The sequence below is a fragment of the Glaciibacter sp. 2TAF33 genome (genome assembly GCF_052114945.1).
GTDB lineage: Bacteria > Actinomycetota > Actinomycetes > Actinomycetales > Microbacteriaceae > Cryobacterium.
Window position 1 is genome coordinate 1 of record NZ_JBFRFS010000005.1, and the last position, 113,168, is coordinate 113,168.

A 113,168-nucleotide genomic window follows, 5' to 3' on the forward strand; every position below is an offset into this window, starting at 1 on the left:
CGTCCGGGGCCTGGACACCCTCACCGAACACGGCACCCTCGAACCCGCCCTCGGTGACATGCAGCACCGAGCCGACCTCTACGAACTGCTCGACTACGAGTCCTACAACCACTTCGACACCAACGTCTTCAACTTCCACATCCAGCGTTGACCCGCTCGAAAGGATTCAGCCATGACCAGCACACCTGAAATTCGCAAGGGCCTTGCGGGGGTCGTCGTCGACTACACCGCCGTCTCGAAGGTCAACCCGGAGACCAACTCGCTGCTGTACCGCGGCTACCCGGTGCAGGAGCTCGCTGCGAACTGCTCCTTTGAGGAGGTTGCCTACCTGCTCTGGCACGGCGAGCTGCCGAGCACAGCGGAGCTGACCGCGTTCCAGAGTGCCGAACGGACGCAACGGGGGCTTTCGCCGGCCGTGAAGACCGTGATCGACCTGACCCCGACGACCGCGCATCCGATGGACGTCGTGCGCACGGCCGTCAGCCTCATCGGCGCCAGCGACCCGGCGGCCGAGGACAGCAGCCGGGAATCGAACCTCGCCAAATCCCTGCGCCTCCTCGCCCAGCTTCCGTCGATCGTCGCATACGACCAGCGCCGCCGCCGCGGCCAGGACGTGATCGAACCACGAGACGACCTCGACTACTCGGAGAACTTCCTCTACATGACCTTCGGCGAGGTGCCGGAGGCCGTGGTGGTCGACGCCTTCCGGGTGTCGATGGTGCTCTACGCCGAGCATTCCTTCAACGCGTCGACGTTCACCGCGCGCGTGATCACCTCGACGCTCTCCGACCTCTACTCGGCTGTCACCGGCGCCATCGGAGCGCTCAAGGGCCCCCTCCACGGCGGCGCGAACGAGGCCGTCATGCACATCTTCGACGAGATCGGCGACGCCGAGCGGGCTGAGGACTGGCTCGAAGAAGCCCTCGCCGAGAAGCGGAAGATCATGGGCTTCGGCCACCGCGTGTACAAGGACGGCGACTCGCGGGTTCCGACCATGAAGGCGGCCCTCGACACCCTGATCGAGTACTACAATCGGCCGGACCTGCTCGCGCTCTACGACACCCTCGAGGCGGCCATGACAGAGCGGAAGCGCATCCTGCCGAACCTCGACTACCCGTCGGGCCCGGCGTACCACCTGATCGGTTTCGACACCGAGATCTTCACGCCGTTGTTCATCGCCAGCCGGATCACTGGCTGGACCGCGCACATCATGGAGCAACTCGAGTCCAACGCGCTCATCCGCCCACTCAGCGCCTACAACGGGCCCGAGGAACGGCACGTGGGCGCTTTCGCGCTCGCGTGAGGCGTTGCGCGGATCGCAGGTGAGGATCAGGGTGCGTCCGGTCGATCGAGCAGCCCGGCTGCCACCTCGAGCACGCACAGCGCGGCCAGGCGCACGGTGCGACCGTCGGGGGCGTCGGCGCTGACGTCCACCTCGGCGAGGTCGATGGATGCGACGCGCGGGTCGGTCCCGGCCGCCCGGGCGGCCTGGCGCAGCTCGTAGGCGGAGATCCCGCCCGGCACTGACGCGGGGCAGCCGGGAGCCACCGACCGGTCGCAGACGTCGACGTCCAGGTCCACGTGAATCGGCCCGCCGCCGGCTCCGGCGATCTCGAGCGCCTCGGCGAACACGTCCGCCATCGGCCGCCGGTGCAGCTCGTCGCGGTGCACGACGGTAATGCCGAAGTCCATCGCCCGCCGGGCATATTCAACGGAGTTGGCGAAGTCGGCGATGCCGATCTGCACGATACGGCTCCCGTCTAGTCCGAACTCCTGCACCAGCCGCCGCACCGGCGAACCGTTCGAGACGCCGTCGCGGAGGTCGTAATGGGCGTCGAGGGTGATCAGCCCGGCGGTAGCCGCATTCATGCCCCAGGCGCCGAGCGCCACCGGAACGGTCAGCGCGTTGTCGCCGCCCAGCGCCACAACGACCCGGGAACGTGCTGCGGCCGCTGCGACGTCGGCGATGGCGAGCGCCTCCCCCGTGGGCCCGTCGGGTTCGGCAACGTCACCGAAGTCCGCGACGATGAGGTCGTCGAGTGCACGCGGTCGGCTGGCCGGGCCCAAGCCGTCGCTGCCGCCACGGCGCGTGCGGCCGCGGTCGGGCATCAATGCCGTGCTATACCGGCGGAGCGCGGCGCGGATCGCCGCCGGCGTCTTTCCGGCATCGGTCGCCGACAGGGACGTGCGCCAGGTCGGGACACCCATCAGGGCCAGGTCGATTGGCGCGTCGACCCGAAGGGACGAGGCTGACGGCCACCCGCCGGCCCGGGGCCAAAGGGGGTCGTTCGGCAGCGTCGCGTCGGTCACGAGACCGACCCTAGCAACCTCATCCGCCGGATCATCGGCACCCATCGTCGGCATTGTCCCGCATACCGGACGACACCTCTGCTCCGGTATGCGCACGCCTCGGCTACCATCGCAGCATGAGTGCTGAGACCGTCTTCGACGACCTGCTGAGTGAGTTGAGCAACGCCGGCGCGGTGGGCGGGAAGATGTTCGGCGCCCGGGCGCTCACCCTGCAGAAGAAGGCGTTCGCCTGCCTGCAGGGAGACCGGATCGCGCTGAAGCTCGGCGCGGGAACGCGCGAGCACGCCGAGGCGCTGGCCCAGCCGGGCGCGGAGCTGTGGGACCCATCGGGAATGCACAAGCCGTTCAAGGACTGGGTCGCCGTGCTGGTCGACGACAACAGCGAGCTCGAAGACACCGGGCTGGCCGAGTTGGCCCCGGTGGCCCTGCAGCGGCTGGCGCTGGCGCTCGGTGCGGGCCCGGCAGCCTAAAGCCCTGGGCTAAGGCCGGGCAGGTGCCTGCTCGAACTGCGCCGGCCCGTCTGTCGACAACGCCAGGCGGATGCGCTGGGCGACGTTCCCCGGCAACACCGGCAGATCTCCCAACCGGAACCAGGCGGCATCCGTGTTCTCACCGTCGGCGGGGTATGGATCGCCGCTCACCCAGCTGCAGCGGAAGGTGAGGTCGAGGTACTGCGCCTGGTCGCCGTTGGCGTAGGTCATCGGCGGCTGGGAATGCACCCACGCCAGCCGCTCGACGCGGGCGACGATGCCGGCCTCCTCGAGCACTTCGCGCGCCGCCGCATCCGCCGGTTGCTCACCGGGATCGATGATGCCGGTGACCGGGGTCCACGCGCCGTTGTCGGCGCGGCGCACCAGGAGCAGCTCTTCGCCGCGCAGCACGACCGCGGTGACACCGGCCAGCCACAGCGGCGCGGTGCCGATCTTCTCCCGGAGGTCGAGCACGAAGTCGGGGGTAGCCACGCGCCGGCCCTACCGATGTGCGCGGGCGGCACGGCGTTCCCCGCGCAGGATGGCCCGCCGCTCTCGCCCGCCCTCGACCAGGTAGTACAGCACCGGCAGCACCACGAGGGTCAGGAAGGTGGACGACACCAGGCCGCCGATGACCACCAGCGCCAGCGGCTGGGAGATGAACCCGCCGTGGCCGGTGAGGCCGACGGCCATCGGCAGCAGCGCGAAGATCGTGGCCAGCGCGGTCATCAGGATCGGCCGGAGGCGCCGGCTCGCCCCGTGCAGGAGCGCGTCGCCGACCGCCAGTCCGCGTCTCCGGTACTGGTTCACAAGGTCCACCAACACGATCGCGTTGGTCACCACGATGCCGATCAGCATCAGCACGCCGATCAGCGACGCCACACCGAGGGGGATTCCGCTGACCACCTGCAGCGCGATCGCTCCGGTGGCGGCGAAGGGAATCGACACCAGCAGCAGCAACGGCTGCAGCAGCGACCGGAAGGTGGCGACCATCACGATGTAGACGATCAGGATAGCCACCAACATGGCGATCCCGAGCTGCTGGAACGCCTCTGTCTGGTCAGCAGAGACCCCGCCGACCGTGGCGCTGGCGCTTGACGGGATGGACGTGTCGGCCAGTACCGTGCTGATCTGGGCGTTCGCGGTGCCGAGGTCGTTGATGTTCGGCGTCGCCGAGACGGTTGCCGTGCGGAGGCCCTTCGTGGTGGTGATGGTGGACGGGCCGTCGGTCTGTTCCACGGTGGCCAGGCTGCTGAGCGGCACGGGCCCCCGCCTGGTCGGAATCGGCAGGGCCGACAGTTCGGCCGTCGTGGTGGGCGGCGCGGCGGACTGGAGGTACACCGACAGGCTGGTCTGGTTGATCACGACCGAGCCGATCGTGCTGGGCTGCATCGCCTGGGACACGAGCGTCCCGAGGGCGAGCTCGCTGAGGCCGGCCGAGGCCGCCGCGGAACGGTCCACAGTGACCGCGATGAACGGGCGGGACGCGGCGAGATTGCTCGTGCTCTCCTTGATCGCGCCGAGCTTCTGCACCTTGGCCAGGATGGCGTCCGCGGCTTTCTGCAGGTCGGCATCGGTCGCGGCGGTGATGTTCACTTCGATGTCGGACGAGCTGAATCCGCCGGCGGCGGCGACCGAGATGGTGCCGGCGTTCTTCATGGCGGTGAGTTTCTTGCGCACGACGTCTTGCACCTGGTCGGGATTGGCCGAGTCGTCGGTGGTGATCGAGTAGGTGATCGCACTGGACGACGGGGCACCGCCGGTGAACGCGGCGGCCAGCGAGCTGCCTCCGACCGAGAGCTGGACGATCTTGACCCCGTCGGTGTTCCGTAGTTCTTTCTCAACGGATGCCGACGCCGCGTCCTGCGCGGCCAGGCTGGTGCCCACGGGAAGGGTCTGGATCACTCGGAAGGTGGTCTGGCCGGTGGAGCCGAGGAAGTTGACCTTCATCAGCGGTACCAGGGCGACGGTGCCGGCCAGCACCAGCACGGCGAGCATCATGGTCGCGACGGCGTGCTTGAGCGTCCAGCTGATGACCGGCAGGTAACCTTTCTGCAGCCGGCTGGGGTGTTCGAGGTCGTCGCTGGTGCGGGCATCGTCGTCGGCGACGGATGCCGCGCGGTGGCTGTGCGGGCGAGCGGTGGTCGCGGTGGTCGCGGTTGTCGCGGTTGTCGCGGTGGTCGAGACCCCGGCGCGCGTGGTCTCGACAGGCTCGACCACGGACGGCTCGCCCACCGCAGGCCCGGCAACCGCCGGCGTGCGCAGGAACCAGTAGGCCAGCACCGGCACGATGGTCAGCGCCACCAGCAGCGACGCGAGCAGGGCGATCGTCACGGTCAGCGCGAACGGGCGGAACAACTCACCGGTGGATCCGCCGACGAACGAGATCGGCAGGAACACCGTGACCGTCGTGATGGTCGACGCCGTGATCGCACCGGCCACCTCCCGCACCGCTCCGACGATGGTCTCTGCGCGGTCGCGGCCGAACATCAGGTGGCGTTTGATGTTCTCGATCACGACGATCGAGTCGTCGACGACCCGCCCGATGGCGATCGTGAGCGCCCCGAGGGTGAGGATGTTGAGCGAGTAGCCGACGCTCTGCAACCCGATGAAGGTGATCAGCACCGACGTCGGAATCGAGATCGCCGTGACCAGCGTTGCCCGCACCGACAGCAGGAAGACCAGAATCACCAGCACCGCGAAGATCAGGCCGAGGATGCCCTCCTGGGTGAGGGAGTCGATGGACTGCTGGATGAACGGCGCCTGGTCGAAGACGACGGTGAAGGTCGAGCCGTCAACGGCCTTCTGGAGGGTCGGGATGATGGCGCGCACGTGCTTGGACACGTCCACCGTGTTCGCCGCCGGCACCTTGGTGACCGAGATGGTCAGCGCCGGCTTCCCGTTGACCCGAGAGACGCTGGTGGACGGGTTGGCGGCGAGCGCCACGGTGGCGACCTCGCCGATGGTCGCAGCAACGGGGGCTGCTGGTACCTGCGATGCGGTCGCAGCCCCGCCGGCGGCATCCGCTGCACCCGCTGCAGCACCGGATGCGGCACCCGTCGCCGTACCGGCGGGCTGCGAGGAAACCAGCGGCAGCGCGGCGATGTCCTCCACCGAGCCGAGCTTCGAACCGGTCTGCACCGAGAGCGTGGAGTCGCCCTCGGTGAGCGATCCGGCCGGGATCAGCGAACCGTTCTGCTGCAGGGCCGAGCGGATGTCCTGGGGGCTGAGTCCGCGTGCGGCGAGCGCCGCCGTGTCCGGGGTGATGGTGACGCGCTGGCCCACGTCGCCGACCAGGGCCGCGTCGCGCACCCCGGCGACATCGCGGATATCGCCGAGCACGCTGCGCTTAAGCTCGTCGGCGAGCGTGGTGGTGTCGGCGGAGCCGGTCGAGACCGCGAGCGAGAGCACCGGGAAGTCCTCGATGCTGCCGCTGATCACCTGCGGGTCCAGTCCGTCTGGCAGCTGCGTCTTGATCCGGTTGATGGCCTGGGTGATCTTGGATTCGGCCTTGGTCAGGTCGGTTCCGTAGGTGAAGGTCGCGTTGACCAGGGAGGAGTTGGTGCTGCTGGTGGTGGAGGTCGACTCCAGCCCCTGGATACCCTGGATCGCGGTCTCGATCGGCGTTGACACGTCGTCGTTGACAACTTCGGGCGAGGCCCCAGGGTAGCTCGACGAGATGAGCAGCGTCGGCAGCTGCAGGGAGGGGATCAGCTCCTGCTTGAGGCTGGTCAGAGCGAGGCTGCCGAATACCGCCGCGACGATGGTGATGAGCGCGATGAGCGCCCGGTTCTTCATACTCAGGACCGCGAGAAAATGCACTCGCACAGTATCCCACTGCGCCGTGTGCACTACGCCGCGGAGTTTTCCGTTGTTTCGTCAGCCTTGCAGGCCGAGCCGCACCTGCCGCGGAAGGGACTCGACGACGATCGCGTGCGACTCGGCGATGAGTTCCCGCACATGGTCGTCTGGCACGGTGCCGTCCAACCGCACCGTCACCCAGTGCTTCTTGTTCATGTGGTAGCCCGGTCCGATTCCGTCGACGCTGCGAATGAGCCGAGGCACATTCTCGGGGAGTGCCTTCAGCGTGACGGACGGATGCTCCAGGTCGGCGCTTTCGATCGCAAAGACCCTGCCGGCCACTTTGAACACCCGGTTCTGAGGCCCGAACGGGTAGGTCTCCTCGGCCCCGTTGAGATCGAGGTAGAAGCCGGTGAGCTGGTCGGGTGTCATCCTGTGGGCTCCGGCGTGCGCATCCGTTCACGCTACTCGACCAGGCGCCGCACGAGAATCCTTGACCGGAGTCGGACCTTCGGCATAGAGTCCCGAGCATCCGCAGGCAGGAGGGGCCGAGATGAGCGAAACGCAGTCCGAGACTGACACCGAACGCACCCTGATTCTGCTCCGGCACGCGAAGTCGGACTGGTCCGGCGGCGAAGCGGACGCCGACCGGCCACTGTCGGATCGTGGCCTGCGGCAGGCACCGATCGCCGGCCGATGGCTGGCCGGCTGGAGCGAGCACATTGATCTCGCGGTCATCTCGCCCGCGGTTCGGGCCCGCGAGACCTGGCAGCTCGCCGCGACCGAGCTCGGTCCCGCTGCCTCGGGCTCCCGGCCACCGGTGCACATCGAGGACCGCGTCTACGCGGCATCCGCCGACGAACTACTCGACGTGGTGCGCGCACTGCCGGACGATGCCGTCACCGTGGTGCTGGTCGGCCACAACCCGGGCATGGAAGAGCTCGTCGCCCAGCTCACCGGCGATCGCCTGACGTTGCCCACCTCCGCCATCGCGGTGATCGGGTGGTCCGGACCGTGGGCATCCGCTGCGGATACCGAGGCCGTACTGCGCACGTCCGGCCGCCCGCCAGGCGCCGACGCCGGAGATCCGTCAAGCGGTCAGGCGACGTCAGCCAGGTAGCAGACCCGACCGTCACACCGCAGGGACGGTGCTGGCGAACAGGATCGGCCGGAAGAAGGCGGCCAGTTCCGCGGTCGCCGACAACGAAAGCACGTTCGCCACGTACTGGTCGGGTCGAACCACCACGACAGCGCCACCGCGGTCGATTCCTCGAAGTTCGAAGATGTCCTGCCCGGGGTGCGCGGCGTACAGCTTTTCGTAGTCGATCAGCCCATAGGGGCCGGTCCTGGGCAGAAACGCCCCGGGGACACGACCGATGTCGACGGCGGTGTGCGGCTGCTGGTAGACCACCTTGACATCGAAGACGCTGTCGATGTCCCTCTCCGGCGGAGTGTGGACGACCAGCGGTGACTCGGGCGAGGCCTGGAGCCATTCCGCCCATTCGCTGAGTGCCGAGGTTTCGCCGGGAGCGGCCGCATCGGCGAACGCGTACACGCGCCACCGTCCGTCCGCGCGGTGATGGTGCCCGAGGTGCACCCGGTTGGCGTCGGCGACCCGAACCACCGGGGCGGACTTGAAGCGCTTCCCGACCGGGAACCCGGTCGCGAGGCCCTGGTGGGTCGCTTCTCCGACCAGCATCGACGGCGGGTATTGCGTCATGAAGCCGGCCGGGAACTCGGCGGTCCGGGTGTAGAAGTCCTCCAGCTCGGACGGGTCGTCGAGATCTTCCGGCTTGGCCGCCATCAGGCTCGACCACTGCTTGTCGAAGTCGATGAGGTTTTTGGCGATGACCTGCCGTTCGGCCGAGTAGGTACCGAGCAGGCTCTCGGGGCTGCGACCGTCGAGCACGTGGGCGAGCTTCCAGCCCAGGTTGAAGCCGTCCTGCATCGATACGTTCATGCCCTGACCGGCCTTGGCACTGTGTGTGTGGCAGGCGTCGCCGGCGATGAAGACCCGCGGCCACCGGGTACCGATCTCGTCCAGGCGCACGTCGTCGAACCTGTCGGTGAGGCGGTGGGCGACCTCGTACACGCTGTGCCAGGCGACGTTCTTCACGTCCAGCGTGTACGGGTGCAGGATCTCGTTCGCCTTGGCGATGATCTCTTCGATCGTGGTGTTCCTGATCGCCCCCCTGTTGTCTGCGGCCACCTCGCCCAGGTCCACGTACATGCGGAACAGGTAGCCGCCCTCGCGAGGAATGTGCAGGATGCTTCCGAATTCCGACTGGATGGCGCACTTGGTGCGAATGTCGGGGAAGTCGGTGACGGCGAGCACGTCCATCACACCCCAGGCGTGAAAGGCCTGGTCGCCGGCCATCGTGCATCCGATCGACTCGCGCACACCGCTGCGGGCGCCGTCAGCGCCGACGACGTATTTCGCGTGGATGGTGCGCTCCTCTCCTTCCCGCTCACCGGTCGTGTGCACGAGTTTCACGGTGACGGGGTATTCGCCTTCCTTGGCGACTTCGAGGCCGCGGAAGCCCCACCCGTAGTCAGGCTTCATCCGTGTCGGGGAGTTGAACATCACCTCGGCGAAGTAGTCCAGGACCCGCGCCTGGTTGACGATGAGGTGGGGGAACTCGCTGATGCCGGTCACGTCGTCCACGGCGCGCGCCGTCCGGATGATGCGGGACGGGTCGGCGGGGTCCGGCTTCCAGAAAGCCATCTCGGTGATGTGGTACGCCTCTGCGATGATGCGCTCCGCGAAGCCGAACGCCTGGAAAGTCTCGACGCTGCGGGCCTGGATACCGTCAGCCTGCCCGATCGCGAGGCGTTCGCCACGTCGCTCGATGATGCGTGTGGTGATGCGCGGAAACTGCGAGAGCTGGGCTGCGGTGATCATTCCGGCGGGACCCGTTCCCACGATGAGCACGTCCACGTTATCCGGAAGCTCGTCGGGCCGATCGATGCCGACCCCCGCTATCGTTTGAACGCGCGGATCGGTGGACACGTATCCGTGGTGGTGGAACTGCACGGCTTTCCTCACTTCGTTGTGGCGGAGCGGACTGCATTCTCGACGCGGCGTGTTCGATATTCGAACTCCACGTTCTAATATCGCTCAGAGAATCATACGGCGGCGGTGCGCCGGCGACAACCGACCCGGCTTCTCCGACCGGGTCAGACGACGTCGGCGAGATAGCCGGTGTCCTGCAGCGGATGCCGCAGCAGCGTCGCCCACGCCTGTTCCAGCGCGTCGACGGCCCGGTCGATCTCGGCCGGCGAGTAGGAGAACGGCAGCCGCACGAAACGCTCGAATGCCCCGTCGATGCCGAACCGGGGGCCGGCCGGGATCAACACCCCCTGCGCACGGGCCGCCAGCGCCAGCTGCGAACTGACCGGTGCGCCAAGGTTGACCCATGCGGTGATCCCGCCGTCGACGTGCGGTATCTGCCAGTCCGGAAAGCGCGCAGCGATCGACGCCTCGAGGTGGTTTCGCCCGGCCCGGAGCTGCTCCCGCCGGTGCTCGAGGATCGTGGGCATGTCGGCGAGCAGGCGGGTCACGATCAACTGCTCGAGGATCGGGGTGCCGAGGTCGCCGGCCGAGCGCGCCGCGACCAGCTTGCGGATGAGTCCACGATCGGCACGGATCCAGCCGATCCGAAGGCCGCCCCACACCGTCTTGCCGACCGATCCGATCGACACCATCGCTCCCCCAGTCCCCGGTGCCTGGGCGGCGTAGGCGGCGAACGGCAGGAAGGTGCCCGGCCGGTCGATGTCCAGTTCGCCGATGGTCTCGTCGGCGATGAGCACGGTACCCTGGCGCGCGGCAGCCGCCAGCACACGTTCGCGCTGGTTCTCCGGCATGGTCTGCCCGGTGGGGTTGTGGAAGTCCGGCATGAGGTAGCCGAGTGTGGGGTTGCTGCGCTGCAGGGTCTGGATCAGGGCAGTCTCATCCCAGCCGCGGGTCTCCGGATCCTCGGCCGGGCCGGTGGCGGACACGCTCACCGGCACCAGCCGGGCGCCCGCGGCGCGGAGCGCCGTGGCCGCGTGCGGGTAGGTGGGCATCTCGACCAGGGCCCTGTCTCCACGGCCGAGGAGAACCCGCGCGATCAAGGCGATAGCGTGTTGGGCTCCGCTGGTGACCATGATCTGCTCTGGACCGGTCGGCAGGCCGCGGGCGGCGTATCGTTCGGCGATGGCGGTGCGGAGTTCAGGGATTCCGATCGGGTCGAAGCCCGACCCGCCGAGGTGCCGCGGCAGATCTGCGGCGGCAAGCGTGGCGACGTCGGCCAGCCACGGCAGCGCCGGCATGGTGGCCTTACTGAAATCGAGCACCCCGGCCTGCGGCACCGCCTCCAGCGTGGGCGCCGCACCGGGCAGCGTCACCACGCTGCCCGAGCCCCGGAGGCTCCGCAGGTAGCCGGTGTCCCGGAGCTGCCGGTAGGCAGCGGTGACCGTGGTGCGGCTCAGGCCCAAGCGTGCGCTGATGTCCCGTTCGGCCGGCAGTCGGCTGTCCGACGGGATGCGCCCGTCGAGTGCGAGCAAGCGGATGCGGTCGGCCAGCGCCGCGTAGGCGCTGGCGCCCGTTCGCCAGTCGCCGAGCAGGTTCTCCAGGGCGCGGGCGCTCACGCTACTCTCTGACATGAAGCCACTCTAGGCAGATTGGCTACTTGATAACAGGCCACCCGTGCAATTGGATTGGTTTCTATGACCCGTCGCATCCTCCAACTCCTCATTGGCCTCTTCCTCTACGGGATCGGCATCGCGTTGATCGTGCGCGCTGCCATCGGCGTGGCCCCCTGGGATGTCTTGACCCAGGGCATCGACAACCACACGCACCTGGGTTTCGGGCTGATCACGGTGCTGATGAGCGGCGTGGTGCTGTTGTTCTGGATCCCGATCCGGCAGAGGCTCGGCGTGGGCACGGTGCTGAATGCGCTTCTGGTGGGGCCGTCGGCCGATGTCGGGTTGTCACTGATCCCGGAAGACCTTGACCTGTGGCTCCGGATCATCCTGTTCGCGGCCGGCCTGCTGGTCCTGGCCGTCGCGACCGGCCTCTACATCGGCGCCCACTTCGGCCCGGGCCCGCGCGACGGGCTGATGACCGGCCTGCACAAGCGCACCGGCTGGAAGATCTGGATCGTCCGCACCGGCATCGAGGTCATCGTGCTCGCGGTCGGCTGGGCGCTCGGCGGGAATGTGGGTGTCGGTACCGTGCTCTTCGCGGTGCTGGTCGGGCCGCTCTGCGGCTGGACGATCCCGTTGTTCGCGATCAAGCGGACCGAGGCCCCGGTGGCCCGGCCTGTCGAGACCGACCCAATCGCCGTACCGTAAGGGAGTGACCAAGCGCCCGTCCATCGTCTGGCTGCGCGACGACCTGCGCCTCGCCGACAACCCGGCGCTGGCGGCAGCGGTGGCCCGTGGCGCTCCCGTTGTCGTCGTGTACGTCCTCGACGAGGAAAGTCCAGGCATCCGGCTACTGGGCGGCGCCAACCGCTGGTGGCTGCACCACAGCCTCAACGCCCTCGCGCACTCGATCGGGGACCTCGGCGGCCGGTTGCTGTTGCGCCGCGGATCAGCCGCCGTCGAGATTCCACGCCTGGTCACCGAGACCGATGCCGCGGTCGTGTACTGGAACCGCCGCTACGGGGCGTCCCGCGAGATCGATGCCGACCTCAAGGTCGCACTGCGCGCGGAGGGTGTGGAGGTGTCGAGCTTCCAGGCGAACCTCCTCTTCGAGCCCTGGACGGTGACCACCGGAGCGGGAAGCCCGTTCCGCGTGTTCACGCCGTTCTGGCGGGCGTGCCTGGAACGGCCACGGCCGCGGGACCCGTTGCCGCCCCCCACCGCCCTCACCGCGCTCGCGGCCCCGGCGAGCGCGAGCGACGCCCTCGAAGACTGGCACCTCCTCCCCACCCGGCCGGACTGGAGCGAGGGCCTCAGACACAAGTGGCGACCGGGCGAGGCTGCGGCATCCGCGCGATTGGAGCACTTTGCCGCCGATGTCCTTGCCGAGTACCACCGGCGGGATGAACCGGCACGCGAGGCGACCTCGCACCTCAGCCCGCACCTGCGATTCGGCGAGATCAGCCCGTTCCAGGTGTGGCACCGGGTGCGCCACACCGGAAATCAGGGTGCCGGCACGAACGCCGCGAAGTTCTTGAGCGAACTGGGGTGGCGCGAGTTCAACTGGAACATCCTGTTCCATTTCCCGCAACTGGCCGAGCGGAACTTCCGCCCGGAATTCGACGAATTCCCGTGGAAGGAGGCCCACCCTGCCGAGGTGGAGGCCTGGCAGCAGGGGCGCACCGGGATACCGCTCGTGGACGCCGGCATGCGTGAGCTGTGGCGGACCGGCTACATGCACAACCGGGTGCGCCTGGTGACGGCCAGCTTCCTGGTGAAGAACCTGCTCTTCAACTGGCGGATCGGCGAGCGCTGGTTCTGGGACTGCCTGGTCGACGCCGACGAGGCCAGCAACGCCGCGAATTGGCAGTGGGTGGCGGGCAGCGGGGCGGATGCCGCGCCCTATTTTCGCGTGTTCAATCCGCTGCTGCAGGCGCAGAAGTTCGATCCCGACCGGGCGTACGTCGACCGGTGGGTGTCCGACGACGCACTGTACCCACCTCCCATCGTCGACCTCGCCCAGTCCCGCCGGGACGCGTTGGCCGCCTACGACACCATCAAGCGCACCCCGTCCGTCCCGCCCGCCGCCGTTTGAGCCGGTGAGGGGCCGACTAATCCCAGTGCGGCGCGACCCGCACTAGGAGAAGTTGGCCCCTCATCCGCGGCTTGGGGCGCGGCCTCAGAGGTTGCGCTCGGCGTAGACGGCCATCGCGTCGCGCACGAAGGTTGCGCCCGCCTCTCCACCGTAGTTGGCCGCGAAGCGCTCGTCGGCTGCGTACATTTCGGCGAGGCCGACGAAATACTCCCTCGTCGGCCCGGCACCGCCGCCTCCCGGCGTTCCCGGGATGGCGCGCAGCCAGTCGAAGTGCCGCTGGGCGAGGGCCTGCGCCTCGTCGCTGTCTGGCGCGATGCCGCGGGCGGCGGCGTCCATCCAGGCGGCGCCGAGTTGCTTCTGGCCTTGCTGCCAGGCCTTTTTCTCGTCGGCGGACATCGACCGCCACCACGAATCGCTCCTCGCGTAGGCATCCTTACCCCACCGCTCTTCAACCTCCTCCTGGTACTGGGTGTGGTCGAAGCCGTTGAACATGTCTTCTGCCATCAGTTGTTCCCCTCCTTCCATCGCCAAAATCGTGTTCTCCACCGACCGGACCTGCCGGCCCAGTCGCTCCTGCTCCTGCTTCAGCCAGTGGAGGTGGCTGAGCAGCGCACGCCCCTCGTCCGTCTCCTTCTCGAGTACCTCGCCGATCGCGGGGAGGCCGAGACCGAGCTCTCGCAGCATCAGGATCCGCTGCAGGCGTACCAACGCACGCTCGTCGTAGTACCGGTAGCCATTGCTGCCGATCCGGCTGGGCGTGAGCAGGCCGACGTCGCCGTAGTGGCGGAGTGTGCGGCTGGTCGTGTTGGCCAGTCGCGCGATGTCCTGGATTGACCAGTCCACGTCTGCCTCCCTACGGTTGCGTGCAGCTACCACGCTAAGGGTTGACGTCGCGTCAATGTCAAGGGGGCGATATCAGCCGCAGAAGTCGCGAATGGTGCCGTGCAGAATTTCGGTGAGCTGCAGAACGGATGCCTCGGTCGTCCACTCGAGGCCAGCGTGCGCCCCGCCGCCATCGACCCCGATGAGCAGACACGGGATGCCCGCGTCCAGGATCAGCCCGGCATCGGTCCAGAACGGTTCGCCCCGTGAGGCGGCGGGCCGCCCCAGCACTCGCGTCGCGTTGGCCGCCACTGCACGCACGATCGGCCAGTCGGGGTCGGCAGCGAACGCGCCGCGGGCGACCAACCGGGTGAGCCGGTAGTCCAATGCCGGGATGCTGGCGGCGAGGCCCTCGAGCACAGTCGCCAGTTCCGCTTCCGTCTCCGCCGGAGTCTCACCGGGGAGCGTTCGCCGCTCGACCGTCAGCGTGCACGACGAGGCGACGGTGGCGGCATCCGTTCCCCCGGAAATCACAGCGACGCGCACGCTGCCATGTCCGAGCAGCGGATGCGCCGGTGCGGCGTCCAGCCGCGCCCGCAGGCCGTCGAGCGCGTGCAGGACCAGGCCGGCGTGGGCGATTGCGTCGACGCCGAGCTCGGGTTGCGACCCGTGGGCGGCGCGGCCGGTGAGCTGGATCTCGAACCAGGCGAACCCGCGATGGGCAAGGATCAGGTCGAGACTGCTCGGCTCGGCGACGATCGCCGCATCGGCGCTGAACTGGCGGAGCACCTCCTCGGTGCCGAGGCTGCCGAACTCCTCGTCGGCGACGAGGGTGACCAGCACGTCGCCCGGCAGTCCGTCTACCCCGGCCCGCGCAGCGGCGACCAGGATGGCCGCCAGCCCGCCCTTCATGTCGAACGCACCGCGCCCGATGATCGTGCCGTCGCGTTGCTCGCCGCCGAACGGTCGAGCACCGGGCCCGCCACCGCGCCCGTCGCCCTTCCCGCCGGTCCAGGTGGCGACGCCGACGGTGTCGAGGTGGCCGTTGAGCATGAGGGATCGCCCTCCCCCGGTTCCGCGTGCGACGCCGACCACGGACGGACGGCCCGGGCGCTCCTCGAGAACGTGTACGTCGAACCCGTGGCCGGATAACCACCTCGCGCACCACCGGGCGATCGCGCCCTCGCCTGCGGCGCCGGCAACCAGGTCAGGATTGATCGAGTCGATGCCGATGAGTTCACGCAGAAGCGTGACCGGGTCGAGGTGCTCTGTTGGCATGGCTCGAATCTAGCGTCCGTCTCCCGCCGCCCCCGCTTCGATCGGCGGAGCCCATCCCGGCCGCGGAATCAGGCAGAACGGGTGCCCCGCCGGGTCGGCGTAGACGCGCGACGTTTTCGATCGGCCCGGGAGCGGCGTGGCTCCAAGCGCCAGGACTCGGCCGCCGGCCTCAGCGACGTCGTCGACCATGATGTCGAGGTGAAACTGCTGCGGATGGTCGGGGTCCGGCCACTGCGGCGGCTGGTGGTCCGGCGCCAACTGGAACGCGATGCCCGAGCTGGTGTCGTTCTCCGCAATCACCACCCAGGTGTCGTCCTGATAGGTCACCGGCAGGCCGAGGAGTCCCGAATAGAAACGCGCGAGAGCCAGCGGGTCGCGGCTGTCGATCACAACATGGTGCATGCGTCCGATCATGCGACAATTCTCGCCCCGTTTGCCGCAGCTATCGCCATTTTCCGGCATCCCCATTGCATTTCCCGAAGACGCGATATATCGTAACTTTAACAACGCGATATATCGTGACATGCGATATCGGCATCCGTTCCGATGCCATGCGGAAAGGGAAAGAACAATGTCACTGGAAAAATGGCTGGTCGCCCCCGGGCAGACCAAGATCATCGACGTCGAGTTGGTACGCACACTCAAGGTGGGGCTCATCGGCGGCCGCGTCGACGTCATCGGCCATGACGAGCCCGGCGCCCGTGTCGAGGTGCACAGCGTCAGCGGCAAGGACCTCAAGGTCTCAATGGACGGCGACGTCCTGGAGATCGATCACCCCCAGCTGCGCTGGGACAACTTCATCGACGTCTTCTCGTCGTTCCGCGGGACGGCCAAGGCCGACATCAGCATCATGGTCCCGAGGGATGTTGCGATGAAGTTCGGTGTGATCTCGGCCGAGGCGCTCATCTCGGGCCTGGCCAATGATGCGAAGGTGAGCACGGTCAACGGCGACGTCGTGATCGACAACCTCACCGGCAACCTCGAGCTCAATGGCGTCAACGGCGAACTCTCGGTGCGGAACCACACCGGCGAGATCACCGCGCACACCGTCTCTGGCGACATCACGGTCAGCGGCGAGGTGCGCCGCTTCAGCGTCGACGGGGTCTCGGGCAACGTCTTCCTCGATATCGAGGGCATCCCCGACCGCATCATGACGAACACCGTCACCGGAAACGTCACCGTGCGGCTCGGCGCCGACGTAGCCGCCCGTTACCGGCTGAACACGGTGACCGGAACCATCCAACTCGACGACCAGACGATCCGGACCACGTTCGGGAAGGGCTACGAGGGCAGCAACGGGCAACTCGACGGCTCCTGGCTGGAGCTGCAGGCGAATTCGGTGTCCGGGCACATCGCGGTGGTGCGCCGCGCGGCATCCGCGAACTCGTCCACGACGTCGTCCACGTCGGCAACCGATGACGGAAGCGAGGCGTCGGCATGACTCCCCCGGTCTTCTCCCACGGCAACCTCCGGCTCTACCTGCTCAGCCTGCTGGCCGAGCAGCCGCGGCACGGCTACGAGCTGATCCAGGCCCTCAGTGACCGGTTCGGCGGAACCTACAGTCCAAGCGCCGGCACCATCTACCCGCGGCTGGCCAAGCTGGAGGAGGAAGGCCTGGTCACCAAGTCGGCCGACGGCCGGAAGACCGTCTATGAGATAACGGATGCCGGACGCGCCGAGTTGGCCTCGCGCGAGGGAGACCTCGACGCCGTCGAGAGCGAGGTCACCGATTCGGTGCGACGACTCGCCGACGAAGTGCGACTCGGCGTCAACGCGGCGATGAAGGGCCTCAGGGCCGACCTCGCCTCCGCCGCCCGGGATGCCAAGTCCGACTCCCGCGGTGCGGCCAACACGGCGCACACCGAGTCGACCCAGGCACTGCACGAGGCGGACATGGTGCTGAACGAGTTCCGGCAGCAGATGCGCGCCGACCTCCGCACCACCGCCTACCGGGCGGCCCTGCCCGCCGAGACGGTGTCCGAACTGAAACGGCAGCTGGCCGACGTGCGCGCGGGGATCCTGGCGTCCCTCGCTCGCTGACCCGGGCCATCCGCTCACCACGCCGAAACCGCACTTGTTGGGGCTAAAACGTTCGTATAAGCCCAACAAGTGCGGTTTCGGCGACGGGAGCGCTAGTTCTCGAGGGGGTTGTCGGCGCTGTTGCGGTGCGCGGCTTCTTTTCGGCCCCAGCCGCCGGGGATGAGCGCGGCGGAGACCACCGAGACCAGGCAGATGATCACCAGGTAGACCACCACGGCGTCACTCGACCCCGTCGCCGCCAGGAGTCCGGTCGCGATCATCGGGGCGAACGCGGGGCCGGCGATCTGCGAGATCGTGTAGCCGACGGATGCGCCCGTGTAGCGGACCTCTGGCGTGAAGATCATCGCGAACAGCGAGCCGGTGACCCCGGCGGATGCCGACATCGTGATCCCGAAGATCAGCACCACCGCGATCGTGAAGTTCCACGGGTTGCCCGTGTTGATCAGCATGAACGCGATCGGCGTGGTAACCAGCATGCCCACCGCGCCGGCGAAGTACATGGTCTTGCGCCCGAAGGTGTCCGAGAGCGCGCCGAAGACCGGGTAGAGCACCACGGCGACGACCGCGGAGAGCATCACGCCGAGCAGGGCCGAGGTGCGCTCGATGCCCACCGTCCCCGAGTAGTTCACGAGGAACGCCATGGTGATGTACGCGAGCACGCCCTGGCTGAGGTAGGTGCCGGCGACCAGAAGGATCTCGCGCCAGTGCCGCTTGAAGGCGATGACAACGGGCATCTTGACCAGTTCGTTCTTCTCGCGGGCGGCCGCGAACGCCGGGCTCTCGGCCAGCGACATCCGGATGAAGAGCCCGACCCCGACCAGGACAACGCTCGCGATGAACGGCAGGCGCCAGCCCCAGGTGAGGAACTGTTCGTCGGGAAGCTGGGCGACGAGGAGGAACGCGCCGGTGGCGATGAAAGTCCCGGCCGGAGCTCCGGTCTGCGGGAAGGCGCCGTAGAACCCGCGCTTACCCCGCGGAGCGTGCTCCACTGCCATCAGCGTCGCGCCGCCCCATTCGCCACCGACCATGATGCCCTGGAACAGGCGCAGCACGGTGAGCAGGATGGGGGCCCAGATGCCGATCTGGGCGTAGCCGGGAAGCAGGCCCATCGCGAGCGTCGCGAGCCCCATACCGGTGAGCGAGATCATGAGCATCCGCTTACGGCCGACGCGGTCGCCGAAGTGGCCGAAGATCACCCCGCCGAGCGGGCGCGCCAAAAAGCCCACGCCGAAGGTGGCGAAGGCGAGCAGCGTTCCCATGATCGGCGACGCCTCGGGGAAGAAGATCGCCGGAAAGACCAGGGCAGCGGCCGTGCCGTAGATGAAGAAGTCGTAGTACTCGACCGTGGTGCCGATGAAGCTGGCAAGGGCGACCTTCAGCGGCCCCGCCTTCTTCACTGGGATGGTGGTGTCGGTGGTCCGACGCGTCGTCAACGTTGACATGGTTAGGTTCCTTAGGGGTTGAACGGATGCCTGCGGCATCGGCGCCGCAGATCGAGGAGGTTGCTCAGGGGGTTGGTTACGACGAGACGGTTGCGGTGACCGAGCCGAGGCCGCTGATGAAGGCTTCGACATGATCGCCGGAGGCAAGGGGGACCATCGGGCCGAGGGCGCCCGAGAGCACCACTTCGCCGGCGCGAAGCGGGCGTCCCAGCCGGGCAGCGGTCTCCGCCACCCAGACCAGGGCGTTGAGCGGGTCCCCCAGGCAGTCCTGCCCGGTCCCGGTCGAACGCTCCACGCCGTTCACGGTCATCGACATCGTCGCGGCGACCGGGGAATACTCACCGAGCGGCAGTTGCGCGGCGCCCAGAACGTAGAACGCGCTCGACGCGTTGTCGGCGACCGTGTCGACGATCGAGATGTCCCAGCCCGCGACCCGACTGTCCACGATCTCGAGCGCCGGAGTGACGTAGGCGACGGCATCGATCAGAGACTGCCGGTCAGTGGCATCGACATCCGTCCTCATCACGAACGCGAGTTCTGCTTCAATGCGGGGCTGCAGCAACGCCCCGTGCGGCACCTGTTCGCTCTCGAGCACCTGCATGTCAGCCAACAGCACGCCGAAATCGGGCTGGTCCACACCGAGCTGCGCCTGCACGGCTGCCGCCGTCAACCCGACCTTCCGGCCGGCGCGCGGGTTGTGCTCACCTTCCCTCGAACGGATGCCGAGCTCCTGGGTCTCGTAGGCGGCGTCCAGGTCGGCACCCAGCAGGTCCCGCACCGGGGGGACCGGCACGCCGGTTGCGGCCGCGTCGGCCAGGCGTTCGTAGGCAGTCCGCCGCGGATCGGTCGTGGTGGCCATGCAGAGCTCCCTTGCTTGTTTCACCGCAGTGCTGCTGCGGCGGCACCACTCGAGTGCCGAGTTAGCATGCTAGCGGGTAAGAAGCGCCAGCCTAGCGCACACTCACCGACCCGGCGCAACTAGCATGCTAGTATGCCAAGACCACGGATCGAGTGGCGCAACGACATCGACGACGCCCGGGACCTCACGTCTCGGGCCTTCTCAAAGAAGAGAGTGCAGTGAGCAACACGCGGGAACACTTCGACACTGATGTGCTGGTCGTTGGCAGCGGCCCGGCCGGCGCGACCACCGCACTGGCCCTGGCCACCTACGGCGTCCGGGTGCACATGGTGTCCAAGTGGAACTGGCTCGCCAACTCACCGCGAGCGCACATCACCAACCAGCGTGCGGTGGAAGTTCTGCGCGATCTCGGGCTCGAGGACGAAGCCCGCGCAGCCGCGACGCCCTGGGAGTGGATGGGCGACACGATGTTCACCACCAGCCTGGTCGGCGAGGAGATCGCCCGGCTGCGCACCTGGGGCACCGGGCCCGCGCGACAGACGGACTACCTCACCGGCAGTCCCTCACCGATGCTCGACATCCCGCAGCCCGTGATGGAACCGATCCTCGTCAAGAACGCTGCCGCCCGCGGCGCGGACGTCTCGTTCAATACGGAATACCTGGGCCACGAGCAGGACGAGCACGGCGTCACCGTCCGACTGCTGAACAAGATCAGCGGCCAGGAATACACGCAGCGCGTCCGCTACCTCGTCGGAGCCGACGGCGCCAAGTCGCAGATCGCGGAAGAACTCGCCCTGCCGTTCCAGGGTGAGATGGCGCGCGCCGGCACCGTGTACGTGCTGTTCAACGCCGACCTCAGCCGACACGTCGCACACCGCCCGAGCATCCTGCACTGGATCATGAACCCGGCGGCCAGTTTCGGTGAGATCGGGATGGCCACGTTCCGAGCCATCCGCCCGTGGGACCAGTGGATCATGGGCTGGGGCTTCGACATCGCCAAGGGCGACCCCGACCTCAGCGACGAACACCTGCGCAACCAGGTGCGGACGCTGATCGGCGATCCCGACGTGGAGTTCGACATCGAACGGACGATGGTCTGGTACGTCAACCAGCAGCACGCGGAGCTCTACCACCGTGGGCGCGTTTTCTGCGAAGGAGACGCTGTCCACCGGCACCCGCCGAGCTCAGGGCTGGGATCCAACACTTGCATCCAGGACGCGTTCAACCTCGCGTGGAAACTCGCATTCGTGATCAAGGGGCATGCCGAGCCTCGGCTCCTCGACTCGTACTCCGAGGAACGGGTACCGGTCGGGCGGCAGATCGTGGCGCGCGCCAACCAGTCGCGGAAAGACTATGCCGGCATGCGCGCGGCCCTCGCCATCGACGAGTCCGACGACCCATTGGCGGCGATGCTCGCCAAGATCAGCTCACCGACCGAGGACGGGGTAGCTGCCCGCGAGGCGCTCTACGCCGGACTCGAGCTCAAGAACACCGAATTCAACGCCCAGGGAGTGGAACTCAACCAGCGCTATTCGTCAACCGCGGTGATGAGCGACCCCGCGGCCGGCGACGAACACTGGCACCGGGACCGGGAGTTGTACCTGCAGGCCACCACACGTCCCGGAGCAAAGATCCCCCACGCCTGGCTGGTGAACGAGCACGGTCGGCGGGTGTCCACGCTTGACGTGATCGGGCACGGTCAGTTCAGCCTGGTCACGGGGCTTGCCGGAACCGCATGGTCGGATGCCGCCGCCACCCTCGACGCGGACTACCTGCGCACGGTCGTCATCGGCCGGCCGGGATACGCCGATGCTTACGGGGAGTGGCACGCGCAACGGGAGATCCACGAAGCCGGCGCGCTGCTCGTACGCCCGGACGGCTACATCGCCTGGCGCCAGAGCGAGGCGGTGCGAGACGTCGACGAGGCCAGGCAGCAGCTGGCCGCGGCGCTGGATGCGGTCCTCGGCCGAACCGCGATCACCCCCGAACTCGACGGCGCTTTGACCGGCGACCTCACCCCAACCCACGAAGGAGAACTGTCATGAGCGAGCGTCCGTTTACCAGCGTCTGGACCGATCTGGCCCAGGTTTCATTCAGCCAGGGATTCATCGAGCACGCCGGCTACCGCACCCGCTACCTGCACACCGGCGACACCTCGAAGCCGACACTGCTGATGCTGCATGGGATCACCGGGCACGCGGAGGCCTACGCCCGCAACCTGCGCTCGCACGGCGAGCACTTCTCGACCTGGGCAATCGACTTCATCGGCCACGGCTACTCCTCCAAGCCGGAGCATCCGCTGGAGATCACGCACTACATCGACCAGGTCCTCACATTCATGGACGCGATCGGGGTGCAGAAGGCGTACTTCAGCGGCGAGTCGCTCGGCGGCTGGGTGACCGCGAAGCTGGCGCAGCTGTACCCGGAGCGGGTCGAGCGGATCGCCCTGAACACCATGGGCGGCACCATGGCGAACCCGGTTGTGATGGAGCGGCTCTACACGCTCTCGACCGAGGCGGCGAATGACCCGTCGTGGGAGCGGGTGAAGACCCGCCTGGAGTGGTTGATGGCCGACCCGTCCATGGTGACGGACGACCTGATCAAGACCCGGCAGGCGATCTTCCAGCAGCCGGACTGGCCGATGGCCTGCCAGATGAACATGGCCCTGCAGGACCTCCCGACCCGGAAGCGGAACATGCTCTCCGACGACGACCTCCGGGCGATCGAGGCCGAGGCGCTGGTGATCTGGACCACGAAGGACCCCTCCGGTCCCGTTGACGAGGGACGCCGGATCGCGGGACTGATCCCGAACGGCTCGTTGGCCGTGATCGAGAACGCCGGGCACTGGCCGCAGTACGAGCAGACCGCCGTCTTCGACCAGATCCACCTGGACTTCCTGCTCGGCCGTCGCTGACCGCATCCGCCGCCGACAGCATCCGCTACCGAACCACACCGACGAAAGAGAAGACAGCAATGACGCTCGCCCTGGTGACCATGTCGCACAGCCCGCTGCTGGAGTATGTGAACCCGCCCGCCGACGTGAAGGCGGGGGTGGACGCCGCCTTCGACGCCGTGCGTGCCTTTGTCACGGACTTCGACCCCGACCTGGTCATCAACATCGGCCCCGACCACTACAACGGCTTCTTCTACGACATCATGCCGCCGTTCTGCATCGGCTATGACGCGGTCGGGGTCGGGGACTTCGGCACCCAGGCCGGGCCGCTGAACGTGGCCACCGACACCGCGCGGGCGCTGACCGAGTTCCTGATGCAGGAGGGCATCGACATGACGGTGTCGCTGCGGATGGAGGTCGACCACGGCGCGGTGCAGCCGATGGAGATCATCTACGGCGACTTCACCGCGAAGCCCGTCGTGCCGATCTTCATCAATTCGGTGGCGCCGCCGTTCACGCCGCTGAAGCGGATCCGCGAGCTCGGCGAGGCGATCGGCCGCTTCGCGAGCACCGAACTGCCCGACCAGAAGGTACTGCTGATCGGCTCGGGCGGGCTCTCGCACGAGCCGCCGGTGCCGCAGATCGCCACCGCGACCCCCGAGGTTCGGGCGTCGCTGCTCGGCGGCGGCCGTCACCTCACCCCGGAGGCGCGCGACGCCCGGCAGCAGCGGGTCATCAGCGCCGCGAAGGACTTCGCCGCCGGGATCAACGTCGTCAAGCCGCTCGCTCCGGAGTGGGACCAGGAACTCATGCGCATCCTCGCCTCCGGCGACCTGAGCCCGATCGACGCCTGGACGCCCGATGAGATGAGCGAGATCGCCGGAAACTCCTCACACGAGGTGCGCACCTGGATCGCCGCGTACGCGGCCCTCGGAGCTGCCGGCCCGTACACGGTGCAGTACTCCTTCTACAAGCCAATCCCGGAGTACATCGCCGGGTTCGGCGTCACCGCCGCCACCCTCGACTGATTGGCGGACTTCATCTCCTCCATACTGGAGCAGTGACAGTGATCCTCGACCCTCAACGCAACCGCGGCCGCCTCTCCGGTCAGGTGTACGAGACCGTGAAGACCCGGCTGCTCGACGGTGAGTACGCGGCGGGCGCCAAGCTGTCTGTCGAGGCGATCCGCACCGAATTCGGGGTCAGCAAGCAACCCGTGATGGAGGCGCTCCGCCTGCTCGCGGCCGACGGGCTCGTGGAGATCCTGCCGCAGGTCGGCTGTGTCGTCATGCGGTATTCGCTGCAGGAGGTCGACGATTTCTTCGAGATCTTCGCCGCCTTCGAAGGCGCCATCGCCGGCGCGGCGGCAGAGCGGCGCACCGACGCCGATCTCATCGTGCTCGAGGCCGCGTCACGCCGGATCGAGCGGATCAGCGCAGAACCCGACCCGCGGGCGCGGTCGTCCGAGTACCGACTGGAGAACCGCGCCTTCCACGAGGAAGTCCACCGCATCGTCAATTCGCGCATCATGACCGACGCCAGCAGGCGGATGTGGGACCTGAGCGACCTGCTGATCAACACCACCGGGCGGGAGTTGCCACTCAGCTATGTCGCCGGCGAACGCCACGCGGAGCACGAGGCCATCCTGGACGCGATTCGCCAAGGCGACGGCCGTGTGGCGCGGAACCTCATGGAGGAGCACATCAGGGCGACCCCACGCCTGGTTCGTGACGGCGCACCCCGCCCCTCCGTCTGACCCCTCTCCCCTCGCCGAACCCGCAGTTGTTGGGTCTAAGACGCGCTCATAAACCCAACAAGTGCGGGTTCGGCGACGGATGCGGGGGTGAGGGATGCGGGGGACGCGGGGGTGGGGGACGCGGGCGCGACGGGGATCAGGATTCGGTCACCTGGCCGGCGATGACGGTCCAGTGGCGATCGAGGCGCACCGTGCTCAGCATCCGTCGGTCGTGGGTCACCAGGAGGAGCGTGCCCTCGTAGCCGTCGAGCGCCTGCTCAAGCTGCTCGATCGCGGCCAGGTCGAGGTGGTTGGTCGGTTCGTCGAGCACCAGCAGGTTGACCCCGCGGGCCTGCAGCAGGGCGAGCCCGGCGCGGGTGCGCTCGCCCGGCGAGAGTTCCTCCACCGGACGGCCGACGTGGTCGGCTTTGAGCCCGAACTTGGCCAGCAGAGTGCGCACCTCGCCTGACGCCAGCTCAGGCACGAGCGCCTCGACACTGTCGGCCAGCGGCCGGCTCCCGGCCAGCAGCGACCGGGCCTGGTCGATCTCCCCGATCCGCACGCTGGCGCCGAGGCCGGCCGTGCCGGAATACGGTGCCTGCTGCCCGAGCAGGGCGCGCAAGAGCGTGGACTTGCCTGCCCCGTTGGCGCCGGTGATGCCGATCCGTTCGCCGCCGTTCACCTGTAGCGACACCGGCCCCAGGGTGAACCTCCCCTGTCGCAACACAGCGTTGCTCAGGGTGGAGACCACCGCGCTGGAACGCGGCGCCTGCCCGATCGTGAACTCCAGCTGCCACTCCTTGCGCGGTTCCTCGACCTCGTCGAGCTGCTTGATCCGGCTCTCCATCTGGCGCACTTTCTGGGCCTGCTTCTCGCTCGACTCGACCGAGGCCTTACGGCGGATCTTGTCGTTGTCCGGCGCCTTCTTGAGGGCGTTCCGCACGCCCTGGCTCGACCACTCGCGCTGGGTGCGGGCCCGGGCGACGAGGCCCGCCTTCTTGGCCGCGAATTCGTCGTAATCGGCCCGTTTGTGCCGGCGGGCCGTTTCACGTTCCTCGAGATAGGCGTCGTAGCCGCCGCCGAAAACTCGGTTGGAGCCCTGCGAGAGGTCAAGTTCGAGCACCCGCGTCACCGTGCGGGCCAGGAACTCGCGGTCATGGCTGACCAGCACCACCCCGCCGCGCAGCCCGGTGACGAACGCCTCCAGTCGCTCCAGCCCATCGAGGTCAAGGTCGTTCGTGGGCTCGTCGAGCAGCACGAGGTCGAACCGCGACAGCAGGAGCGCGGCAAGGCCCACGCGCGCGGCCTGCCCGCCGGAGAGCGATGTCATCGGGGTCTGCGCGGCCCAGTCCGCCGTTCGGGCAAGTCCGAGGTCGGCGAGCACGGCCGGCACCCGCTCGTCGAGGTCGGCCGCGCCGCTGGCCAGCCAGCGGTCGAGCGCCTCGGAGTACACGTCGGCGGCATCTCGCCCATCCGGGCGACCGGCGCAGTCGGCGCGGTCGGCGTCTCCGAAAGCGGATGCCGCGGCATCCATCTCAAGCGTCGCCTCCGCCGTCACGGTGCGCCGTGCGATGTAGCCGGACACCGTCTCGCCGGGTATCCGCTCATGCTCCTGCGGCAGCCAGCCGACGAAGGCGTCGGCCGGCGAGAGCGTGATGGCCCCGGCCTGCGGTTCGCCGAGGCCCGCCAGGAGGCGCAGCAGGGTCGACTTGCCGGAGCCGTTGATCCCGACCACGCCGACGACGTCGCCCGGCGCGACGGTGAGGTCAAGCGACTCGAAGAGCGTCCGGTGGCCGTACCCACCGGCCAGGCCCTGGGCCACGAGTGTTGCGGTCATCCCTCAACTCTATTGATTCGCCGAGGCCTCCCGCCCAGCCACCACCACGCGGATGGGCGTGGAGTGGTCAGAGGGCGGCGCGGCGCTCGGCGGCCTGCTCGGGTGTGGGGTGGTAGATCTGCGTCCGTTCACCCGAGCGGTCGATTTCATGAACGCTCATCAGCTCGCCGCAGATCGGACAGACGGATGCCGCCTGGGCCGCCTTCACGTCTTCCTCCGGCACGACGTTGTACGGGCCGAGCGGCGGCGGGCCGATCCACGGGAAGAGGGTGCGGTTGACCCAGGCGGTGAGGGCCCCCACCTTGGACGCGTTGCTGCCATCCGGTTTCGTTCGTGCCATAATGATTAGTGTACTTCGTAAATAGTGCGAGCGCGACCCGACCAGAGGATGCCATGGAAACCACGAGAAATCTCCTCGCCCTGGAAGACCAGGTCTGCTTCGCACTGGCCATCGCCTCCCGCAGCGTCAACGCCGTGTACCGGCCCATTCTGGAACCGTACGGGCTCACGCATCCGCAATACCTGGTGATGCTCGCGCTCTGGGAGCAGAGCCCCCGCTCGGTCAAGGAACTCGGCGCGGAGCTGCAGCTCGAGCCCGCCACGCTGTCGCCGTTGCTCAAACGCCTCGAGACGAGCGGGCTGGTGGCCCGGAACCGCGCCACCGATGACGAACGGGTGCTGCTGATCACCCTCACCGACGCTGGTGCTGGACTCCGTGCGGAGGCGGAATCCGTTCCCCCGCGGATCATCGACAAACTCGGGATGAGCCTGGACGAGCTCGAGATCCTGCGCCGGTCCCTGTGGCGGGTCATCGACGCGGCACAAGGCGCTGGAGGCGACCAGGCGCTCAACGGTCGCTGACATCGAAGCCGGAATCCCTCCTCCCGGTCAGCGCCGCTTGATCGAGTATCGGTGCTCCGGTCGTCCGGTCTGCCCGTAGCGCAGTTCCAGACGCACGGCACCGATGTGCTCGAGCTGCGTGAGGTAGCGTTGCGCGGTCGCCCGGCTGATCCCGACCTGGGCTGCGATCTCGGACGCCGAGAGGCCGGAACGCCCGGCGCCGACAGATTTGTACACGAGCTGGAGAGTGGGAGCGAGGTGCTCGATGTCGGGAGTGTCCCCGTCCGAGGGCGCCGGTCGCAACAGTTCGAACATGTGGTCGACGTCCTCCTGGCCGGCGTCTTCCGGCCAGTCGGCGATCTGGGCGAGAGCCGCCCGGACCGCGCTCAGACGTTCCGCCAGTGCAGCGAAACCGAATGGCTTCACAAGGTAGTGCGCCACGCCGAGTTGGACTGCGGTGCGCACCGCGTCCACATCGGTGGCTGCTGAGATGACAATGACCACTGGTGGGCGGGGGCTGTCGAGCAGGGCCCGCGCGACGTCGAGTCCGTCGCCGTCGGGCAAGTAGATGTCCAGCAGGACCAGGTCAGGCTGCAGGCGTCTCGCCATCTCGAGGGCATCGGCGGCTGTGTGTGCCTTCCCGACCACGAGGAAGCCCGGCACCTTCTGGACAAACCCCTCGTGCACCGAGGCGACCCGGAAGTCGTCGTCGACGATGAGTGTGGTGAGCGAATCGTCACTCATGCGGTCACCGTCCTCGTCTCGTGAGCGGCTGTCGACCGCGGCAGCACGATCAGGAAAGTCGCCCCTGGCCCCTCCGACACCGCGATCGTACCGCCGAGCTTTGCCACCGTATTCTCGACGAGCGCGAGGCCCAGACCGCTGTGCCGCACGATCGACCCGCGCTTGGTCGTGAAACCGTTTCGGAACATCTCGGGCAATACGGCAGACGGCACACCCGGCCCGTTGTCCATGACCGTCACGCGGATCTCGTCGTCGTTTTCCTCAATGCCGACCTGTACGCGACGGGGCGCGGGAGTTCCCGCAACTGCGTCGAAGGCGTTGTCGATGAGGTTGCCGAGGATCGTCGTGAGCGACTGCACGCTCTGCGGTGCGGCGCCGATCGAGGTCGCAGGATCGAGCACCAGCTGGATTCCGCGCTCGTTCGCCTCCGAGGCTTTGCCGAGCATGAGACCAACGATCTGCGGTGCCGCAATATGGGTCCGCAGAGTCTGATCGAGGTCGGCCGCCGTGCCGCGGATTTCGTTGACGTACTCGAGGGCTTCCTCCGGCCGGCCCAGCTCGAGCAGGCCCGCGATGCCGTGCATCCGGTTGCTGAACTCGTGCTGCTGGGCGCGCATCGATTCGGTGAGGCTGCGCTCGCCGTCGAGTTCCCGGCTTAACGCTTCCACCACCGTACGATCCTGCAAGGTGACCACGACGCCGTGCGCCTGGCCCGTAAGGGTGACCGGCATCCTGTTCACGACGAGCCAGAAATCGTCGGTGAGCACGATCTGATCGGTGACGACGCTCGTGCCGGTCAGCGCGTCGCGCACGGGGCCGGGGGGCAGCACGTCCTCCACGCGGTGCCCGACGACATTCTCCGCGAGCCGCAGCAGCCGCTGGGCCTCGTCGTTGGTGATGCTGATCCGCCCGGAAGGGTCGATCGCGATGACGCCCTCACGGATGCCGTGAAGCGTGGCCTCCCGCTCCTGCAGCAGCCGCGCGATCTCGTCGAGCTCCAGCCCGAACGTGCGCTTCCTGAGAAGGGTCGACAGCCCGAACGAGGCAAGTCCGCCCAGCAGCAGCATCACGACGAACCAGATGCCATACGACGGCAGTTGGCTGAGCAAGGCGCTGGAGACCGAATCCTCCTTGATGCCTACCGAGATCTCGCCGATGAAGGCGCGATCCGCGGAGTAGAGCGGGACGATCGCGTTGGCCGTGACCCCGGTGGCGCCGTTGTCCACACGCAAGTGCACCCGCCCGTCGGCCGCGAGCAGAGACTCGGAAACCCGTTTGCCGATGAGGGAGGTGTTGGGGTGAGAAACCCGAACGGAGCTGGTGTCGATAACCACCACGAAGGCAGATCCGGTTTTCTCCGCGGTCGTCGTGGCGAGCGCCTGCACTTCAGCATCGCACGCGGGGTTCCGGGCGGCGAGACAGGTCTGCACCGAACCGTTCTGTGCGAAGGTCTGTGCGATGGCGGCCGCCCGCGACTGATAGTCATCGTCGAGATGACCGCGGGCCGTGGTGGCGAACAGGAGGAATCCGATCGCGGTGGAGACGGTCAAGATCACCAGATGTGCCAGGAACATCTGGGTGGAGAGCTTCTTCATCCGCTTGAGCATCACCTGATTGTCGCACCGGATCGCGTGAGCTTTATGCGCAGAAATCACTGCTAATGCGCGTAACAGGCGCATGGCGCAGAAGCGAGACAAGGCTTGGGGATTGCTGCCACCATCATCACGCACATACACCGACGCATGTGCACTGACAGAGAGGTCAAACGCATGGGTGACAACAACACCCCCCAGCGAACGCCCGTGGCCCCCGGGGTGGCCGACGACGCGGCGCGCATCGACATCGTCGGGTTGACGAAGAGGTTCCTCACACCGAAAGGTGAGCCCTTCACGGCGATCCGAGACGTATCCCTGACGGTGGAGGCAGGCCAGTTCTGCGCCATCGTCGGTCCGACCGGGTGCGGCAAGTCCACGACACTCGCGCAGGTCTCGGGATTGGACCGGCCGAGCGAAGGCTCCGTCCAGGTCGGCGGGCACATCGTCGACGGCATCACCAACGGTGTCAGCTACATGTTCCAGTCCGACTCGCTCTTCCCGTGGAAGACGGTCCTGCAGAACGTGATGATCGGACCGGTGCTGCTGGGCACGTCGAAGAAGCAGGCGACGTCGCTTGCACTTGACTGGTTGCGCCGTGTCGGCCTGACCGGCTTCGAGGACCGCTACCCGCACCAGCTCTCTGGTGGTATGCGGAAGCGCGTCGCGATGGCGGCGGCCCTCATCAACAACCCGCGCATCCTGCTCATGGACGAGCCGTTCGGCGCGCTCGACGTGCAGACCAAGTCGATTATGCAAACCGAGCTCCTCGGGCTGTGGGAGGAGCTGCGCCCGTCGGTGCTGTTCATCACCCACGACCTCGACGAGGCGGTTGCACTCTCGGACCGAGTGGTCATTATGACGACGAGCCCCGGCACGGTCAAGGACGTCTTCGACATCGATCTGCCGAGGCCCCGCGGGGATGTTCAGACGCTGCGACACGAGCAGCGATTCATCGAGTTGCAGACCCAGATCTGGGAGTCCCTCCGGGACGAGGTCACTCGGGCCTACGAGCGCACGGCAGGAATGGCGGCATGAGTACCATGGTTCAGCAGAAAGCCGACGTGAGGCCCGTGATCACGGACGCTCCGGGACCGGCCGCACGGCAGTCCGCATTGGATCTGCAGGAGACAGCGCGACGTGCGCGCACCCGGAACACCACGTGGGTCTGGGTCGGTCGGGCAGCTGTTGCGGTCTTCGTGATCGGCGGCTGGCAGCTATTCACCCAGCTCAAATGGGTCGACCCCTTCTTCTACGGACAGCCGTCTCTGATCTGGGACTCCCTGGTCAGCCTGTTCACCCTGGGCACCGCCTTCGGAACGATCTGGGAGCAGCTCTGGGTCACGGTGCAGGAGGCACTGTTCGGGTTTCTGTTGGGAACGATCGCCGGGGTGGTCATCGGGATCCTGCTCGGCTCGAGCCGGTATCTGTCCGACGTTTTCAACCCATACATCAAGGTTCTGAACTCGATCCCCCGCATCGTGCTCGGCTCCATTTTCATCGTCGCGTTCGGCCTGGGAATCTTCCCGAAGATCCTGCTCGCCGCCGTGCTGGTGTTCTTCGCGGTCTTCTTCAACGCCTACCAGGGCGTGCGGGAGGTCGACCAGAACCTGATCTCGAATGTGCGGGTTTTGGGCGCCTCGCCTCTGCAGGTGGCGCGCCACGTCACCATCCCGTCGGCGATGACGTGGATCATCGCGAGCCTACACACCGCGTTCGGTTTCGCCATCATCGGCGCGCTGGTCGCGGAGGTGCTCGGCGCGCAGAAGGGCATCGGCTTGATCATCAGCCAGGCTCAAGGCCGTTTCGATCCGAACACCGTGTTCGCCTGCATGGTGATCATGGCGATCGTCACTCTCGGTGCGGAATACTTCATCAGCCTGCTGGAGACGTCAGTCCTGAAATGGCGTCCGCCGGTGCGCAGCGAGGCCCAGTCGATCTGACGCGAGACCAGTCCCTTCTCGGGTGCGGTGGAGTCGGACACCCGTTCGTTTCCACCGCACCCACTCAAGACCCGCCGAGCGCACCTACGCACGGCGTTACCGAAAGGAATGCACCGAGATGAAAAAACGCAGCATCGTCGCTGCCGCCTCCGCAGTAGCAGCATTGTCGCTGGTACTCGCGGGCTGCAGTAGCACAGGAAGCCCCAGCGCGGCTGGCAATGCCACCACGGCGGGCAATGCCAGCAGCACCGCCCTCCCTAAGGCGACCATGATGGTCGGTGGAATCGACAAGCAGATTTACCTGCCGTACCAGCTTGCCGAGAGCCTCGGCTTCTACAAGAAGTATGGCGTCGACATGCAGCTCTCCACCGAGCAGAACGGCGGCGTCGGTGCGGAGGAAGCCATGATCTCCGGCCAGGTCAACTTCTCAGGCGCCTGGTACATCCACGCCCCCGATTTCCAGTCGAAAGGCAAGAACGTCATCAACCTGGTGCAGCTCGCCGGCGCCCCGGGCGAGCGGATCATGTGCAGCCCGAAGGCGAACGTGAAGACGGCGGCGGACATCCGTGGCAAGAAGATGGGCGTGACCGACCTCGGCTCCGGTACCGACCAGCTCACCCAGTTCGTCGCATCCCAGGCCGGGGTCGGGCACAGCGACTACACGACCGTCGCGGTGCACGCCGGGGCAACGGCGATCGCGGCCATCCAGCGGGGCGAGGCCGACTGTGTCATGACGACCCAGCCGACGGTGGCCACCTTGGAGTCGCAGGGTCTGGCCGTCTCGGCGATCGACCTGGCGACCACCAAGGGCGCTCAGGAAAACCTCGGCGGCGCCTGGCCGGCCGCGGGTCTGCTCGCCCAGGCGGATTGGGTCAACAAGAACAAGGGCACCGTGCAGAAGGTCGTTACCGCCCTCGTCGCCACGATGCACTGGATGAGCACCCACACGGCCGCCGACGTCGCCGACAAGCTGCCGCAGGACTTCGTGCAGAACAGCACCATCTCGAAGGCCGACTACGTCAAGGCGCTGCAAGAGGACTACGGGCAGTTCCTGCCGGACGGCCTGATGCCGGTCGGTGGTCCGAAGACGATCTTCAAGATGGAGAAGGCGATCGGGACCGATGTCAGCAAGGTCAGCTACGACTCGACATTCACCCAGGAATACGCGCAGGCCGCGCTGAAGCAGCTCGGGATCACCCCGAAGACGAAGCCGGCCGACACCAAGAACGGCTAAGCCGGTCTGACACGTGAGGCCCGCGCGGGAGACCGCGCGGGCCTCACAACGTGGCCGCAGGACGACATACCGGTGCGTAGGCGTCAGGCCGCGCCGCTGTCGGCGCGACCTCCTCCAGAGCACAGGTTGGACAACGCGCGAATGAACGGCCACCCGCTCAGCTTGACCTTGGGCCGCAACAGAGTAGTGTCATCCCTCGTGACAACCGAGGGGACGCCCCCAGCACCAGAGAACCGGTCCCCTAAACGGTGGATCATCGGAGATCCCCTTCCGAGCGAGCACCTCGAAGGCCAGTTGCTCTCGAAGCGGCTGGCGCTGCCCATCTTCGCCAGCGACGCCCTGTCGAGCGTCGCGTACGCCCCGCAGGAACTGCTGATGATCCTGACCCTCGGCGGGCTGGCGTTCCTCGCCTTCGCCCCATGGGTCGCCGCCGCGGTCGTGGTGCTGCTGCTGGCCGTCGTCGCCTCGTACCGGCAACTGATCAAGGCCTACCCCTCGGGCGGCGGCGACTACGAAGTCGCGTCGAAGAACCTGGGCGAGAAGGCCGGCCTGGTGGTGGCATCCGCTTTGCTGGTCGACTACGTCATGACCGTTGTAGTGTCGGTGGCCAGCGGCGTGGACAATATCATCTCCGCGTTCCCGGTGCTGGTGGGTTTCCGGGTCGAGATCGCCGTGCTCTTCGTCATTCTGCTCGCCGCCGCCAACCTCCGCGGGGTGCGGGAGTCCAGCACCGCGTTCGCCGTGCCCACCTACCTCTTCATCGGCAGCGCCCTGCTCCTGGTCGTGGTGGGGCTGGCGCGGGTGGTGCTCGGTGACGCGCCGGTCGCCGAGTCCGCCGGCTTCGATGTGGCCGCGCCGAACCTGGCCCAGACGGCTTTCATCCTGCTGCTGTTCCGTTCGTTTGCGAGCGGATGCAGCGCCCTCACCGGCGTGGAAGCGATCGCCAATGGGGTGCCCGCGTTCCGACGCCCGAAGGTGAAGAATGCCCAGGCGACGCTTGTGCTGATGGGTAGCATCGCGATCATCCTGTTCATCGGGCTGACGGTGCTGGCGCTGGTGTCGCGAGTGCACTATGCGGAGAACCCATGCGACCTGATCGGCTGGGCCGAGTGTGCGACCTCCCCGCAGCGCAGCCTGATCGCGCAGGTGGCCGCCGCGACGTTCGGCAACAACTCCATCCTGTTCTTCGTGTTGCAGGCGGCGACCGCTGCGGTGCTGCTGCTGGCGGCCAACACCGCATTCAACGGATTCCCGCTGCTCGGCTCGGTGCTCGCGAAGGACTCGTATGCGCCGAAGTCGCTCAACACCCGCGGCGACCGCCTCATCTACTCGAACGGTGTGCTGCTCCTGGCGCTGGCGGCATGCGTGATCCTGGTCATCTACCGGGCCAACCTCACCGTGCTGATCCAGCTGTACATCATCGGTGTTTTCGTCTCGTTCACGCTGGGGCAGACCGGGATGGTGCTGCATTGGCTGCGGCTGCTGAAGACGAACCCGCCGGGCCGCGGATCCATCATCCGGAGCCTGTCAATCAACGGCTTCGGGGCCCTGCTGACGTTCGTGGTCTTGATCGTGGTGACCATCACCAAGTTCACCCACGGCGCCTGGCTGGTGTTCGTGCTGATGCCGGTGCTCTTCACCCTGATGCTCGGCGTCAACCGGTACTACCGCGATGTCGCCAAGGAGATCGAGGTCGACCCGGTGACGACCTTCGGCTCGCAGGGCGACCACGCCATCGTGCTCGTGGGCAAGATGCAGAAGCCGGTGCTCAAGGCGCTCGACTACGCCATCGCGGCCCGGCACGACTCCATCGAGGCGATCCACGTGTCCATCGACGACGCCGAGACGAAGCAGCTCAAGCGCGACTGGGTGCGGCAGAACATCCAGGTCCCGCTGCGGATCGTGCAGTCGCCGTACCGGGACATCAGCTGGCCGCTGATCAACTACGTGAAGGAGCACCGGGCGCAGCACGGCGCCGAGGTGATCACCGTGTACACGCCGATCTACATTGTCGGCCACTGGTGGGAGAACCTGCTGCACAACCATAAGGCCCGTCGCATCCGCCAGAAGCTGATGATGGTGCACGGCGTGACAATCGCGCTGGTGCCGTGGCTCTTGGACTCGTCCGAGCTGATCTACGGTCGCCGTTCCCGCCCGATCCCGGGCCAGGAACGACGCGGCGAGCCGGTACGCCCGCGGCCGGTTCCGCGAAAGCCGCTGACTCCGGCGGCCGCCGCGTCGGCGGCTGAGGCAGCAAAGTCGGCTGGGACCGCGACGAAGGCGGGTGCCCCCCTGGTCGGTGCCACACCCCCGGTGTCCCGCCCGTCGGCCTCCCGCCGTCGGAAGCGCAAGTAGCCCCGTCCCTTCTCCCCTCTCCTCTCCTCTCCTCTCCTCTCCTCTCCTCTCCTCTCCTCTCCTCTCCCCTCCTCTCATCTCCTCTCCCCTCGCCCTTCGCCCTTCGCCCCTTCGCCGAGAACGCACTCGTTGGGGTTATCAGGGCCTCATAAGCCCAACAAGTGCGTTCTCGTGGGAGGGGGCTCGTGGGAGGAGGCTCGCAGGGGGGTCAGAGCATCGTCATCACTTGGCGGGCGATCATCCGGCCGGCGCGGTTGGCGCCGATCGTGCTCGCCTGGGGGCCGTAACCGGCCAGGAAGATGCGCGGGTCCGTCCAGGACGCGCCGGCGCCGACCGTGATGCCGCCCGCCTTCTCGCGCAGTTTCAGCGGCGCCAGGTGCCGGAGTTCGGGGCGGAATCCGGAAGCCCAGATGATCGCATCCGCTTCGCTGAACGAGCCGTCGGGCCAGCGGACGCCGGTCGGCTCGATACGAGTGAAGATCGGCCGTGCGGCCAGCACGCCGCGGTCGATACCGGCGGCGATGCGCCGGGTCACGGGCACGCCGGTGCCGCTGACGATGCTGGGCAGCGCCTGGCCGGCGCGCGCCGCACCGTCCTGCATGGCGACCGCGGCGACGGCGCTCTCGAGGTCGAGTTGCTCGGTGTGGACCCAGTCGATCGGTCGCCGCGACGCCCAGGTGAGCTCGGCGGCCACGTTCTCGAGCTCGAGCATGAACCCGATCGCCGAGGTTCCGCCACCCACCACGATGACTCGCTTCCCGGCGAATTCGTCGGCGGAGATGTAGCCCGAGGTGTGCAGCTGTCGACCCGCGAAGGTATCTGCGCCCGGATACCACGGCACGAACGGCGAGCCCCAGGTGCCGCTGGCGTTGACCAGGACCTTGGCGTTCGTCTCGGGCCACGCCGGGGCGTCCGTCGCCACGATCAGGTCGGCGTGGCGATTGAACACCCGGGTGACGTTGACCGGTCGCCGCACGGCGAGTTCGAAATGCTCCTCATACTGCCGGTAGTAGTCGGTGACCACGTCGCGGGCGGGCAGCGACCGGTCGGCAGTGTCGAAGCTCAACCCGAGTTCGGCCATCCCGGGGAGGTCGTTGACCTTGTGCGCCGTGCCGAGTCGGAGCGACTCCCAGCGATGCTGCCAGGCTCCGCCCGGCAGGGGGCCACGGTCGAAGATCACAAAATCGCGGCCGGCGACGAGGTTGAAGCGGCGCAGATAATAGGCAACCGCCAGTCCGGCCTGCCCGGCACCGATGATGACGACGGGCACGGGCGCATCACTCGTCATCACGCCCCATTTCAGCATGCTCACCTTGGAAAGGCCTCAGCAGGGCGTCAGGCCCATCATGCTAAACTAACGGCTAGAATTCACTATTCGGTTCGGTATTTCCCGGGTGACTCATTGCTCACCCGGCCTGGCATCGTAAGGGGGTCACGCATGGGTCGCGGCCGTCAAAAAGCTAAGCACACCAAAGTCGCCCGGGAGTTGAAGTATTTCAGCCCCGACACGAACTACAACGCGCTCGAACGCGAACTCACCGGCCACCCCACGGGCGACCCGCGGCTGGACGAGGATCTGGCCAAGTGGCCGGAATACGAGGCCGAAGTAGCGGCCGAGCCCGACGAGTACGTCGACAACTACGCGACCGACCAGTTCGCCAGCGGAGACGAGCAGAAGCGCGCCTAGCGTGATCCGGCCACCGCGGCACGCACATGCGTGACGCGGGTACGCTCATGCGCGGTGTCAGTCACGACGCGGTGTCACTCATGCCGCGGCGTCGGTCAGTCACCCCGAGGGCGCCGCGCACGCAGCACCCTCTCCGGACGTCGGTCGACTACGCCGCGTACGTCCCGGTGAGGCGCACCGCTCCGCCGTCGACGCCCTTGGCGCCCTGCTCGAACCCGGCCAGGTCGCGGGTAACGGTCGAGACCTCGCCGACAACCCAGGACGGAATCCCGTCGGCGTGCAACCGCGCGATAACGGATGCGACGGCCTTCGGATCGACGACGGCGAACATCCCGACCCCGAGGTTCCAGGTCCCCTCTGAGCTCTCCAGTGTCGAGCCGGCCATGTCGCTGAGCACCCGGAACACGGCTGACGGGGACCAGGTGGACCGGTCGACCTCCACCCAGGAGCCGAGGGGCAGTACGCGGGCCAGGTTCGCCGCGATACCGCCGCCGGTCACGTGGCTGAGCGAGTGCACGGCTCCGGCCAGGGCCGGATCGTCGAGGACGCCGAGTAGCGGCGCGGTGTACAGGCGCGTGGGCTCCAGCAGCACCTCGCCGACGACACCGCCGAGCTCGGCTGACTGGTCGGCGTAGCCAATGCCGCGTTGGGCCAGGATGTGGCGCACCAGCGAGTAGCCGTTGGAGTGCAAGCCGGAGGATTCCAGCGCGATCACCACGTCGCCGTCGCGCACGCGCTCGGCGCCGAGCACTTGGTCGGCTTCGACCACTCCGGTCGCCGCCCCGGCGACGTCGTAGTCGTCCAGGCCGAGGAGGCCGGGGTGCTCGGCGGTTTCCCCGCCGACCAGGGCGGTTCCGGTGGCCGAGCAGGCGCGGGCGATACCGGCCACGATCGACGCGATCCGTTCGGGCACGACCTTGCCGCAGGCGATGTAGTCGGTCATGAACAGCGGGCGGGCGCCGACCACGACGATGTCGTCGACGACCATGCCGACGAGGTCCTGCCCGATGGTGTCGTGCTTGTCGATGGCCTGGGCGATCGCGACCTTGGTGCCGACCCCATCGGTAGACGTCGCCAGCAGCGGCTTCCGGAACGACGTGAGGAACGAGACATCGTACAGTCCGGCGAATCCGCCGACCCCGCCCTGCACCTCCGGGCCGTGGGTCTTGCCGACGGCTGCCTTCATCAGTTCGACGGCGAGGTCTCCTGCGGCGGTGTCCACGCCGGCCGCCGCGTAGGACGCGTTGCTCATTCCTGTCTCCCCGGGTCGCCGATGGGAAGTTGGCCCTGAGCGGATGCGAGCGCGCCGTTGTGCAGTGAAACCGGCTCCATGACCACCTCGAGATCAGCGTCCGGACCGGGGTCGCATCCGTTGGACGCGGGCTCGCGCTCCAGCAGGTTCTTGCCGAGGTGCTGCGACTCGGGCAGCGGGATCGGGTAGTTTCCGGTGAAGCATGCCGTGCAGAGGCGTTCGCGGGGCTGCTCGGTCGCGGCGATCATGTCGTCTTCGGTGAGGTAACCGAGCGAGTCGGCGCCGATGGACTGGCGCACCTCGTCGACGCTGAGGCCCGTCGCGATGAGCTCCGCCCGGGAGGCGAAGTCGATGCCGTAGAAGCAGGGCCACGTGATCGGCGGGCTGGAGATGCGCACGTGAACCTCGGCGGCGCCGGCCTCGCGGAGCATACTGACCAGGGCGCGCTGGGTGTTGCCGCGCACGATCGAGTCGTCGACGACGATGAGGCGCTTGCCCTTGATGATCTCCTTGAGCGGGTTGAGCTTGAGCTTGATGCCTCGCTGGCGGATGGTCTGGGACGGCTGGATGAAGGTGCGGCCGACGTAGGCGTTCTTCACCAGGCCCTGGCCGAACGGGATGCCGGACGCCTGGGCGTAGCCGATGGCGGCCGGGGTACCGGATTCCGGGGTGGGGATGACAAGGTCGGCTTCGACGGGATGCTCGGCTGCCAGCCGACGGCCCATCTCGACCCGCGCTTCATGCACGCCACGGCCGGCGATGCTGGTGTCGGGGCGGGCGAGGTAGACGTACTCGAAGACGCAGCCCTTGGGCTCGGCGGTGGCGAACCGCTGGGTGCGCAGGCCGTTCTCGTCGATCGCGATGAGTTCGCCGGGCTCGACTTCGCGCACGAAACTGGCGCCGACGATGTCGAGGGCGGCGGTCTCGGAGGCGACGACCCAGCCGCGGTCGAGGCGGCCGAGCACCAGTGGACGCACGCCCTGCGGGTCGCGCGCTGCGTAGAGCGTGGTTTCGTCCATGAAGACGAGGCAGAACGCGCCGCGCAGGCGGGGAAGCACTTCGAGCGCGGTCGCCTCGAGGGTGTGGTCGAGGTCACCGGTGAGAAGCGCGGTCAGCACCGCGGTGTCGGTGGTGTTGCCGCGGCGGAGCTCGCCATCCGCTTCGGGGTAACGGTCGTGCACCAGGCGCAGGAGCTCGGCGGTGTTGGTCAGGTTGCCGTTGTGGCCGAGGGCGACGGTGCCACTGGAGGTGCGGCCGAGCGTGGGCTGCGCGTTCTGCCAACTGGAGGAGCCGGTGGTCGAGTAACGGCAGTGTCCGACGGCAATGTGGCCGACCAGGGTATTGAGCGCTGCTTCATTGAAGACCTGGGAGACCAGCCCCATGTCCTTGTAGATGAGGATCTTGGAGCCGTCGCTGGTGGCGATGCCGGCCGATTCCTGGCCGCGGTGCTGCAAGGCGTACAGGCCGAAGTAGCTGAGCTTGGCCACCTCCTCGCCGGGTGCCCAGACGCCGAAGACGCCGCAGGCGTCCTGTGGACCCTTTTCACCTGGAAGAAGGTCATGACTTAACAGTCCGTCGCCACCGGTCAAGCTGCAGCCCCTTACTTGGAGTTATTACTCAGGATTCGTGCCGAAATCATGGGAGTCTGGTGCGTCAGGCGCCGCGCCGTCATTGGCGGGTCCAGCCGAAGGTGTGTTGGCCGTCGAGGCCACTGCGGGCGCGACGCCCGGAACGTGCCCGTCCAGTCTATCCGCGACGGCGGTGGTGCCGCCCCGACCGACGAATCGGTCGACGATGAGCGCCACCAGGCAGCCGAGCCCCACACCCAACGCAAGGAATGCGAGCAGCAGGAAGCCGAACACCTGCAGTCTGCCGAAATCAGCGTTTTCCGGGAACGAAACGGTGAGGATGAAGGCGGCAAAGGCACCCACGATGGCTCCGAGCAGCATGAAGTTGAAGTATCGCGGGGCGCGCCGCACGATCACTGTTCGCTCGTCAACGATGGTCTCTACAGGCTCCGCCGCGTGGTGCGCCGGCTGTGCCGGCATGCGCGCGGCCGGGGCTGAGGGGTCGGGGAGCTCTGGCTGATTCGGCTGCTCGGGAGAACTCACGGTTTCATTGTCTCACGGGCACTGCTGTCAGACTGGGCGGGTGAACAGAATCGCAGTGCTCGGAAGCGCCAACATGGACCTCGTCGTACGGCAGTCGCGCCTGCCGCAACCCGGGGAGACAATGTTCGGGAGCGGGTTCAGTACCGTCCCCGGCGGCAAGGGACTCAACCAGGCGGTGGCCGCGGCGCGGATGAGCGGGGCCGTCGACTTCCTCGGCGCCGTGGGCGACGACGGCTACGGAACCGAGCTGCGCGCGCTGTTGGCGACCGAAGGCATCCGCGCCGACGGCCTCGCCGGTTCGAATGAGCCGACCGGCACCGCGCACATCTCGGTGGTCGACTCCGGCGAGAATTCGATCGTGGTCGTCTCGGGCGCCAACAACACGGTGACCGCGTTGACGGATGCCCAGCGCGACACGATCGCGCAGGCCGCGTTCCTGGTGATGCAGTGCGAGCTGCCGCTGCCGGTGCTGGTCGAGGGCATCGCCGTCGCGCGGGCCGCCGGGGTGTTCACGGTGCTCACGCCTGCGCCGGTGATGCCGTTCCCGGAGGGCTTCCTCGCGTCGGTGGACCTGGTCGTGCCGAACCAGGGCGAGGCGATCGAACTCACCGGCGAGGCCGACCCGGTGCGGGCGGCGGAGTTGTTGAGCGCGGGGAAGACGTGGGCGATCGTGACCCTGGGCGGGGAAGGATCGGTGGTCGCCCACGACGGCACGGTGCTCGGGCTGGCGCCGGCGCGTCCGGTGAAGGCCGTCGACACGACGGCCGCGGGTGACACGTTCGTCGGGGCGCTCGTCGCCCGGTTGGCAGCGAGGGGTGACGCGGGTGCGGTGGCCGGTGCACGGACGGGCGCCGTGGTCTCCGAGGCCGACATGATCGAAGCGGTGCGATGGGCGACGGTTGCGTCTTCGGTGACCGTGACCCGTGCCGGCGCCACCAGCTCGATGCCGACGTTCGACGAGGTCGCCGCGATCCTGGCCTAGCGGTACCCCCAGGCGCCGCGCACAATTCCCGTCGCGCTGTGCGCAACTCCGTCGCGCTGTGCTTGATTCCCGTCGCGTCGCGCGCAAATCCCGTCGCGCTGTGCGCAACTCCGTCGCGCTGTGCTTGATTCCCGTCGCGTCGCGCGCAAATCCCGTCGCGTGTCGGCGGCCCGACGAAGGCGGCAATGCAACTGCAGGGCGTCAGACGATCGGGAGGTAGTCCGCTAGGTCGGCGCGCTGGCCGGAGGCGTGGATACGGCCGCTGGCGAGTCCGTCGGCCCAACCCAAGGTCCCGGTGGCGAGTGCGAGCCAGGTCGCGGCATCCGTCTCGACCACGTTGGGCGGCGTGCCGCGGGTGTGCCGCGGCCCCTCGACGCACTGCACCGCGCCGAACGGCGGCACCCGCACCTCGACCGTGTTGCCCTCCGCTCGCTCGGCGAGCAGCTGCAGGGTGTATCGGACCGCCAGCGCCCGCGTTTCCCTGCTGGCACCATCGTGACTGGCGGCCCACTCACGGATCGCCGTGCTTCCCGCCCCGTCGTCGATTCGTGCCCTGGCCATGCCCCTAGTCTGCCGCCGCCGTGCGTAACTCCTGCAATCCGCCGCACGCGTCGGCGGCAATCCCCGGAACTTCGCGGTTGCGCCCCCAAGTTCCTGCAAATTGCAGGAGTTACGCACGCCGCGGCCACAGCAGGGGGCGGCCAGGCTTGCGGCGGGCTGGCTGACTGGCCGAAGCGCCCGGCTGCACGGGCCAACCCCGGATTTCCGTCGGCGGCTGCCCCCGCGGCAGCCGTGCCCGCACTACTCCGCGGGCTCCACGGCCAGTGCCACCGGTTCTCGTGAGTTGGCCACCGGGCGAGGGCGGGCAGCGGGACCACGGTGGAGGAACGGCGGCATCCGATAGCCTGAGCCGGTGAGAATTCTGGTCCTCGGTTCCGGTGCCCGCGAGCACGCCATCATCACCGCGCTCCTCCGCGAGGAGCCGGCGCACGACATCGTGGTGGCACCCGGCAACGCCGGGATCGCAGCCGACGTGCGCGCCGTCGCTCTCGACCCGAACGACCCCGCGGCGGTCACAAACTTCGCCAACCTGAACAACATCGAACTTGTGGTCGTCGGCCCGGAGGCTCCCCTGGTGGCCGGCGTCGCCGACGCGCTCCGCACCCGCGGCATCCCGGTCTTCGGCCCGGGGCAGTCCGCCGCCGCACTCGAGGGCAGCAAGACCTTCGCCAAACGCATCATGGACGAGGCCGGCGTCCCCACCGGTCGCGCCCTGCGCGCCGGCTCGCTCGCCGAAGCCGAGGCGGCCCTCGACGAATACGGCGCACCGTACGTGGTCAAGGCCGACGGCCTTGCCGCCGGCAAGGGTGTGCTCGTCACCGAGGACCGCGACGCCGCCCTCGCCCACGCCACCTACTGGCTTCAGCATGGCAGCGTGCTGATCGAGGAGTTCCTCGACGGACAGGAGGTCTCGCTGTTCCTGCTCAGCGACGGCCACAACGTGCTGCCGCTCTCCCCCGCCCAGGACTACAAGCGCCTCGGCGACGGCGATGCCGGCCCCAACACCGGCGGCATGGGCGCGTACTCTCCGCTGCCCTGGCTCGCCGACCGGTTCGGCAGCGAACAGGCCTTCGTCGACGAGGTCATCGACACCATCGCCCTGCCGACCGTGCGCCGCCTCGCCGCGGAGGACACCCCGTTCATCGGTCTCCTCTATTGCGGGCTCATACTGACGGATGCCGGCATCCGCGTCATCGAATTCAACGCCCGGTTCGGAGACCCCGAGACCCAGGTCGTGCTGCCCCGACTGGTCACGCCGCTGTCTGGCCTGCTGCTGGCCGCGTCCTCCGGCGAGTTGGGCGGGATGGACCGCCCCGAGTTCTCGACCGATGTCGCGGTCACGGTTGTGCTGGCCAGCGAGAACTACCCGGGCACCCCGGTCACGGGCCGTCGGATCGGCGGGCTGGACGCGGCATCCGCTGTGCCCGGTGTCAGCATCGCGCACGCGGCGACCTCGCTGCAGGGCGGCGAGCTGGTCGCCTCCGGCGGCCGGGTGCTCAGCGTCGTCGCCGCGGGCGTCGATTTCGATGAGGCGCGCGCCCGCGCCTACGAGGCGATCGGGCGCATCACGCTCGAGGGTGGCCAGTTCCGCACCGACATCGCGGCGCGCGTCGCCGGCTGACCCGCGCGCGAGCGGCGGCGCCGGTGGGAGAGAATGAAGCGGTGACCTCAGAGACCCAGCCACCCGCATCCGTCGACCTGCCCGGGTGGCGGCACGTCTACTCCGGCAAGGTGCGCGACCTGTACCTGCCCGACACCACGGCCACCGAGGCCGCGCGCAGCCTCGCGGACGCCGACCGTGTGCTCATGGTCGCCAGCGACCGGGTCAGCGCATTCGACCACGTGCTCGAACCGGGCATCCCGGGCAAGGGCGACCTGCTCACCACACTCAGCCTGTGGTGGTTCGACCGGTTGAACGACGTGCCGAACCACCTCATCCCCGACCACACGCTGGAGGGCGGCACGACCAGCGTGATCCCGGCCGCCGTCGCCGGGCGCGCGATGCTCTGCAAGACCCTCGATATGTACCCGGTCGAGTGTGTGGTGCGCGGCTACCTCACCGGCTCCGGCTGGAAGGAGTACCAGCAGACCCGGACGGTGTGCGGCATCGCGCTGCCCGATGGGCTTTCCAACGGCGACCGCCTTCCCGAACCCATCTACACCCCGGCCTGGAAGGCCCCGATGGGCGAGCACGATGAGAACATCTCCTTCGAGCGCACCGTCGAGCTGGTCGGAGCGGATGCCGCGTCGGCGTTGCGAGACGCCTCACTGTCGATCTTCCACCGCGCGTCCGCCATCGCAGAGGCGGCCGGTCTCATTCTCGCCGACACGAAGTTCGAATTCGGCGCCGACCGGGTGACCGGCGAGCTCACGCTTGCCGACGAGGTACTCACCAGCGATTCCAGCCGCTACTGGGACGCGAAGACCTGGCGCACCGGCGCCACCGCCGAGGCGCGGATGGCCAGCTTCGACAAGCAGATCGTGCGGGACTGGCTGGCAGCGAACTGGGATCCGTCGACAGGCTCAGGGCACGGCAGCCCGCCGCCCGCGCTGCCCGCCGCGATCGTGGCGCAGACCGCAGCGAAATACCGCGAGCTGCTGGAGCGACTGACCGGCGACTGACCGGCGACTGACCGGCGACTGACCGCGACTGACCGGCGACCGACCCGCGCCTGCCGGTCAGCGGCCTCCCCCGCGGAGTTCACGGACGCGGGAATACATCCCGACCGCAACCGGTTGCCCACACTGTGACTCGATCAGCTACTGAACTTCTGGCCCCCAACACCGGCATGGGCGCGGTGACCCTGCGCGTCGGCAACCTCGACAACATGATCGCGTATTACCGCGACGCCGTCACCCTGCAGCTCCTCAGCCATGACGGCCCGGTTGCGGTCATGGGACGAGGCACCACGCCGATCGTCATCCTGCAGCACGCGCCCGAGCTTGCCGCGCCGAGCCCGCGCGACGCCGGCCTGTACCACACTGCGATCGTGTTCGACACGCAGGCGCAACTCGCCGCAGCGGTGTACTCGGTCGCCACGAAGCATCCGGGCACCTTCACGGGGAGTGCGGACCACCTGGTCAGCCAGGCCTTCTACTTCACCGACCCCGAAGGCAACGGCATCGAGTTGTACTGGGACCGCGACCGCTCCACCTGGAGCTGGACCCACGGCCAGGTCGAAATGGCCACCCTCTACCTCGACCCGAACACGTTCATCCAGGAGCACATCACCCCGCAGGGAATCGAGAACCCGGGCACCGGCAACGCGTTCGTCGGGCACGTTCACCTCTCCGTCGGCGACGTGGCGAGCGCCCGCGAGTTCTACGTCAACCGGCTCGGCTTCGAGACTACGGCCGCCCTGGGCGATTCCGCGCTGTTCGTCTCCGCCGGCGGCTACCACCACCACATGGCCATGAACACCTGGAACAGCGCCGGCAGCGGCAAACGCCGGCTCGCACTGGGCCTCGGCGAAGTCGACATCATCGTCCCCAGCGGTGACGACCTCGGCGCGCTCGGCGAGCGGATGTCCCACTACGGCGTCACGGGACGCGACGACGGGCAGAGCCTCACGTTCGAAGACCCCTGGGCGAACGTCGTGAAGGTGCGGGTCTCGACAGGCTCGACCACCGAATAGCGCCGGGTCTCGGGTCTCGACAAGCTCGACCACCGGGTCTCGACAGGCTCGAGATCAGGTGGCGTTCCGGCGCGCGCGCCGGCCCAGTCCGTGCATCGTCGCCTGGTACACCTTCATGTTCAGCGGCCGACCGGGCAACTTGGTCCGTTCCTGGCCAGGAGTGCGCAACCCGTCGAGCAGGATCGACAGCTGTCGGCGCCATTGGCCGGCGTAGCCATCCCCCAGGGCATTGAGCGAACCGATCAGGGTGACGAGCACCGCCACATCAACAGCTTCGACATCCGGGCGAAGGTCCCCGTCGGCTTTCGCCTGCTTGACCAACGTCGCGATGAACGACTCGAAGTGCGCCTCCGGTCGGTAGGTCGGATCGATGACCGCCATCCGCTTGAGGATCGGCGGAAGCGACGGGTCGGCGACCAGCCACTCGGCGACCCGCTCCATGTAGGTGACGACGCCCTCCCACGCCGTTGCCGCGGCTTCGATCTCCTCACGCACCGAGGCCAGCTCCGAGAGGGACAGGTCGTACAGCGAACGGATGAGGTCGTCGCGGGCCGGGAAATTGCGATACAGGGTGGCCACCCCGACGTCGGCGCGTCGCGCGATCTCTTCCAGCGACGCATCGACGCCATCGCGCGCGAACAAAGACCTGGCCTCGGTGAGAAGGCGATCGCGGTTCGCCCGGGCATCCCGCCGCCGGGGCGGAGACACTTCATCGGGGATGCGCGAAGACGAAGTCATGCCGTCGATTCTAGGTGCCCTTCGCCTGGTCGACTGGTTCGCGTTTGCATGCTCGGCGCCGAGCGGTGAGAATGCGTACTGACGGAACCGGGCATCGTGGCCACAAGCCCGCTTCGGTTCGGAAACGGAGCCCACATGCCGGTTGAGAACAATACGAGAGACTTCGACCCGGAGATCGTCACAGACTTCCGGGAGCGGATGAGTTACGGCTCCTACCTCGACCTCGACACACTGCTGAGCGCCCAGCATCCGGTCAGCAGCCCCGAGCACCACGACGAATTGCTCTTCATCATCCAGCACCAGACCACAGAACTCTGGCTGAAACTGGTGCTGCACGAGCTCCGCGCCGCCGCGGAATACCTCCGCGATGACCGGCTCGCCCCGGCTCTTAAATGCATCGCCAGGGTCAAGCACATCCAGCGCACCCTCACCGAGCAGTGGTCGGTGCTGGCGACCCTGACCCCCACCGAGTATTCGCAGTTCCGCGACGTCCTCGGCCACGCCTCCGGGTTCCAGTCCTACCAGTACCGGGCCGTCGAATTCGCCCTCGGCAACAAGAACGCCCGCATGCTCAGCGTCTTCGAAAGCGATCCGGATGCCCACTCCCTCCTCGCCGAGGTCCTGGCCGCTCCGAGTATTTACGACGAGTTCCTCCGCTACCTGCACCGCGCCGGCTATGACATCCCGCCCGACATCCTGAGCCGTGACGTCACCCAGGCCTGGGTCCTGCAGCCGGCCCTGGTACATACCTTCCGCGGCATCTACGAACAGGCAGGGCGCGACGACGGGCGCGAACACTGGGCGGCCTACGAGGCCTGTGAGGAACTGGTCGACCTCGAAGACAACTTCCAGCTCTGGCGGTTCCGGCACCTGAAGACCGTGCAACGGATCATCGGCATGAAGCACGGCACCGGCGGTTCCAGCGGCGCCGCGTTCCTGCAGAAGGCGCTCGACCTCACCTTCTTCCCTGAGCTATTCGCCGTCCGCACGGAAATCGGTGTCCGAGAATGAGCGAGACGATCCTGCCGGGATCCACCGTCTTTCCAGGGTTCATCGACGCCCACGTCCACCTGGCCCTGATCGACCCGGCCCCACTGGCCGCCGGCGGCATCGCACGGGTGCTCGACCTCGGCGGCTGGGCCCCTCCGCCAGGCTGGCAGGCGTCGACCGGGGCACCCGATGTCATCTACGCGCATCAGTTCCTGGCCGCCGCGGGGGGATACCCGGGCGCCCAGGCGTGGGCGCCTCCCGGCTGCGTCCAGGAGGTCAGGACGGCGACGGATGCCCGAACGGCGGTCGACGCGCAGCTCGCGGCGGGCGCATCCGTTGTCAAGATCACCCTGAACAACGAAGCCGGACCGGTGTTCGACAGCGAGGTCCTGCGCGCCATCGTCGGCCGCGCACACGAGCACAGCATGCCGGTTGTCGCCCACGCGCAGGGCGTCGGCCAGGCGCTGCGCGCGTACCTCGCGGGGGTGGACGCGCTCGCGCACACCCCGTTCAGCGAACGGCTGGTCGACGACCTCGTCGAGGCGATGGCCGGGCGGATGACGTGGATCAGCACACTCGACATCCACGGCTGGGGCGAGTACGGCGACGACTTCGCTCGGGCCAGCGACAACCTGCGTCGATTCCACGCCCACGGCGGGCAGGTGCTGTACGGCACAGACCTCGGCAACGGGCCGCTGCCGGTCGGGTTGAACCGGCGGGAGATCGACGCACTGCTGGCCGTCGGGCTGTCGACCGATGCCATCCTGGGCGCACTCACGGCCGTCGACCTCGGCGACTACACGGGTGCGTTGCGGCCCCGGCGCGTGGCCGGCACGACGGATGCCCCGCCGGCGGACACGCGCGTTACGGTGGTACCCGGCGAACGTCCGGTCGAACCGGCGGCGTTCGCCGAGTGGCTGTGCACCGCGCAGGCCGTCTCCCGCACCGACCTCGAGGACCGTCGATGACCACCAGCACGCAAGGCGCAGGACGGCATGACGCCCAGGCCGGCGGCATGGCCGGCGGAAAGGCCGCTGGCCTGGACGCGCAACTCGCCTTCGCCCGGCGAATGGACCGGATCGACGGTCTCGGGCACTACCGGAGCCGGTTCGTCGGTGCGGATGACACCGGCGACCGCGGCAATTCCGGCGACGGCGCCAACGAGGGGCATGACAGTCACCCCGGCGTCGTCGCCTACCTCGACGGCAACTCCCTGGGGCGCCCCACCATCGCGAGCGTGCAACGGATCGCCGACTTCCTCACCGGCGCCTGGGGCACCCGGCTGATCCGCGGCTGGGACGACGAATGGATGGACCTGCCGACCCGCATCGGAGACAACCTCGGCCGGACTGCGCTCGGCGCCGCGCCCGGCCAGGTGTGGGTCGGCGATTCCACCACGGTGATGCTCTACAAGCTCGCCCGCGCCGCCGTCGACGCGCGCGCCGACCGCACCGAGGTCGTGCTCGACACCGACAACTTCCCCACCGATCGCTACGTGCTCGAGGGCATCGCCGCCGAGCGCGGGTTGACCCTCCGCTGGATCCGCTCCGACCCGGCCGGCGGGGTGACGGCCGAACAGGTGCGTCGGGTCGTCGGGCCGCAGACCGCGCTGGTGCTGCTCAGCCATGTCGCCTTCCGCTCGGGTTTCCTGGCCGACGTGCGCACCATCACCGCCGTGGCGCACGAGGCCGGCGCGCTCGTTCTCTGGGACCTCTGCCATTCGGCGGGATCGGTGCCGGTGGAACTGGACCTCTGGGACGTCGACCTGGCCGTCGGCTGCACCTACAAGTACCTGAACGGCGGCCCGGGCTCGCCAGCCTTCGGCTACGTGCGGGAAGACCTGCAGGATGTGCTCGCGCAACCGATCCAGGGCTGGATGGGGACCAGGGACGTGTTCGCGATGGAACCACGGTATGTGCCGGGACGCGGCATCCGTCGATTCATGAGCGGCACCCCCGCCATCGTCGGCATGCTCGCCATGCAGGACACCATCGCCATGATCGAGGAGGCCGGCATCGACGAGGTGCGCGCCAAATCGGTCGCGCTCACCGAGTATGCGATCAGCCTCGTCGACGACTGGCTGGCGCCGATGGGCGTCACGCTCGGTTCACCGCGGGAGCACACCCACCGAGGCGGACACGTGACGATCAACCACCCGGCGATGCGGCAGGTGACCACGACGCTGTGGGAACACGACGTGATCCCCGATTTCCGCGCCCCGGACGGACTGCGGATCGGGCTGTCACCGTTCAGCACCAGTTTCGTGGAGACCTACGACGGCGTGGCGGCGATCCGCGACGTGCTGCGCGGCATCTTGATCGCACAGTCCGGCCTGGCGCCGGCGACCCCGGCGACCCAGCCCTGAGCCTCGGGAGCGGCCTGTAGAATTGTCAGCACCCACCCTCGACCGTATGCGGAGTGCGCTGTGCCCACCATCGTTGTAGAAGTCATGCCCAAGGCCGAGCTGCTCGACCCTCAGGGCAAAGCCGTCGCCCGCGCCCTTGCCCGGTTGGGGCAGGGCAAGTTCGGCAGCGTCCGGATCGGCAAGCGGTTCGAACTGACCGTCGACGGTCCAGCGGATGACGCCACGCTCGCTGAGGTGCAGGAACTCGCCGACTCGATCTTCTCGAACTCGGTGATCGAAGACGTGATCAGCGTGCACTACGCCGGGGTCGACGGCTTCGGCGCGAGCGCCACGGCCGACTTCGAGACCGGCAACGTCACCGAAGACACCGACGTGACCGACGTCACCGAAACGGCGAACTGATGCGCATCGGCGTCGTCACCTTCCCCGGATCACTCGACGACCGCGACGCGCAGCGCGCCATCCGCCTGGCCGGCGCCGAACCGGTGGCCCTCTGGCACGGCGACCACGACCTGCACGACGTGGACGCGCTCGTGCTGCCCGGCGGCTTCAGCTACGGTGACTACCTGCGCTGCGGCGCCATCGCCAGCCTCTCGCCCATCATGACCGAGGTCGTCGACGCCGCGAACTCAGGGATGCCCGTGCTCGGTATCTGCAACGGTTTCCAGATGCTCGCCGAGGCACACCTGCTCGACGGCGGCCTGATCCGCAACGAGGGCGGCACCTTCATCTGCCGCGACCAGCGGCTCCGCGTCGAGAACACCTCGACGGCCTGGACCGGCGGTTTCACGGCGGGCCAGGAGATCACCATCCCGCTGAAGAACGGTGAGGGTGCGTTCATGGCGTCCGCCGACACCCTGGCCCGGCTCGAGGGCGAGGGCCTGGTCGCGTTCCGCTACATCGACGGCAACCCCAACGGGTCGCTGAACGACATCGCCGGTGTGACCAACACCCGTGGCAACGTCGTCGGCCTGATGCCACACCCGGAGCACGCGGTCGAACCCGGGTTCGGTCCGGACACCGCCGACGCCATGCGCAGCGGGGTCGACGGCCTGGCGTTCTTCACCTCGGTCATCGAGCGGACCCTGATCGGCGTGTAGTAGTCGGGCGCGGGCGGTTCCGCGCTTCCGTATCAGGCGCTCCCGGCTCAGCGCACCCGCGTCACGCGCACCCGCCTCCCGCCTCCCAAGACCCGCGAGTGCGGGCAAAGTGCCGCCACCCACGCCGACCGGGCGACCATTTGGCCGCACGCGGCGACCGCGCTCGCGCCTTCGCGCGGGCGCGACGACCGGGTGCTCGCCCAGAGTTACGGGCACTGCCACAGCGGCCCCACCCCGGTCACCCGCGGTATGCGACATAAACGCGGAACTCCAGCCAACCGCGCCCCGGTCAGGCGCGCGGAACGTCACCCGCGGGAGTGCGGCCCGGCCCGGCAGTCGCATCGGCACCGACAACATCCGTTGACACCGTCTCGAGCCGCACGAAGTTCGCGCCGTCGATCTCGAGCGACTCCGGCAGGATGTCGCGCTCGATGGTGGTGGCGAGCGGGACCTCCTTGACGAAACAGAGCAGCACGACGGCGACGACGACCAGCGGCACCATGTAGAGGAACACCGGGGTGAGCGCGTCGTTGTAGCCGCCGATGATGATGTCGCGCACTGAGGCCGGAAGCTCCTTGACGACCGCAGGGGTGAGCGAATTCAGGCCAGCGGATGCGCTGCCGCCGGTATTCGGCATCCGCTGGGCCATCAGCTCGGTCAGGCGGGCGACGAACAGGCTGCCGACGATGGCGGACCCGAGGGACGCGCCGATCTGCCGGAAGTAGTTGTTCGACGCGGTCGCCGTGCCGACCTGGGAGACCGGGAACGAGTTCTGCACGATCAGGATCAGGATCTGCATGCTCATCCCGAGCCCGAGGCCCATCACCGCGAGATAGCTGCAAAGCACCCAGATCGCCAGGTCCGGCGTCATCGTGGACAACAGCACCAGGGCGATCGCCACGACGATCGTGCCGACGATCGGCAGCCACTTGTAGCGGCCGGTCTTGCTCACCAGCGCCCCGGACCCGATAGAACTGACCAGCAGCGCCGCCATCATCGGGATCATCAGGAATCCGGCTTCGGTGGCGTTGGCGCCGGTGACCATCTGCAGGTAGGTCGGCAGGTACGCCAGGGCGCCGAACATCGCAATACCGGTGATCAGGCCGGCAGTGGTCGTGAGATTGAAGTTGCGGTCCTTGAACAGGTGCAACGGCATGATCGGCTCGGGGGCGCGGCGCTCGACCATCACGAAGGCCACTCCGGCGACGACGGTGCCGATGATCAGCGCCATGATGGTGAGCGAGTCCCAGTCGTACGTGGTGCCGCCCCAGGTGGTGACGAGCACCAGGCAGGTGGAGGCGACGGCCAGGAGGCCCATTCCGGCCACGTCCAGGCGCGGCTTGGCGTTGGCGTGCTTCGGCAGCCGGAGGAACGCCACGGCCGAGACGATCGCCAGGATGCCGAGTGGAATGTTCATCCAGAACGCCCAGCGCCAGCCGATGCCTTCGGTGAACCAGCCGCCGAGCAACGGGCCCGCGACGGAGGACAGCGCGAAAACGCCGCCCATGATGCCCATGTACTTGCCCCGCTCACGAGCCGGGATGACGTCGGCGATGATCGCCTGGGAGAGGATCATCAGCCCGCCACCGCCAAGGCCCTGGATCGCACGGCCGATGATGAGCCAGGTCATGTCCTGGGCGAGGCCGCCGACGACCGACCCCACGATGAACAGGGCGATCGCCCCGATGAAAAGACCCTTGCGGCCGATCAGGTCGCCCAGCTTGCCGTAGACCGGCAGCATGATGGTGGAGGCGAGGATGTAGGCGGTGGTCACCCACAGCATGTGGTCGACGCCGTTGAGTTCACCGACGATGGTCGGCAGCGCGGTGCTGAAGATGGTCTGGTCGAGCGACGCCAGCAACATGGTGACCATGAGCCCGGCGAAGACGAGGAGGATGTGTCGTTTGGTTGCCGGGTCGGCAGTGGTGCCGACCGGGAAATTCGGGATGGTGGTCATTCGAGTTTCTCTAATACCTCTCTGACGAGCTCGATCGCTCGTGGTTCAATTTCTTCGCGCGGGGCGTCGCCGCCGGACGACGCCCATTCCTTCATGGCCACGCGCAGCGCCGTGCCGCACAAGCCGAGCATCAGGTCGGCCCAGGCGGCCTGGTCGGTCGCCGAGCCGGTGAACTTCGGGTCGCGGGCCAGGAGCGTCTGCACCGCGGCACTCAGTTGTCCCGCCGTTTGGGTGAACAGGGCGAACTGGCTCGCCAGCAATTGAGGGTGACGACGGATGATCTCCATCCGGTCTTGCTGCATGGTCGAGCGAGCCGTCGGGCCGCCCATCAGGTTCAGGATGAGGCGCACAACCGACTGGACGTGGTCACCCCCCTCCCACTCGACCAGATGCCCCATCACCGTCTCATCGGTGATCTCGATCGGTCGCAGACCCAGGACGGCGCTGTCCTTTCCGTCGAAATAGTTGAAGAAGGTGCGTGGGGACACGTCGGCAAGTTCGCTGATGGCATCCACCGTGGCGTGCTCCAGGCCGTCGCGCAGCACCAGGGTGACCGCGGCGTCTTCGAGGCGCGCGCGGGTTTCCAGGCGTTTTCGGTCGCGGAGTCCGGGGGCTGGCTGCTGAGTCACGTCAGCTATTTTTACTCATCCTGCGTAATTGCGCAAATGCAACTTTGCAGGAGTGCAGGGGTGCAGGTGCAGGAAGGCTCGCTTCAAACTTTAGAACGATGAGACCGGCCAGGTGCAGATGGGAGAGTGGAGGTACCCCCCTCACCTGCTTGGAGTTCCATATCGTGTCACCACGCTTGTTTTACCGCACCGTTGCCATCGCCGAAGCGGTGACCTGGACGCTCCTGATCGTGGCGATGCTGTTGAAGTACGTCGCGCACGTCGAGAGCCAGTTCGCGTTCATCGCCGGTTTCGTGCACGGCCTGGTATTCATCACGTACGCCGGCACGGCGGTCCTCGTCGGGCTCAACCAGTACTGGCCGGCGAAGCGCATCGTGCTGGCGGTCGCCACCGCGATCGTTCCCTACGCCACAATCCCGTTCGATCGCTGGCTCGAGAGGCGCGGTGAACTCGAGGGCGAGTGGAGGACGGACGCGACACCTGACCGCCGCGACCGGCTGTGGGCGCGACGGTTGCTGCGCTGGTTCCTGAAGCGCCCGGCGCTGCTGGTCACCGTCTTCGCACTGGCGGTCGTGGTGATCTTGGGCACGCTGCTCGTGGTCGGCCCTCCCGGCGGGCGGGCGTAACCTCCCCCCTCGCGCTGCGGAATTCGCGAGCGCGGCAGACTTTGCTCGCGCTGAAGTTTCTGCCTCGCGCTGCGGATTTCGCCACGCGCGGTGGGCGTGCCATGCGCGCGTGGCAGAAACCGCAGCGTGAAGGCCACGCAACCGGCGGAAGTAGACTGGGAGCACCCCCGGCATCCGTTTCTTCAAGGAGCATTTCCCTGTGACCGACACCGCTGCATCCCCCACTACCCGCGGCGTCGCCGACACCGTCTCCAACGCCCGAGCGACGCCGGAACGAGAGCAGCCGTACGGCGCCCTCGGCCTGAAGGCCGACGAGTACGCGAGCATCCGCGAGATCCTCGGGCGGCGCCCCACCAGCGGCGAGCTGGCCATGTACTCGGTGATGTGGAGCGAACACTGCTCCTACAAGTCGAGCAAGAACTACCTGCGCCAGTTCGGGCAGAAGGTCACGCCGGCCATGAAGAAGAACCTCATGGTGGGCATGGGTGAGAACGCCGGCGTCATCGACGTCGGCGAGGGCTGGGCGGTCACGTTCAAGATCGAGAGCCACAACCATCCGAGCTACATCGAACCGTTCCAGGGCGCCGCGACCGGCGTCGGCGGCATCGTGCGCGACATCATCTCGATGGGCGCCCGCCCGGTCGCCGTGATGGACGCCCTGCGCTTCGGGGCCATCGACCACCCGGACACCGCGCGGGTCGTGCACGGGGTCGTCTCCGGCATCTCGTTCTACGGCAACTGCCTGGGGCTCCCGAACATCGGCGGCGAGACAGTATTCGACTCGGTCTACCAGGCCAACCCGCTGGTCAACGCACTTTCGGTGGGTGTGCTCCGGCACGAGGACCTGCACCTGGCCAACGCCACGGGCGCCGGAAACAAGGTCGTGCTGTTCGGTGCACGCACCGGCGGCGACGGCATCGGCGGGGCATCCATTCTCGCCTCGGACACGTTCAGCGCGGGCGGGCCGACCAAGCGCCCGGCCGTCCAGGTCGGCGACCCGTTCGCCGAGAAGGTGCTCATCGAGTGCTGCCTCGAGCTCTACAAGGAGAAGCTCGTCGAGGGCATCCAGGACCTCGGGGCTGCCGGCATCTCCTGCGCCACCAGCGAGCTCGCGTCCAACGGCGACGGCGGCATGTTCATCGAGCTCGAGAAGGTGCTCCTCCGCGACCCGAGCCTCACCGCCGAAGAGATCCTGATGTCCGAGAGCCAGGAGCGCATGATGGCGGTCGTGGCGCCGGAGAAGCTCGAGGGTTTCCTCGCCGTCACCGCGAAGTGGGACGTCGAGACCAGCGTGCTCGGCGAGGTCACCGACTCCGGCCGCCTGATCATCAACTGGAACGGCGAGGAGATCGTCAACGTCGACCCGCGCACGGTCGCCGTCGACGGCCCGGTCTATGACCGTCCGGTCGCCTACCCGACCTGGCTCGACGCGCTGCAGGCCGACTCCGCATCCGCTCTCCCCCGGGCAACGGATGCCGCCACGCTGCGTGAGCAGTTCCTCGCGCTGCTCGGCTCGCCGAACCTGGCCGACCCCAGCTGGATCACCGACCAGTACGACCACTACGTGATGGGCAACACGGCCCTGTCGTTCCCCGACGACGGCGGCATGATCCGCGTCGACGAGGAGTCCGGCCTCGGCTTCGCCATCGCGACGGACGCCAACGGCCGATACTGCCAGCTCGACCCGTACCGCGGCGCCCAACTCGCCCTGGCCGAGGCTTACCGCAACGTCGCCGCGACCGGCGCCGTGCCGGTCGGCATCAGCGACTGCCTGAACTTCGGCTCGCCGGAGAACCCCGAGGTGATGTGGCAGTTCGCGCAGACCGTCGAGGGTCTCTCCGACGGATGCCTCGAGCTCGAGATCCCGGTCACCGGCGGGAACGTGTCGTTCTACAACCAGACCGGCGACGTGCCGATCCACCCCACCCCGGTGATCGCCGTGCTCGGTGTGATCGACGACGTCGCTCGCCGCGTTCCCAGCGGCTGGCAGGACGACGGCCACAACATCTACCTGCTGGGCATCACCCGTGAGGAACTCGACGGTTCGGCGTGGGCCGGCGTCGTGCACGACCACCTCGGCGGCCGCCCGCCGGAGGTCGACCTCGGTCGCGAGGCCGCACTCGCCGGGCTGCTGCACGCCGCGTCGCAGGAGGCGCTGGTCGACAGTGCCCACGACCTCAGTGAAGGCGGGCTCGCCCAGGCCCTCGCCGAAGCCGTGCTCCGTTTCGGTGTCGGCGCCCGGGTCTGGATCGGCGACATCTGCGAGCGCGACGGCGTCGACGCATCCGTCGCCCTGTTCTCGGAGTCGGCCGGCCGGGTGATCGTGTCGGTGCCGCGGGAGGACGACGTGAAGTTCCTCGGCCTGTGCGAAGGCCGCGACTACCCGGTGCTGCGCATCGGCGTGACGGATGCGACGGCGCCCGGCATCGAGATCCAGGACCAGTTCACGGTCACCCTCGACGAGCTGCAGGCCCGCCACCGCGGTACGTTGCGCCAGGCGTTCGGCGCCTAGGCCCCTCCGGGAGGCGCTCCACCCCGTGCGGGCCTGTCCCGCCGGGCGGCCGGTGTTGCGCGCGTGGGGCAAACTGCCGCCTCCGGGCCGGTGTCGCGCTCCGTGCGGGCAAATGCCGCCTTCCGGCCGGGCTGGGCGGCACTTTGGCCGCACGGAGCGTTGTTCGACCTTTTTCCACAGGCCCAGAGTCGCGTTCCACAGGTCCAGGGTCGCGGAATCGCCCTGTGGATAACCGGGGTGGAGCTGGACGAGTCGTGCCACCATCGGGCGATGACCAGACCGGCTTCGCTACCCGAGGACCTGCCGCCCGGCCCCTTCGACGTCCGAGAGGCGAGGCCTCTCGGTGTCAGCCCGGGCCGGCTCAGACGCTCAGACCTGCGCCGGCCCTTCCACGGCATCCGTTCTCCACGGTCAGCGCCAAGGTTCGACGCCGTCCCCGGTGAGACCGTGCAGTCCGCGTGGGTCCGCGCCCGGGCCAGGACCGAAGCCCGTGCCCGCGAGTACTCCGTACGGATGCCGTCTGACCAGTTCTTCAGCCATGTCACCGCAGCGCTGCTCCACGGCCTCCCGCTGCCACGCCGCTTCCTAGAGCGCCGATCGCTCGATGTCGCGACCGCGGTGCGTGGGCGGCGGCGCTCGGGTGTCGGCGTGCACGGGCATCTGGTGCCGCACGTCGGGATGGTCGAGGCGAATACCGACGGTCTCGGCGTCGCATCCGTGGTGGACGTGTGGTGCCAGCTGGCCACGTCGCTCTCTCTTGACGAGTTGATCGTTGTGGGCGACAGCCTGGTACGGCGCCAAAGACCGCTCGCGACGTTGGTCCAGCTGGAGCAGGCGGTCGCCTCTCACTCCGGCAGACCGGGCGTGCGCCGACTGAGGGAGGCGCTGGCCCTGGTCAGAGTGCGTACCGACTCCCCCCGGGAGACCCGGCTCAGGTTGATCATCGTGCGCGCGGGCCTCCCTGAACCCGAGGTGAACGCCGAAATCGTCGATCGATACGGCGTGTTCCTGGCCTGGGGCGATCTCGTCTACCCGCATCAGCGGGTGTTGGTCGAATACGACGGCGAGCAGCACCGCGACGACGAGGAGCAGTTCCATCGCGACGTCGACCGCGTGGACGCGCTGATGGAAGAAGGATGGCGCGTCATCCGCTTCAACAAGAGCCACCTGGGACCTCGGCAGCCGGAGATCATCGGCAGGATCCGCCGCGCCCTCCTCGAGCGCGGCTGGAACCCGGCGGCCTGAGAGGGCGACCGTCCGGAACCGCGTGCGGCCAAAGTGCCGCGACCCGCCACCGGCGGACGGCACTTTGGCCGCACGCGCGCTGGCGGGGAACGGCCGGTACTTCCGAGGGTTGGCCGCACTTGCTCTCGAGCGGTGAGACCTGCCTTGACTTTGACTTGACGACATGTAAACCTAGTGGACACGTAATCAAGGCCTCCCTTGTTTGCGATCGTCAGCACCGAGCTCGGCGAGGAATCAATCCAGATGTCACGGTGCCTGACTCTCCACAGCGCGTGGCGCCAACGATGGCGTGACGCTTACGAAAGGTTGTGCCAATGACGGATGCAACGACCCTCGCCGATAAGACCGTCAATACGGTCCTTGGCCCGATCCCCGCTCATGAACTGGGTGTGGTCGCCGTCCACGAGGCGCTGCTTTCGGTGGTCCCCGGGGCCCAGTATGCACCGGACATCAGCATGGACCGGGCGGAGATCTTCGAGATCCTGGCCTCGAAGCTGAGCGACTTCCGCCAGCACGGCGGACAGACGATCGTCGACAGCACGGGCATGTTCCACGGGCGCGACGTGAACCTGTACGAGGCGCTCTCCCGCTCGACCGGGGTGCACATCATCGCCTCGACGGGCATGGGTCCCGAGGAGATGCTCGGCGGCTACTTCCTGACGCCGCAGACGAACCCGCCGACACCATGGCCCGCGGAGAAGTTCGCCGACCTCTTTTCCAAAGAGGTCGGCGACGGCATGGTGGTCCCGCGCGTTGAACGCCGGGGCCGAGCGGGGCTCGTGACCACCACGGCCGCCCGGAGCGGCATGACGCCGACCGAGGAGAGCCTCTTCCGCGGCGCGGCCAGGACCGCGCTGAACACCGGCGTGGCCGTGTCCATCCGTTTCGGCGCCGACCCGCTGCACGACCTCGACATCGTCCTCGGCGAGTCGCTCCCCGCCGACCGGGTGCTCGTCGGCGGGCTGGACCGCACCGACGCATTCTCGGCCGGCGCCGCCCTTGCGGTGGCTCGCCGTGGCGCGTACGTCGGTTTGGACCACGTCGGCCTGGACGACGACGCCGATTACGTGACCGACCGCGAACGCGCGGCCCTGGTCATCGAGCTCGTGGCAGCCGGCCACGGCGACCAGATCGTGCTGTCAAGCAATGCGATCGGCGTGGCCAAGGGACTGCCGGACTACAACCTGCCGTTCAGCCACGTCCTGTCCGCATTCGTCCCCCTCCTCACGTCACTGGGCCTCAGCGACGAGGATGCCCAGCGCATCCTCGTGGACAACCCGCGCGATCTGCTTTCGCTCTCCATCTCGTAACTTTTACTACTTCCTTAAGGTGAGTCTGTTGTCAAAGGTGAACACAGTGCTGGGGACGATCCCGGCCGAAGAATTGGGACTCGTGGCGATCCACGAGCACATCGGATACGGCATGCCCGGCAGTGAGCTGGACACGACCTGGTGGAAGACGCCGGAGCAGCGGTACGAGGAGACGGTGCCGAAGCTGCGAAAATTCCACGAGTACGGAGGCGGGACGTTCGTCGACGCGACGGGGATCTGCAACGGCCGCGACGTCGACTACTACAAGTCCCTGTCAGCCAAGACCGGGGTGCACATCGTGGCCTGCACCGGCTTCGTCGGCGGCGACACCGCGCTGCCGCACTTCGCCCGGGCGACCGTGGAGTACCTGACCGAGGTCTTCACGCACGAGATCACGATCGGAATCGGTGACACCGGCAGCCGCGCCGGCGTCATCAAGGTCGGCGTGAGCCGCGGTGGGCGGATGACGGAGCTCGACAAGCGCATCTACCGGGCCGCGGCCCGCGCTTCGTTGTCGACCGGCGTGCCGATCCTGACTCACCTGGCGATCGACGCCGAGAATGCGATCGCGATCTTCCAGGAGGAAGGACTTCCCCTGGACCGCGTGTTGTTCGGACACGTCGACGACGGGGTGAACGCCGACAAGACCCGGGACACCTGGATCGCCGAGCAAGGCGGCCGGGTCGGGTTCGACACCTTCGGATACGAGACCGAACTCGAGGACCCGCCGTTCTGGGCCCGTCCGCGCCAGGAACGCCTGGACCACTTCCTTCGGTTCCTTGCCGCAGGGCATCTGAACGTGGCGTTCGCCGGGGCCGACGCCAACTGCAGCCCACTCGGCTGGCCCGGAGTGAAGGGCCACACCGTGAACTACATCTTCGAGGACCTCATCCCGGACCTCCGCAAGTCCGGTCTCGACGAAGCCACCATCAGAACCATTTTCGTGGACAATCCGGCCGATTTCCTGTCGATCCACGCCTGACCCCCACCACCCGCATCCCCGTTCTTCCAGGTTCGCCCTGGGTCAAGGAAGAGAAGAACAATGAAGACTTCGGACATTCAGAACCTCACGATCGCCATCGTCGGCGCCGGCTACGCGGGAGCAGCGGCCGCCAACGCCCTGAGCCTGGCCGGCGCCGACGTCACGGTATACGAGCAGGCGAGCCAGATCCGGGAAGTCGGGGCCGGTATCGGCCTCCGTCCCGCAACCATGCACCGGTTCCGCCAGTGGGGAATCTTCGACGAGATCGCGAAGGTGAGCTCGGCAAGCGACTACTTCCAGATCCTCACGGCCACCAATCAGCCGATCATGCAGGAGAACTGGCCCGCCTTCGCCGAGGAGACGAAGACCCAGCTGATCCACCGCGGGGACTTCATCGACGCTCTCCTGGGCGTGCTCCCCGAAGGCATGGTGCGCCTTGGCCACAAGCTGCAGTCGATTGACGACACAGGTGACCGTTCCACGCTGACGTTCACCAACGGCGAGACCGTCGAAGCCGACCTGGTCATTGGCGCCGACGGCATCAAATCGGTCGTCCGCGAGCAGCTGTTCAGCGACAAGAGCCCCGTCTTCTCGGGCGAGCACGCCTACCGCGTGGTGATCTCTGCCGATGACGCCCACGGACTCGTCGTCGACGACAACCTCCGGATGTACATCGGCAAGGGCGCGAAGGTTTACCTGCTGCCGCTGCGCCACCGCAACCAGGTTTCCTTCGACATCACCGCCCTGAACCCTGACGGCACCTGGGCCCCCGCCATCACCAAGGATGAACTCGTGGCGAGTGTTGCGGGCTTCGACGACCGGATCGTGAGCATCGCCCGCGGCCTCGACCTCGACACCGTCAGCATCCGTGCCGTCTACGACATCGACCCGGTCGACACGTGGCACTCGGACTCCGTCGTGCTCGTCGGCGACGCTGCCCACTCGATGCTGCACCACCAGGGCCAGGGCGCCAACTCGGCGATCGAAGACGCAGGCGCCCTCGCCGACGCCCTCGCACAGGCGGACTCCCTGCCGGAGGCACTGGCGCTGTTCCAGTCGACCCGCAAGCCCGTCACCGACGAACTGCAGCGCATCTCACGCAATGGGTGGTCAGAAGAGGAAATCAACGACGTCTTCCCCGGCCAGAAGCCCGTGTCCCAGGAACAGGCCTGACACCGTGCCGCTGCATCCCGAAATCGCCACCCTCATCGCCAACCTGCCCGAGCCTCTGCCGGGACCGATCGATCCGGTCGCATTTCGCGCTGGCGAAGAGGCGATGGTTCCCGCACCGGAGGACCGCCTGCCGCTGCACTCCGTCGAGGACGCGACCGCCCAGACCCCGGTGGGCGAGGTCCCGGTGCGGATCTACACCCCGGTCGAAGACGCGTCGCACGGCATACTGGTCTACTTCCACGGTGGTGCGTTCTTCCTCGGCAGCCTGGAAACGCACGACCACGTCGCACGAGCACTGGCCAGGGAGACCGGGCTCACGGTCGTCTCGGTCGGCTACCGCCGGGCGCCGGAGGCGGCCTTCCCGGCGGGACTGGAGGACTGCTACGGCGTGGTCCGCTGGGTCGCGGAGAACACAGGGCGACTGGGCTGGGACGGCCAGACCCTGGCGATCGCAGGCGACAGCTCCGGCGGCACCTTCGTCGCAGCAGTCGCGGCGATGGCGCACGATGACGGGTTCACCCAGCTCACGCACCAGGTGCTGTACTACCCGTCCCTCGACCTGGACTTCGACGTCGAGCGCTACGCCTCCCTGCGGGAGAACGCCGAGGGTTACGGGCTGGAGACGGCAGGCCTGAAGCCGTTCAACGCCTTCTACCTCGACAGCGGAGCGGATGCGGCGGATCCGCTCGTCTCGCCGATCAAGCGCGAAGACCTCTCTGGCCTGCCGCCGGCCCTCATCCTCACAGCAGAGTTCGATCCGCTGCGCGACGAGGGCGAACTGTACGGCCAGCGACTCCGTGAGGCCGGGGTGGACGCGACGGTCACCCGCTACGCCGGCGCCAACCACGGGTTCGTGCAGAACTTCTCCTGGCTCCCGGAGTACTACCGCGCGTTCACAGAGACCGCTGCGTTCCTGGGACGGCGCGCTGAGCGATGACGCGGGACGTGAAGATTCACCCGCTGGTCTCTCCGTGGGGTCGGTTCGGCCTGTACAGCTTCTTCATCGATGCGCCGGAGCCGGCCATCGTCGACACCGGGATCGCCTCGTCCCCGGCGGAGGGGATGGCGCCCGCGCTGGAGGCGCTCGGACGTCGAATCGAGGATGTCCGCTGGATCCTGCTCACCCACGGTCACATCGATCACCTCGGCGGCGCGCACGCACTCTGGGAGCTCACCGGCCGACGCGCGAAGGTGGTCATCCACGAAGCGGATGCGCCGATGCTGCGTTCCCGCCGGGCCCACGTCGACGAGTACCTGGCTGGGCGGGGCCCGTACCTGCACGACCCAGACGGGGAAGCCAAGCAGCTCGCGGCGGCCCAGGCGGTCATCTCCGGGGAAATGGAGCCGACCGTACTCGTCAACGGCGGCGAGACCTTGTCGCTCGGCGGCGACGTCACGGTCTCGGTCCACGCCATCCCCGGCCACACGCCCGGCTCCGTGGCGTACGTGGTCGACGGCCAGAACGACGTGTTCGTCGGCGACGCCGTGCAGGTGCACGGCGCGGCCAACGGCTTCCCCGGCTTCGTCGACCCGATCGCCTACCGGGCGAGCCTGGAATACCTGCGGGACGAGATCCGACCCAACCACCTGTACCTGGGACATCCGTATCGCACGGCGAACGGGGAACCATACGGTGTCGAGCTCGATCGCGAGCAGGCGCGGAAGGCACTCCAGGGGAGCCTGGAGATCGAGGCTCGGGTCGGCGACGCGGCGCGCGACTGCCTGGCAGCAGGCCTGCACGATTCCGCGTCGCCGTACTCCCCGTTTGCGCCGGCGGCCGAGGCGCTCGGCTACGCGGGCGATCCGACGCTGGAGCCGTCGCCGTTCTTCACGTCGATGCACGGCTACCGCACGCACTTCACCCACACGACATTCGACCACACTGCCTGACTATGACTAAGGAGCCGTTCACCATGGCTGACTTCCACACCATCCGGGCGGGCGAGCAGACGATCGCCGTTCGCAAGGACATCCGCGTGCCGATGCGGGACGGCGTCGAGCTCGCCGCGGACACCTACCAGGGCCGGGGCGACAAGCCACGCCCGGCACTGGTGGCGCTGAGCCCCTACGGCAAGGAACTTCAGGCGCTGGCACTCACCACCCCGCCGCAGCGGCGGCCCAGCCCGATGTGGGACGGCTGCATCGAAGCGGGCGACATCGCCCGCATCGTCAAGGAGGATTACGTCCACGTCATCGGCGACCTGCGCGGCTCGGGCGCCTCGGGCGGCGAACACATCGGGAACTACAACGCCGGTGGTGTCTCACTGGGCCAGGACGCCTACGACTTCATCGAGTGGGTCGCTGCACAGCCGTGGTGCGACGGTAACGTCGGCATGGTCGGGATCTCCTACTTCGGGTCCATGCAGGTGCTGGCCGCCGCCGAGCGCCCGCCGAGCTTGAAGGCCATCTTCGTCAGCGGCGGCCACTACGACTTCTACGAAACCACCTATCACGGCGGCGTCATGTGGTTCATGCCGCGGGCCGCGCGCGAGGGCCGCGGCGGCGACTCCGGCTGGGCGTTCACCGACAATGTGAAGTCGCGCATGATGGAGACGCATTCTCCCGAGGAACTGAAGGAACGTGTCGCCGCGCGCCTGAAAGACCCGGACGTCGCCGCCTGGCCCAACCTGGTGCATGTGCTGAACTACCCGAAGAACCACGAGGCCTGGTTCGACATCGTGATGAACGAGGTCGACGGCGAATGGTACGAGGAGCGCAACCCCATCACGCTGGCCCCGAACATCGACATCCCGGTCTGGCTGCAGCTCGACCAGGGCCGCGGATGGACCCTGGACGGCACCATCGAGTTGTTCGACGCGCTGAAGGGCCCCAAGAAGTTGACCATCGGCCCCTACCCGCCGATGCAGTCGCGTCCCTTCATCGAAGAGCACGACAAGATGTTCCAGTGGTACGAATACTGGATCAAGGGAATCGACAACGGTGTGATGGACGAGCCGGCGGTCAGCGTTTTCGTTGAGGGATCGCGTAACATCGTGACGGCGGACCAGTGGCCGCCCAAGGACATCGAATACACCTCGCTGTACCTGCGCCCCCGCCACAAACTGTCCCCGGAGCCCGAGCCGATGGGCGTCGAATACGCCGCCCCTGACGGCTTCTACCAGGCACCTCTCACGGTCACCGACACGGTGGAGATCCTGAGCTGGAGCACAGACCCGTTCGAGCAGGACACGGAGATGATCGGCACCGGTGCGGCGCACATCTTCGCGGAGATCGACCAGGTGGACACGAACTTCGTCCTGCGCCTCTGGGACGCCGCTCCGAACGGCAAGCGCCAGCTCATCACCACCGGCTACCTCAAGGCCTCGCACCGCGAGCTCGATGACCGCACCACCGAGGGCAGCCCGTTCCACCCGCACACTCGTGCGGTGCCCGTGGAGCCCGGGGAGATCGAGGAGTACGTGGTGCGCCTCTACCCGTTCGCGAACACCTTCAAGCCCGGTCACCGTCTGACAGTGGAATTGTCCAACGCCGAGCCGCTGGCCGATGAGCACAATGCCCTGCTGCCGCCGGATGCCTTCCACCTGCCGGTGGGCCGACCGGTCACGCACAAGATCTACCGCGATGCCGCCCACCACTCCCGGCTGGTGCTGCCGTTCACGACGCCCAGCGTGGCAGAGAAGCGGTAACGGATGCCCTCTGCGGGGGCCGGCGAACATCCGCCGGCCCCCGCAGAAGAGCCTTTACCTGCAGGCTGTGTGCGCTGTGTGGTCAGCCGTCGCCGAGCAGCTTCACCCACGCCTCGGCGAGGACGTCGAATGCGGGATCGGTCTCGAGGTCCCACTGGTGCCGGATCCAGTGCACCGTCGTCCGGTCCAGCATCTCGAAGGCGAGGACGCCGCGAAAGTGCCTCGTCGCGGGATCGAAGCGGTCCGCGAGGTCGAGGCCATCCATGATGTCGCGGACGACCTCTTCCGACCACCCGTCGACCAATTCGAGGATTTCCGGCTCGACGGCGGCAGCCGCGTGCGCAGACACGATGTAGGGGCGGATCACGGGCCAGCGAGCCGACTGCTGCCGGAGCCAGGCGCCGATCGCCTCTGCGGTGCCTGCTCGCACGACATCGACCAGCGCGACCGCCGTTGAGCCGTGCGGTGATTCGTCGCGCTCGAGGATGACGTTGAGCTCGGCGATCAGTGTGGCCATGATGGCGCGCCGGGACGGGAAATGGGCGTAGAACGTCACCCGGGTCGTCTCCGCGGCGGCCGCGATGTCGTCGATCGTCGTCGCCGAATAGCCCTGGGACTGGAACAGGTCGAGGGCAGTGGCGAGCAGGCGCTGGCGCGTCTGCTTTTTCTGCAGTACCCGGAGATTCGCCATCCGTTCAGCATACCGACGAGATCGTTCGGTAATCGCTATGTCAGATCACTTGACATTGTGTAAGTCTTAGTTCACGCTGTTGCCGTACCGGTCTGCCCGTCCCGGTCGCCTGGACCCCACCGACACCGCACAAACCCACCCCACGGACAACCCACCCCACGGAACAAAGGAGTTCTCTTCCATGAGTAGCCCACTCGTCTCGGCCGGATCGGCTAAAGCGACCTTCGTGGCCGCGTATCTCGCGGTCACCCTCGCCCAGATCACGAATGCGTTCCCCGGCGCGCTCAATGGCCAGTTCGCCGCCGAATTCCACACGTCGGGTGCCGGACTGACCTGGATCTCGTCGGTCTTCGTCATCGCCATCGTCGTATTCGAGCTCACCTTCGGCGTTCTCGGCGACCTCTTCGGCCGGAAGAAGCTGCTTTACGCCGGAGCGGTCTTCATCTTCATCGGGACGCTCGTCGCCGGGTTCGCCACGACCACCGCGATCATGATCCTCGGCCAGGCGATCGGCGGCATCGGCGCGGGCATCCTGTTCCCGATCTCCCTCTCGATGATCGCAGCGATCACCCCGGACCTCCGTGCCCGGTCCCGCGTCATCGCCACCTGGGCCGGGTTCCTCTCCCTCGGCGCGGTGATCTCACCGGTGGTCGCCGGCATTGCCGTGCAGCTGTTCACCGTTCCCGGCGCCACGCCCGGTGCGCCGAACGAGTTCAGCGGCTGGCGCGTCACCTACTACTTCGCCGCGGCGGTCGCGGTGATCGTGCTGATCATCGCCATCCGCTCGAAGGACTCCTCGGCGCCTGAAGGGCGCAAGCTTGACCTTCCCGGACAGATCACGCTCGCCCTCGGCCTCATCGCGGCACTCTGCGCGACCGTGCAGGCGGTCGACGCCGGCTTCGGCGCGCCGGAGGTGATCGCCGGATATGTCATCGGCGCCGTGCTGCTGGTCGCGTTCGTCATCATCGAACTGAAGACGAAAGCACCGCTCATCCACCTGTCGCTGTTCAGGAATCCCTCCTATGCGATCACCAGCATCGTGGCCGTCACCGGCATGTTCGCGTTCCTCGCGATCGCCTTCTCGACAAGCGTGGCGGTCGGAGCACTCGGCGGCGTGGAGACCTGGATGATGGCGGTGCTCTTCGTCTTCATCCAGGGGCCGGCGTTCCTCCTGATCCCGGTCGTGGGCTGGCTCATCCACCGCTTCTCGCCGCGCTGGATGCTCACGGCGGGCTTCCTCCTGATGGCCGCGTGCGGCTACTGGATCTCGAGCCTCCCCCTCGGCACGCCGCAGGCGTTCGGCGGCACGCCCTGGACGGCATTCATCCTTCCGCTGTTCCTGCTCGGCATCGGTTTCGCACTGACCGTCGGCTCGGTCACGGCCGTCGCGATCAACACCGTCGAACCGAACTACATCGGCATGGCATCGGCCACGACGAACCTGCTCCGAGACCTCGGCTTCGCGCTCGGCCCGGTCGTCGGATCCGCAATCGCGTTCAGCGTTGGCGCGGCGATCTTCGGGCCGCAAATCGGCGGCATTCTCAGCGGCGCCGGCCTGCCGGCGGAGGCGGTCGCTGGCCTCTCGCACGTCCCGCCGCTCGGGTTCCTCTCCGGCTGGGAGGGCGTCGTCGCACAGTTCTCCGCGGAGACGCTCGCCAGCGGGGCACCCCAGCAAGCGGTCGACGGCGCTGTCGCAGCACTCAGCGACTCCCGGGCGGCCATCCAGGGCTCCGCGGGCGCCTCCCTCGGTTCCGGCTTCCAAATGGTCTACCTGATCGCAGCGATCGCGGCGACGGCGTCGGCTGTCCTCACACTGTTCATCAGCGGCAAGAAGACGGACCTGCCGGTCTCCGATGAGGAGCTCGCTGAGACGATCTCGGACGGTGTAGCTGCCTGAATCCGCATCCCAGGAGGGCTCGGCGCGGTGCGCCGGGCCCTCCTCGTCTGCGTCAGCCGTGCGGCGCGTGGCACGGCGGTTCGCGCCGCCGGCCGGTGGACGGGTGGTCGCCAATCGCACAGGTTGGTGCCACTGATGCTGAAGCCCTGGAGGGCGAAGTCGACCTCCTCTGGGCGATGCCGCTCAGTCGGGTTGACCACACACCACCCGCCCGCACAGCGACGGATGCCGCACGCCACCCACCCTGAGCGCGACGGATGCCGCACCCGGCACCCGGCGCGGCCACCCGGCACCCGAAACGCCACCGGGCACCCGAAATCGCGCGCGCCCAGCGCAATTTCCCGCGCCCAGCGCACACGCCCGCGCCGCCGCCCGCGCCCGGCGCGACTTCACGCGCCCAGCGCACACGCCCGCACCCGCCGCGATCTCGCGCGCCTTGCGCACACGCACGCGCCGAGCGCGATTGGGCGCGCCCGTACGCGGGGGCCCCTTTGCGTTTGCGGCCCGGTACGAGGAAGCGTTCCTCGTGTGACGCCTCGTCGCCGCGGAATCCCGCAGGCCCTCGAGCGTTGAGGGCGCCGCAGCCTGGGTGAAGGCGGGTCTACTACGCGGTCGTCGCCACGACCTCGATCGCCTCGCAGAGGCGGCGCAGGCGCGGGATCGGGATCCGGTAGTTGACCGAAACCGCGGTCGCGGTGCCGTCGTCGTGCCGCCAGCGCAGGAGCGCCGGACCGGCCGGGTCGTCGCCGTCGACGAACTCCGGCTCGCCGGCCAGCGGCGTCCGGCCGGCGACTCGGATGTTGAGGTCGAACTGTTCCGTCCAGAAGTACGGCTGGGCCTGGAGTTCCGGTGCGGCGTCGCCCTGCAGCAGGCCGCCGGCAGCCACCCGCGCCTGGCTGATCGCACTGTTCCAGATCGGGCTGCGGGCATGCCCGGCAGCGGTCGGCACGGCTGCGACATCGCCCGCGGCGACGATCTCCCTGCGCACCCGGCCGCGGGAGTCCACCGGGAGTGCGCCGCTGCTTGGCAAGCCACTGCCCGCCAGCCATTCGGTGTTCGGAACGTCGCCGACGGCCGTGAGCAGGAGCTCTCCCGCCACGATGCTGCCGTCGGGTAGCGCCACCACCGACCTGCCATCGCGCTCGACGACGCGCGCGTCCGCGGTGACGATGAGCGTGAGGCCCCGCGCTACGGCCGCACTGGTGATCGTGGCGCCGAGGCGTGACCCCAGGTGCCGGGTCATCGGTGGCTCATTGGTGACAAGGGTGACCCGGCAGCCCGCCTCGAGCGCGCCCGATGCAACCTCCATGCCGAGTGGGCCGCCTCCGACGATCACCAGGTCAGGGCGCGATGCGATCCGCGTGCGGAGGGCGAGCGCGTCGTCGAGGGTGCGAAGGACAAGCTCGCCCGCGCCCGTTCCCAACCCGTCGACCCCCGACGTGCCCCTCCCCAAGCGTCTCGCCCGCGATCCGCTTGCGATCACCAACCCGTCGTAGCCGAGCCGCGACCCGTTATCGAGTGACAGCAGCCGGCGCTCAGGGTCGAGGCCGGTCGCGGCCACGCCGAGCATCTCGGTCGCACCGTGATCCGGCGCCGGAAGCACATGCGCGGTGAGGTCCGCGTCACTGCGCAGCAACGCCTTCGAGAGGGCGGGCCGACTGTATGCGGGCTGCACCTCGGCACCGACGATTGTCAGCTCGCCGTCGAATCCCGCCGCCCGCAGCGCATCGGCGGCGGTGAGCCCTGCCACGCCGTTGCCCACCACGACGATGCGTTTGAGTGCTGTGACCATTGGCCGGCGCTCAGACCAGCCGCAGTGCGGCGACGGGGCAGACCCGAACTGCGGCGCGAGCCCGCTCGAGCGCTTCATCACCGGGATCGGGAACGTCGATGATGAGGTCGCCGTTGTCGTCAAGGTGCATCAGGTCGGGTGCGGCCTCTTCACACAGGCCGTGGCCCTCGCACCGTGGGCGGTCCAGTTCGATTCTCATGTGTTGCTCTCCAGGAAGTTCTCAGGCCGGCACGACGTCGACGACGTCAAGCTCTTCGATGCTTCGCGTGACGTTGCTCGGGACGCGTACCTCGTCCCCGAGGCGGAAGGACTGCACGTGCTTCGCGAGCGCCCCGATGATCGCATGGCCCTCCATGCGGGCGAGCCCCTGCCCGGCGCAGCCATGCGGTCCGTAACCGAAGCTGAGGTGGTCGACCGGGTTCCGTGTGACGTCGAAGCGGTCCGCATCGGCGTAGTGCCGCTCATCGCGGTTGCCCGAACCCAGCAGGATCGCGATCTGCGCGCCGGCCGGCACCAGGGCGCCGTCGATCTCGACGTCCCGGGTGGTCTTCCGTCCCCAGGCGTGGATCGGGACCCAGTAGCGGAGGACCTCGGCAAATGCCGCCGACACCAGCGAGGGGTCCTGCCGGACCAGTTCGAACTGCTCCGGGTGCCGACCGAAGAGCGCGACGACGTTCCCGATCGCGGCGATCGTGGTGTCGACGCCCGCGCCGAGGTACTGGTGGATGATGTTGCCGGCGGTACCCTCCGGGATCTCGCCGCGCGACTGCGCGTCGAAGATTCCGCGCCCGATCGAACCCTCCGTGAGGTCTTCCGCCGTGACCGAGCTGCACCAGGCGTAGAGTTCGCCGGCGATCTCGAAGTTCTCCATGGTGCGCTGGTTCATCGGGCCGAGCACCTGCATCGCGGCCTGGCCCCATCGCAGCATGTTCGCCTTCACCTCGCCGGTGAAGCCGATCAGATCCGAGACGATCTCAAGCGGGAACGCCCGCGCGAGATCGTCGATCGCCTCGAACCCGCCGCCGGCGGCGAGCCGTGCGACCAGGGCATCCGCTTTCTCATCGATCTGGGTCCCGAGGCCACGCAACGCGCGGGGGGTGAGGTTCGCCGACAGTGTCGCGCGGAGCTGTGTGTGCATGGGCGGGTCGGACGCCAGCGAGGTGCCCTGGAGCGCCTCATTGACACCGGGATTGAACCCGATCGCCTTGACCGATGAGAAGGTTCCCGGGTCACCGAGCGCGTCACGGATCGCGTCGTAGCGGGTGAGCGCGTACACGTCGTTCGCAGGCAGATACACGACGGCGCCGAGGGCGCGGAGAGCCGCGTAGGTCGGGTACGGATCGATCAGGACGTCGTCGGCGAAGAGATCGATGTCTGCGGTGACTGGTGCGGTGGTCATGTGTTCCTCATCGTCGAGTTGTCAGCCGTCGTCGTCGACGGTTACTTTACAATGAGTAAACCAAACCCCTCTCCTCCGCGCAAGAGCACGCCGCGGATTGGGTGCGTCCGTCCCACGGGCATCGCAACCCAGGAGAGCGGATGCCGCCGCAGGCGTCAGCGGGCGCGCCTCGCTCGCCGACGCTCCCGCCAGGACAGCGCGGCCTGCGCGGCCGCCTGGTCAGCCCTCTCCCGCTCCTGCGTTCGCAGCCGGGCAGCCCGGCGCTCATGCCACCGCTCGACCTCTTCGTCGATGTCGCGGGTGGGCGTGACGACGGGCGGACCGCCCAACAACTGCCGGCGGGCCTCGATGACCCGGTGATTGAAGTCCTGGAGGATCTCCCGGACTGCCCGCTCGGAGACAGCCCCGGCCAGACGTGCGTCCAGAGCCGCATTCTCGGCGCGAAGCGTCAGCGCCGGCGGCCCCAGCCCGGTGATCGCCTCGCGCTCGATCTTCTGCCGGATCCACCAGTCCGGGTCAGAGGCCTGGCCCAGGTTCGCCAGCGGCTTGCCCGAACCCGGGAGATTGTCGAAATCGCCGCGCCGGATCGCCTGCTGGATCACCGTTTCGACATACTGCGCCCGCTGGTCCATGGAGGCCTGGCCGGCGTTGTCCGCCTCGGGTTGGGGCTTTTCGCCCTCCGGATTCAGCCGGTCGACCCGGTATCGCGCCGCGGCCAGCCGTGGGTCCGGGAACTCCGCATCGGCGGGCCCGTCTCGTCGTGCCCTCTTGTCCGGCATGGATCCAGCCTAGAATTCCGCGGCTCTCTCGTCGAGTCCGCGGGGCCGGTCAGGACGCCGTCGCCGGGGGCTTCGGCGTGACGTGCGCGGGGCCTGGCTTGGGGCCGGACATAGCCGCCGGCCCGGAGTGGGCGTCCCCGGGGTGCGCGGAATCCGCGGTCGCGGCCTCCGCTGCCGGCGCAGCGTTCTGGTCGCCGGCCAGGATCACGTGGTGGTGGATGACCTCCGCCACCACGAAGTTGAACCACTTCTCGGCGAATGCCGGGTCGAGGTGCGCCCCCTCGGCGAGCGTCCGCAGTCGCTGGATCTGGCTTCGTTCGCGCTCGGGATCGGCGGGCGGCAGGCCGTGGGTGGCCTTCAACCGGCCGACCTGCTGGGTGAACTTGAACCGTTCGGCGAGCAGGTGCACCAGCGCCGCATCGATGTTGTCGATACTCTGACGGATGCCGTCCAGCTCGCGGAGGGTTTCGTCGCGTTCATCCTGTGCCATGTATCGACCCTAGCGGCGAGTGCGGTCAGCCCGTGCGCACGGCCTCCCGTGCCGCAACGTTCCGGGAGGGAAGCCGCAGCCGCTTCTGGGTCAGCAGGATGCCGAACAGCACCAGGAGGGCACCGAGGGGCTCGTGCCAGGACAGGGTTTCGGCCAGGACCAGCACGCCGAGCACCACGCCGACCACCGGGGTCACATAGGTCACCGTTGAAGCGTTCGTCGGCCCCCAGGCGCGAAGCACGTTGATGTTCCAGATGTAGGCGAAACCGGTACCGAGCGTACCGAGGGTGAGGAGACTGAGCACGACGGGCAGGTCGAGGCGCACCGGGTGCAGTGCGATCACCGGGGTGAGCACGAGCATGATCGCTCCAGCGAGACCGATATTGAGGAAGGCGAACGTGGTGCCCGTGATTGGTCGCCCGCTCAGGAACTTGCGGGTGTAGCCGAAGGTGAAGCCGTAGCAGGTGGCGGCTCCGAGGCAGGCGAGCTGGCCCCAGAGGTCACCGGTCACCGCCGCGTACTGCCAGGGTCCGATGATCACCACGACGCCGATGATCCCGATCAGTACGCCGAGCACCTGGCCGCGGCCGAGCTTCTCCACCCGGAAGGCCAGCGTGGCCATCAGCGCAGTGGTGATCGGCGTGACCGCGTTGTAGATGCTGGCGAGGCTCGACGAGACGTACTGCTCGGCCCAGGCGAACAGGAGGTGCGGGATGACGCATCCGCTGATGGCGATCACGACAAAGTGCAGCCACACCACGGGCTCCCGGGGCAACACCGGGCCGCCATTGACGCGAGGACGACTGATGAGCACGATCAGGCCGAGCGTGAGGCCGCCGAGGATCAGCCGGGACCAAGCGACCTGCCCGAACGTGACCCCGCCCAGCGCGACCTTCATGAACAGGAAACTCGCGCCCCAGATCAGCCCCATGCCAAGGAATTGGAGGGTGACGAGGGTCTTGCGTGCTGCTGGAATGTCGCTCACCAGCCGACACTATCGCGTACCCCCGACGCGGGTGTGCGGCGAGGAGCGCGATGTCCGGAATCCGCCGAAGAACGGCAGTCGACGGGTGAGCGGAGGCGGTGTGGGAAGATCGTGGGATGTCAAGGGGGAAGCACATCGGTGGATTCACACGCTGATCGCACCGTGGTTATCGTTCCCACCTACAACGAACGTGAGAACCTCGAGCCGCTGGTGCGGCGTATCCTGGCCGCCGATGCGATCGTCGACCTGCTGATCGTCGATGACAACAGCCCGGACGGCACCGGCGCCCTCGCGGATGCGATCGCGGCCGCGACGCCCGGCCGGGTGGCGGTGCTGCACCGCGAGCGAAAGCAGGGCCTCGGGCCGGCCTACGTCGCGGGGTTCGCGTGGGCGCTCCACCGTCGCTACGCGCGAATCGTGGAGATGGACGCCGACGGGTCGCACCAGCCCGAACAGCTCGGCGACCTCCTCGCCGCCCTCGGCGGCGGAACGGTGTTGGCCATCGGCGCCCGCTGGATCCCGGGCGGGGAGGTCGTCAACTGGCCGTGGTACCGCCGGGCCATCTCACGGGCCGGTACCGGATACGCACGGCTCCTCCTCCGATCGTCCCTCCACGACATCACCTCCGGCTTCCGCGCCTACGAACGTGCGGCCCTCGAGTCGATCGACCGAACGACTCTCAGCGCTGACGGCTACGCCTTCCAGATCGAACTGGCCTGGCGGCTGGAGCGGGCAGGTGCGGGCATCCGTGAGGTGCCGATCACGTTCGTCGAACGCACGCATGGCCAATCGAAGATGTCGCTGCGCATCGTCATCGAAGCGCTCGTCCAGGTCACCCGCTGGGGCCTGCAGGGAGTGCCGAAGGCTTAAGCTCGCGCCGACCTCCTGGCCCGCAGCGCCTCGATCGCTATCGGGATGGTGGACACCAGCACGATGGCCACGGCAATCTCGATGAAGATGAACGCGACGATGAGCACCAGAACCCACGGCCCGGCGCCGGTGAGGAGGGACGACGGATCGAGGAGGCCGCCGGAGGCGGCGAATTCACCCCAGTGCGGCCAACAGATGGGAACTCGCCGTCACAGTGCGGCGTCCGCTTCCATCCGCTCGCCTGAGAGGGCCGCACCCCTCCGCTGTGTTGCGCTGAGGTAGACGATGAGCACCAGGATGGCGGTGAGGAACATGGCGCTTGTTGTCACCGTCCCCATCCCAAGCCCGCCTGCGTCGCGCGGCTGCGACAACAGGTCTCCCAGGGACGCACCGAGCGGCCGGGTCAGGATGTACGCGATCCAGAAAGCCACGGCGGCGCCCAGCCGGGCCAGGTAGTGGGCGCCTGCGACGACGGCGATGGCTCCGGCAAAGAGGAGCACAGCCACCCCGTAACCGAGGCCCAGGTTCTCGGAGATGAGGTCGCCCGCGGCTGTCCCGAGTGCGAACGTGAACAGAATCGCCAGCCAGTAGAACATTTCGCGGTGGGTCGTCGTGACCGCGTGGATCGACAGGGTACGTTCGCTGGCGTACCAGGCGACGAAAGTCGCGACCAGCGCGATCGCGAAGATCGTGGTGGTCGTCACCAGTGGGACGCCGAGGTTGTCGGTGAGGTTGTCGGTGATCAGGGTGCCCACCACGCTGATCAGGACAACCGCGGTCCAATAGATGCCGGGAACATACCCATTGCGCCGGAACTGGACCAGCAATGCGACGATGAGCAGTGCGGCCATCACCAGGGTGGTGGTGGCCAGCCCGAGGTTCAGGTTGGTGGCCAGGAAATCGGCGAAGGTCTCACCGACGGTGGTGGCGAGGACCTTGATGATCCAGAACACCAGGGTGGGCTCTGGCACTTTGTTCCGCATCGGTGTGGTTCGGATCTGGACGATTTCGCGCGTGCTGAGCGACATGGGCATCCTCGAGGTTGGTGACACGGAGAGCGCCACGAAACCGGCGCAACAGTGTCGAGCGTATGAGGGCCCGGCTGGGACGCGTCCCGAAAATGCGGTGCCGAAAACGAGAAGTCACTCAGGATCGAAGCGGGGCAACTGCTCCTGGTGCTGTCGCCCTAGGCGACCAGGTCGTGCCGAACGACGATCGCGTCACGGCCCGGACCGACGCCGATGGCCGAGACGCGGGCGCCGCTCATCCCCTCGAGTGCGAGCACGTAGTCCTGCGCGTTCTGCGGCAACTCGTCGAATGAACGCACACCGGTGATGTCCTCTGACCAGCCCGGGAACTCCTCGTAGATCGCAGTGGCGTGGTGGAAGTCGGACTGCGAGACCGGAACCTCGTCGTGACGCACGCCGTCCACGTCGTAGGCGACACACACCGGGATTCTCTCAAGGCCGGTCAAAACATCGAGCTTGGTGAGCACGAAGTCGGTGACACCGTTGATGCGCGCCGTGTACCGGGCGATCGGGGCGTCGTACCAGCCGGTGCGCCGCGGGCGGCCCGTGGTGGTGCCGAACTCGAAGCCGGTGTTGCGCAGGAAATCTCCGGACTCGTCGAAGAGTTCGGTGGGGAACGGCCCGGCGCCCACGCGGGTGGTGTACGCCTTCACAACGGCGATGATGCGGTCGATGCGGTTCGGGCCGATCCCGGAGCCGGTGACCGCGCCGCCGGAGGTCGCGTTCGATGAGGTGACGAACGGGTAGGTGCCGTGGTCGACGTCGAGCATCGTGGCCTGGCCGCCCTCGAACAACACCGTCTTGCCGGCGTCGAGGGCCTGGTGCAGCACGAGTGCCGTGTCGGCGACCATCGGGCGAAGTCGCTCGGCGTAGCTGAGCAGGTCGTCGACGACCTCATCGACGGTGATCGCGCGACGGTTGTACATCTTCACCAGCATGTTGTTCTTCTGGAGCAGTGCGCCCTCCACTTTCTGGCGAAGGATGTTCTCGTCGAACAGGTCTTGGATACGGATGCCCACCCGGTTGATCTTGTCGGCATACGTCGGTCCGATGCCCCGCCCGGTGGTGCCGATCTGGCGCTTGCCGAGGAAACGCTCGGTCACCTTGTCCAGGGTGCGGTGGTAGTGGGTGATGACGTGCGCGTTGGCGCTGACCCGGAGCTTGGAGACATCGACCCCGCGCTCGATGAGGGCGTCGAGCTCCTCGAACAGCACCTCGATGTCGACGACCACGCCGTTGGCGATGATCGGCGTGACGCCGGGCGTCAGGATGCCGGAGGGCAGCAGGTGCAGCGCGTACTTCTCGTCGCCGATGACGACGGTGTGGCCGGCGTTGTTGCCGCCGTTGAACTTCACCACATAGTCGACGCGGCTGCCGAGGAGGTCGGTGGCCTTACCCTTGCCCTCGTCGCCCCACTGGGCGCCGATCAGAACGATCGCTGGCATGTTTAGTCCTCTCCTCGGATGACAAAGGCTTCGGTCGGCGGGTTCGGGTCTGACCGTTCGGCACCCGACTCCGGCGGGCCGCCCGCTGAACCAGATGACGGGATGATCTGGATCAGCTGGGTCGCGGTGTGCTCCGACTCCAGGCGAGCGATCGCCGTCGGGTCCGCGCCGTTCAGGAAACCGGTCAGCCGCTCGACCTCGTCGAGCTCGCCGATCTCCTGCGCAGCCCGGCGCAGCGCGTACAACGCGCGGAGTACGCCGCGGTTGGGCTCATGGCGCCAGGGGATGGGTCCCTGCCCTCGCCATCCGGCCCGACGCAGGGCGTCGAGGCCGCGGTGATAGCCGACCCGGGCGTACGCGTACGACTCGAGCGTGCTGCCATCCGCGTGGGCGATCTCGGCAAGCTCAGCCCATGCCAGCGGAGACGCCGGGTGCGCTGCGACGACAAGCGCGACTTCGTGCCTTCCGGTTCGGCTGAGCGCCGCGAGCACCTCCGAATCTGCGGGGAGGAGTGTCTCGGGCTGGTCGAGCAAGTTGTCGCCGGTCACACCCCATCCTATCGCGGGCCGCTCCGCGGCATCCGTTGCCTCGCCTTCCAGCCGGTTCATGGAGAAACCCATCGACGAGGACGCGCCCGGGGGTGGAGGATGGGGGCAGCAGGGAGGGGGCGATCGGAATGCCCGAACAGGCGCTCCAGTGCCAGTGCTGCATCGTCGGAGCCGGACCGGCCGGGCTGATGCTCGGCCTGCTGCTGGCGCGAGCCGGAGTCGACGTTGTCGTGATGGAGAAACACGCCGACTTCTTCCGCGACTTCCGGGGGGACACCATCCACCCGTCGACCATTGACCTGATCGACCAGCTCGGCCTGCGCGAACAATTCGACGCCATCCCGCAGAGCGCGATCCGCACCCTTGACATTGTGATCAACGGCAACCGGGTCACCCCGATCGATTTCTCGCACCTGCCCGGACCGAACAAGAGCATCGCATTGATGCCGCAGTGGGATTTCCTCACCCTGCTGGCCGCCGAGGCAGTGCAGTACCCGAACTTCCGGCTGATGCTCGAGACCGAGTTCACATCCCTCCTTCACGATGGCCAGCTGGTCGCCGGCGTCGTCGCATCCGCCCCCGTCGGACTCATCGAGCTCCGGGCCGACCTGACCGTCGGGGCCGACGGGCGCGACTCGCGGGTGCGGGTGGCCTCCGGCCTCGTGCCCCGCGAATACGGAGTGCCGATCGACGTACTGTGGTTCCGATTGCCGAAGACCGCGTCCCCTCCGCCGGACACCCTGGGCTACCTGAACGGCGAATCAATGGTGATCACGATTCCGCGCACCGACTACTACCAATCGGGCATGCTGATCGCAAAAGACACGTACCCCGCCATTCAGGCGGCCGGGCTGGGAGAATTCCGGGCCAGGGTCGTGCGCGCCGCACCGTTCCTTGCTTCGGCGGTACCCTCACTGCAGGGCTGGGACCAGGTCAAACTTCTGAGTGTGCAGGTCAATCGGCTCGAGCGCTGGTGGGTGCCAGGCCTGGTGTGCCTGGGCGATGCCGCGCATGCCATGTCCCCCGCGTTTGGCGTGGGCGTCAACTATGCGATCCAGGATGCGGTCGCCGCCGCGAACGTCCTGGTCGGTCCACTCCGAACCGGCGCGGCGGGCGAACGGGAGCTTCACCTGATCCAACGTCGACGCCTGCCGCCGGTGCGCCTGATGCAGCCGATACAGGTTCGCCTGCACCGGGTGATCGCCAAGCCAGGTGGCGGGCAATTCCTGCGCAACCCGATGCCGTGGTGGCAGCGCGCACTGGCCGGCATCGCTCTTCCGGTACTGCGCCGGGTGATGGCCCCGGTCGTCGGCCGCGGCTTTCGGCCGGAAAACCTCGGGCCGGCGCTGACCCGGAACCAGCCGACCGGTCGCTAGCCCGGGCTCGGTCCCGGTCAGCGGCGAAGTCGCCCAGAAAAGGTCGCGAGAACCGCGGCAACGACCTCGTCCCGCGGGCGTTCCGGCTCGAAAACCAGCCACTCGAGCCCCGCCATCAGTACGGCGCCGAAGACCGCGCTCGCCATCAGGTCCGTTGCACCATCGACGGATGCCGCGGGGCCGGCTTCGTCGATCGCCGCGGCGAACTCGGCGAGCGCCTCGTGCCGCAGCCCGAACGCGCTCTCCTGCCAGGGCCGGTCGGTGCGAAAGACCTCGCCGCCCATGATCTTGGCCAGCGCGAGGTTCGCGGCGATCTCGGTGAGCAGCCGCTCCACCATCGCCTCGATCGCCGGCCAGCCCTGTCTCCCTGACCGCGCCTCACGCAGCGCCGCGGTCAGCGCCGCCATGCCGTCGAGCAGGAGACCCTGGAACAGCTTCTCTTTCGAGGAGAAGTTGTAGTAGAGGCTGCCCTTGGCTACTCCCGCGCGGTCGGCCACGTCGTCCATCGTCGTTCCGCTGATCCCGCGCTCGGCCGCGAGGGAGAGGGCAGCGGTGAGGATTGCGCCCTTGGTACCAGTGGTCGTTCGCGCCATGATCCATCCATCCTTGTTTTTGTACTGACCAGTCAGTATAGTAAATTCCGTCCGGTTTCCCAATGATGCGAACGGCCCGGATCTCACCGCCCCGTTGGAAGAAACTATGCGCGTCACCCTCATCGAAACCAGTAAAGGCTGCTCGGCCCTCCCCGCCCTCTCGCTCGAGTTCCGGAGCCGCCGCGTGAGTGTCGTGGTCGCCGAAACCGAGCGCCGCCCCACCGTGCTCGGCTTGATCGCCTCGGGCCGGATGCGCCCGGATTCGGGTTCGGTGCTGATTAACCAGGTGTCCGATCCGTCGACCATGCGACGCACCATCGCTCTGGTCGACGCCCCCGAGGTCTCAGAACCAGCCGCCGATGTCACGGTGGCAGAAGTGGTTGCCGAGGAGCTCATGTTCGCCGGCCGCCTCGGCCACTCGCGCGCCGTGGCCCGCACTCTCGCCGGGCTGGGCCTCTCCGACCGGACGCGCCTGACGATGGCGGACCTCGCCCCCGCCGAGCGCATCCGCCTGCTCACCGAACTCGCGGTGCTGCGTGACGGCGTGCAGGGCCTCGTCATCACCTCGCCCGATCGTCACGGCGGCGACCCGTCGGAATGGTGGACCGTTGCCGCGGGCCTGGCCGAACGCGGCTACGCCGTGCTGGTCATCGTCGGTGTCGCGTCGGCTGCAATGCTGGCTGCCGCGGGCGGACAGGGGCGCGCCCCGGCACCGAATGTCGCGGCACCGGACGCCATGGTCGAGGAGAGCGCGGCATGAAGGTCTTCTCGATGATCCGAGCCGAGCTCGCCCGCCTGACCGCGACGACCATGTCGCGCATCGCGTTGATCGCGCTATTGTTGGTCCCCGTGCTCTACGGCGGCCTGTATCTCTGGGCGAACCAGGACCCGTACGCGGGCCTCGACCGGGTCCCCGTCGCGCTGGTGGTGGCGGACACGGGTGCCGACGCCGATGGCTCGCACCATAACTACGGCGATGAGGTTGCCGACCGGCTGATCGACGACGGACGTTTCCAGTGGCACCGCGTCACCGCCGAGGCGGCGGCCAGGGGAGTGGCCGACGCGGACTTTGACTTCAGCGTCACCCTCCCCGCCGACTTTTCCGCCGCCCTCGTGTCGTCGGCCACTGGCACCCCTCGGCAGGCGACGGTCACCCTCACCACCAACGACACCAACAGCTATCTGGCCTCCACCATCGGCGGTCAAGCCGCTGAGACCATCCGCACCGCCATCGTCAAGCAGGTCAACGAGCAGGCCGCCGATCGGATGCTGATCGGCCTTGCCGACATCCGCTCCAGCCTGGTCACCGCGACGGACGGTGCTACCCGGCTGACTGACGCCGCCGGCACTGCCCAGGAGGGAAGCGCACAACTCGCCGATGGCGCAGCCCGGCTCGCCACCGGCAGCCAGGCGGTGGCAGAGGGCGCCGCCGGGCTGAACAGAGCCAGCCAACAGGTGGCTGCCGGGGCGGCACAGCTGGGTTCCGGTGCGCGGCAACTCTCCGGCGGCGTGGCACAGGTCTCCAGCGGCGCAGCACAGGTTGCCGCGGGAAACGCTGCGCTCGCGGCGGCCGCCGACGAGGCCGGGAGCGCCGCCGCCGACGCACTGGCGGCCCTTCCGCAGACGCGCAGCAGCATCCAGTCTCAACTGCAAGAGGTGGGACTCAGCCAGGCCCAGATCGACGCCGTGCTCATTACCCTCGATCCGGTTGCCAACTCGCTGACGACAGACAACGACCGGCTCCAGTCGGTTGTCGGGCAGGTTGACCAATTGGCGGCGGGCAGCAGCCAGGTCGCCGCCGGCGCAGCCCAACTCACTCCTGCCACAACTGCCCTCGCCGACGGCGCGGGCCGGCTCGCCGACGGCGCCGGCCAGGTCAGCGCTGGAAGCCAGTCCCTGTCGGAGGGCGCAACCCGGGCCGCGGTCGGGGCGCGTTCACTCTCAACCGGTGCCGCCACCCTGGACGACGGCCTCGCGGCCCTGTCGGCCGGCACGTCCCAGCTGCGGGACGGCCTGCAAACCGGGGTCGGCAGCATCCCAGACACCGACGCCGCCACCCGCACCGCGCAGGCGAAAACCATCGCCGACCCGGTTGACCTCCGGAACACGGCCGTGACCTCTGCGGGTACCTACGGAGCCGGGCTCGCGCCCTTCTTCGCCAGCCTCGCCGCCTGGATCGGGATCTACGCGCTCTTCCTCATCGTCAAGCCGGTCTCGCGCCGCGCGATCACCGCCCTGCATTCGCCGTTGAAGATCACGCTCGCCGGCTGGCTCACCCCGGGGCTCCTCGGCGCCGTGCAAATGGCCGGGCTGTTCGCGATCCTCACCGGTGCGCTGAAGTTCGAGGTGCACAATCCGCTCGGCACCTACGCACTGATGGGGCTCGCCTCGCTCGCGTTCGCCGCGATCATCCTCGCGCTGAACGTGTGGCTCGGCAGCGTCGGCCAGTTCCTCGGCCTGGTGCTGATGGTGGTGCAACTCGTGACGGCCGGAGGAACCTTCCCGTGGCAGACGCTCCCCGGCCCGCTGGCCAGCCTGCATCACCTGATGCCGATGAGTTACGCAGTCGACGGCATCCGTCAACTCATGTACGGCGGCAACCCGGCAACCGCATGGACCGACGCGGCAGTGCTCGCCCTGTGGCTGGCCGGAGGTCTCGTTGTCGCCGCGATCGGCGTTACCCGGATGACACACTTCCGCACACTGCGCGACCTGCGACCCAGCTTGATCGGGTGACGACGGCGGCCCTGCGACGCATCCTGGCCGGCCGGACAGCGACCTCAGCCGGAGATCACCGTCGCCGGACGGGTGGCGGCCGGCCCCAGGAGATCGGGGCCGGTCTGCCAGCGCAGCAACGCCCCCACGCTCACCCGCTCCGGCAGCTGCTCCGCGTCGACAACGAACACCCTGGCACCGCACAGCACCGCGGCGCGAACGAGCGCATCGGCGGCGGCGACCCGGCCGAGCGAGCCGGCCCCGAGCGCGTCTTCCGGCGCCGTCGCCACCCACGGCTCCGCGGTCAGGGCGAGCAGTGTCTTTTCGGCGAGACCGGTCGCGCAGAGGATGAGCGCCTCAACCTGGCCCTGCTGGAGGGCGTGCACGACGGCGCCGACGCCGACTTCGGCGCGGCCGCCTTCGCGGTTGGAATCGGCGACGAGCTGGTTCAGCGCATCGTCCTCCTCCCTGGCCAGGATCGCTATCAGTTGCTTCTTCACCTCCGCCTCGAGCGCGGAGTTCGAGGCGTCCTCCGGCCGGGTGTTGGTGTGCACGACCGCCAGCACAGCACGGCTGGCTGGCGCCAATTGATCGACCAGCAGCTGCCGGGCCCGGACGTCACCGGCCACCACCAGGAGCTCCACGCGGTTCTCGCGCACCAGCCGATCGATCACCTCGGCGAGCTCGCCCTCGTTGCGCTTCCAGGTCTCCTCGGCATCGCGCTGGAAGCCCTTGTTCGACCACCCGCCGGCATGCACTTTCGTGATGAACTGCGTGTCTCCCGTCATGTCGCGGCGCCACAGCGGTTGCACCCGACTCAATCGGTACAACCGGATCTCGCCGCCGTCACGACCGACCTCGGCCACCACGTAGCGAAGGTCACGCGGCCGATGCTTGAGCAGCGGGATCATCGCCGGCAATGGACCGTAGTTCAGGATCCGCTCCCCCATCGGCTGACCCGGGAGGACCTCGCTGACCTCGACCTCCCCGGAACGCACCACGATGAAGCGGCTCACCGGGCTGGCGACGCCCGGCGGCTGTTCCAGGATCTCGGCGATGGCATCGGTGTCTGCCGTCGGCGCACCGGCCTGGGAGAGGGTGTCGCGCACCGCGCGAAGCCGTGTCGGCGAGGTGCGTCTGGCGTCGCTGGCATCCTGGGAAACATCAACGTACGCCGTGCTCACATCATCACGCCGGCGGTACAGATCGGACAGTGCGTCATTCCCGAAGTCGGCCATCGTCTTCGATCCTTCCCCGATGGATCCGCCCCCAGGATCCTTCCCACAGGTGCCACGTTAGACCGATGCTCCTGCGTTCCACAAGACGTGACGGCTCACCGTTTAGCCTGTTGCCATGGTGGTTCCCGCGACCGGCTATTCCGGCACCCCGTTGTGGAAAAAACTCGGCCTGAAGCCCGCCACCACCGCGCATCTGGTGCACGCGCCGGCGGGCTGGTCCGTGCCTGACGCGCCCACTGACATCCGCTGGTTGACCGGTGAAACGGATGCGCCAGCGTCCGTCATCGTCGCCTTCTTCCCTGAGCCCGCCCGATTCCTGAGCGAGCTTGCCCGGCTCGGCGCGCGGATCAGGCCGGCCGGGATGCTCTGGGTCGCCTGGCCGCGGAAGGCGACCGGGCACGAGAGCGCCATGACGGAGAACCTGATCCGAGACGCCGCACTTGAACTCGGACTCGTCGACGTGAAGGTGGCGGCACTCGACGAGGCCTGGTCGGGCCTCAAGCTGGTCTGGCGCACCAAACTGCGCTGAGGCGGGGTCCTATCCGACGGGTGTCTGCTGGTGCGCGGCGACGCACCAGCCGCCGTGCTCGAACAGGTAGGTCGTGGTCATGTTGAGCTCCACCGTCTCCTCACCCCGCCGCGCATGCGCCCGGTACACCAGGATTCCGGCGCGATCGTTCAAGCGGATGACAGCGGGCTCCCGCAGTTCATAGCTGTCCCAGGTCGGCGCCTGCCTGAAGCTGGCGGCGATCTGGTCGCGGTTGATCACCGCTCCCTCGACGATCATGAGGGCGTCCTTGGTCATCGTGCGCTGGTAGTACTCACCACCGCGGCCGTCGAGAATCGCCTGCCATCCGGCGTGCTCTTCGTGCAGGAGGCGGGCGGGCAGATCGTCAGTGATCTCAGTCATGAGCCCACGCTAGCCGGTATGGGCCGGCGCCGCGCCGACTGTTTCACGCCAGTTCGCCCGGCGTCAGAACCGGTGCTGCAGCACCCAGCTGTGCATGGTGACGGCGGCGGCGGCTGACGCGTTGATCGACCGGGTCGAGCCGAACTGGCTGATCTCGACTACGGCATCCGCTGCGTCGATCGCCTCGCCGGAGAGACCGGGGCCTTCCTGGCCGAACAGGAGCACGCAGCGCTCCGGGAAGCTGAAGGTCTCGATGATCACGCTGCCCGGCACGTTGTCGATCGCGATGATGGGCAGGGCCTCGGTGCGCGCCCAGTCGACGAAAGCGGACACGTCGGGGTGGTGCACCACGTGCTGGTACCGGTCGGTGACCATCGCGCCGCGCTTGTTCCAGCGCTTCCGGCCGATGATGTGCACCGTGTCGGCGGCGAACGCGTTGGCACTGCGCACGATCGAGCCGATGTTCATGTCGTGCTGCCAGTTCTCGATGGCGACGTGAAACGGATGCCGGTGGGCATCGAGGTCGGCCACGATCGCATCCATCCGCCAGTAGCGGTAGCGATCGATGACATTGCGGGTGTCGCCGTGTTCGAGTAGTTCGGGGTCGTAGTGCTCCTCGCTCGGCCACTCCCCCGGCCAGGGGCCGACGCCGTGCGTCGACAGTTCGGCAGTCGGGCTCGCGGCCTGTTCCGCCGGGTTCTCGGGTTCGTGCACATTCCACCGTAACGTGCGCGCGTTCCGCCGGCGTTCGGGGGCCCCTGCCGTCGGTGGACGGCGCTCCCGTCCGTTCGCGCTGAGGATTTGGCCACACGCTGCGGGCCTGCCATCCGCGCGTGGCCGAATCCTCAGCGCGACGGTGTGGGCGGGGGCGCCTCAGGGGTTTCGGCGCGCCTAAAGATTCGGTAGGGTTTCGGCATGCCTAAAGATTCGGCGGCGGTCACGTCGCTCCAGGTCGCATCCGGCCCGGCGCGCGCCACGGTGAAACCGACGCGCCTGCTGTGGCTGCTCGGGCCTGCCCTGGTCGCCGGCGTCGCCTACCTCGACCCCGGCAACGTGGCCAGCAACATGACCGCCGGTGCTCGTTACGGGTACCTCCTGGTGTGGGTGGTGCTGGCCGGCAACCTGATGGCCTGGCTGATCCAGTACCTGTCGGCGAAGCTCGGCATCGTCACCGGCAAGAGTCTCCCCGAAGTCCTGGGCATCCGCCTCCGCCGGCCACTGGCCAGGCGGCTGTACTGGCTGCAGGCCGAACTGGTTGCGATGGCCACCGACCTCGCGGAGGTCATCGGCGGAGCGGTTGCGCTCAACCTGCTGTTCAACGTGCCGTTGCTGGCCGGCGGCGTGATCACCGGCGTGATCTCGATGATCGTGCTCAGCGTGCAAACCCGTCGCGGACCGCGCACATTCGAGCGCGTCATCGTGGCCCTGCTGCTGATCATTGCGGTTGGTTTCACCGCCGGGGTGTTCGTGTCACCGCCCGACCCTGCCGGGGTACTCGGCGGAATCGTTCCGCGCTTCGCCGGCACCGATTCGGTGCTGCTGGCCGCCTCGATCCTCGGTGCGACGATCATGCCGCACGCCATCTACGCCCACTCGGCGCTCGCCAGGGACCGGTTCCCGCAGTCGCTCGGCCGGGCCGGCATCCCCCGGCTGCTGTGGGCGACCCGGTGGGACGTGAGCATCGCCATGCTGATCGCGGGAGCCGTGAACCTCGCGATCCTGCTGCTGGCGGCATCCGCTCTGCAGGGGATCGACGGCACCGACACCCTGCACGGTGCCTATCTCGCGCTGCAGGCGACCCTCGGACCGGTGGTCGCGACGATCTTCGCGGTCGGGCTGCTGGCCTCCGGGCTGGCCTCGACCTCGGTCGGCGCCTACGCGGGTGCCGAGATCATGCACGGCCTGTTGCGTCTGCGGGTTCCACTCCTGGCCCGGCGCGTGGTCACGCTGATTCCGGCGCTGTTGATCCTCGGCAGCGGCTTCGACCCGACAGAGGCCCTGGTCCTCAGCCAGGTGGTGCTCTCCTTCGGCATTCCGTTCGCGCTGATCCCGCTCGTCTGGGTCACCGCGCAACGCAGCCTGCTCGGGCACTTCACCAACCGCTGGCTCACCACGGCCGCCGGCACCCTCGCCGCAGTGCTGCTCGTCGCGCTCAACCTGCTGTTGTTGGTGCTCACCTTCTCCGGCTCATGACGCGAAACTGCATTTGTTGGGGTTATAAAGGCCCCATAAACCCAACTACTGCGTTCTCGCGGGGCGGGGCAAGGGCGGGACGAGGGTGGGGCGAGGGCGGGCGGGGCGAGGCGACTACCCTGAAGGCGAGATGAAGCACACCACCCCGGCCGCCGAGGACTACCTCAAGACCATCTACGCCCACACCGAGTGGCAACCGGAACCGATCACCCCGTCTGCGCTCGCCGCGCGCCTGGGCGTGGCGCCGTCGTCCGTCACTGAGATGGCCAAGAAGCTCGCTGCGGCGGGCCTCCTCACCCATGTCCCGTATGGGCCATTGACGTTGACGGATGCCGGCCGGCTGCGCGCGTCGGCCGTCGTGCGCCGGCACCGCCTGATCGAGACCTGGCTGGTGCGGGAGATGGACTACGGCTGGGATGAGGTTCACGACGAGGCGGAGATCCTGGAGCACACCATCTCGGACCGGCTGCTCGAGTCCATCGACGCTCGGCTCGGCCATCCGCCGCGCGACCCGCACGGTGACCCGATCCCGGCGGCGGACGGCGTCGCACTCCGGGTCCCTGCCCTCTTGTTAGCGGATGCCCCACCCAGCCACACCGGCGTGGTCCTCCGGATCAGCGATCGCGACCCGGCCGTGCTGCGAAGCCTGGCGGCCGACTCGATCGGACCCGGCATCCGTCTCACGGTCATCGCGCCGCTCACAGTCCTACTGCCCGACGGCCGTACCTGCACGCTCAGCACTCCGGCGGGTGACTCGATCTGGGTGAGTGCGTAGCGCCGGGGTAACCTCGGCGAAATGCGCCACGGCTAGTCTGGATACTCCCGACGAGAGGACTCTCCATGGCACGCCGTGACGAGATCGAATGCTGGCTCACCGACATGGACGGCGTGCTGGTCCACGAGAACCACGCGCTTCCGGGTGCGGCCGAGCTGCTCGCACAATGGACGAACTCGGAGACGCCCTTCCTGGTGCTCACCAACAACTCGATTTTCACCCCGCGCGACCTCAGCGCTCGTCTCCGCGACTCGGGCCTGATCGTTCCGGAGGAGCGCATCTGGACCTCGGCCCTGGCCACCGCGGACTTCTGCCAGTCGCAGATCCCCGGCGGAAGCGCCTTCGTGATCGGCGAGGCCGGGATCACCACGGCCCTGCACGAGGCCGGGTTCATCATGACCGAGACCAATCCCGATTATGTGGTGGTCGGGGAGACGCGCAACTACTCGTTCGAGGCGATCACGAAGGCCATCCGGCTGATCCTGGCGGGTGCCCGCTTCATTGCCACCAACCCGGATGCCACGGGACCCAGCGCCGACGGCCCGCTCCCGGCCACGGGCGCCATCGCCGCGCTGATCACCAAGGCGACGGGAATGGAGCCGTACGTGGTGGGCAAGCCCAACCCGATGATGTTCCGGTCGGCGATGAACAAGATCGGCGCGCACTCGGAGAACACCGGCATGATCGGAGACCGGATGGATACCGACATCGTGGCCGGGATCGAGGCGGGGCTTCACACCATCCTGGTGATGACCGGGATCAGCGACCAGGCCGAGATCAACCGGTATCCGTTCCGCCCCGACGAGATCCTCACCGGAATCCATGAACTGGTCTCGCAGGAGCCGCTGGAATCTGACGCGATCTGACGCCACGGCCGCCAGGAGAGCGGTTCCGCCGCAAGCGAGGTTCGCGCGGTACGGATGACCGAGACGGATGCGCGAGACGGACGACCAGAGAGACGATCAGAGAGACGCCATCTGGCTCCAGGCGATGATGCCGAGGCACACCAGCGATACCAGGGCGAGCGTGAGCAGGAGCACGGCCAGGGCCCAGAGGCGCGCCTGGCCCGGCACGATCGTGAGCCGCGCGAACACCATGCAAATGAACAGTGCCGCCACGGCGACAAGCCCGACGAGGGCGACGCCCGATGGTTGCAGGTTGAGCGCGAACGCGAGGATCACAGCCGAGATCAGGGTCATCAGGCCGCCAACGAGCAGCCAGGTGTTGCCCGGCCCACGGGTCAGCGCAGGCTGGTTCCGCACCTTCGTCGGGTCCGCCACAGCTTCATGCTACGCCGCGGGGCCCGGACCGGCGATGCTGGCACCCAGCGGCTCGCCTGACGACCGGTTCACGAAACAGAAGTAGTGCCGGGGGCCGCTCGTCCACTGCTCTGCGGTGACCGGGTAGCTGCCCTGTAGTTGCAGGTCGGGGTAGCCCGCGGCGGCGGCCAGGTCGATGATCCCGGGCGCGCTGCAGAGGAGGTTGATCTGGGCGGCGAGGGCGGCTTCGCCCGGGAACACCGTGGTCGCGTCTCCCGCGAACGTGCCGCGGTACACGAGCTGCGCGGCATGCGGGCCGGCACAATCGACGACGGTGAACTCCTCCTCCCATGGCGACGAGTATGGCTGTACGCATTCCCCGCCGCCGAGGGTGTCCCACTTGTGTAGGCCAGCCGGCCGGGGCCCGACCGCTTCCGGCGTCGGCGTCGGCGTGGGCGTCTGGGTGGGCGTCGTCTGGGTGGGCGTCGGCGTCGGAGCCGGAGCGGGCGCACCGCCCAGTTGCTGGCCGAGGAAGAACAACCCGACCAGGATGACGATGGCGAGAACGCCGGCGGCGATCCAGATCAGGGTGCGGATGGGCCGTGACGGGTTCCGGCCGTCTCCCGACCCATTCGCGGTGGCGGCCGGTCCGCCACGGCGGGTACGGCGCGGCACGGCGCCGGTCCCGTCGACGTCGTTCGTTCCAGTTCCGACCTGGTCGGCACGGATCCCTTCAGCGGATGCCGCGTGGGCGTCATCCACTCCGCCTGCCACGACCAGCGGTGCCGGGATCGTTGCGGCGTCGGCCGCAGTGGCAGGCGTCGGCAGCAGCCGGCTGGCCTCGTCGTCGGTGGGAACGAGCGGTTTCTGCACCGGAGTGGTCCACCAGGGCGCGGGTTCGAGGTCGATTTCGTCGCGGATACGCGGCGCCGGAGTGGCGCGGACCGGCGCGGGCTCCGGCACCGTTTCGCCCGGAGTGGTTGCGCCCGACGCAGGTGCGCCCGACGCAGGTGCGTCCGGCGCGGTGGCGTCCCGGACCGGTGCGTCGGGGAGCCCTTCATCCCGAGCGGTTGCGCCGGCACCCGGCGATCCGGGCGCGGGAGGTCCGCCGGGGACGGAGGGCAGCGCATCCGCCGTCACCGCTGCGGCGCCCTGTTCGTCGGAGTCGGAGTCGGAGTCGGCTTCAGGGTCGGCGCCAGAGTCCGAGTCGGCGTCGGCGTCGAGGTGCGACCGGAGCCAATCGAGACCGTCGGCATCCGGCTGGTCGGCATCCGGCCCTCCGAGGCTCGGATCTCGGTCGTCTGGCATCAGCTCAGGCCCAGGTCCTCGAGCCCGATCGCCGCGTAGTACGGGTAGCCGGCGGCTTCGATGACTTCGCGCGCGCCGGTGTTGCGGTCGACGACGACGGCGACGCCGGCGATTTCCGCGCCCACCTTGAGCAGCGCCTGGATCGCCTTCAGCGGGGATCCCCCGGTTGTCGAGGTGTCTTCGAGCACGATGACGCGCTTGCCGGCGAGGTCCGGGCCCTCGACCTGCTTGCCGCGGCCGTGGTCCTTGGGCTCCTTGCGCACGACGAAGGCGTCATAGCTCGCGCCACGCACGGCGCCCTGGTGCAGGATCGCGGCCGCAACCGGGTCAGCGCCCATCGTCATCCCACCGACCGCTGCGACGTCCGGGATCCCGGCGATGAGGTCGAGCATGACCTGGCCGATCAGCGGCGCGACCCGATGGTCGAGGCTCACCTTGCGGAGGTCCACGTAGTACGTCGCCTTCTTGCCACTGGTGAGGGTGAAGTCTCCGTGGAAGACGGCGTCGGATGCGATGTAGTCGATGAGCTGGCTGCGTGCGTTTGTCACGCACCCAACTTTAGGGCACCCTCGTGCCCCTCGGCGCTGGCCTGCCTGCCCCCGGCTCTTAGTAGATGCGAACCAGCGGACGCTCGGGAACGCGGCGGTAACCGTCCTTCGCCACCTCAACGATCGAGAGCACGACGGCCGCGACGGCGATGACGGCGAGGAGGGCGAGAAGAACGAGCATGCGAGTGCCTTTCACAGGGTTGGACGCCGACGACCCCGGCGCCATTGCTCGTGTTCGGCAGTCTCATTCGATCAGGTTCAACTATTCAGCACAATCGCATACTTCTGCACTCAATATGTAGGCTGACTACATGGACGTCCAACGCCTCGAACTTCTCCGTGAACTGGCCGAACGCCACAGCATCACTGCTGTCGCCCGGGCAACCCACCGCACCCCCTCTGCCGTGTCGCAGCAACTGAAGGTGCTCGAGCGGGAGGCGGGCCTGCCGCTGACCGAGCGCAGTGGACGCGGCCTGGTCCTGACGGATGCCGGTCGCGCGCTGGCCCGCAGCGCGACGGATGTCGCGGTCGCACTGGAACGGGCCGGCGCGGTCTGGGACGAGTTCCGTCACCGCGCCACGGGAGACGTGAGCGTGGTGACCTTCCCCACCGCCGGCCAGATGCTGTTCCCCGGCGTGCTGAAAGAACTCGCCTCCGTCGAGGGTCTTGCCGTGCATGTCGCCGACATGGACCCTGAGTTGCAGGACTTTCCGGCGCTCACCGCCGACTTCGACATCGTCCTCGCCCACTCGATGCGCGGCCAGCTCACCTGGGGCGGCCGGGGCCTCACGGTGGTGCCGCTGATGACCGAGCCGCTGGACGTGGGACTCCCGGCCGATCATCGCCTCTCCGGCCGGGCATCCGTCGGTGCGGCCGACGTTGTCGGCGAAACCTGGATCGGCGTGCCGGAGGGTTACCCGTTCGAGCGGATCCTGCACGAGATCGAGCAGCAGGCCGGCGGCCGCATCGACGTGGTGCAGCGGATCTCGGACATCCGCATGATCGAAGCGTTGATCATGGCGCGCATCGGCATCGCGCTGGTCCCCCGGTACACCTCCGGTGGCAGCCAGCCGGGCAAGCTGGTGCTGAAACCGCTGCGCGGAGTGGACGCCGAGCGGCAGATCGTGGCCCTGATGCGCCCCGACCGCGCCGAACGGCTCGCCGTGCGCACGGTGGTGGAGGCGCTCCGCGCCCAGGCCACCCGGGTACAGGTTGAACACACCGCATCCGTCGCGTGAGCCGGGGTCTCGACAGGCTCGACCACCGCGGTGATCGAGCCTGTCGAGATCGTCAGTGGCTCTGCGGGAACCCGAGGTTGATGCCGCCGTGGCTCGGGTCGAGCCAGCGACTGGTCACGGCCTTCTCACGGGTGAAGAACGCGATGCCCGCCGGGCCGTAGGCCTTGGCGTCGCCGAATGCCGATTCCTTCCAACCGCCGAAGGAGTGGTAGGCCACCGGCACCGGGATCGGCACGTTGATGCCGACCATGCCGACCTGCACCTCGTGCTGGAAGCGCCGGCCGGCGCCGCCGTCGTTGGTGAAGATCGCGGTGCCGTTACCGTAGCGCCCCCGATTGATGATGTCGAGGCCCTCCTCGTAGCTTTCCACGCGCACCACCGACAGCACCGGCCCGAAGATCTCGTCCTGGTAGACCGCTGACTCGGTGCTGACCTTGTCGAACAGCGTGGGTCCCAGCCAGAAACCGGATGCCTCGCCGTCGACCTCGACTCCGCGACCGTCGACGACGACATCCGCTCCGTCGGTGGTGGCGAGGTCGATGTAGGAGGCGACCTTGTCGCGGTGCGCCTCGGTGATCAGCGGCCCCATGTCGCAGCCGCGCATGCCGTCGCCGACCCGGAGCCCCTTCATGCGTTCGGCGATCTTCGCGATCAGGTCGTCGGCGACCGGCTCAACGGCCAGCACGACGCTGATCGCCATGCAGCGCTCACCGGCAGAGCCGAAGCCGGCATTGACCGCGGCATCGGCGGTGAGGTCGAGGTCGGCGTCGGGGAGTACCAGCATGTGGTTCTTCGCGCCGCCGAGTGCCTGCACCCGCTTGCCGTGGCTCGAGGCGGTCTCGAAGATGTACTTCGCGATCGGTGTGGAGCCGACGAATGAGATGGATTGCACGTCGGGATGGACCAGCAGGGCGTCGACGGCCTCCTTGTCGCCGTGGATGACGTTGAAGACGCCGGCGGGAAGGCCGGCCTCCATCATCAGTTCCGCCATCCAGTTGGCGGCTGACGGGTCTTTCTCGCTCGGCTTCAGGACCACTGTGTTGCCGGCGGCGATCGCGATCGGGTAGAACCACATCGGTACCATCGCGGGGAAGTTGAACGGACTGATGATGCCCACGACGCCGAGCGGCTGGCGCAGGGTGTAGACGTCCACGCCGGTGGACACGTTCTCCGAGAACTCGCCCTTGGCCAGGTGCGGCATGCCGAGCGCGAACTCCACCACCTCAATACCGCGGGCGATCTCGCCGAGCGCGTCTGCGGTGACCTTGCCGTGCTCGGCGGTGAGGATGTCGGCCAGCTCGCCCTTCCGTGCGTTCAGCAGCTCACGGAAGTTGTACATGATCGTCTGCCGTTTGGCCTGCGAGGTTTCGCGCCAGACCGGGAAAGCGGCCAGGGCGCTGGCGACGGCGGCGTCGACATCCGCCGTGCTGGCGAGTCGTACCTGCTTGGCGACGATGCCGCGGGCGGGGTTGTAGACGGGGGCGGTGCGGGTGGAGGAACCCTCGTGGTTGGCCCCGTTGATCCAGTGGTTGAGGACTTCGGTGTCGGTCAGGGTGTCGGTCAAAGTGTCAGTCATTGCTCTTCGATTCTGTGTGTTTCGGTGTGTCGGTAACGGGGTGCGAGATCAGCCCTGGAGATCCAGGCTGAGCACCGCGTCGTAGATGGCGAGGCCTTCTGCGACCTCGTCGTCGGTGATGATGCACGGCGGCACCACGTGGATGCGGTTGTCCTGGATGAACGGGAGGAGCCCGCGGCCGAGCAACTCGGCCTTGATCCGGCCCATCACCGCGGCACCCACTGGCGCGCGGGTGGCGCGGTCGGCGACCAGTTCCATCGCCCAGAACACCCCTTCCCCGCGGATTTCGCCGATGATCTGGTGCTTCTCCTGCAGCCGGGCGAGCCCCGGCCCGAGCACGTCGCTCCCGACCCGCGCGGCATTGTCGACGATGCCCTCGTCCTCCATCGCGTCGAGGGCACCGACGATCGACGCCATCGCCAGCGGATGACCGCTGTAGGTGAGTCCGCCGGGGAAGACGGTCTCGTCGAAGTCGCGGGCGATGTCGTCGGAGATGATCACGCCGCCGGTGGGGACATAGCCGGAGTTGACGCCCTTGGCGAAGGTGATCAGGTCGGGTACGACGCCTGAGCTTTCGAACGCGAACCAGCGGCCGGTGCGCCCGAAGCCCACCATCACCTCGTCGAGGATCAGCATGATCCCGTACCGGTCGCAGAGCTCCCGCACTCCGGCAAGGTAGCCGGGCGGCGGCAGGAGCACCCCGGCGGTGCCGGGCACTGACTCGATCAGCACGGCGGCGATCGTGGAGGCGCCTTCGCTCTGGATCACCCGTTCGAGGTGGTGCAGGGCGCGCTCGGATTCCTGTTCCGGCGTGGTCGCCCAGAACTCGCTGCGGTAGAGGTAGGGCCCGAAGAAGTGCACGTGGCCGCGGGCGAACTCGTTCGGCGCGCGGCGCCAGTCGCCGGTGGCGACGATCGCGGCGCCGGTGTTGCCGTGGTAGGAGCGGTAGTGCGAGAGTACCTTGTCCCGACCGGTGTGGAGGCGGGCCATCCTCATCGCGTTCTCGTTGGCATCCGCTCCGCCGTTGGTGAAGAAGACCTTGTTGAAGCCCTCAGGGGCGCGATCGGTGATGCGCCGGGCGGCCTCGCCGCGGGCCAGGTTCGCGGTGGCCGGGGCGATCGTGGCGAGGGTCCTGGCCTGTTCGATGATGGCGTTGACCACCGACGGATGCTGGTGGCCGACATTGAGGTTCACCAGCTGGCTGGAGAAGTCGAGGTAGATCTTGCCCGAATGGTCCCAGGCCCGGGAGCCCAGTCCCCCGGCGATCACGAGCGGCTTCAGTGCCGCCTGCGCCGACCAGGAGTGGAAGACGTGGTCGCGGTCGAGTTCGAGGGTGCGGGCGTCTTGCGCGCCGCCGGCGTCAAGCCAGGAGTCCGCGCTGATTCCGGCCTGTGTGGTTTCGTTCACGAATATCGTGTCTTTCTCTCGGAAACGGGTGGTGCGGTGTTGTGGGTGCTTCGCGCTGCGGATTCAGCCGCACGCTGTGGGCGTGCCATGCGCGCGTGCAAGGATCCGCAGCGCGAAGCGGTGGTGGTGGACGTCGCCGGTCAGTTGCCGCCCGCGTTGAGGGTGACGTCGATCGGCTTCCAGCCGGCGCCCTTCACGTCGACGCCTTCCTTGGTGAGCTCGTCGAGGGCCTTCTGCACGTACGTGTTCGAGTACGCCGTCTTCGGCGGGTCCTTCGTGATGATGGTGGCGCCGGTCTCGTTCTTGGTGTTCATCGCGATGTCGACCGTGTTCTTCCAGGCGGTCTCGTCGATCAGCCCGACGCCGTTGGTCGACGGGAAGATCAGCTTGCTGACCTCGTTCGTCATCCACAGCTGGTGGCTCTGGCCGAGGGTGGACCCGGCGGCGGTGACGATCTTGGCCGCGTCCTCCGGGTGGTCTGCGGCGTAGATCCAGCCCTTGATCGAGGCCTTGATGAACTTCACCGTGGTGTCGGCGTAGTCCTTGTCAGACGCCAGCTTGTCGGCGTTCGCCCAGATCGCATCCTGCAGCATGGCCGTGCCGACGTCATTCCAGTTGATGACGTTGAGTTCGTCCGGCTGGTAGAGCTTGCCGGTAGCCGGGTTCTTGCTCTCCAGCACCTGCGCATACTCGTTATAGGTCATCGCCTGGGCGGCGTCGATGTCACCGGAGAGGAACCCGGTCATGTCGAACGCCTGCTGCACCAGGTTGATGTCGCCGACCTGGACGCCGGCCTTCTGCATGCCGGCGAACAGCTCCCACTCGTTGCCGAAGCCCCAGCTGCCCACGTTCTTACCCTTGAGGTCGGCCGGCTTGGTGATGCCCTTGTCCTTGAACGAGATCTGTGTGGTGGCGCTGCGTTCGAAGATCTGGGCCACGTCGGTGATGTTGGCGCCCTGCTCGATCGAGCCGAGCACCTTCGGCACCCAGGAGATCGCGTAGTCGACGTCGCCGGAGGCGAGGACGTCCTGCGGAACGATGTCCGGTCCGCCTTCCTGGATCGTGACATCGAGCCCCTCGTCCTTGTAATACCCCTGGTCGAGGGCGGCGTAGTACCCGGCGAATTGCGCCTGGGCCACCCACTGCAACTGCAAGGTCACCGGGGTGGAGGAGGCAGACCCGGAATCGCTGCCGCCGCCGGAGCCGCCGGACCCGCCGGTGCTGCATCCGCTGAGGACAAGGGCGCTGGCGGCGGCGAGCGCGCCCGCCGTTCCCAGCCATCGTGTGCTGTGTTTCATGTGTTCCTCCTTGCTTGGCCGTTCGTGGGTGCTGCCTGCTTGTGGTGCAATCGGTCCGCTCCGCGCGTGCGGGGTGGAAACTATCCGCCGTGGCGGCGGGTGGCCAGCTTCTCCAGGCCGAGCGCTGCGCAGTAGAAGACGAGCCCCAGGATGATGGAGCCGAGCACGTACGCCCAGGCCAGCCCGTAATTGCTGCTGGCAGCGGATGAGGTGATCGCCCGGCCGAGGCCGCCGACCGGACCACCGAAATACTCGGCAATCAGCGCGGAGATGACCGCGAGCGACGACGCGATCCGAAGTCCCGTGAAGACGAACGGAAGGGCGGTCGGCAGGGTCACCGTGCGGGTGGCCTGCCACCGTGTCGACGCGTACGACCGCATCAGGTCGCGGTGCACCGGGCGCACCTGGCGGAGCCCCTTGAGCGTGTTGAAGTAGACCGGAACGAACACGGCCAGCCCGGCCACGATCTGCCGGGCCGTCTCGGCGCCGGCGCCGAACATCGTGTACAGCACCGGGGCGAGGGCCACGATCGGCACCACCGCAAGCGAGGCCACGATCGGCGCGGCCAGCCCGTCGACGACCCTGACCAGCGCCGCGACGATGGCGGCCAGGATGCCGAGGATCGTGCCGATGACCAGTCCGACCAGGGCGTTCCAGCCGGTGACGGCCATGCCGGCGACGACGTTGTCGATATTCGCGGCGAACTGCTGGCCGATCTGCACGGGGCCGGGGAGGATGAACGGCTTGATATCGAGTGCGCTCACCGCGCCCTGCCACAGCAGCACGGCGACGATGCCGAGCAGGACCGGCGCGACAGCGGTACGAACCAGCGATCCTTCCCTCATCGTGTCTCGACCCCCCGCACACCCACCGGAGCGTCACCGTGCAGCAGTTCCCGCACGGCACTGACCGCCTGGAAAAAGGACTCCTCCTCGCGGAGGTTCTCGCCGCGGGCGCCGGTCTCGCCGAGCCTGACGTTCAGGACGTCACGGATGCGACCGGGTCGCGGCGACATCACCACCACCCGGTCGGAGAGGAACACCGCCTCCGGGATCGAGTGGGTGACGAAGACCACCGCGGCACTGGTCTCCCCGCAGATTCGCACCAGCTCGTTCTGCATCCGCTCCCGGGTCATCTCGTCGAGCGCGCCGAACGGTTCATCCATCAGCAGCAGGCTGGGACTTTCGGCTAGTGCCCTGGCGATGGCGACGCGCTGCTGCATGCCGCCGGAGAGCTCGTCCGGGTAGTGCCCGGCGAAGTCGGTGAGGCTGACCAGTTCGATGAGCTCGCGAACGCGCGCCTGCCGGGCCGACTTGCCGGCTCCGTGCAACTCCAGCGGCAGTTCGATGTTGCCCGCGACGGTGCGCCACGGCAGCAGCCCCGCCTGCTGGAATGCGATGCCGTACTTCTGGTTGATCCGCGCCTGCCGGGCCGAGGTGCCGAAAACCCGGATGTCCCCGCTGCTCGGACTGTCGAGGTCGGCGATCAGGCGCATCAGGGTGGACTTGCCGCATCCGCTCGGGCCGATCAGTGAGACGAACTCGCCGGGAGCGACCGTGAGGCTCACGTCGTCGAGCGCGGTGACGGTGGCGCCTTTCTTGCCCGTGAAGATCCGGCTCACACCGTTCACTTCCACGGCGAGCGCGCCAACGGCTCCGGCCGCTTCCCGGCCTGCTGGTGCGGTTTCAGTCATGCTGCAACTTCTCCCCTGCGGAAACGACGAAGGAACAGGCCGATCAGGCCCACGAATGCGGCGGCGACGAGACCCACCAGGACGGATCCGAAGATGGGTGCCCAGGGCTTGCCGGGGTCACCACCTGCCGAGCCGGCGTACTCCACGATCAGCCGCCCGATACCGCCGCGGAGCCCGATCGACACCTCTGCCACCACGGCGCCGATGACAGCGGATGCCGCCGCCAGGCGGAGCGCGGGCAGCAGGTACCCGACGCTGGCCGGCAACCGCAGCCGCCACAGGGTCTTCCACCAGCCGACGGAGTAGCAGCGCATCAGGTCGACGTGGGCGGCATCGGGTGATGCGAGGCCGCGCAACGCGCCGATCGAGACCGGGAAGAACGCGAGGTAGGACGCGATGAGCGCCACCGACATCCAGTTCTCCCAGTCGAATGCGCCGAAGTGGATCTGAGCGCCCCACCGCCGCACCAGGGGGGCGATTGCGATCAACGGCACGGTCTGGCTCAGGATGATCCAGGGCAGCACCGCCGATTCGGCGAGCCGGAACCGCTGCATCAGCAGCGCCAGGGCCATGCCGACGCTCACCCCGACCAGCCAGCCGACCGCCGCGATGCCGAGGGTGAACAGTGAGGCCTGCAATACGGCCTGCCACATCGGGAGGGCGTTCGTCGCGCCGGTGACCGGTTCGAGCACGCGGGCGAACATCGTCCAGACGTGCGGCATCGCCAGGTCCGTGGTCCGCGGCAGGACCGTGAGCGTACCGACGACCACGCCGTCCTTCGGACCGAGCAGCTTGTACAACTCCCACACCGCGGCGAGCGCCACCACGCCCAGCGCGCCCACCAGCATCCGTCGCGCTATGGTTCCCTGCTCGCGCTGCGGGTCTCTGCGGCGCGCGTTCAGGGTTTGGCCGCGCGAAGCGGTGGGGGCGACGGATGCCTGCGTCATGACTTCGCCAGGATGTGATCGGACATCGCGGGGATCACCGTCTCCCCGTACACGCGGAGGGTCTCCTCCTTGTTGTCGTGCTGGAGGTAGCCGGCGAACTGGTCGACACCGATGGCCTTGAGCTTCTGGAGTTTCTCGATGTGCTGCTCCGCGGTGCCTAAGAGGCAGAACCGGTCGACGATCTCGTCGGGCACGAACTGGGTGTGGGTGTTCCCGGCCCGGCCGTGTTCGTTGTAGTCGTAGTCCGCGCGACCGGCGATGTAGTCGGTCAGCGCCGTGGGAACGTTGGAGTCTGCGCCGTATTTCGCCACGATGTCGGCCACATGGTTGCCGACCATCCCGCCGAACCAACGGCACTGGTCGCGCATGTGCGCCACCGACTCCGGGGTGTCTGGACCGATGTACATGGGTGCGGCCACGCAGAACTTGACGGACAGCGGGTCGCGCCCGACGGTGGCCGCGGCGTTCCGCACCGTCGTGATCATCCACTCTGCGATGTCGAGGTCGGCCAGCTGCAGGATGAACCCGTCGCCCACCTCCCCGGCGAGCTTCAACGCCAGGGGTCCGTACGCCGCGACCCAGACGTCGAGGCTGGAGCCGTGGCTCCAGGGGAACTGCAGGGTGGCGCCGTTGTACTCCACAGACCGGGAGTTCGCGAGCTCACGGATGACGTGGACCGACTCCCGGAGGGTCTTCAGCGTCGTGGGTTCGCCGCCGGTGACCCGCACCGCGGAGTCCCCCCGGCCGATGCCGCAGATGGTGCGGTTGCCGTACATCTCGTTGAGGGTCGCATAGGTCGATGCGGTCACGGTCCAGTCCCGCGTGGCCGGGTTGGTGACCATCGGGCCGACAATGACCTTGCGCGTCTCGGCGAGGATCTTGCTGTAGATCACATATGGCTCCTGCCAGAGCAGGTGCGAATCGAAAGTCCAGACATGGCTGAATCCGTGGTCCTCGGCCAGCCTGGCCAGCTGCACGGTGCGCGCCGACGGCGGGTTGGTCTGGAGAACTGCTCCAAAATCCATGCGCTGTCCTGTCTAGATCAGGTATTGGCTCAGGCCGCGTTTGACGTACTTGCCGTCGCCCTTGGTGCCGAGGTACTGGTTGTTGTCGATCACGACCTTGCCGCGGGAGATGACGGTGTCGACGTGGCCGTCGATCTCGAATCCCTCCCAGGCCGAGTAGTCCATGTTCATGTGGTGGGTCTTGTCCACACCGATCGAGGTGTGCCCGGCAGGGTCATAGACGACCACGTCGCCGTCGGCGCCGGGCTGGATCACACCCTTCTTGCCGTACATGCCGAACATCCGCGCGGGCGTGGTTGAGGTCACCTCCACCCAGCGTTCGAGCGAGATCTTCTTGTCGACCACACCCTGGTAGAGCAGGTCCATCCGGTGTTCGACGGAGCCGATTCCGTTGGGGATCTTCGAGAAATCGCCGATCCCCATGTCTTTCTGGCCCTTCATGCAGAACGGGCAATGGTCTGTGGAGACCATCTGGATGTCGTTCGTGCGCAGGCTCTGCCACATGTGGTGCTGGTGGCCCTCCGCCTTCGAGCGGAGCGGCGTCGAACACACCCACTTGGCGCCCTCGAAGTCGCCCCACTCCGCGCTCTGGGCACCGAGCTGCTCCTCCAGCGACAGGTAGAGGTACTGCGGGCAGGTCTCGCCGAAGACGTTCATCCCCCGGTCGCGGGCCGCGGCGATCTGGTCCACCGCCTGCTTGGCGGACACGTGCACCACGTAGAGCGGCGCGCCGGTGAGGTCGGCGATCATGATCGCGCGGTGGGTGGCCTCCTCTTCGGCCTGCCACGGGCGGGTGAGCCCGTGGAAGTAGGGCGAGGTGTTGCCGGCCTCGAGCGCCTGCTTGACCAGCACGTCGATGATGGCGCCGTTCTCGGCGTGCATCATCATCATCGCGCCGTTCTGGGCGCCCTTCTGGAATGCGCGCAGGATCTGTCCGTCGTCGGAGAGGAAGATGCCCTTGTAGGCCATGAACAGCTTGAAGCTGGTCACCCCCTCGTCGATGAGCTCATCCATCGCTGTGAGCGAGGACTCCTGCACATCGGAGAGGATCTGGTGGAAACCGTAGTCGATCGCGCAATTGCCCGCCGCCTTCTCGTGCCACAGCTTGTACTGGTCGAGCACGTTCTGGTCGGGGTACTGCACAATGAAGTCGACGATGCTGGTGGTTCCGCCCCACGCGGCGGCGCGCGTGCCGGTCTCGAACGTGTCGCTGGCGTTGGTGCCGCCGAACGGCATCTCCATGTGGGTATGGGCGTCGATGCCGCCGGGAATCACGTACTTGCCTGCGGCGTCGATGACCGTGTCCACGTTGTTCTCCACGTCGAATCCGAGCAGGGTTGAGCCGGGGGCGAGCACGGCGGCGATTGTCTCGCCGTCGATCAGCACGTCGGCGCGGCCTTGCCCGGTGGAGTTGACGATGGTGCCGTTCTTGATGAGGGTTTTCATGACGGCCCTTCGTTACGGCTGCGGGATCGACGTGTAGGAGTCCGGACGGCGGTCACGGTAGAACTGCCAGTCGTCGCGGACCTGCCGGATCATGTCGAGGTCGAGGTCTCGGATGACGATCTCCTCGGAGTCGCCGCTGCCGTATTCCCCGACGATGTTGCCCTGCGGATCGGCGAACTGGCTGTTGCCGTAGAAGGTGACGGCGAGGTCGCCGTACTCGTTGTCCTCGGTGCCGACCCGGTTGGGCGCGGCGACGAAGTAACCGTTGGCCGCGGCGGCGGCCGGCTGCTCGAGCTGCCACAACCGGTTGGAGAGGCCCGGCTTTGTCGCATTGGGGTTGAACACGATCTGCGCGCCGTTCAGGCCCAGTTCACGCCAGCCCTCCGGGAAGTGGCGGTCGTAGCAGATGTACACGCCGACCGGGCCGACGGATGTCTCGAACACCGGGTAGCCGAGGTTGCCCGGCCGGAAATAGAACTTCTCCCAGAACCGGTCGAGGTGCGGGATGTGGTGCTTCCGGTACTTACCCAGGATTGTGCCGTCAGAATCGACAACGACGGCGGTGTTGTAGTAGACCCCCGGCATGTCCTCCTCGTAGATCGGCAGGACCATCACCAGGTTCAACTCCTTGGCCAGGGCGGCGAACCGTTGCACGATCGGTCCGTCGGCCGGCTCCGCGTACGAGTAATACTTCTTGTCCTGCGTGATGCCGAAATACGGGCCGTAGAACAATTCCTGGAAGCAGATGATCTGCGCGCCATCAGCCGCAGCGTCCCGAGCGAACTGCTCGTGCTTTGCGATCATCGATTCCTTGTCACCCGTCCACGTGGTCTGGGTGATTGCGGCTCGAACTACGGTCATTTGTTGCCTCCACACTCTGCATTGTCAATTGCACGCTCGGCGCTGAGCTAGGGAGTGCAGCGCCGAAATGAGTTTCAGTCGAACGGGACTGCGTTGTCCGGTTTTGTTATTATTCGACGTAAACATTTCTGATGTGTTTCTGTTTATGACGCACGCGTTAATCATCCTGTCGGGCAGATCGGGTAAGGGCAAGAGATGATGCAGACTTTCCTCGACGAAATCGAGCACCGCACCCCCGCCGGGATCGCGGCGGCGCTCGGGCGGATGATCACCTCAGGTCGCCTGGTCGCCGGCGACCGGCTGCCGACGGTGCGCGAGTTCGCCGTCGCCCTCGCTGTCAGTCCGGCCACGATCAGCCACGCCTGGCAGGCACTGGGTTCCGTCGGACTGATCGTGTCGAAGGGCAGGAGCGGCACGTTCGTGCGCGACCAGGCGCCGCATTGGCTGCCGGCCCGGAGCCAGTCGATGGCAGGAAGCCTGCAGCAGGCTCGGATCGACCTGTCCAGGGGCACCCCGGATCCGGAGTTGCTTCCCGAGCTCGGCCCCGCACTCTCCCGGGTCTCGGAGCGCGCCGTCACCCCGAGCTACCAGGACCTGCCGGTGATCCCAGAGCTGCTGGCGCTCCTGGCGAAGTCCTGGCCGTACCCGGTGGAATCCATCACCGTCGTGGACGGTGCGCTTGACGCCATCTCCCGCAGCCTCGAGGCGGTCACCCGGTTCGGCGACCGAGTGATCGTCGAGAGTCCGGGTTTTCCGCCGTTCTTCGACCTGCTTGACCAACTGGGGGTGGAACGGCTGCCCGTCGCGGTGGACGAATTCGGCATCGTGCCGGAGTCGTTCGCCCAGTCACTCGCCCTGGCGCCATCCGCCGTGATCCTCCAGCCGCGGGCACAGAACCCCACCGGTGCCTCCATGCCGGCCGAGCGCGCTGCGGAACTCGCGCGCCTGCTGCAGAAGCACAAGCGCACCGCCGACACGGTCGTCATCGAAGACGACCATTCCGGCGAGATCAGCATCGCCCCCGACGTCAGCCTGGGCACCTGGCTGCCGGAACGGGTACTGCACGTGCGGAGCTTCTCCAAATCGCACGGCCCCGACCTCCGGATCGCCGCGCTCGGTGGACCGGCCTCCTTGGTCGACCCGATCGTTTCCCGGCGGATGCTCGGTCCCGGCTGGACCAGCCGGATGCTGCAAAAGATCCTGCATGACCTCCTCACCGACCCGGCCAGTGTCACCCGGGTCAGCGAAGCCCGGCACATGTATTTCGCCCGGCAGAAAGCGCTCGCCAACGCCCTGAACGGCTTCGGCCTGCCCGTTCGACAGGCGGACGGCATCAACACCTGGTTGCCGGTCGCCGACGAGCGCGACGCCATCGTGCAATTGGCGGCGTCCGGCATCCGCGTCGCGGGCGGCTCACCGTTCTTCGCGTCCTCGCCGGGGGACCCGGCCGCTGCCGAGTCGTTCGTCCGCGTGACGGCCGGAGCGCTGCGCGACGACGTGGTGCCGGTCGCTCGAGCCCTTGCCGCCGCTGCCCTGCCCCAGGCGCCCGGGGTCCACACCCTCGAAACGCGTTGGGCCTAGGATTGCGGTGACCGCCGGTTGGCTCTGACCGGATGCGCCGTCCCGGCTTTGGGAGGCAGGTCGCGTGTTCGCCGCCCCTCGCGCGGCATGCCCCACCTCGTGCCGTCCCGCCCCACGCCCGGCCTGCCCCGTGTGTTTTCCGGGCGGCGCGACACATCCGCACCACAGTCACGCACCCCGTCACGCACCCCGACACGCACCACTGTCGCGACCTGAATCGAGAGCCATGCGCCACCGAACCACCTCTGTTCTGACCATCGCCGGCACACTGGCGGCGGCGACCGCCCTCCTGCTCGGTGGCTGCGCGGCCGCGGTGCCTGCGGCCCCCACGCCGACAACGACCGGCGCGGCACGAACCGGGTTCCCGGTCACGCTCGACAACTGCGGCACCCAGGTCACGGTGCCTGCAGCACCGCAGCGGATCGTCACGGTCAAGTCCTCGACCACCGAGCTCCTGCTCGCGCTCGGCCTCGGCGACCGCATTGTCGGCTCGGCGTTCCTTGACGGGCCGCTGCCGGAGTCGCTCGCCGCGTCACTCGCCGCGCGCGGTGCGAAGCTCAACGTGATCAGCGACTTCCTGCCCAGCCGGGAGGCTGTCCTCGCCCTCGCACCCGACTTCGTTTACGGCGGCTGGGAGTCCAACTTCACCGCCGACGGTGTCGGCGAGCGGGACGCCCTGGCCGGCATCGGCGTCGGCAGCTACGTCTCCCCGGCCGCCTGCAAGGGCGACGGCTACATGCCAGACCCGCTCACCTTCGACACCGTCTTCGACGAGATCCGCCAGGCCGGGGATATCTTCGGCGCCCGGGCAACCGCCGCCACACTGGTGGCCCAGCAGCAGGCGGATCTCGCGGCTCTGGTCCCCCTCTCCGGTAAGCCGACCGCCCTCTGGTATTCCAGCGGCACCGACACCCCGTACGTGGGCGCAGGAATCGGCTCGCCGGAGATGATCATGAAGGCAGCCGGCCTCACGAACGTCTTCGCCGGCGTGCACGACACCTGGACCTCGGTCGGATGGGAGTCGGTCATCGCCGCCGATCCGGACGTGATCGTGCTGGTGGACGCCACCTGGAATACCGCAGCCGCCAAGATCGCGACCCTGGAGTCCAACCCGGCCACGCAGAATCTCACCGCCGTGAAGCACAAGCGGTACATCGTGCTGCCGTTCGCGGCGACAGAAGCAGGAATCCGGAACGTCGAGGCCGCGGCATCCGTCGTCGAACAGTTCGACGCGTTGTCCCCGGCAAGCGCCAGGTAGCGCGGATGGGGCGGAGCGGGTATGGCGGCTGGCTCTCGGCCATGGTCATCCTCCTGGCTGTTGTGGTCGGTGTTGCTGTGACGATCGGGCCGGCAGCGGTATCGTTAGCGGATGTCGTCGGCAGCATCGCCGGTCACCTCGGTTTCCCCGGGGCCGGCACGGTGGCGCCGCTCACCGACTCGATCGTCTGGCAACTGCGCCTGCCGCGCGTGCTCACCGCCGCCGCCGTCGGCGCGGGACTGGCGGTGAGCGGCGCAGTGATGCAGAGCATCACCCGCAACCCGCTCGCCGACCCGTACCTTCTGGGCCTCTCCTCCGGGGCCTCGCTCGGTGCAGTCTGCGTGGTCATCCTCGGTCTCGCGTTCGCACTGCCGGCCGCCGCGTTCCTGGGCGCGCTGGCGGCCCTGGTCGCCACCCTCAGCGTGGCCCGGGTGGGCGGCACGATCACGCCGTCCCGCGCGGTGCTCTCCGGCCTCGCCGTCGCCCAACTGGCTGCCGCGGGTACCTCCTTCATCATTTTCTGGTCGGCCAAGGGCGATTCCTACCGGGAGATCCTCAACTGGCTGCTGGGGTCGGTGGCGGGAGCCTCGTGGGGCAGCGTCGCCATCTCCGCCGGCGCCCTCGTGGTGGTCGGAACGGGGATCGTGCTCGCGGCCACCCGTCTGGACGCGTTCGCATTCGGAGACACCGCCGCAACATCGCTCGGCATCAACGTCAACGTCACGCGGTGGGCGCTGCTCGGAGCGGTCGCCCTCCTGACCGGCGCCATGGTGTCGGTCAGCGGGTCAATCGGCTTCGTCGGCCTGATCCTGCCGCACCTGGTGCGCGGCCTGAGCGGCCCCGGCCACCGCCGTCTCCTTCCCCTGGTAGCCGTTGTCGGCGCGATTTTCCTCGTCACCGCCGACACTCTGGCCCGCACTGTGTTCGACCCGCGCGAGCTGCCGGTCGGCATCATCACGGCGTTCATCGGCGTTCCGGTGTTCATCGTGCTGATCAAGCGGAGGCGGTCGGCAGCATGGGCGTGATCCTGTACGGTGTCTCGCACTCCATCGACGGCCAATCGGTCCTCCGCGATATCTCGACGACCATCCCGCACGGCGCCGTCACCGGCCTCCTCGGCCCGAACGGCGCGGGAAAGTCCACCCTGCTGCGCCTGATCGCCGGTATCGAGAGGCCCACAGCAGGCTCGGTCTCCCACGACGGGGTCCCACTGATCTCGCTCCCGCGGCGGCTGGTCGCCCGACGCGTCGCCCTGCTCGAGCAGAATGCCGCCCCGGCGTCTGAGCTCACCGTGGAGCAGGTGGTGCTGCTGGGCCGAATCCCGCACCGAAGTCGCTTGCTCGGCAGCTTCGATCGGGACGAGGACCGGCGCATCGTGACCGAGCAGCTCGCCGCGGTGGGTGCGAGCGGCCTGGCCGACCGCACCTGGCACACTCTCAGCGGGGGCCAGCAGCAGCGGGTGCAGATCGCTCGCGCCCTTGCCCAGCAGCCGAGCCTGCTGCTGCTGGACGAACCCACCAACCACCTGGACGTCAGCGCGCAACTGTCGCTGCTCGATCTCGTCGGCAGCCAGGTGCGCGGGCTCGGCCTGACCGGCGTCGCCGCGATGCACGACCTGAACCTGGCGGCAGCCTATTGCGACCACGTGCTGCTGCTTGACGACGGCGAGCTGGTGGCCAGCGGAACCCCGGATGAGGTACTCCGGCCGGAAACGATAGCGGCCGTATACGGGGTCGACTGTGACGTGATCCCGCACCCGCGCGGCGGGCATCCGTTGATCGTGTTCTCGCCGGGCCACACCCGAGGGGCGGACGACAGGCAGTGAGCATCGGGCAGATGAAGAAGATCACCGTGCTGGCCGGCGGCGTCGGCGGCGCCCGCTTCACCCGCGGCCTGCTGCACCGGCTGGCCGCTTCGCATCCGCGCGCCGAAGTGACCGTCATCGTCAACACCGGCGACGACCTGTGGCTGAACGGGCTGCGGGTCTGCCCCGACCTCGACACCGTCATGTACACCCTCGGCGGCGGCATCAACGAGGAGTGGGGATGGGGGCGGGCCGGCGAGTCCCGCCGCACCTCGGAGGAGATCGGCGCCTACGGCCGGGGGTGGTCGTGGTTCACCCTCGGCGACCTCGACCTCGCCACCCACATCGTCCGGACCGACCTGCTGCGCACCGGCGCAACCCTGAGTGAGGCGACTGCGCTGCTCTGTGAACGCTGGCAGCCGGGCGCCCGCCTGCTGCCGATGAGCGACCAGCCGGTGGAGACCCACGTGCGGCTGGAAGCGGATGTCGACGAGCACCACGCCGGGGACCTGGTCCACTTCGAGGAATGGTGGGTGCGGTACCGGGCCCACGTCGAGGTCACCGAATTCATCCAAGTCGGCCTGGCCGAGGCGACGGCGGCGCCCGGCGTGCTGGACGCGATCCACAGCGCCGACCTGGTCGTGATCCCGCCGTCGAACCCGGTCGTCTCGGTGGGCACCATCCTCGCCGTGCCCGGCATCCGTGAGGCACTCCGGCGCACACCGGCGCGGGTCGTCGGGGTCTCCCCGATCATCGGGGGGTCCGCCGTCCGCGGCATGGCGGACCACTGCCTGCGCGTCATCGGCGTCGAGACGTCGGCCGCCGCCGTCGGGCTGCACTACGGGTCAAGGGAGTCCGGCGGCCTGCTGGACGCCTGGCTGGTGGACGAAACGGATGCCGCCGCCCTGCCTGCGCTGGACGCCGCCGGCATCCGCGCAACGGCCGTTCCGCTCTGGATGCACGACGTGCCCACCTCTGCCGCCATCGCGGCCGAAGTGCTCGCGATCGGCGCTGAGCGCTGACCGACCTGGGTTGCCGTCGCTCGTCTGCACTGAGGTACGGATAAAGCACCTTCGTTCGGTTCGGGAACGTGTCTTATCCGTACCTCAGCGAGCACACAGCCCGCGGGCGCGAGGGTCAGCCCGCGAAATCCGCACTGCGGGCGATCAGCGCGCTGGTGTGCGGCCCGACGCCGAGGTGCAGCGCCTCGGCGAGGTCCCCCACCGTGTCGACGTCGCGGCGAATAGATGCTCCGCGCGGCATATTCAGTACCACATGCCCGGCCGCTTCGTGCGCGGCCCGCGAGCCGGTGCCGAATCGGGGCACCGCGGGAACCCCGGCGCGCGCCAGGAGGACCGTGGTGCCGGTGCCCTCCTCATCCGGCACCATCGACAGTTCGTGGGCGCCGGCCAGTCCGAGGGCCGTCTCGATGTCCGCCCGGGTGAGTGCCGGGAGGTCTCCGGTGAAAATGGCCACGTGGGCGTCGGGGTACGCGGCGACCGCGGCATCCGTCGCCTGCCTGATCGCCCCGTTCAACGGGTCGACGCCGCCCGCGGGTGGGGACTCGGTGAGGACTTCGGCACCGAGCGCCGTGAGCCGGGGAGCAAGCGACCCATCAGCCGTCACCACGAACACGCGCGCGATGACAGAGGCCGAAAGCAACGCGCTCACGGTGTCGATCGCAAAGGCGTCAGCCAGTTCTGCGCGGGCGGGGTGATCCCCGAGCCGGCTCTTGGCGGCGGGAGACCCCTTGACCGGGACGATGGCGATCCAGCTCATGCTCCGGATCCAGGGAGTGGGGTGGCCGCCCGCGCGGCGGCCAGCCCCGCGGCGAAACCATCGGCGTGCCCATCGGCGAACCCGGCCAGTTTCCCCTCGGCAAACCCTTCGGCGTGCGCCTCCGCCGTGCCGAGCCGGAACATGTCGGTCGCTCCCGCCCGCTGCAGGAGGCGGGCTCCGAGCCGGTCCTGGCCGCCCTGGCCGGCCTGGCCGCCCTCCGCCTCCAGGTCGCCGACCAGCCTGCCGAGCCCGCGCACCACGGCCACCGGGTTGCCGCTGGTCTTCCCCTTGACCAGGTCGGCCGCCCCGGCGACCTCGTCGGCCACCGCCGCGACCGTCACGTCGAGACGGCGTCCGAATGCATCCGCTGTGCCGCGGAGGTCGTCGAGCACGGCGACCCCGGCTGCCCCGATCGCGATGTCGGTCTGGCCCTCCCGCCAGGCCCGCCCCGCGGTGTCCGTGACCAGCACCCCGAGCCGGAGCCCGGTGCGTTCGCGCAGCCGCGCGCAGAGTTCCCGCGCCGACCTATCGGGATCCACCGGCAGCAGCAACACGTACCCGTCTGGTGTGTTGCTGGCGTCCACTCCCGCAGCGGCCATCACCAGGCCCTGCCGGTTTTCGACGATGCGCGTGACCCCGAACGGATGCTCCCGGGTCGCGACCACGCGCACGGTCTCGCCGTCGATGGCCTGCTCGCGGTCGGCGGCGGCGACCAGGCGCCCCTCCGCCTTCGACACGATCTTGCTGGTGACGGCGAGGATGTCGCCGTCCCGGAGCAGCGGGCCGTCGGCATCCGCCGCACGGCCCGGAGAACCGGCGGCCGCGCCCAGGATCAACTCGGCGAGGTCGTCCCCCGCCGTGATCTCCCCGATCCCCTCCAGCACGAAGACTTCGAGCATGTTCACCTCACCAGCCTGGGCAGCACGTCACGGCCGAAGACGTCGATCCACTCACGCTGGTTGCGGCCGACGTTGTGAAGGTAGATCCGGTCGAAACCGAGGTCGACGAAGCCCTGGATGTGCGCCCGGTGCACGTCCGGGTCGGCCGAGATGACCATCCGGCCACCGAAGTCCTCCGGGCGCACCATCTTCGCCATCTGCTCGAATTCGAACGGTGAGCGGATGTCGGCCTTCGGAAACCGCATTCCGCCGTTGGGCCATTCCCGTAGCGCGTTCGCCATGGCCGCTTCGTCAGTGTCGGCCCAGCTGAGATGCAGTTGCAGCACCTTGGGCATGGTCGACGGGTCCTTGCCGGCGTCGCGGGCGCCCTCGTTGAACCGGCTGATCAACGCAGAGATCTTCTCCGGCGGGCCGCCGACCGTGATCAGGCCGTCGGCGTTGCGTCCCGCCCGTTTCGCCGTGACCGGCCCGGAGGTGGCGACAAGGATCTCCGGGGCAACCGGAGGCATCGTCCACAGCCGCGTGGATTCGAGTTTGAAGAACTGCCCGGAATGCTTGGTGTCCCGTCCGGCAACGGACGCCGAGAACAGCTTGCCGATGACCTCCACGGCCTCGAACATGCGGTTGATGCGCTCGGCGGCCTCAGGCCAGTAGCCGCCGACGATGTGTTCGTTCAGGGCCTCGCCCGAGCCGATACCGAGCCAGTGCCGGCCAGGGTACATGTCGGCCAGGGTCGCGGAGGCCTGCGCCACCACCGCCGGGTGGTAGCGGAACGTGGGCGCGGTGACGCCGGGCCCGAAGTCACCGGTGGTGCGCTCGGCGACCGCAGTGAGCACGTTCCAGACGAATGAGGACTGGCCCTGGGCGGGAACCCATGGCTGGAAGTGGTCTGCGGCCATCACCCCGCTGAACCCGTGCTGCTCCGCGTACGCAGACAGTGACACGGCCTCGGCCGGTGCGAACTGCTCGAGCATCGCGGCGTAGCCGACCCGCACGCGCGGCTGTGCGCCAGGAGCCGGTGGACCCGCCGTCATGGAACCCGCGGCCATCGATTCAGCCGAGCGCGCGCAGCCGCGGCGCGAGGTCACGCTCGAACAGGTCGAGGAAGCGCTTCTGGTCCCGGCCCGGGTTGTGGAAGACGAGATGGTTGAGGCCGGCGTCGAGGTACGGCTTGATCAGCGCGACCGCCTCGTCCGGGTCGGAGGCCACGATCCATCGCTTTGCGACCTGCTCGATCGGGAGGGCGTCCGCCGCCTTCTCCATCTCGATCGGATCGTCGATCGAGTGTTTCTGCTCCGGGCTGAGCGAGAGCGGAGCCCAGAACCGGGTGTTCTCCAAGGCGGCCTCCGGGTCAGTGTCGTAGGAGATCTTGATCTCGATCATCCGGTCGATGTCATCGACCGGACGGCCGGCCTGCTCGGCGCCCTCAGCGACGGCCGGCAGTAGTTTGTCGGTGTAGAGCTCCATGCCCTTACCGGAGGTGCAGATGAACCCATCACCGCTTCGGCCCGCGTAACGGGCGACAAACGGGCCGCCGGCGGCGACGTAGACCGGGATCCCACCCTCCGGCACGTCATAGATCGAGGCGCCCCTGGTCTGGTAGTACTCGCCGTCGAAGTCGACCCGGTCACCGACCCAGAGCTCCCGCATCAGGTCGACGGCCTCACGCAGGCGCGCGAACCGCTCCTTGAACTCGGGCCATTCGCCGGTGAAACCGGTCGCGATCTCGTTGAGCGCCTCACCGGTGCCCACCCCGAGGAAAATACGATCGGGGTAGAGGCAGCCCATGGTGGCGAACGCCTGCGCGACGACGGCCGGGTTGTAGCGGAAGGTCGGTGTCATCACCGACGTGCCGATCTGCACCCGCTTGGTCCGCTCTCCCACCGCAGTCATCCACGCGATCGAGAAGGGCGCATGCCCTCCCTCGTGCCGCCACGGCTGGAAATGATCACTGACCGTCACGGAGTCGAAGCCGTGCTCCTCGGCCAGCACCCCCAATTCCACCAGTTCGCGCGGCGCGAACTGCTCAGCGGATGCCTTCAAACCCAACTTCAACATCGCGACCCTCTCGTTGTCCTTGCAATGACACTACTGACAATTGGCACGGCAATAGGCTGTGTGTCATGCGAATCGCCACCTGGAACGTCAACTCGATCCGTGCCCGCTCCCGTCGCGTCGTCGACTGGCTGGTCCGCGAGGACATCGACGTGCTGGCGATGCAGGAGATCAAGTGCAAGCCCGAGCAGTTCCCGGCCGAGGCGTTCGAGGAGGCCGGCTACGAGCTCGTCATCCACGGCTTCAGCCAGTGGAACGGCGTCGCCTTCGCCAGTCGGGAACCGATGACGGATGTCGCCACCGCGTTTCCGGCCATGCCCGGCTTCCTCAAGGGCGAGGAGGGACCAGGCCTCCCCCAGGAGGCGCGCGCCCTGGGCGTGACGGTGGGCGACATCCGCTTGTGGAGCCTGTATGTGCCCAACGGCCGCTCGCTCGATGACCCGCACTATGTGTACAAGCTGGACTGGCTGGCGCGGCTCGAGGAGCACGCCAGGGCCGAGCTCGCCGCGCACCCGCAGCGGGCGATGGCGCTGATGGGCGACTGGAACGTGGCGCCGTTCGACAGCGACCAGAACGTGCCCGGACTGGTCCCGGGCGTCTCCACCCACATCTCACCGCCGGAGCGCGCAGCGTTCCATGCGTTCGAGACGGCCGGTTTCACTGACGTGGTGCGGCCGATCGTGCCCGACGGGTTCACCTACTGGGATTACAAGCAGCTCGCATTCCCCCGCAACGAGGGGATGCGCATCGACTTCATCCTCGGCTCCCCGGCGTTCGCCGACCTGGTGACGGACGCGAGCATCCACCGCAACGAGCGGAAGGGCGACGCGCCGAGCGATCATGTTCCGGTGGTCGTCGACCTGGAGGTCGCGAGCGACGAGGACGACCGCCCGATGATCTTCTAGCCCGGCTGCACCCAGGCCGGCGGTGCTCAGGCCAGGAGTGCCGCGACCAGCAGCAGCGCCGGGATCGACGCGATGGTCGTGACCAGAACGGTGTCCCGCGCGACGACAACGCCCCGCTGGTAGCGGGCGGCGAAATTGTACACATTCTGCGCGGTCGGCAGCGCCGACACGGTCACCACGGCGAACAACGCGCCACCCGTCAGCCCGAAGACGAACCGCCCGATCAGGTAGGCGATGACCGGCATCACGGCCACCTTGATGACGGATGCCGCCACCACCTGCTTCCGGCCGGTCCCCTTCTTCAGCGGCCGCTGGCCGTGCAACGACATCCCGAACGCCATCAACACCATCGGAATGGCCGCACCGCCGATGAGCTCCAGAGGAGCCATCACCGGGGCGGGGATGTGAATTCCGAGTGCCGCTACGAGGGCTCCGGCCAGCGACGCGATGATCATCGGGTTGCGCACCGGCTGGGAGAGGATCGTCCCGAAGGAGGCCCTCCCCCGCGTCGTCACGTCGAGGACCGCCAGGGTGAGCGGCGCGAGCACCAGCAACTGCAGCAGCAGCACCGGCGCAACGTATTGGGCGCTGCCGAGCACGTACATCGCCACCGGAAGGCCGATATTGTTCGCATTGACATAGGTGGCCGAGGTGGCGCCCAGCGTGGTTTCCGGCGCCGGATTGCGGAAGAACAACCGTGACGCCACCACGTAGACCACAGCGCCGACGATCACGCTGCAGAAGATGGTGGCGAGGAACGAGGAGAGCAGCACGCTCACGTCGGCGTGGGAGAGCACCGTGAACAGCAGCGCCGGGGTTGCGACAAAGAATGCGATGCGGTTGAGCACGAGCGTGGCGTGCGGGCCGGCGATGCCGGACCGTTGCACGATGTAGCCGACCAGGATCACGAACCCGATGATCGCGAACCCGACGACTACTCCACCCATTTCATCGAGTCTAGGCGGGCGGGTGTGGCTGCACGGATCAGGCGGTCCTGGACGGGACCGGCGCCGCGGATGGCTCATCGCACGGCTGATCCGGCAACGAGCGGATGATCAACACCCCCAGCGCGAACAGTGCCGTGTTCACCAGCCCGGTCGCGATCGGCTGCAGGATCCCACTGGAGATGAGGTCATTGCCGGGCATTCCGCCGGTGACCAGCAGGGTCCAGGCGATCATCGCCGCGGCCAGGAAAACCGCGGCAATACCGCCGCCGAGCGCGACCCGTGACAGCACCGATCCGGTGCCGAGCGCGCGTCCGAGTGGCATGACGTACAGGACGGTGAGCGCCGCCACCGCGGCGAAGAGAAGCGCGCTGCCGGCCTCGAACCCGAGTTGCGCGGCAGCGAAGGTGCCGAGCCCCCAGCCGAGGCCCCCGAGGAACGAGAGCGTCCCGGTCACCAGGTTGACCACGACGACCACCGCCCCGCCCGCGAGCGCCTGGCGCAGCACGTGCGGGTCGACCGGTCGCATCCGGCGCACCGGACGCTCGGGAACATAGTGCCGGGCATAGCGAGCAGGGCCGTGGCTGTCATGCACATTCGACATGGCTTCACCCTCACCAGCGCCTCAGCGCGGAGCCGGCGACGCACTCGCGATCTACCGCCGACGGCATCCGTCGGGTTACGCTCAACCCATGCCGCACATCGAGGTTCCTGGCGCATCGCTCTATTACGAGACCGACGGCCACGTCTCCCAGCCGGCACTGCTGCTGATCCACGCCGGCATTGCGAACCTGCGGATGTGGGATCCCCAGATCGAGGCGCTGGCTGCCGACCATTTCGTCATCCGCTTCGATACCCGCGGATTCGGGCAGACGGAGACGCTGAACGTTGAATTCTCCAATCGCGCGGACGCCCTGGCGGTTCTCGACCACCTGGGAGTGGCCAAGGCGACACTGATCGGCTGTTCGCGCGGCGGGTCGATCGCCCTCGATATCGCCGTGGAAAGCCCCGGCCGGGTCACCGGCCTGGTCACCGTGGGCTCGGGTCCGAGCGGATTCCCGGAAGTCGAACTGACCGAAGCGGAGGATGCCTTATTCGACGCGCTCGACGCCGCCTATGACGCGGAAGACTGGCACCGGTTGGCCCGACTCGAGGTGCAGCTGTGGGCGTTCGGGCCCCTCCGGTCCGAGGAGGC

At 68.0% G+C, this 113,168-nt stretch carries 107 protein-coding genes and 2 pseudogenes (1 of these 109 running past the window's edge); 53 read left to right on the plus strand and 56 right to left on the minus strand.

Annotated features, from left to right (window positions below):
• Together AB4Y94_RS05430 and AB4Y94_RS05435 are read left to right on the plus strand one after the other, a co-directional pair.
• Positions 1–151, plus strand: a pseudogene (locus AB4Y94_RS05430) (methylisocitrate lyase); the annotation flags it as partial.
• A gap of 21 nt (positions 152–172) precedes the next feature.
• Complete coding sequence (locus AB4Y94_RS05435; RefSeq protein WP_441725823.1) at positions 173–1,303, plus strand: bifunctional 2-methylcitrate synthase/citrate synthase; 1,131 nt, start codon at positions 173–175, stop codon at positions 1,301–1,303.
• A gap of 26 nt (positions 1,304–1,329) precedes the next feature.
• On the opposite strand, the gene AB4Y94_RS05440 is transcribed toward AB4Y94_RS05435, so the two are convergent.
• Complete coding sequence (locus AB4Y94_RS05440) at positions 1,330–2,355, minus strand: arginase family protein (protein WP_441725826.1); 1,026 nt, start codon at positions 2,353–2,355, stop codon at positions 1,330–1,332.
• Positions 2,356–2,426: 71 nt separating this feature from the next.
• Between AB4Y94_RS05440 and AB4Y94_RS05445 the strand changes: the two genes are divergently transcribed.
• Positions 2,427–2,780 carry a hypothetical protein gene (locus tag AB4Y94_RS05445; RefSeq protein WP_441725828.1) on the plus strand — a complete coding sequence of 118 codons (354 nt, stop codon included), beginning with the start codon at positions 2,427–2,429 and terminating at the stop codon, positions 2,778–2,780.
• Positions 2,781–2,789: 9 nt separating this feature from the next.
• On the opposite strand, the gene AB4Y94_RS05450 is transcribed toward AB4Y94_RS05445, so the two are convergent.
• Genes AB4Y94_RS05450 through AB4Y94_RS05460 form a run of 3 tightly spaced genes read right to left on the minus strand, consistent with a single transcriptional unit; the run spans position 2,790 to position 7,013 of the window.
• Complete coding sequence (locus tag AB4Y94_RS05450) at positions 2,790–3,272, minus strand: NUDIX hydrolase (protein WP_441725831.1); 483 nt, start codon at positions 3,270–3,272, stop codon at positions 2,790–2,792.
• A gap of 9 nt (positions 3,273–3,281) precedes the next feature.
• On the minus strand, positions 3,282–6,602 hold the full coding sequence (locus AB4Y94_RS05455) for an efflux RND transporter permease subunit (protein WP_441725833.1): 3,321 nt from the start codon (positions 6,600–6,602) through the stop codon (positions 3,282–3,284).
• Positions 6,603–6,659: 57 nt separating this feature from the next.
• Entirely contained in the window at positions 6,660–7,013 is a 354-nt protein-coding gene (locus AB4Y94_RS05460) for an MmcQ/YjbR family DNA-binding protein (protein WP_441725835.1), read from the minus strand.
• Between the two features lie 121 nt (positions 7,014–7,134).
• Between AB4Y94_RS05460 and AB4Y94_RS05465 the strand changes: the two genes are divergently transcribed.
• The gene (locus AB4Y94_RS05465) at positions 7,135–7,701 is read left to right on the plus strand and encodes a SixA phosphatase family protein (RefSeq protein WP_441725837.1); all 567 of its coding nucleotides are present in this window, start codon (positions 7,135–7,137) and stop codon (positions 7,699–7,701) included.
• 12 nt (positions 7,702–7,713) lie between these two features.
• Here AB4Y94_RS05465 and AB4Y94_RS05470 read toward each other — a convergent pair whose 3' ends face one another.
• The gene (locus tag AB4Y94_RS05470) at positions 7,714–9,615 is read right to left on the minus strand and encodes an FAD-binding monooxygenase (RefSeq protein WP_441725839.1); all 1,902 of its coding nucleotides are present in this window, start codon (positions 9,613–9,615) and stop codon (positions 7,714–7,716) included.
• A gap of 143 nt (positions 9,616–9,758) precedes the next feature.
• A complete protein-coding gene (gene yczR, locus AB4Y94_RS05475) occupies positions 9,759–11,225 on the minus strand; it encodes a MocR-like transcription factor YczR (RefSeq protein ID WP_441725842.1) in 1,467 nt (488 codons plus the stop codon).
• 63 nt (positions 11,226–11,288) lie between these two features.
• Here yczR and yczE point away from each other — a divergent pair, with 63 nt between their 5' ends.
• Both yczE and AB4Y94_RS05485 read left to right on the plus strand, forming a co-directional pair.
• Entirely contained in the window at positions 11,289–11,915 is a 627-nt protein-coding gene (gene yczE / locus AB4Y94_RS05480) for a membrane protein YczE (protein WP_441725845.1), read from the plus strand.
• A gap of 4 nt (positions 11,916–11,919) precedes the next feature.
• Positions 11,920–13,302: a cryptochrome/photolyase family protein gene (locus AB4Y94_RS05485; protein ID WP_441725848.1), complete on the plus strand. Its 1,383-nt coding sequence runs from the start codon at positions 11,920–11,922 to the stop codon at positions 13,300–13,302.
• Positions 13,303–13,386: 84 nt separating this feature from the next.
• Here AB4Y94_RS05485 and AB4Y94_RS05490 read toward each other — a convergent pair whose 3' ends face one another.
• The 3 genes from AB4Y94_RS05490 to AB4Y94_RS05500 form a co-directional block, all read right to left on the minus strand.
• The gene (locus AB4Y94_RS05490) at positions 13,387–14,145 is read right to left on the minus strand and encodes a MerR family transcriptional regulator (RefSeq protein WP_441725851.1); all 759 of its coding nucleotides are present in this window, start codon (positions 14,143–14,145) and stop codon (positions 13,387–13,389) included.
• A 72-nt stretch (positions 14,146–14,217) separates the two neighbouring features.
• Positions 14,218–15,402 carry a M20/M25/M40 family metallo-hydrolase gene (locus tag AB4Y94_RS05495; RefSeq protein WP_441725854.1) on the minus strand — a complete coding sequence of 395 codons (1,185 nt, stop codon included), beginning with the start codon at positions 15,400–15,402 and terminating at the stop codon, positions 14,218–14,220.
• A gap of 9 nt (positions 15,403–15,411) precedes the next feature.
• Positions 15,412–15,816: a VOC family protein gene (locus tag AB4Y94_RS05500; RefSeq protein ID WP_441725858.1), complete on the minus strand. Its 405-nt coding sequence runs from the start codon at positions 15,814–15,816 to the stop codon at positions 15,412–15,414.
• A gap of 157 nt (positions 15,817–15,973) precedes the next feature.
• Between AB4Y94_RS05500 and AB4Y94_RS05505 the strand changes: the two genes are divergently transcribed.
• Positions 15,974–16,843 carry a DUF4097 family beta strand repeat-containing protein gene (locus AB4Y94_RS05505; RefSeq protein ID WP_441725861.1) on the plus strand — a complete coding sequence of 290 codons (870 nt, stop codon included), beginning with the start codon at positions 15,974–15,976 and terminating at the stop codon, positions 16,841–16,843.
• Entirely contained in the window at positions 16,840–17,442 is a 603-nt protein-coding gene (locus tag AB4Y94_RS05510) for a PadR family transcriptional regulator (RefSeq protein ID WP_441725863.1), read from the plus strand. Before AB4Y94_RS05505 ends, AB4Y94_RS05510 begins: the two co-directional genes overlap by 4 nt.
• Before the next feature lie 92 nt (positions 17,443–17,534).
• Here the strand turns inward: AB4Y94_RS05510 and AB4Y94_RS05515 are convergent, their stop codons facing one another.
• Positions 17,535–18,884, minus strand: a complete 1,350-nt coding sequence (locus tag AB4Y94_RS05515; protein WP_441725866.1) for an MFS transporter — start codon at positions 18,882–18,884, stop codon at positions 17,535–17,537.
• A gap of 76 nt (positions 18,885–18,960) precedes the next feature.
• Positions 18,961–19,743, minus strand: a complete 783-nt coding sequence (locus tag AB4Y94_RS05520; RefSeq protein ID WP_441725869.1) for a 2-keto-4-pentenoate hydratase — start codon at positions 19,741–19,743, stop codon at positions 18,961–18,963.
• Between the two features lie 218 nt (positions 19,744–19,961).
• Here AB4Y94_RS05520 and AB4Y94_RS05525 point away from each other — a divergent pair, with 218 nt between their 5' ends.
• Genes AB4Y94_RS05525 through AB4Y94_RS05540 form a run of 4 tightly spaced genes read left to right on the plus strand, consistent with a single transcriptional unit; the run spans position 19,962 to position 24,392 of the window.
• On the plus strand, positions 19,962–21,788 hold the full coding sequence (locus tag AB4Y94_RS05525; protein WP_441725872.1) for an FAD-dependent monooxygenase: 1,827 nt from the start codon (positions 19,962–19,964) through the stop codon (positions 21,786–21,788).
• Positions 21,785–22,657, plus strand: a complete 873-nt coding sequence (locus AB4Y94_RS05530) for an alpha/beta fold hydrolase (RefSeq protein WP_441725875.1) — start codon at positions 21,785–21,787, stop codon at positions 22,655–22,657. The genes AB4Y94_RS05525 and AB4Y94_RS05530 overlap by 4 nt, the downstream gene beginning before the upstream one ends.
• Positions 22,658–22,716: 59 nt before the next feature.
• Positions 22,717–23,664, plus strand: a complete 948-nt coding sequence (locus AB4Y94_RS05535; RefSeq protein WP_441725878.1) for a 3-carboxyethylcatechol 2,3-dioxygenase — start codon at positions 22,717–22,719, stop codon at positions 23,662–23,664.
• 32 nt (positions 23,665–23,696) lie between these two features.
• Complete coding sequence (locus AB4Y94_RS05540; protein WP_441725881.1) at positions 23,697–24,392, plus strand: GntR family transcriptional regulator; 696 nt, start codon at positions 23,697–23,699, stop codon at positions 24,390–24,392.
• Positions 24,393–24,528: 136 nt separating this feature from the next.
• Here the strand turns inward: AB4Y94_RS05540 and AB4Y94_RS05545 are convergent, their stop codons facing one another.
• Positions 24,529–26,208 carry an ABC-F family ATP-binding cassette domain-containing protein gene (locus tag AB4Y94_RS05545; RefSeq protein WP_441725884.1) on the minus strand — a complete coding sequence of 560 codons (1,680 nt, stop codon included), beginning with the start codon at positions 26,206–26,208 and terminating at the stop codon, positions 24,529–24,531.
• Positions 26,209–26,275: 67 nt separating this feature from the next.
• A complete protein-coding gene (locus AB4Y94_RS05550) occupies positions 26,276–26,548 on the minus strand; it encodes a hypothetical protein (RefSeq protein WP_441725887.1) in 273 nt (90 codons plus the stop codon).
• A gap of 53 nt (positions 26,549–26,601) precedes the next feature.
• On the opposite strand from AB4Y94_RS05550, the gene AB4Y94_RS05555 reads away from it, so the two are divergent.
• A complete protein-coding gene (locus tag AB4Y94_RS05555) occupies positions 26,602–27,069 on the plus strand; it encodes a MarR family winged helix-turn-helix transcriptional regulator (protein ID WP_441725890.1) in 468 nt (155 codons plus the stop codon).
• Between the two features lie 27 nt (positions 27,070–27,096).
• Here the strand turns inward: AB4Y94_RS05555 and AB4Y94_RS05560 are convergent, their stop codons facing one another.
• Both AB4Y94_RS05560 and AB4Y94_RS05565 read right to left on the minus strand, forming a co-directional pair.
• Positions 27,097–27,792, minus strand: a complete 696-nt coding sequence (locus AB4Y94_RS05560; protein WP_441725893.1) for a response regulator — start codon at positions 27,790–27,792, stop codon at positions 27,097–27,099.
• Positions 27,789–29,528, minus strand: coding sequence for an ATP-binding protein (locus AB4Y94_RS05565; protein WP_441725895.1), 1,740 nt, complete (start codon positions 29,526–29,528; stop codon positions 27,789–27,791). Before AB4Y94_RS05565 ends, AB4Y94_RS05560 begins: the two co-directional genes overlap by 4 nt.
• 33 nt (positions 29,529–29,561) lie before the next feature.
• Between AB4Y94_RS05565 and AB4Y94_RS05570 the strand changes: the two genes are divergently transcribed.
• The 4 genes from AB4Y94_RS05570 (at position 29,562) to AB4Y94_RS05585 (ending at position 34,916) form a co-directional block, all read left to right on the plus strand.
• Positions 29,562–30,422 (plus strand): ABC transporter ATP-binding protein, encoded by an 861-nt coding sequence (locus AB4Y94_RS05570; protein ID WP_441725898.1) that lies wholly within the window; start codon positions 29,562–29,564, stop codon positions 30,420–30,422.
• Positions 30,419–31,327: an ABC transporter permease gene (locus tag AB4Y94_RS05575; protein ID WP_441725901.1), complete on the plus strand. Its 909-nt coding sequence runs from the start codon at positions 30,419–30,421 to the stop codon at positions 31,325–31,327. The genes AB4Y94_RS05570 and AB4Y94_RS05575 overlap by 4 nt, the downstream gene beginning before the upstream one ends.
• 118 nt (positions 31,328–31,445) lie before the next feature.
• Positions 31,446–32,561 carry an ABC transporter substrate-binding protein gene (locus AB4Y94_RS05580; RefSeq protein ID WP_441725904.1) on the plus strand — a complete coding sequence of 372 codons (1,116 nt, stop codon included), beginning with the start codon at positions 31,446–31,448 and terminating at the stop codon, positions 32,559–32,561.
• 252 nt (positions 32,562–32,813) lie between these two features.
• Positions 32,814–34,916, plus strand: coding sequence for an APC family permease (locus AB4Y94_RS05585; RefSeq protein WP_441726667.1), 2,103 nt, complete (start codon positions 32,814–32,816; stop codon positions 34,914–34,916).
• A 208-nt stretch (positions 34,917–35,124) separates the two neighbouring features.
• On the opposite strand, the gene AB4Y94_RS05590 is transcribed toward AB4Y94_RS05585, so the two are convergent.
• Positions 35,125–36,222 carry an NAD(P)-binding domain-containing protein gene (locus AB4Y94_RS05590; RefSeq protein WP_441725907.1) on the minus strand — a complete coding sequence of 366 codons (1,098 nt, stop codon included), beginning with the start codon at positions 36,220–36,222 and terminating at the stop codon, positions 35,125–35,127.
• A gap of 132 nt (positions 36,223–36,354) precedes the next feature.
• Between AB4Y94_RS05590 and AB4Y94_RS05595 the strand changes: the two genes are divergently transcribed.
• Positions 36,355–36,603, plus strand: a complete 249-nt coding sequence (locus AB4Y94_RS05595; protein WP_441725909.1) for a DUF3073 domain-containing protein — start codon at positions 36,355–36,357, stop codon at positions 36,601–36,603.
• 148 nt (positions 36,604–36,751) lie between these two features.
• Here AB4Y94_RS05595 and purM read toward each other — a convergent pair whose 3' ends face one another.
• Genes purM through AB4Y94_RS05610 form a run of 3 tightly spaced genes read right to left on the minus strand, consistent with a single transcriptional unit; the run spans position 36,752 to position 39,966 of the window.
• On the minus strand, positions 36,752–37,855 hold the full coding sequence (purM, locus tag AB4Y94_RS05600) for a phosphoribosylformylglycinamidine cyclo-ligase (RefSeq protein ID WP_441725912.1): 1,104 nt from the start codon (positions 37,853–37,855) through the stop codon (positions 36,752–36,754).
• A complete protein-coding gene (gene purF, locus AB4Y94_RS05605; RefSeq protein WP_441725915.1) occupies positions 37,852–39,444 on the minus strand; it encodes an amidophosphoribosyltransferase in 1,593 nt (530 codons plus the stop codon). The genes purM and purF overlap by 4 nt, the downstream gene beginning before the upstream one ends.
• 24 nt (positions 39,445–39,468) lie before the next feature.
• Entirely contained in the window at positions 39,469–39,966 is a 498-nt protein-coding gene (locus AB4Y94_RS05610; protein ID WP_441725917.1) for a hypothetical protein, read from the minus strand.
• Between the two features lie 40 nt (positions 39,967–40,006).
• On the opposite strand from AB4Y94_RS05610, the gene AB4Y94_RS05615 reads away from it, so the two are divergent.
• Positions 40,007–40,948 (plus strand): ribokinase, encoded by a 942-nt coding sequence (locus AB4Y94_RS05615; protein ID WP_441725919.1) that lies wholly within the window; start codon positions 40,007–40,009, stop codon positions 40,946–40,948.
• Between the two features lie 201 nt (positions 40,949–41,149).
• On the opposite strand, the gene AB4Y94_RS05620 is transcribed toward AB4Y94_RS05615, so the two are convergent.
• Complete coding sequence (locus AB4Y94_RS05620; protein WP_441725921.1) at positions 41,150–41,509, minus strand: sterol carrier family protein; 360 nt, start codon at positions 41,507–41,509, stop codon at positions 41,150–41,152.
• A 352-nt stretch (positions 41,510–41,861) separates the two neighbouring features.
• On the opposite strand from AB4Y94_RS05620, the gene purD reads away from it, so the two are divergent.
• The 3 genes from purD to AB4Y94_RS05635 all read left to right on the plus strand — a co-directional run bounded on the left by purD (position 41,862) and on the right by AB4Y94_RS05635 (position 45,144).
• Positions 41,862–43,130 carry a phosphoribosylamine--glycine ligase gene (gene purD, locus AB4Y94_RS05625; RefSeq protein ID WP_441725924.1) on the plus strand — a complete coding sequence of 423 codons (1,269 nt, stop codon included), beginning with the start codon at positions 41,862–41,864 and terminating at the stop codon, positions 43,128–43,130.
• A gap of 41 nt (positions 43,131–43,171) precedes the next feature.
• Complete coding sequence (locus tag AB4Y94_RS05630; RefSeq protein WP_441725927.1) at positions 43,172–44,131, plus strand: phosphoribosylaminoimidazolesuccinocarboxamide synthase; 960 nt, start codon at positions 43,172–43,174, stop codon at positions 44,129–44,131.
• 167 nt (positions 44,132–44,298) lie between these two features.
• Complete coding sequence (locus tag AB4Y94_RS05635) at positions 44,299–45,144, plus strand: VOC family protein (RefSeq protein WP_441726670.1); 846 nt, start codon at positions 44,299–44,301, stop codon at positions 45,142–45,144.
• A gap of 54 nt (positions 45,145–45,198) precedes the next feature.
• Here AB4Y94_RS05635 and AB4Y94_RS05640 read toward each other — a convergent pair whose 3' ends face one another.
• Positions 45,199–45,882, minus strand: coding sequence for a TetR/AcrR family transcriptional regulator (locus tag AB4Y94_RS05640; RefSeq protein WP_441725930.1), 684 nt, complete (start codon positions 45,880–45,882; stop codon positions 45,199–45,201).
• Positions 45,883–46,017: 135 nt separating this feature from the next.
• On the opposite strand from AB4Y94_RS05640, the gene kynA reads away from it, so the two are divergent.
• The 5 genes and pseudogenes from kynA to purQ all read left to right on the plus strand — a co-directional run bounded on the left by kynA (position 46,018) and on the right by purQ (position 50,337).
• The gene (kynA, locus tag AB4Y94_RS05645) at positions 46,018–46,893 is read left to right on the plus strand and encodes a tryptophan 2,3-dioxygenase (RefSeq protein WP_441725933.1); all 876 of its coding nucleotides are present in this window, start codon (positions 46,018–46,020) and stop codon (positions 46,891–46,893) included.
• Positions 46,890–47,840 carry an amidohydrolase family protein gene (locus AB4Y94_RS05650; protein ID WP_441725936.1) on the plus strand — a complete coding sequence of 317 codons (951 nt, stop codon included), beginning with the start codon at positions 46,890–46,892 and terminating at the stop codon, positions 47,838–47,840. Before kynA ends, AB4Y94_RS05650 begins: the two co-directional genes overlap by 4 nt.
• A 47-nt stretch (positions 47,841–47,887) precedes the next feature.
• A complete protein-coding gene (locus AB4Y94_RS05655; RefSeq protein WP_441726673.1) occupies positions 47,888–49,237 on the plus strand; it encodes a kynureninase in 1,350 nt (449 codons plus the stop codon).
• Between the two features lie 60 nt (positions 49,238–49,297).
• Positions 49,298–49,531: pseudogene (gene purS, locus AB4Y94_RS05660) on the plus strand (phosphoribosylformylglycinamidine synthase subunit PurS); the annotation flags it as partial.
• A 107-nt stretch (positions 49,532–49,638) separates the two neighbouring features.
• Positions 49,639–50,337 carry a phosphoribosylformylglycinamidine synthase subunit PurQ gene (purQ, locus tag AB4Y94_RS05665; protein WP_441725939.1) on the plus strand — a complete coding sequence of 233 codons (699 nt, stop codon included), beginning with the start codon at positions 49,639–49,641 and terminating at the stop codon, positions 50,335–50,337.
• Positions 50,338–50,626: 289 nt separating this feature from the next.
• Here purQ and AB4Y94_RS05670 read toward each other — a convergent pair whose 3' ends face one another.
• Both AB4Y94_RS05670 and AB4Y94_RS05675 read right to left on the minus strand, forming a co-directional pair.
• A complete protein-coding gene (locus AB4Y94_RS05670) occupies positions 50,627–52,294 on the minus strand; it encodes an MDR family MFS transporter (protein ID WP_441725941.1) in 1,668 nt (555 codons plus the stop codon).
• On the minus strand, positions 52,291–52,923 hold the full coding sequence (locus AB4Y94_RS05675; RefSeq protein ID WP_441725943.1) for a TetR/AcrR family transcriptional regulator: 633 nt from the start codon (positions 52,921–52,923) through the stop codon (positions 52,291–52,293). Before AB4Y94_RS05675 ends, AB4Y94_RS05670 begins: the two co-directional genes overlap by 4 nt.
• A gap of 164 nt (positions 52,924–53,087) precedes the next feature.
• On the opposite strand from AB4Y94_RS05675, the gene AB4Y94_RS05680 reads away from it, so the two are divergent.
• From AB4Y94_RS05680 to AB4Y94_RS05720, 9 genes are all read left to right on the plus strand, one after another.
• Positions 53,088–53,549 carry a DUF3817 domain-containing protein gene (locus tag AB4Y94_RS05680; RefSeq protein WP_441725945.1) on the plus strand — a complete coding sequence of 154 codons (462 nt, stop codon included), beginning with the start codon at positions 53,088–53,090 and terminating at the stop codon, positions 53,547–53,549.
• Between the two features lie 199 nt (positions 53,550–53,748).
• Positions 53,749–56,061, plus strand: coding sequence for a phosphoribosylformylglycinamidine synthase subunit PurL (gene purL / locus AB4Y94_RS05685; protein WP_441725947.1), 2,313 nt, complete (start codon positions 53,749–53,751; stop codon positions 56,059–56,061).
• A gap of 513 nt (positions 56,062–56,574) precedes the next feature.
• Positions 56,575–57,306, plus strand: coding sequence for an endonuclease domain-containing protein (locus AB4Y94_RS05690; RefSeq protein WP_441725949.1), 732 nt, complete (start codon positions 56,575–56,577; stop codon positions 57,304–57,306).
• Between the two features lie 314 nt (positions 57,307–57,620).
• Complete coding sequence (locus AB4Y94_RS05695; protein ID WP_441725951.1) at positions 57,621–58,616, plus strand: phosphotriesterase; 996 nt, start codon at positions 57,621–57,623, stop codon at positions 58,614–58,616.
• A 37-nt stretch (positions 58,617–58,653) separates the two neighbouring features.
• Complete coding sequence (locus AB4Y94_RS05700) at positions 58,654–59,598, plus strand: phosphotriesterase family protein (RefSeq protein WP_441726675.1); 945 nt, start codon at positions 58,654–58,656, stop codon at positions 59,596–59,598.
• A gap of 60 nt (positions 59,599–59,658) precedes the next feature.
• Positions 59,659–60,771 carry an FAD-dependent monooxygenase gene (locus AB4Y94_RS05705; protein ID WP_441725954.1) on the plus strand — a complete coding sequence of 371 codons (1,113 nt, stop codon included), beginning with the start codon at positions 59,659–59,661 and terminating at the stop codon, positions 60,769–60,771.
• A 4-nt stretch (positions 60,772–60,775) separates the two neighbouring features.
• Positions 60,776–61,708 (plus strand): alpha/beta hydrolase, encoded by a 933-nt coding sequence (locus AB4Y94_RS05710; protein ID WP_441725957.1) that lies wholly within the window; start codon positions 60,776–60,778, stop codon positions 61,706–61,708.
• 8 nt (positions 61,709–61,716) lie between these two features.
• The gene (locus AB4Y94_RS05715) at positions 61,717–62,661 is read left to right on the plus strand and encodes an MBL fold metallo-hydrolase (protein ID WP_441725960.1); all 945 of its coding nucleotides are present in this window, start codon (positions 61,717–61,719) and stop codon (positions 62,659–62,661) included.
• A 23-nt stretch (positions 62,662–62,684) separates the two neighbouring features.
• On the plus strand, positions 62,685–64,418 hold the full coding sequence (locus tag AB4Y94_RS05720) for a CocE/NonD family hydrolase (protein WP_441725962.1): 1,734 nt from the start codon (positions 62,685–62,687) through the stop codon (positions 64,416–64,418).
• An 82-nt stretch (positions 64,419–64,500) separates the two neighbouring features.
• Here AB4Y94_RS05720 and AB4Y94_RS05725 read toward each other — a convergent pair whose 3' ends face one another.
• Complete coding sequence (locus tag AB4Y94_RS05725; protein WP_441725964.1) at positions 64,501–65,109, minus strand: TetR/AcrR family transcriptional regulator; 609 nt, start codon at positions 65,107–65,109, stop codon at positions 64,501–64,503.
• 181 nt (positions 65,110–65,290) lie between these two features.
• On the opposite strand from AB4Y94_RS05725, the gene AB4Y94_RS05730 reads away from it, so the two are divergent.
• On the plus strand, positions 65,291–67,006 hold the full coding sequence (locus AB4Y94_RS05730; protein WP_441725967.1) for an MFS transporter: 1,716 nt from the start codon (positions 65,291–65,293) through the stop codon (positions 67,004–67,006).
• A 604-nt stretch (positions 67,007–67,610) separates the two neighbouring features.
• On the opposite strand, the gene AB4Y94_RS05735 is transcribed toward AB4Y94_RS05730, so the two are convergent.
• From AB4Y94_RS05735 to AB4Y94_RS05760, 6 genes are all read right to left on the minus strand, one after another.
• Positions 67,611–68,798, minus strand: coding sequence for an NAD(P)/FAD-dependent oxidoreductase (locus tag AB4Y94_RS05735; protein ID WP_441725969.1), 1,188 nt, complete (start codon positions 68,796–68,798; stop codon positions 67,611–67,613).
• A gap of 10 nt (positions 68,799–68,808) precedes the next feature.
• Positions 68,809–68,997, minus strand: coding sequence for a ferredoxin (locus AB4Y94_RS05740; RefSeq protein WP_441725971.1), 189 nt, complete (start codon positions 68,995–68,997; stop codon positions 68,809–68,811).
• 21 nt (positions 68,998–69,018) lie between these two features.
• Complete coding sequence (locus tag AB4Y94_RS05745; RefSeq protein ID WP_441725974.1) at positions 69,019–70,197, minus strand: cytochrome P450; 1,179 nt, start codon at positions 70,195–70,197, stop codon at positions 69,019–69,021.
• Positions 70,198–70,352: 155 nt separating this feature from the next.
• Positions 70,353–70,976 (minus strand): J-domain-containing protein, encoded by a 624-nt coding sequence (locus AB4Y94_RS05750; RefSeq protein WP_441725976.1) that lies wholly within the window; start codon positions 70,974–70,976, stop codon positions 70,353–70,355.
• A gap of 49 nt (positions 70,977–71,025) precedes the next feature.
• A complete protein-coding gene (locus AB4Y94_RS05755; protein WP_441725979.1) occupies positions 71,026–71,466 on the minus strand; it encodes a chorismate mutase in 441 nt (146 codons plus the stop codon).
• A gap of 25 nt (positions 71,467–71,491) precedes the next feature.
• Positions 71,492–72,451, minus strand: a complete 960-nt coding sequence (locus AB4Y94_RS05760; protein ID WP_441725981.1) for a DMT family transporter — start codon at positions 72,449–72,451, stop codon at positions 71,492–71,494.
• A 162-nt stretch (positions 72,452–72,613) separates the two neighbouring features.
• Between AB4Y94_RS05760 and AB4Y94_RS05765 the strand changes: the two genes are divergently transcribed.
• Positions 72,614–73,321: a polyprenol monophosphomannose synthase gene (locus AB4Y94_RS05765; protein ID WP_441725984.1), complete on the plus strand. Its 708-nt coding sequence runs from the start codon at positions 72,614–72,616 to the stop codon at positions 73,319–73,321.
• 209 nt (positions 73,322–73,530) lie between these two features.
• Here the strand turns inward: AB4Y94_RS05765 and AB4Y94_RS05770 are convergent, their stop codons facing one another.
• The 3 genes from AB4Y94_RS05770 to AB4Y94_RS05780 all read right to left on the minus strand — a co-directional run bounded on the left by AB4Y94_RS05770 (position 73,531) and on the right by AB4Y94_RS05780 (position 76,402).
• Positions 73,531–74,349, minus strand: a complete 819-nt coding sequence (locus AB4Y94_RS05770) for a COG4705 family protein (protein ID WP_441725987.1) — start codon at positions 74,347–74,349, stop codon at positions 73,531–73,533.
• Positions 74,350–74,507: 158 nt separating this feature from the next.
• Positions 74,508–75,794, minus strand: a complete 1,287-nt coding sequence (locus AB4Y94_RS05775) for an adenylosuccinate synthase (RefSeq protein WP_441725989.1) — start codon at positions 75,792–75,794, stop codon at positions 74,508–74,510.
• A gap of 2 nt (positions 75,795–75,796) precedes the next feature.
• Positions 75,797–76,402: a DUF3151 domain-containing protein gene (locus AB4Y94_RS05780; protein WP_441725992.1), complete on the minus strand. Its 606-nt coding sequence runs from the start codon at positions 76,400–76,402 to the stop codon at positions 75,797–75,799.
• Positions 76,403–76,470: 68 nt separating this feature from the next.
• Here AB4Y94_RS05780 and AB4Y94_RS05785 point away from each other — a divergent pair, with 68 nt between their 5' ends.
• Positions 76,471–77,718, plus strand: a complete 1,248-nt coding sequence (locus tag AB4Y94_RS05785) for an FAD-dependent oxidoreductase (RefSeq protein WP_441725995.1) — start codon at positions 76,471–76,473, stop codon at positions 77,716–77,718.
• Positions 77,719–77,735: 17 nt separating this feature from the next.
• Here AB4Y94_RS05785 and AB4Y94_RS05790 read toward each other — a convergent pair whose 3' ends face one another.
• Positions 77,736–78,311 (minus strand): TetR/AcrR family transcriptional regulator, encoded by a 576-nt coding sequence (locus tag AB4Y94_RS05790; protein WP_441725998.1) that lies wholly within the window; start codon positions 78,309–78,311, stop codon positions 77,736–77,738.
• A 106-nt stretch (positions 78,312–78,417) separates the two neighbouring features.
• Between AB4Y94_RS05790 and AB4Y94_RS05795 the strand changes: the two genes are divergently transcribed.
• Both AB4Y94_RS05795 and AB4Y94_RS05800 read left to right on the plus strand, forming a co-directional pair.
• Complete coding sequence (locus tag AB4Y94_RS05795; RefSeq protein ID WP_441726000.1) at positions 78,418–79,071, plus strand: hypothetical protein; 654 nt, start codon at positions 78,418–78,420, stop codon at positions 79,069–79,071.
• A complete protein-coding gene (locus AB4Y94_RS05800; RefSeq protein WP_441726002.1) occupies positions 79,068–81,047 on the plus strand; it encodes a YhgE/Pip family protein in 1,980 nt (659 codons plus the stop codon). The genes AB4Y94_RS05795 and AB4Y94_RS05800 overlap by 4 nt, the downstream gene beginning before the upstream one ends.
• Before the next feature lie 44 nt (positions 81,048–81,091).
• Here the strand turns inward: AB4Y94_RS05800 and AB4Y94_RS05805 are convergent, their stop codons facing one another.
• Positions 81,092–82,264: a baeRF2 domain-containing protein gene (locus AB4Y94_RS05805; RefSeq protein WP_441726004.1), complete on the minus strand. Its 1,173-nt coding sequence runs from the start codon at positions 82,262–82,264 to the stop codon at positions 81,092–81,094.
• Between the two features lie 115 nt (positions 82,265–82,379).
• Here AB4Y94_RS05805 and AB4Y94_RS05810 point away from each other — a divergent pair, with 115 nt between their 5' ends.
• Positions 82,380–82,793 carry a DUF3052 family protein gene (locus tag AB4Y94_RS05810; RefSeq protein ID WP_441726007.1) on the plus strand — a complete coding sequence of 138 codons (414 nt, stop codon included), beginning with the start codon at positions 82,380–82,382 and terminating at the stop codon, positions 82,791–82,793.
• Between the two features lie 9 nt (positions 82,794–82,802).
• Here the strand turns inward: AB4Y94_RS05810 and AB4Y94_RS05815 are convergent, their stop codons facing one another.
• Together AB4Y94_RS05815 and AB4Y94_RS05820 are read right to left on the minus strand one after the other, a co-directional pair.
• Positions 82,803–83,174 carry a DUF4440 domain-containing protein gene (locus AB4Y94_RS05815; RefSeq protein WP_441726010.1) on the minus strand — a complete coding sequence of 124 codons (372 nt, stop codon included), beginning with the start codon at positions 83,172–83,174 and terminating at the stop codon, positions 82,803–82,805.
• Positions 83,175–83,237: 63 nt separating this feature from the next.
• The gene (locus AB4Y94_RS05820; RefSeq protein ID WP_441726011.1) at positions 83,238–83,888 is read right to left on the minus strand and encodes a TrmH family RNA methyltransferase; all 651 of its coding nucleotides are present in this window, start codon (positions 83,886–83,888) and stop codon (positions 83,238–83,240) included.
• Between the two features lie 201 nt (positions 83,889–84,089).
• Between AB4Y94_RS05820 and AB4Y94_RS05825 the strand changes: the two genes are divergently transcribed.
• The 3 genes from AB4Y94_RS05825 to AB4Y94_RS05835 all read left to right on the plus strand — a co-directional run bounded on the left by AB4Y94_RS05825 (position 84,090) and on the right by AB4Y94_RS05835 (position 87,008).
• Positions 84,090–85,367, plus strand: a complete 1,278-nt coding sequence (locus tag AB4Y94_RS05825) for an Nramp family divalent metal transporter (protein ID WP_441726014.1) — start codon at positions 84,090–84,092, stop codon at positions 85,365–85,367.
• 130 nt (positions 85,368–85,497) lie between these two features.
• Positions 85,498–86,142, plus strand: coding sequence for a metal-dependent transcriptional regulator (locus tag AB4Y94_RS05830; protein ID WP_441726017.1), 645 nt, complete (start codon positions 85,498–85,500; stop codon positions 86,140–86,142).
• 65 nt (positions 86,143–86,207) lie between these two features.
• Entirely contained in the window at positions 86,208–87,008 is an 801-nt protein-coding gene (locus AB4Y94_RS05835; protein WP_441726020.1) for an HAD-IIA family hydrolase, read from the plus strand.
• A 96-nt stretch (positions 87,009–87,104) separates the two neighbouring features.
• Here the strand turns inward: AB4Y94_RS05835 and AB4Y94_RS05840 are convergent, their stop codons facing one another.
• The 4 genes from AB4Y94_RS05840 to AB4Y94_RS05855 are packed head-to-tail and all read right to left on the minus strand — an operon-like array spanning position 87,105 to position 89,438.
• Positions 87,105–87,422, minus strand: coding sequence for a hypothetical protein (locus AB4Y94_RS05840; RefSeq protein WP_441726022.1), 318 nt, complete (start codon positions 87,420–87,422; stop codon positions 87,105–87,107).
• A gap of 9 nt (positions 87,423–87,431) precedes the next feature.
• A complete protein-coding gene (locus tag AB4Y94_RS05845; RefSeq protein ID WP_441726025.1) occupies positions 87,432–88,709 on the minus strand; it encodes a hypothetical protein in 1,278 nt (425 codons plus the stop codon).
• Positions 88,709–89,257 carry an orotate phosphoribosyltransferase gene (gene pyrE, locus AB4Y94_RS05850; protein WP_441726028.1) on the minus strand — a complete coding sequence of 183 codons (549 nt, stop codon included), beginning with the start codon at positions 89,255–89,257 and terminating at the stop codon, positions 88,709–88,711. Before pyrE ends, AB4Y94_RS05845 begins: the two co-directional genes overlap by 1 nt.
• Before the next feature lie 58 nt (positions 89,258–89,315).
• On the minus strand, positions 89,316–89,438 hold the full coding sequence (locus AB4Y94_RS05855; protein ID WP_441726031.1) for a hypothetical protein: 123 nt from the start codon (positions 89,436–89,438) through the stop codon (positions 89,316–89,318).
• A 130-nt stretch (positions 89,439–89,568) separates the two neighbouring features.
• Here AB4Y94_RS05855 and AB4Y94_RS05860 point away from each other — a divergent pair, with 130 nt between their 5' ends.
• Positions 89,569–90,495 (plus strand): LysR family transcriptional regulator, encoded by a 927-nt coding sequence (locus AB4Y94_RS05860; RefSeq protein ID WP_441726034.1) that lies wholly within the window; start codon positions 89,569–89,571, stop codon positions 90,493–90,495.
• A 52-nt stretch (positions 90,496–90,547) separates the two neighbouring features.
• On the opposite strand, the gene AB4Y94_RS05865 is transcribed toward AB4Y94_RS05860, so the two are convergent.
• The 9 genes from AB4Y94_RS05865 to AB4Y94_RS05905 form a co-directional block, all read right to left on the minus strand.
• Positions 90,548–92,071: a CoA-acylating methylmalonate-semialdehyde dehydrogenase gene (locus tag AB4Y94_RS05865; RefSeq protein WP_441726037.1), complete on the minus strand. Its 1,524-nt coding sequence runs from the start codon at positions 92,069–92,071 to the stop codon at positions 90,548–90,550.
• A 48-nt stretch (positions 92,072–92,119) separates the two neighbouring features.
• The gene (locus AB4Y94_RS05870; protein ID WP_441726678.1) at positions 92,120–93,454 is read right to left on the minus strand and encodes an aspartate aminotransferase family protein; all 1,335 of its coding nucleotides are present in this window, start codon (positions 93,452–93,454) and stop codon (positions 92,120–92,122) included.
• A 164-nt stretch (positions 93,455–93,618) separates the two neighbouring features.
• A complete protein-coding gene (locus tag AB4Y94_RS05875; RefSeq protein ID WP_441726040.1) occupies positions 93,619–94,776 on the minus strand; it encodes an ABC transporter substrate-binding protein in 1,158 nt (385 codons plus the stop codon).
• An 80-nt stretch (positions 94,777–94,856) separates the two neighbouring features.
• Complete coding sequence (locus AB4Y94_RS05880) at positions 94,857–95,621, minus strand: ABC transporter permease (RefSeq protein ID WP_441726043.1); 765 nt, start codon at positions 95,619–95,621, stop codon at positions 94,857–94,859.
• Positions 95,618–96,469, minus strand: a complete 852-nt coding sequence (locus tag AB4Y94_RS05885; protein WP_441726046.1) for an ABC transporter ATP-binding protein — start codon at positions 96,467–96,469, stop codon at positions 95,618–95,620. Before AB4Y94_RS05885 ends, AB4Y94_RS05880 begins: the two co-directional genes overlap by 4 nt.
• Positions 96,466–97,416, minus strand: a complete 951-nt coding sequence (locus AB4Y94_RS05890; RefSeq protein WP_441726049.1) for an ABC transporter permease — start codon at positions 97,414–97,416, stop codon at positions 96,466–96,468. The genes AB4Y94_RS05885 and AB4Y94_RS05890 overlap by 4 nt, the downstream gene beginning before the upstream one ends.
• Positions 97,413–98,441 carry a TIGR03842 family LLM class F420-dependent oxidoreductase gene (locus AB4Y94_RS05895; RefSeq protein ID WP_441726050.1) on the minus strand — a complete coding sequence of 343 codons (1,029 nt, stop codon included), beginning with the start codon at positions 98,439–98,441 and terminating at the stop codon, positions 97,413–97,415. Before AB4Y94_RS05895 ends, AB4Y94_RS05890 begins: the two co-directional genes overlap by 4 nt.
• 12 nt (positions 98,442–98,453) lie before the next feature.
• Complete coding sequence (gene hydA / locus AB4Y94_RS05900) at positions 98,454–99,887, minus strand: dihydropyrimidinase (protein WP_441726052.1); 1,434 nt, start codon at positions 99,885–99,887, stop codon at positions 98,454–98,456.
• Between the two features lie 12 nt (positions 99,888–99,899).
• Positions 99,900–100,748 carry a nitrilase-related carbon-nitrogen hydrolase gene (locus AB4Y94_RS05905; protein WP_441726055.1) on the minus strand — a complete coding sequence of 283 codons (849 nt, stop codon included), beginning with the start codon at positions 100,746–100,748 and terminating at the stop codon, positions 99,900–99,902.
• A 195-nt stretch (positions 100,749–100,943) separates the two neighbouring features.
• On the opposite strand from AB4Y94_RS05905, the gene AB4Y94_RS05910 reads away from it, so the two are divergent.
• The 5 genes from AB4Y94_RS05910 (at position 100,944) to cofD (ending at position 106,413) form a co-directional block, all read left to right on the plus strand.
• Positions 100,944–102,329 carry an aminotransferase class I/II-fold pyridoxal phosphate-dependent enzyme gene (locus AB4Y94_RS05910; RefSeq protein ID WP_441726058.1) on the plus strand — a complete coding sequence of 462 codons (1,386 nt, stop codon included), beginning with the start codon at positions 100,944–100,946 and terminating at the stop codon, positions 102,327–102,329.
• Between the two features lie 226 nt (positions 102,330–102,555).
• On the plus strand, positions 102,556–103,587 hold the full coding sequence (locus tag AB4Y94_RS05915) for a putative F420-0 ABC transporter substrate-binding protein (protein ID WP_441726061.1): 1,032 nt from the start codon (positions 102,556–102,558) through the stop codon (positions 103,585–103,587).
• Between the two features lie 5 nt (positions 103,588–103,592).
• Positions 103,593–104,612 carry a putative F420-0 ABC transporter permease subunit gene (locus AB4Y94_RS05920; RefSeq protein ID WP_441726064.1) on the plus strand — a complete coding sequence of 340 codons (1,020 nt, stop codon included), beginning with the start codon at positions 103,593–103,595 and terminating at the stop codon, positions 104,610–104,612.
• On the plus strand, positions 104,603–105,412 hold the full coding sequence (locus tag AB4Y94_RS05925; protein ID WP_441726067.1) for an ABC transporter ATP-binding protein: 810 nt from the start codon (positions 104,603–104,605) through the stop codon (positions 105,410–105,412). Before AB4Y94_RS05920 ends, AB4Y94_RS05925 begins: the two co-directional genes overlap by 10 nt.
• 11 nt (positions 105,413–105,423) lie before the next feature.
• Complete coding sequence (gene cofD, locus AB4Y94_RS05930) at positions 105,424–106,413, plus strand: 2-phospho-L-lactate transferase (RefSeq protein ID WP_441726069.1); 990 nt, start codon at positions 105,424–105,426, stop codon at positions 106,411–106,413.
• 115 nt (positions 106,414–106,528) lie between these two features.
• Here the strand turns inward: cofD and cofC are convergent, their stop codons facing one another.
• From cofC to fgd, 4 genes are read right to left on the minus strand one after another with little or no spacing between them, the layout of a single operon-like run.
• Positions 106,529–107,170, minus strand: a complete 642-nt coding sequence (gene cofC, locus AB4Y94_RS05935) for a 2-phospho-L-lactate guanylyltransferase (RefSeq protein WP_441726072.1) — start codon at positions 107,168–107,170, stop codon at positions 106,529–106,531.
• A complete protein-coding gene (cofE, locus tag AB4Y94_RS05940) occupies positions 107,167–108,069 on the minus strand; it encodes a coenzyme F420-0:L-glutamate ligase (protein ID WP_441726681.1) in 903 nt (300 codons plus the stop codon). The genes cofC and cofE overlap by 4 nt, the downstream gene beginning before the upstream one ends.
• A 2-nt stretch (positions 108,070–108,071) precedes the next feature.
• Entirely contained in the window at positions 108,072–109,118 is a 1,047-nt protein-coding gene (locus AB4Y94_RS05945) for a TIGR03557 family F420-dependent LLM class oxidoreductase (protein ID WP_441726075.1), read from the minus strand.
• A gap of 4 nt (positions 109,119–109,122) precedes the next feature.
• Complete coding sequence (gene fgd / locus AB4Y94_RS05950) at positions 109,123–110,127, minus strand: glucose-6-phosphate dehydrogenase (coenzyme-F420) (RefSeq protein ID WP_441726079.1); 1,005 nt, start codon at positions 110,125–110,127, stop codon at positions 109,123–109,125.
• 65 nt (positions 110,128–110,192) lie between these two features.
• On the opposite strand from fgd, the gene AB4Y94_RS05955 reads away from it, so the two are divergent.
• A complete protein-coding gene (locus tag AB4Y94_RS05955) occupies positions 110,193–111,029 on the plus strand; it encodes an exodeoxyribonuclease III (protein WP_441726082.1) in 837 nt (278 codons plus the stop codon).
• A 26-nt stretch (positions 111,030–111,055) separates the two neighbouring features.
• Here the strand turns inward: AB4Y94_RS05955 and AB4Y94_RS05960 are convergent, their stop codons facing one another.
• Together AB4Y94_RS05960 and AB4Y94_RS05965 are read right to left on the minus strand one after the other, a co-directional pair.
• The gene (locus AB4Y94_RS05960) at positions 111,056–111,976 is read right to left on the minus strand and encodes an AEC family transporter (RefSeq protein WP_441726085.1); all 921 of its coding nucleotides are present in this window, start codon (positions 111,974–111,976) and stop codon (positions 111,056–111,058) included.
• A 37-nt stretch (positions 111,977–112,013) separates the two neighbouring features.
• Positions 112,014–112,577 (minus strand): hypothetical protein, encoded by a 564-nt coding sequence (locus tag AB4Y94_RS05965; protein WP_441726088.1) that lies wholly within the window; start codon positions 112,575–112,577, stop codon positions 112,014–112,016.
• 88 nt (positions 112,578–112,665) lie between these two features.
• Between AB4Y94_RS05965 and AB4Y94_RS05970 the strand changes: the two genes are divergently transcribed.
• Positions 112,666–113,168: the 5' portion of an alpha/beta fold hydrolase gene (locus tag AB4Y94_RS05970; RefSeq protein ID WP_441726090.1), read on the plus strand. It continues 313 nt past the right edge of the window; the window shows 503 of its 816 coding nt (coding positions 1–503); its start codon is at positions 112,666–112,668; its stop codon lies off the right edge, out of view.

Coding starts and splice junctions, on each gene's coding strand:
- AB4Y94_RS05695 (WP_441725951.1), top strand. CDS start 57,621: ATGACGGATGCAACGACCCTCGCCGATAAGACCGTCAATACGGTCCTT.
- AB4Y94_RS05865 (WP_441726037.1), bottom strand. CDS start 92,071: ATGACTGACACTTTGACCGACACCCTGACCGACACCGAAGTCCTCAAC.
- AB4Y94_RS05515 (WP_441725866.1), bottom strand. CDS start 18,884: ATGTCAACGTTGACGACGCGTCGGACCACCGACACCACCATCCCAGTG.
- AB4Y94_RS05740 (WP_441725971.1), bottom strand. CDS start 68,997: ATGAGAATCGAACTGGACCGCCCACGGTGCGAGGGCCACGGCCTGTGT.
- AB4Y94_RS05440 (WP_441725826.1), bottom strand. CDS start 2,355: ATGGGTGCCGATGATCCGGCGGATGAGGTTGCTAGGGTCGGTCTCGTG.
- AB4Y94_RS05495 (WP_441725854.1), bottom strand. CDS start 15,402: ATGCCAACAGAGCACCTCGACCCGGTCACGCTTCTGCGTGAACTCATC.
- AB4Y94_RS05535 (WP_441725878.1), top strand. CDS start 22,717: ATGACGCTCGCCCTGGTGACCATGTCGCACAGCCCGCTGCTGGAGTAT.
- hydA (WP_441726052.1), bottom strand. CDS start 99,887: ATGAAAACCCTCATCAAGAACGGCACCATCGTCAACTCCACCGGGCAA.
- AB4Y94_RS05725 (WP_441725964.1), bottom strand. CDS start 65,109: ATGGCGAATCTCCGGGTACTGCAGAAAAAGCAGACGCGCCAGCGCCTG.
- AB4Y94_RS05775 (WP_441725989.1), bottom strand. CDS start 75,794: ATGCCAGCGATCGTTCTGATCGGCGCCCAGTGGGGCGACGAGGGCAAG.
- AB4Y94_RS05795 (WP_441726000.1), top strand. CDS start 78,418: ATGCGCGTCACCCTCATCGAAACCAGTAAAGGCTGCTCGGCCCTCCCC.
- AB4Y94_RS05785 (WP_441725995.1), top strand. CDS start 76,471: ATGCCCGAACAGGCGCTCCAGTGCCAGTGCTGCATCGTCGGAGCCGGA.
- AB4Y94_RS05555 (WP_441725890.1), top strand. CDS start 26,602: ATGGAAACCACGAGAAATCTCCTCGCCCTGGAAGACCAGGTCTGCTTC.
- AB4Y94_RS05705 (WP_441725954.1), top strand. CDS start 59,659: ATGAAGACTTCGGACATTCAGAACCTCACGATCGCCATCGTCGGCGCC.
- AB4Y94_RS05550 (WP_441725887.1), bottom strand. CDS start 26,548: ATGGCACGAACGAAACCGGATGGCAGCAACGCGTCCAAGGTGGGGGCC.
- AB4Y94_RS05790 (WP_441725998.1), bottom strand. CDS start 78,311: ATGGCGCGAACGACCACTGGTACCAAGGGCGCAATCCTCACCGCTGCC.
- AB4Y94_RS05890 (WP_441726049.1), bottom strand. CDS start 97,416: ATGACGCAGGCATCCGTCGCCCCCACCGCTTCGCGCGGCCAAACCCTG.
- AB4Y94_RS05595 (WP_441725909.1), top strand. CDS start 36,355: ATGGGTCGCGGCCGTCAAAAAGCTAAGCACACCAAAGTCGCCCGGGAG.
- AB4Y94_RS05925 (WP_441726067.1), top strand. CDS start 104,603: ATGGGCGTGATCCTGTACGGTGTCTCGCACTCCATCGACGGCCAATCG.
- AB4Y94_RS05500 (WP_441725858.1), bottom strand. CDS start 15,816: ATGATCGGACGCATGCACCATGTTGTGATCGACAGCCGCGACCCGCTG.
- AB4Y94_RS05510 (WP_441725863.1), top strand. CDS start 16,840: ATGACTCCCCCGGTCTTCTCCCACGGCAACCTCCGGCTCTACCTGCTC.
- AB4Y94_RS05530 (WP_441725875.1), top strand. CDS start 21,785: ATGAGCGAGCGTCCGTTTACCAGCGTCTGGACCGATCTGGCCCAGGTT.
- AB4Y94_RS05810 (WP_441726007.1), top strand. CDS start 82,380: ATGGTGGTTCCCGCGACCGGCTATTCCGGCACCCCGTTGTGGAAAAAA.
- AB4Y94_RS05755 (WP_441725979.1), bottom strand. CDS start 71,466: ATGGCACAGGATGAACGCGACGAAACCCTCCGCGAGCTGGACGGCATC.
- AB4Y94_RS05735 (WP_441725969.1), bottom strand. CDS start 68,798: ATGGTCACAGCACTCAAACGCATCGTCGTGGTGGGCAACGGCGTGGCA.
- AB4Y94_RS05920 (WP_441726064.1), top strand. CDS start 103,593: ATGGGGCGGAGCGGGTATGGCGGCTGGCTCTCGGCCATGGTCATCCTC.
- AB4Y94_RS05670 (WP_441725941.1), bottom strand. CDS start 52,294: ATGACCACCATCCCGAATTTCCCGGTCGGCACCACTGCCGACCCGGCA.
- AB4Y94_RS05835 (WP_441726020.1), top strand. CDS start 86,208: ATGGCACGCCGTGACGAGATCGAATGCTGGCTCACCGACATGGACGGC.
- cofC (WP_441726072.1), bottom strand. CDS start 107,170: ATGAGCTGGATCGCCATCGTCCCGGTCAAGGGGTCTCCCGCCGCCAAG.
- AB4Y94_RS05805 (WP_441726004.1), bottom strand. CDS start 82,264: ATGGCCGACTTCGGGAATGACGCACTGTCCGATCTGTACCGCCGGCGT.
- cofE (WP_441726681.1), bottom strand. CDS start 108,069: ATGCTCGAAGTCTTCGTGCTGGAGGGGATCGGGGAGATCACGGCGGGG.
- AB4Y94_RS05460 (WP_441725835.1), bottom strand. CDS start 7,013: ATGACACCCGACCAGCTCACCGGCTTCTACCTCGATCTCAACGGGGCC.
- AB4Y94_RS05830 (WP_441726017.1), top strand. CDS start 85,498: ATGAAGCACACCACCCCGGCCGCCGAGGACTACCTCAAGACCATCTAC.
- AB4Y94_RS05915 (WP_441726061.1), top strand. CDS start 102,556: ATGCGCCACCGAACCACCTCTGTTCTGACCATCGCCGGCACACTGGCG.
- AB4Y94_RS05910 (WP_441726058.1), top strand. CDS start 100,944: ATGATGCAGACTTTCCTCGACGAAATCGAGCACCGCACCCCCGCCGGG.
- AB4Y94_RS05815 (WP_441726010.1), bottom strand. CDS start 83,174: ATGACTGAGATCACTGACGATCTGCCCGCCCGCCTCCTGCACGAAGAG.
- AB4Y94_RS05875 (WP_441726040.1), bottom strand. CDS start 94,776: ATGAAACACAGCACACGATGGCTGGGAACGGCGGGCGCGCTCGCCGCC.
- AB4Y94_RS05655 (WP_441726673.1), top strand. CDS start 47,888: ATGGCCGGCGGAAAGGCCGCTGGCCTGGACGCGCAACTCGCCTTCGCC.
- AB4Y94_RS05825 (WP_441726014.1), top strand. CDS start 84,090: ATGCCTAAAGATTCGGCGGCGGTCACGTCGCTCCAGGTCGCATCCGGC.
- cofD (WP_441726069.1), top strand. CDS start 105,424: ATGAAGAAGATCACCGTGCTGGCCGGCGGCGTCGGCGGCGCCCGCTTC.
- AB4Y94_RS05620 (WP_441725921.1), bottom strand. CDS start 41,509: ATGGCCAGGGCACGAATCGACGACGGGGCGGGAAGCACGGCGATCCGT.
- AB4Y94_RS05640 (WP_441725930.1), bottom strand. CDS start 45,882: ATGACTTCGTCTTCGCGCATCCCCGATGAAGTGTCTCCGCCCCGGCGG.
- yczR (WP_441725842.1), bottom strand. CDS start 11,225: ATGTCAGAGAGTAGCGTGAGCGCCCGCGCCCTGGAGAACCTGCTCGGC.
- AB4Y94_RS05570 (WP_441725898.1), top strand. CDS start 29,562: ATGGGTGACAACAACACCCCCCAGCGAACGCCCGTGGCCCCCGGGGTG.
- AB4Y94_RS05880 (WP_441726043.1), bottom strand. CDS start 95,621: ATGAGGGAAGGATCGCTGGTTCGTACCGCTGTCGCGCCGGTCCTGCTC.
- AB4Y94_RS05505 (WP_441725861.1), top strand. CDS start 15,974: ATGTCACTGGAAAAATGGCTGGTCGCCCCCGGGCAGACCAAGATCATC.
- AB4Y94_RS05690 (WP_441725949.1), top strand. CDS start 56,575: ATGCCGTCTGACCAGTTCTTCAGCCATGTCACCGCAGCGCTGCTCCAC.
- AB4Y94_RS05960 (WP_441726085.1), bottom strand. CDS start 111,976: ATGGGTGGAGTAGTCGTCGGGTTCGCGATCATCGGGTTCGTGATCCTG.
- AB4Y94_RS05780 (WP_441725992.1), bottom strand. CDS start 76,402: ATGAACCGGCTGGAAGGCGAGGCAACGGATGCCGCGGAGCGGCCCGCG.
- AB4Y94_RS05635 (WP_441726670.1), top strand. CDS start 44,299: ATGGGCGCGGTGACCCTGCGCGTCGGCAACCTCGACAACATGATCGCG.
- AB4Y94_RS05855 (WP_441726031.1), bottom strand. CDS start 89,438: ATGCTCGTTCTTCTCGCCCTCCTCGCCGTCATCGCCGTCGCGGCCGTC.
- purM (WP_441725912.1), bottom strand. CDS start 37,855: ATGAGCAACGCGTCCTACGCGGCGGCCGGCGTGGACACCGCCGCAGGA.
- AB4Y94_RS05435 (WP_441725823.1), top strand. CDS start 173: ATGACCAGCACACCTGAAATTCGCAAGGGCCTTGCGGGGGTCGTCGTC.
- AB4Y94_RS05730 (WP_441725967.1), top strand. CDS start 65,291: ATGAGTAGCCCACTCGTCTCGGCCGGATCGGCTAAAGCGACCTTCGTG.
- AB4Y94_RS05800 (WP_441726002.1), top strand. CDS start 79,068: ATGAAGGTCTTCTCGATGATCCGAGCCGAGCTCGCCCGCCTGACCGCG.
- AB4Y94_RS05945 (WP_441726075.1), bottom strand. CDS start 109,118: ATGGCCGCGGGTTCCATGACGGCGGGTCCACCGGCTCCTGGCGCACAG.
- AB4Y94_RS05745 (WP_441725974.1), bottom strand. CDS start 70,197: ATGACCACCGCACCAGTCACCGCAGACATCGATCTCTTCGCCGACGAC.
- AB4Y94_RS05955 (WP_441726082.1), top strand. CDS start 110,193: ATGCGAATCGCCACCTGGAACGTCAACTCGATCCGTGCCCGCTCCCGT.
- AB4Y94_RS05445 (WP_441725828.1), top strand. CDS start 2,427: ATGAGTGCTGAGACCGTCTTCGACGACCTGCTGAGTGAGTTGAGCAAC.
- AB4Y94_RS05575 (WP_441725901.1), top strand. CDS start 30,419: ATGAGTACCATGGTTCAGCAGAAAGCCGACGTGAGGCCCGTGATCACG.
- AB4Y94_RS05520 (WP_441725869.1), bottom strand. CDS start 19,743: ATGGCCACCACGACCGATCCGCGGCGGACTGCCTACGAACGCCTGGCC.
- AB4Y94_RS05590 (WP_441725907.1), bottom strand. CDS start 36,222: ATGCTGAAATGGGGCGTGATGACGAGTGATGCGCCCGTGCCCGTCGTC.
- AB4Y94_RS05750 (WP_441725976.1), bottom strand. CDS start 70,976: ATGCCGGACAAGAGGGCACGACGAGACGGGCCCGCCGATGCGGAGTTC.
- AB4Y94_RS05580 (WP_441725904.1), top strand. CDS start 31,446: ATGAAAAAACGCAGCATCGTCGCTGCCGCCTCCGCAGTAGCAGCATTG.
- purQ (WP_441725939.1), top strand. CDS start 49,639: ATGCGCATCGGCGTCGTCACCTTCCCCGGATCACTCGACGACCGCGAC.
- AB4Y94_RS05965 (WP_441726088.1), bottom strand. CDS start 112,577: ATGTCGAATGTGCATGACAGCCACGGCCCTGCTCGCTATGCCCGGCAC.
- AB4Y94_RS05860 (WP_441726034.1), top strand. CDS start 89,569: ATGGACGTCCAACGCCTCGAACTTCTCCGTGAACTGGCCGAACGCCAC.
- AB4Y94_RS05650 (WP_441725936.1), top strand. CDS start 46,890: ATGAGCGAGACGATCCTGCCGGGATCCACCGTCTTTCCAGGGTTCATC.
- yczE (WP_441725845.1), top strand. CDS start 11,289: ATGACCCGTCGCATCCTCCAACTCCTCATTGGCCTCTTCCTCTACGGG.
- AB4Y94_RS05560 (WP_441725893.1), bottom strand. CDS start 27,792: ATGAGTGACGATTCGCTCACCACACTCATCGTCGACGACGACTTCCGG.
- kynA (WP_441725933.1), top strand. CDS start 46,018: ATGCCGGTTGAGAACAATACGAGAGACTTCGACCCGGAGATCGTCACA.
- AB4Y94_RS05895 (WP_441726050.1), bottom strand. CDS start 98,441: ATGGATTTTGGAGCAGTTCTCCAGACCAACCCGCCGTCGGCGCGCACC.
- AB4Y94_RS05770 (WP_441725987.1), bottom strand. CDS start 74,349: ATGTCGCTCAGCACGCGCGAAATCGTCCAGATCCGAACCACACCGATG.
- AB4Y94_RS05845 (WP_441726025.1), bottom strand. CDS start 88,709: ATGCCAGACGACCGAGATCCGAGCCTCGGAGGGCCGGATGCCGACCAG.
- AB4Y94_RS05885 (WP_441726046.1), bottom strand. CDS start 96,469: ATGACTGAAACCGCACCAGCAGGCCGGGAAGCGGCCGGAGCCGTTGGC.
- AB4Y94_RS05465 (WP_441725837.1), top strand. CDS start 7,135: ATGAGCGAAACGCAGTCCGAGACTGACACCGAACGCACCCTGATTCTG.
- AB4Y94_RS05905 (WP_441726055.1), bottom strand. CDS start 100,748: ATGACCGTAGTTCGAGCCGCAATCACCCAGACCACGTGGACGGGTGAC.
- AB4Y94_RS05545 (WP_441725884.1), bottom strand. CDS start 26,208: ATGACCGCAACACTCGTGGCCCAGGGCCTGGCCGGTGGGTACGGCCAC.
- AB4Y94_RS05720 (WP_441725962.1), top strand. CDS start 62,685: ATGGCTGACTTCCACACCATCCGGGCGGGCGAGCAGACGATCGCCGTT.
- fgd (WP_441726079.1), bottom strand. CDS start 110,127: ATGTTGAAGTTGGGTTTGAAGGCATCCGCTGAGCAGTTCGCGCCGCGC.